This window comes from Amycolatopsis sp. NPDC049868 (assembly GCF_044461365.1).
Classification (GTDB): domain Bacteria; phylum Actinomycetota; class Actinomycetes; order Mycobacteriales; family Pseudonocardiaceae; genus Amycolatopsis.
In genome coordinates this window covers 113871-229213 of the sequence record NZ_JBITKV010000005.1, presented here as the reverse complement: position 1 = coordinate 229213, position 115343 = coordinate 113871, and the positions used below count along the sequence as shown (strand labels likewise).

Annotated in this window: 87 protein-coding genes and 1 pseudogene (2 of these 88 cut by a window edge); 28 read left to right on the top strand and 60 right to left on the bottom strand. The window is 69.6% G+C overall.

The window, feature by feature from the left end:
- Both ACIBTM_RS22815 and ACIBTM_RS22810 read left to right on the top strand, forming a co-directional pair.
- Nucleotides 1-761 carry the 3' portion of a glycosyltransferase family 2 protein gene (locus tag ACIBTM_RS22815; protein ID WP_395879089.1) on the top strand. Its footprint begins 760 nt before the window's first position, so 761 of the gene's 1521 nt are visible here — the last part of the coding sequence; the start codon falls outside the window, past its left edge; its stop codon occupies nucleotides 759-761.
- The gene (locus ACIBTM_RS22810) at nucleotides 761-1432 is read left to right on the top strand and encodes a hypothetical protein (protein WP_395879088.1); all 672 of its coding nucleotides are present in this window, start codon (nucleotides 761-763) and stop codon (nucleotides 1430-1432) included. Before ACIBTM_RS22815 ends, ACIBTM_RS22810 begins: the two co-directional genes overlap by 1 nt.
- Here ACIBTM_RS22810 and ACIBTM_RS22805 read toward each other — a convergent pair.
- From ACIBTM_RS22805 to ACIBTM_RS22795, 3 genes are read right to left on the bottom strand one after another with little or no spacing between them, the layout of a single operon-like run.
- Nucleotides 1419-2495, bottom strand: a complete 1077-nt coding sequence (locus ACIBTM_RS22805) for an MAB_1171c family putative transporter (RefSeq protein ID WP_395879087.1) — start codon at nucleotides 2493-2495, stop codon at nucleotides 1419-1421. The genes ACIBTM_RS22810 and ACIBTM_RS22805 overlap by 14 nt on opposite strands.
- Nucleotides 2492-2974, bottom strand: coding sequence for an ImmA/IrrE family metallo-endopeptidase (locus tag ACIBTM_RS22800; protein WP_395879086.1), 483 nt, complete (start codon nucleotides 2972-2974; stop codon nucleotides 2492-2494). The genes ACIBTM_RS22805 and ACIBTM_RS22800 overlap by 4 nt, the downstream gene beginning before the upstream one ends.
- 2 nt (nucleotides 2975-2976) lie before the next feature.
- A complete protein-coding gene (locus ACIBTM_RS22795) occupies nucleotides 2977-3399 on the bottom strand; it encodes a helix-turn-helix domain-containing protein (protein WP_016331913.1) in 423 nt (140 codons plus the stop codon).
- Between the two features lie 155 nt (nucleotides 3400-3554).
- On the opposite strand from ACIBTM_RS22795, the gene ACIBTM_RS22790 reads away from it, so the two are divergent.
- From ACIBTM_RS22790 to ACIBTM_RS22760, 7 genes are all read left to right on the top strand, one after another.
- Nucleotides 3555-3821: a hypothetical protein gene (locus ACIBTM_RS22790; RefSeq protein WP_395879085.1), complete on the top strand. Its 267-nt coding sequence runs from the start codon at nucleotides 3555-3557 to the stop codon at nucleotides 3819-3821.
- 11 nt (nucleotides 3822-3832) lie between these two features.
- Nucleotides 3833-4114 carry a hypothetical protein gene (locus tag ACIBTM_RS22785; RefSeq protein ID WP_240595116.1) on the top strand — a complete coding sequence of 94 codons (282 nt, stop codon included), beginning with the start codon at nucleotides 3833-3835 and terminating at the stop codon, nucleotides 4112-4114.
- Between the two features lie 67 nt (nucleotides 4115-4181).
- The gene (locus tag ACIBTM_RS22780) at nucleotides 4182-4622 is read left to right on the top strand and encodes a hypothetical protein (RefSeq protein WP_037346462.1); all 441 of its coding nucleotides are present in this window, start codon (nucleotides 4182-4184) and stop codon (nucleotides 4620-4622) included.
- Nucleotides 4623-4771: 149 nt separating this feature from the next.
- Nucleotides 4772-5323 carry a M23 family metallopeptidase gene (locus tag ACIBTM_RS22775; RefSeq protein ID WP_395879084.1) on the top strand — a complete coding sequence of 184 codons (552 nt, stop codon included), beginning with the start codon at nucleotides 4772-4774 and terminating at the stop codon, nucleotides 5321-5323.
- A 309-nt stretch (nucleotides 5324-5632) separates the two neighbouring features.
- Nucleotides 5633-6373 (top strand): hypothetical protein, encoded by a 741-nt coding sequence (locus ACIBTM_RS22770; protein ID WP_395879083.1) that lies wholly within the window; start codon nucleotides 5633-5635, stop codon nucleotides 6371-6373.
- Between the two features lie 194 nt (nucleotides 6374-6567).
- A complete protein-coding gene (locus ACIBTM_RS22765) occupies nucleotides 6568-7407 on the top strand; it encodes a hypothetical protein (protein ID WP_395879082.1) in 840 nt (279 codons plus the stop codon).
- An 81-nt stretch (nucleotides 7408-7488) separates the two neighbouring features.
- Entirely contained in the window at nucleotides 7489-8472 is a 984-nt protein-coding gene (locus tag ACIBTM_RS22760; RefSeq protein WP_395879081.1) for a glycosyltransferase, read from the top strand.
- A gap of 96 nt (nucleotides 8473-8568) precedes the next feature.
- Here ACIBTM_RS22760 and ACIBTM_RS22755 read toward each other — a convergent pair whose 3' ends face one another.
- From ACIBTM_RS22755 to ACIBTM_RS22745, 3 genes are all read right to left on the bottom strand, one after another.
- A complete protein-coding gene (locus ACIBTM_RS22755; RefSeq protein WP_395879080.1) occupies nucleotides 8569-8979 on the bottom strand; it encodes a hypothetical protein in 411 nt (136 codons plus the stop codon).
- Between the two features lie 78 nt (nucleotides 8980-9057).
- Complete coding sequence (locus ACIBTM_RS22750) at nucleotides 9058-10269, bottom strand: peptidoglycan-binding protein (protein WP_395879079.1); 1212 nt, start codon at nucleotides 10267-10269, stop codon at nucleotides 9058-9060.
- Between the two features lie 34 nt (nucleotides 10270-10303).
- Nucleotides 10304-10618, bottom strand: a complete 315-nt coding sequence (locus ACIBTM_RS22745) for a hypothetical protein (protein WP_395879078.1) — start codon at nucleotides 10616-10618, stop codon at nucleotides 10304-10306.
- Between the two features lie 248 nt (nucleotides 10619-10866).
- Here ACIBTM_RS22745 and ACIBTM_RS22740 point away from each other — a divergent pair, with 248 nt between their 5' ends.
- Nucleotides 10867-11751, top strand: coding sequence for an ADP-ribosylglycohydrolase family protein (locus ACIBTM_RS22740; RefSeq protein ID WP_395879077.1), 885 nt, complete (start codon nucleotides 10867-10869; stop codon nucleotides 11749-11751).
- A 160-nt stretch (nucleotides 11752-11911) separates the two neighbouring features.
- Here the strand turns inward: ACIBTM_RS22740 and ACIBTM_RS22735 are convergent, their stop codons facing one another.
- Nucleotides 11912-12568: a DNA-binding response regulator gene (locus tag ACIBTM_RS22735; protein ID WP_395879076.1), complete on the bottom strand. Its 657-nt coding sequence runs from the start codon at nucleotides 12566-12568 to the stop codon at nucleotides 11912-11914.
- Between the two features lie 88 nt (nucleotides 12569-12656).
- On the opposite strand from ACIBTM_RS22735, the gene ACIBTM_RS22730 reads away from it, so the two are divergent.
- Nucleotides 12657-13553 carry an oxidoreductase gene (locus ACIBTM_RS22730; protein ID WP_395879074.1) on the top strand — a complete coding sequence of 299 codons (897 nt, stop codon included), beginning with the start codon at nucleotides 12657-12659 and terminating at the stop codon, nucleotides 13551-13553.
- Nucleotides 13554-13644: 91 nt separating this feature from the next.
- Here the strand turns inward: ACIBTM_RS22730 and ACIBTM_RS22725 are convergent, their stop codons facing one another.
- Nucleotides 13645-14211: a hypothetical protein gene (locus ACIBTM_RS22725; RefSeq protein WP_395879073.1), complete on the bottom strand. Its 567-nt coding sequence runs from the start codon at nucleotides 14209-14211 to the stop codon at nucleotides 13645-13647.
- A 29-nt stretch (nucleotides 14212-14240) separates the two neighbouring features.
- Here ACIBTM_RS22725 and ACIBTM_RS22720 point away from each other — a divergent pair, with 29 nt between their 5' ends.
- The gene (locus tag ACIBTM_RS22720) at nucleotides 14241-14642 is read left to right on the top strand and encodes a winged helix-turn-helix transcriptional regulator (protein ID WP_395879072.1); all 402 of its coding nucleotides are present in this window, start codon (nucleotides 14241-14243) and stop codon (nucleotides 14640-14642) included.
- Between the two features lie 74 nt (nucleotides 14643-14716).
- Here the strand turns inward: ACIBTM_RS22720 and ACIBTM_RS22715 are convergent, their stop codons facing one another.
- From ACIBTM_RS22715 to ACIBTM_RS22645, 15 genes are all read right to left on the bottom strand, one after another.
- On the bottom strand, nucleotides 14717-15793 hold the full coding sequence (locus tag ACIBTM_RS22715; RefSeq protein WP_395879071.1) for a 3-deoxy-7-phosphoheptulonate synthase: 1077 nt from the start codon (nucleotides 15791-15793) through the stop codon (nucleotides 14717-14719).
- 171 nt (nucleotides 15794-15964) lie between these two features.
- Nucleotides 15965-16756: an enoyl-CoA-hydratase DpgD gene (gene dpgD / locus ACIBTM_RS22710; protein WP_395879070.1), complete on the bottom strand. Its 792-nt coding sequence runs from the start codon at nucleotides 16754-16756 to the stop codon at nucleotides 15965-15967.
- Nucleotides 16753-17979 (bottom strand): (3,5-dihydroxyphenyl)acetyl-CoA 1,2-dioxygenase DpgC, encoded by a 1227-nt coding sequence (dpgC, locus tag ACIBTM_RS22705; RefSeq protein WP_395879069.1) that lies wholly within the window; start codon nucleotides 17977-17979, stop codon nucleotides 16753-16755. Before dpgC ends, dpgD begins: the two co-directional genes overlap by 4 nt.
- Entirely contained in the window at nucleotides 17976-18638 is a 663-nt protein-coding gene (dpgB, locus tag ACIBTM_RS22700; protein WP_395879068.1) for an enoyl-CoA-hydratase DpgB, read from the bottom strand. Before dpgB ends, dpgC begins: the two co-directional genes overlap by 4 nt.
- Nucleotides 18632-19732 carry a 3,5-dihydroxyphenylacetyl-CoA synthase DpgA gene (dpgA, locus tag ACIBTM_RS22695; protein WP_395879067.1) on the bottom strand — a complete coding sequence of 367 codons (1101 nt, stop codon included), beginning with the start codon at nucleotides 19730-19732 and terminating at the stop codon, nucleotides 18632-18634. The genes dpgB and dpgA overlap by 7 nt, the downstream gene beginning before the upstream one ends.
- A gap of 256 nt (nucleotides 19733-19988) precedes the next feature.
- Nucleotides 19989-21716 (bottom strand): ArnT family glycosyltransferase, encoded by a 1728-nt coding sequence (locus ACIBTM_RS22690; protein WP_395879066.1) that lies wholly within the window; start codon nucleotides 21714-21716, stop codon nucleotides 19989-19991.
- Between the two features lie 170 nt (nucleotides 21717-21886).
- On the bottom strand, nucleotides 21887-22504 hold the full coding sequence (locus ACIBTM_RS22685; RefSeq protein WP_395879065.1) for a dTDP-4-dehydrorhamnose 3,5-epimerase family protein: 618 nt from the start codon (nucleotides 22502-22504) through the stop codon (nucleotides 21887-21889).
- Nucleotides 22505-22529: 25 nt separating this feature from the next.
- The gene (locus tag ACIBTM_RS22680; protein ID WP_395879064.1) at nucleotides 22530-23639 is read right to left on the bottom strand and encodes a DegT/DnrJ/EryC1/StrS family aminotransferase; all 1110 of its coding nucleotides are present in this window, start codon (nucleotides 23637-23639) and stop codon (nucleotides 22530-22532) included.
- Nucleotides 23636-24604, bottom strand: coding sequence for an NAD-dependent epimerase/dehydratase family protein (locus ACIBTM_RS22675; protein WP_395879063.1), 969 nt, complete (start codon nucleotides 24602-24604; stop codon nucleotides 23636-23638). Before ACIBTM_RS22675 ends, ACIBTM_RS22680 begins: the two co-directional genes overlap by 4 nt.
- 1 nt (nucleotide 24605) lies before the next feature.
- Nucleotides 24606-26015 carry an NDP-hexose 2,3-dehydratase family protein gene (locus ACIBTM_RS22670; protein WP_395879062.1) on the bottom strand — a complete coding sequence of 470 codons (1410 nt, stop codon included), beginning with the start codon at nucleotides 26013-26015 and terminating at the stop codon, nucleotides 24606-24608.
- Nucleotides 26016-26075: 60 nt separating this feature from the next.
- A complete protein-coding gene (locus tag ACIBTM_RS22665; RefSeq protein ID WP_395879060.1) occupies nucleotides 26076-27149 on the bottom strand; it encodes an alpha-hydroxy acid oxidase in 1074 nt (357 codons plus the stop codon).
- On the bottom strand, nucleotides 27146-28204 hold the full coding sequence (hppD, locus tag ACIBTM_RS22660; protein WP_395879058.1) for a 4-hydroxyphenylpyruvate dioxygenase: 1059 nt from the start codon (nucleotides 28202-28204) through the stop codon (nucleotides 27146-27148). Before hppD ends, ACIBTM_RS22665 begins: the two co-directional genes overlap by 4 nt.
- A gap of 110 nt (nucleotides 28205-28314) precedes the next feature.
- Nucleotides 28315-29505: a cytochrome P450 gene (locus ACIBTM_RS22655; RefSeq protein ID WP_395879057.1), complete on the bottom strand. Its 1191-nt coding sequence runs from the start codon at nucleotides 29503-29505 to the stop codon at nucleotides 28315-28317.
- Between the two features lie 14 nt (nucleotides 29506-29519).
- A complete protein-coding gene (locus ACIBTM_RS22650; protein WP_395879056.1) occupies nucleotides 29520-31253 on the bottom strand; it encodes an amino acid adenylation domain-containing protein in 1734 nt (577 codons plus the stop codon).
- Nucleotides 31250-32080, bottom strand: coding sequence for an alpha/beta fold hydrolase (locus tag ACIBTM_RS22645; RefSeq protein ID WP_395879055.1), 831 nt, complete (start codon nucleotides 32078-32080; stop codon nucleotides 31250-31252). Before ACIBTM_RS22645 ends, ACIBTM_RS22650 begins: the two co-directional genes overlap by 4 nt.
- A gap of 165 nt (nucleotides 32081-32245) precedes the next feature.
- Between ACIBTM_RS22645 and ACIBTM_RS22640 the strand changes: the two genes are divergently transcribed.
- Complete coding sequence (locus ACIBTM_RS22640) at nucleotides 32246-33532, top strand: PLP-dependent aminotransferase family protein (RefSeq protein ID WP_395879054.1); 1287 nt, start codon at nucleotides 32246-32248, stop codon at nucleotides 33530-33532.
- A gap of 151 nt (nucleotides 33533-33683) precedes the next feature.
- On the opposite strand, the gene ACIBTM_RS22635 is transcribed toward ACIBTM_RS22640, so the two are convergent.
- From ACIBTM_RS22635 to ACIBTM_RS22520, 24 genes are all read right to left on the bottom strand, one after another.
- A complete protein-coding gene (locus ACIBTM_RS22635; RefSeq protein ID WP_395879053.1) occupies nucleotides 33684-34724 on the bottom strand; it encodes a methyltransferase in 1041 nt (346 codons plus the stop codon).
- A 63-nt stretch (nucleotides 34725-34787) separates the two neighbouring features.
- Complete coding sequence (locus tag ACIBTM_RS22630) at nucleotides 34788-36608, bottom strand: ArnT family glycosyltransferase (RefSeq protein ID WP_395879052.1); 1821 nt, start codon at nucleotides 36606-36608, stop codon at nucleotides 34788-34790.
- Between the two features lie 43 nt (nucleotides 36609-36651).
- On the bottom strand, nucleotides 36652-37473 hold the full coding sequence (locus tag ACIBTM_RS22625) for a PIG-L deacetylase family protein (protein WP_395879051.1): 822 nt from the start codon (nucleotides 37471-37473) through the stop codon (nucleotides 36652-36654).
- Nucleotides 37474-37633: 160 nt separating this feature from the next.
- On the bottom strand, nucleotides 37634-38755 hold the full coding sequence (locus ACIBTM_RS22620) for a glycosyltransferase (protein ID WP_395879050.1): 1122 nt from the start codon (nucleotides 38753-38755) through the stop codon (nucleotides 37634-37636).
- 20 nt (nucleotides 38756-38775) lie between these two features.
- The gene (locus ACIBTM_RS22615; RefSeq protein WP_395879049.1) at nucleotides 38776-39594 is read right to left on the bottom strand and encodes a class I SAM-dependent methyltransferase; all 819 of its coding nucleotides are present in this window, start codon (nucleotides 39592-39594) and stop codon (nucleotides 38776-38778) included.
- Nucleotides 39595-39619: 25 nt separating this feature from the next.
- Nucleotides 39620-40840, bottom strand: a complete 1221-nt coding sequence (locus ACIBTM_RS22610; protein WP_395879048.1) for a glycosyltransferase — start codon at nucleotides 40838-40840, stop codon at nucleotides 39620-39622.
- Nucleotides 40841-40856: 16 nt separating this feature from the next.
- On the bottom strand, nucleotides 40857-42074 hold the full coding sequence (locus tag ACIBTM_RS22605; protein ID WP_395879047.1) for a glycosyltransferase: 1218 nt from the start codon (nucleotides 42072-42074) through the stop codon (nucleotides 40857-40859).
- A gap of 33 nt (nucleotides 42075-42107) precedes the next feature.
- On the bottom strand, nucleotides 42108-43265 hold the full coding sequence (locus ACIBTM_RS22600) for a glycosyltransferase (RefSeq protein ID WP_395879046.1): 1158 nt from the start codon (nucleotides 43263-43265) through the stop codon (nucleotides 42108-42110).
- Between the two features lie 12 nt (nucleotides 43266-43277).
- A complete protein-coding gene (locus tag ACIBTM_RS22595) occupies nucleotides 43278-44519 on the bottom strand; it encodes a cytochrome P450 (protein ID WP_395879045.1) in 1242 nt (413 codons plus the stop codon).
- A 132-nt stretch (nucleotides 44520-44651) separates the two neighbouring features.
- Nucleotides 44652-45848 (bottom strand): cytochrome P450, encoded by a 1197-nt coding sequence (locus ACIBTM_RS22590; protein ID WP_395879044.1) that lies wholly within the window; start codon nucleotides 45846-45848, stop codon nucleotides 44652-44654.
- Complete coding sequence (locus ACIBTM_RS22585; RefSeq protein ID WP_395879042.1) at nucleotides 45838-46995, bottom strand: cytochrome P450; 1158 nt, start codon at nucleotides 46993-46995, stop codon at nucleotides 45838-45840. The genes ACIBTM_RS22590 and ACIBTM_RS22585 overlap by 11 nt, the downstream gene beginning before the upstream one ends.
- A 22-nt stretch (nucleotides 46996-47017) precedes the next feature.
- Nucleotides 47018-48193, bottom strand: a complete 1176-nt coding sequence (locus tag ACIBTM_RS22580; protein WP_395879041.1) for a cytochrome P450 — start codon at nucleotides 48191-48193, stop codon at nucleotides 47018-47020.
- Between the two features lie 194 nt (nucleotides 48194-48387).
- Nucleotides 48388-48597, bottom strand: a complete 210-nt coding sequence (locus ACIBTM_RS22575) for an MbtH family protein (protein WP_395879040.1) — start codon at nucleotides 48595-48597, stop codon at nucleotides 48388-48390.
- Nucleotides 48598-48608: 11 nt separating this feature from the next.
- Nucleotides 48609-54170: an amino acid adenylation domain-containing protein gene (locus tag ACIBTM_RS22570; protein ID WP_395879039.1), complete on the bottom strand. Its 5562-nt coding sequence runs from the start codon at nucleotides 54168-54170 to the stop codon at nucleotides 48609-48611.
- 180 nt (nucleotides 54171-54350) lie between these two features.
- On the bottom strand, nucleotides 54351-66359 hold the full coding sequence (locus ACIBTM_RS22565; protein WP_395879038.1) for an amino acid adenylation domain-containing protein: 12009 nt from the start codon (nucleotides 66357-66359) through the stop codon (nucleotides 54351-54353).
- A gap of 302 nt (nucleotides 66360-66661) precedes the next feature.
- The gene (locus ACIBTM_RS22560; RefSeq protein ID WP_395879037.1) at nucleotides 66662-69820 is read right to left on the bottom strand and encodes an amino acid adenylation domain-containing protein; all 3159 of its coding nucleotides are present in this window, start codon (nucleotides 69818-69820) and stop codon (nucleotides 66662-66664) included.
- Entirely contained in the window at nucleotides 69817-75999 is a 6183-nt protein-coding gene (locus tag ACIBTM_RS22555; protein WP_395879036.1) for an amino acid adenylation domain-containing protein, read from the bottom strand. The genes ACIBTM_RS22560 and ACIBTM_RS22555 overlap by 4 nt, the downstream gene beginning before the upstream one ends.
- 2 nt (nucleotides 76000-76001) lie before the next feature.
- Entirely contained in the window at nucleotides 76002-77954 is a 1953-nt protein-coding gene (locus ACIBTM_RS22550; RefSeq protein WP_395879035.1) for an ABC transporter ATP-binding protein, read from the bottom strand.
- A gap of 135 nt (nucleotides 77955-78089) precedes the next feature.
- Nucleotides 78090-78920 (bottom strand): prephenate dehydrogenase, encoded by an 831-nt coding sequence (locus ACIBTM_RS22545; RefSeq protein ID WP_395879034.1) that lies wholly within the window; start codon nucleotides 78918-78920, stop codon nucleotides 78090-78092.
- Between the two features lie 136 nt (nucleotides 78921-79056).
- Nucleotides 79057-79854, bottom strand: a complete 798-nt coding sequence (locus tag ACIBTM_RS22540) for a winged helix-turn-helix transcriptional regulator (protein WP_378428452.1) — start codon at nucleotides 79852-79854, stop codon at nucleotides 79057-79059.
- A 1238-nt stretch (nucleotides 79855-81092) separates the two neighbouring features.
- Nucleotides 81093-81701, bottom strand: a complete 609-nt coding sequence (vanX, locus tag ACIBTM_RS22535) for a D-Ala-D-Ala dipeptidase VanX (protein ID WP_395879033.1) — start codon at nucleotides 81699-81701, stop codon at nucleotides 81093-81095.
- A complete protein-coding gene (gene vanA-Ao2, locus ACIBTM_RS22530; protein WP_395879032.1) occupies nucleotides 81691-82737 on the bottom strand; it encodes a D-alanine--(R)-lactate ligase VanA-Ao2 in 1047 nt (348 codons plus the stop codon). Before vanA-Ao2 ends, vanX begins: the two co-directional genes overlap by 11 nt.
- Nucleotide 82738: 1 nt before the next feature.
- Nucleotides 82739-83770, bottom strand: a complete 1032-nt coding sequence (vanH, locus tag ACIBTM_RS22525) for a VanH-AOV family D-lactate dehydrogenase (protein WP_395879031.1) — start codon at nucleotides 83768-83770, stop codon at nucleotides 82739-82741.
- Nucleotides 83771-83891: 121 nt separating this feature from the next.
- Nucleotides 83892-84617 carry an alpha/beta fold hydrolase gene (locus ACIBTM_RS22520; RefSeq protein ID WP_395879030.1) on the bottom strand — a complete coding sequence of 242 codons (726 nt, stop codon included), beginning with the start codon at nucleotides 84615-84617 and terminating at the stop codon, nucleotides 83892-83894.
- A gap of 68 nt (nucleotides 84618-84685) precedes the next feature.
- Between ACIBTM_RS22520 and ACIBTM_RS22515 the strand changes: the two genes are divergently transcribed.
- Nucleotides 84686-85306, top strand: coding sequence for a TetR/AcrR family transcriptional regulator (locus tag ACIBTM_RS22515; protein ID WP_395879029.1), 621 nt, complete (start codon nucleotides 84686-84688; stop codon nucleotides 85304-85306).
- A gap of 392 nt (nucleotides 85307-85698) precedes the next feature.
- Here the strand turns inward: ACIBTM_RS22515 and ACIBTM_RS22510 are convergent, their stop codons facing one another.
- A complete protein-coding gene (locus ACIBTM_RS22510) occupies nucleotides 85699-87051 on the bottom strand; it encodes a hypothetical protein (protein WP_395879028.1) in 1353 nt (450 codons plus the stop codon).
- 209 nt (nucleotides 87052-87260) lie between these two features.
- Between ACIBTM_RS22510 and ACIBTM_RS22505 the strand changes: the two genes are divergently transcribed.
- Entirely contained in the window at nucleotides 87261-88433 is a 1173-nt protein-coding gene (locus ACIBTM_RS22505) for an AI-2E family transporter (protein WP_395879027.1), read from the top strand.
- An 8-nt stretch (nucleotides 88434-88441) separates the two neighbouring features.
- Here the strand turns inward: ACIBTM_RS22505 and ACIBTM_RS22500 are convergent, their stop codons facing one another.
- Together ACIBTM_RS22500 and ACIBTM_RS22495 are read right to left on the bottom strand one after the other, a co-directional pair.
- The gene (locus tag ACIBTM_RS22500; RefSeq protein ID WP_395879026.1) at nucleotides 88442-90979 is read right to left on the bottom strand and encodes a LuxR C-terminal-related transcriptional regulator; all 2538 of its coding nucleotides are present in this window, start codon (nucleotides 90977-90979) and stop codon (nucleotides 88442-88444) included.
- A 65-nt stretch (nucleotides 90980-91044) separates the two neighbouring features.
- Nucleotides 91045-91506: a hypothetical protein gene (locus ACIBTM_RS22495; protein WP_395879025.1), complete on the bottom strand. Its 462-nt coding sequence runs from the start codon at nucleotides 91504-91506 to the stop codon at nucleotides 91045-91047.
- 200 nt (nucleotides 91507-91706) lie between these two features.
- Between ACIBTM_RS22495 and ACIBTM_RS22490 the strand changes: the two genes are divergently transcribed.
- Entirely contained in the window at nucleotides 91707-92213 is a 507-nt protein-coding gene (locus ACIBTM_RS22490; protein ID WP_395879024.1) for a DUF1269 domain-containing protein, read from the top strand.
- Nucleotides 92214-92236: 23 nt separating this feature from the next.
- Here the strand turns inward: ACIBTM_RS22490 and ACIBTM_RS22485 are convergent, their stop codons facing one another.
- Both ACIBTM_RS22485 and ACIBTM_RS22480 read right to left on the bottom strand, forming a co-directional pair.
- Nucleotides 92237-92491, bottom strand: coding sequence for a hypothetical protein (locus ACIBTM_RS22485; protein WP_395879023.1), 255 nt, complete (start codon nucleotides 92489-92491; stop codon nucleotides 92237-92239).
- Nucleotides 92488-92832: a hypothetical protein gene (locus ACIBTM_RS22480; protein ID WP_395879401.1), complete on the bottom strand. Its 345-nt coding sequence runs from the start codon at nucleotides 92830-92832 to the stop codon at nucleotides 92488-92490. The genes ACIBTM_RS22485 and ACIBTM_RS22480 overlap by 4 nt, the downstream gene beginning before the upstream one ends.
- Before the next feature lie 172 nt (nucleotides 92833-93004).
- On the opposite strand from ACIBTM_RS22480, the gene ACIBTM_RS22475 reads away from it, so the two are divergent.
- Together ACIBTM_RS22475 and ACIBTM_RS22470 are read left to right on the top strand one after the other, a co-directional pair.
- Nucleotides 93005-95614 (top strand): LuxR C-terminal-related transcriptional regulator, encoded by a 2610-nt coding sequence (locus ACIBTM_RS22475; protein WP_395879022.1) that lies wholly within the window; start codon nucleotides 93005-93007, stop codon nucleotides 95612-95614.
- A gap of 151 nt (nucleotides 95615-95765) precedes the next feature.
- Nucleotides 95766-96206 (top strand): annotated as a pseudogene (locus tag ACIBTM_RS22470) (potassium channel family protein); the annotation flags it as partial.
- 87 nt (nucleotides 96207-96293) lie between these two features.
- Here ACIBTM_RS22470 and ACIBTM_RS22465 read toward each other — a convergent pair.
- Complete coding sequence (locus ACIBTM_RS22465; RefSeq protein ID WP_395879399.1) at nucleotides 96294-97601, bottom strand: MFS transporter; 1308 nt, start codon at nucleotides 97599-97601, stop codon at nucleotides 96294-96296.
- 137 nt (nucleotides 97602-97738) lie between these two features.
- Between ACIBTM_RS22465 and ACIBTM_RS22460 the strand changes: the two genes are divergently transcribed.
- The 4 genes from ACIBTM_RS22460 to ACIBTM_RS22445 all read left to right on the top strand — a co-directional run bounded on the left by ACIBTM_RS22460 (nucleotide 97739) and on the right by ACIBTM_RS22445 (nucleotide 103612).
- The gene (locus ACIBTM_RS22460) at nucleotides 97739-99553 is read left to right on the top strand and encodes a glycoside hydrolase family 15 protein (RefSeq protein ID WP_395879021.1); all 1815 of its coding nucleotides are present in this window, start codon (nucleotides 97739-97741) and stop codon (nucleotides 99551-99553) included.
- A gap of 18 nt (nucleotides 99554-99571) precedes the next feature.
- Nucleotides 99572-100450 (top strand): helix-turn-helix domain-containing protein, encoded by an 879-nt coding sequence (locus tag ACIBTM_RS22455; protein ID WP_395879020.1) that lies wholly within the window; start codon nucleotides 99572-99574, stop codon nucleotides 100448-100450.
- 159 nt (nucleotides 100451-100609) lie between these two features.
- Entirely contained in the window at nucleotides 100610-102790 is a 2181-nt protein-coding gene (locus tag ACIBTM_RS22450) for an RICIN domain-containing protein (RefSeq protein WP_395879019.1), read from the top strand.
- 153 nt (nucleotides 102791-102943) lie between these two features.
- Nucleotides 102944-103612, top strand: a complete 669-nt coding sequence (locus tag ACIBTM_RS22445; RefSeq protein WP_395879018.1) for a VCBS repeat-containing protein — start codon at nucleotides 102944-102946, stop codon at nucleotides 103610-103612.
- Between the two features lie 78 nt (nucleotides 103613-103690).
- Here ACIBTM_RS22445 and ACIBTM_RS22440 read toward each other — a convergent pair whose 3' ends face one another.
- The 4 genes from ACIBTM_RS22440 to ACIBTM_RS22425 all read right to left on the bottom strand — a co-directional run bounded on the left by ACIBTM_RS22440 (nucleotide 103691) and on the right by ACIBTM_RS22425 (nucleotide 106605).
- Nucleotides 103691-103987: a DUF1540 domain-containing protein gene (locus ACIBTM_RS22440; protein ID WP_395879017.1), complete on the bottom strand. Its 297-nt coding sequence runs from the start codon at nucleotides 103985-103987 to the stop codon at nucleotides 103691-103693.
- A gap of 84 nt (nucleotides 103988-104071) precedes the next feature.
- On the bottom strand, nucleotides 104072-105028 hold the full coding sequence (locus ACIBTM_RS22435) for an alpha/beta hydrolase (protein WP_395879016.1): 957 nt from the start codon (nucleotides 105026-105028) through the stop codon (nucleotides 104072-104074).
- Between the two features lie 46 nt (nucleotides 105029-105074).
- A complete protein-coding gene (locus tag ACIBTM_RS22430; RefSeq protein ID WP_395879015.1) occupies nucleotides 105075-105962 on the bottom strand; it encodes a PDR/VanB family oxidoreductase in 888 nt (295 codons plus the stop codon).
- Nucleotides 105963-105975: 13 nt separating this feature from the next.
- Complete coding sequence (locus tag ACIBTM_RS22425; RefSeq protein ID WP_395879014.1) at nucleotides 105976-106605, bottom strand: MSMEG_1061 family FMN-dependent PPOX-type flavoprotein; 630 nt, start codon at nucleotides 106603-106605, stop codon at nucleotides 105976-105978.
- 67 nt (nucleotides 106606-106672) lie between these two features.
- Here ACIBTM_RS22425 and ACIBTM_RS22420 point away from each other — a divergent pair, with 67 nt between their 5' ends.
- Together ACIBTM_RS22420 and ACIBTM_RS22415 are read left to right on the top strand one after the other, a co-directional pair.
- Nucleotides 106673-107290 (top strand): TetR/AcrR family transcriptional regulator, encoded by a 618-nt coding sequence (locus ACIBTM_RS22420; RefSeq protein ID WP_395879013.1) that lies wholly within the window; start codon nucleotides 106673-106675, stop codon nucleotides 107288-107290.
- A 41-nt stretch (nucleotides 107291-107331) separates the two neighbouring features.
- Nucleotides 107332-107574 (top strand): hypothetical protein, encoded by a 243-nt coding sequence (locus ACIBTM_RS22415; protein WP_395879012.1) that lies wholly within the window; start codon nucleotides 107332-107334, stop codon nucleotides 107572-107574.
- Between the two features lies 1 nt (nucleotide 107575).
- Here the strand turns inward: ACIBTM_RS22415 and ACIBTM_RS22410 are convergent, their stop codons facing one another.
- Complete coding sequence (locus ACIBTM_RS22410; protein ID WP_395879011.1) at nucleotides 107576-108391, bottom strand: oxidoreductase; 816 nt, start codon at nucleotides 108389-108391, stop codon at nucleotides 107576-107578.
- Nucleotides 108392-108518: 127 nt separating this feature from the next.
- Here ACIBTM_RS22410 and ACIBTM_RS22405 point away from each other — a divergent pair, with 127 nt between their 5' ends.
- A complete protein-coding gene (locus ACIBTM_RS22405; protein ID WP_395879010.1) occupies nucleotides 108519-109193 on the top strand; it encodes a helix-turn-helix domain-containing protein in 675 nt (224 codons plus the stop codon).
- 47 nt (nucleotides 109194-109240) lie between these two features.
- On the opposite strand, the gene ACIBTM_RS22400 is transcribed toward ACIBTM_RS22405, so the two are convergent.
- Nucleotides 109241-110059: a peptidoglycan-binding protein gene (locus tag ACIBTM_RS22400; RefSeq protein WP_395879009.1), complete on the bottom strand. Its 819-nt coding sequence runs from the start codon at nucleotides 110057-110059 to the stop codon at nucleotides 109241-109243.
- A 210-nt stretch (nucleotides 110060-110269) separates the two neighbouring features.
- Between ACIBTM_RS22400 and ACIBTM_RS22395 the strand changes: the two genes are divergently transcribed.
- The 3 genes from ACIBTM_RS22395 to ACIBTM_RS22385 all read left to right on the top strand — a co-directional run bounded on the left by ACIBTM_RS22395 (nucleotide 110270) and on the right by ACIBTM_RS22385 (nucleotide 115121).
- On the top strand, nucleotides 110270-111076 hold the full coding sequence (locus ACIBTM_RS22395) for an NBR1-Ig-like domain-containing protein (protein ID WP_395879008.1): 807 nt from the start codon (nucleotides 110270-110272) through the stop codon (nucleotides 111074-111076).
- Between the two features lie 296 nt (nucleotides 111077-111372).
- On the top strand, nucleotides 111373-111924 hold the full coding sequence (locus ACIBTM_RS22390) for a YbhB/YbcL family Raf kinase inhibitor-like protein (protein ID WP_395879397.1): 552 nt from the start codon (nucleotides 111373-111375) through the stop codon (nucleotides 111922-111924).
- A 32-nt stretch (nucleotides 111925-111956) separates the two neighbouring features.
- Entirely contained in the window at nucleotides 111957-115121 is a 3165-nt protein-coding gene (locus ACIBTM_RS22385; RefSeq protein ID WP_395879007.1) for a BTAD domain-containing putative transcriptional regulator, read from the top strand.
- Here the strand turns inward: ACIBTM_RS22385 and ACIBTM_RS22380 are convergent.
- On the bottom strand, nucleotides 115105-115343 hold the 3' portion of the coding sequence (locus ACIBTM_RS22380; protein ID WP_395879006.1) for an ABC transporter permease. 505 nt of this gene lie beyond the right edge of the window; the window shows 239 of its 744 coding nt (coding positions 506-744); its start codon lies off the right edge, out of view; it ends in the stop codon at nucleotides 115105-115107. The genes ACIBTM_RS22385 and ACIBTM_RS22380 overlap by 17 nt on opposite strands.

Sequence of the window (115343 nt, the reverse complement as noted above, 5' to 3'; positions counted from 1 at the left end):
TGCGCTACACGAAATCCGCGTGGGTCACCCAGCAGGGACTGACCGACGTGAAACGGTTGCTGCGTCAGCGAACCCGCTGGGCGCAGGGCAACCTGCAATGCTTCCGGCACCTGCGCAAACTGACCACGTCGCGGTTCGTCAGCGGGCTCGGTCTCACCGACTTCCTGATCTACCTGCTCTCGCCATGGCTGACCGTACCCATGTCACTGCTGCTGGTCGGCCTGGTCGCGGCTTCCGCGGTGGCGCTGGCCACCGGGAGCACACTCGGCGGGCTGGTGGCCACAGTGGACACATTGCCGACGTCGGCCGCGATGCTGGTCGGGCTGGCCATGCTGCCGAGCCTGCTCTGGGGATTGGTCTACTGGGTCCGGCTCCGCGACGAGAACATCCTGCGGTGCCTGTTCGCCGGTCTGCTCTACCCGTGGTTCCTGGCGCTGGGCATCATCGCGACGTGGCGCGCGCTGTTCCGGCTGCTGTCCGGCCGCAACGGCTGGGCCAAAACCGAACGGCTGGCCGAAGACGGTCAGGCCACGCCACCGATGCCACCGATGCCGCCCATGCCGGTTCCGATGGCGGCACCCGCCCCGGTCTCGCAGCCCGTGCCGCTTCCGCTGCCGCGGCCCACTGTCCCGCCGGTGCCGGTCGATCCCAGTGTCACCCAGCCGATTCCCGCGGCGGCGCTGGCCGCCGCCGAGCCGACCCGGCCGGTCCCGCACCCGCTGGCCGGAACCGAACCGACACAACGACTGGAGCGGGTGTGATGGCAAGCCGGCACCGGCGCCGCCCGAAGCGGAACAAGCTCGTTCTCGCCCTGGCGGCCGCCGGACTGGCCCTCGCCGCGGCCTCCACCATCGACCGCGACGGCGCCGGGAAGGAGTCGTCCGCCGGGTGGTACGTGACCGTGTACTACACCGCTGTCGAGTCGCATCACCACGACGACGCGGTGCCGGTCACCGGCTGCCTGGTGCTCGACTGCGAACGCGGCGGCGACCCGCTGGGCAGCTATCCCGAAGACTTCGTGCAGGCCGTCGAGGACGAGGGCACCGGCCGGATCGTCAGCGGCCGTCACGCCGGCCGCTACCTGAACTGGTCGCACGACACCGGTTTCTGGCTGGACAACGCACCCCGGGACAGCCACGGCCGTCCGCTGGAACCCTTCGTCTCCGCCGCCGCGGATCCGGCCGTCCTCGCCGACGGCCGCGAACTGCGGATCACCGGCTGCGGCACCGCGGAGGACGGCACGGCGATCGACTCGGGAGTCTGCGACCGGCTGCGTTCCGCCTCCTGGCGGATCATGGACGAATTCACTCCCGGGCTCGGCGGAGACCGGCACATCGACGTCTACCTCGGCGAGGAGACCGGGCCGGACTTCACCTCCGACCCGCTGTACTCGTCGCTGCACAACGCCACGCTGGAACTCAAGAGGCCTTGACCTCCGCCAGCGCGCGTTCACGGACCTCCCGCACGACACGGGATCGCGTGAACGCGGACGACACGGCGCTCAGCCAGGCGCTTTCGTCCGGCACGCTGGGGTGCGGTCCCGCCGGGTGGTCCGGCCAGCTCCGGCCCGCCTCCCGCATCACCAGCGCCGCCGCGAGTTCGGCGGCGGCGCGCGTGGGTTCGTCGACCGGGACGCGCAGCCAGTCCCCGAGCTGCGGCGGGACGTGTGCCCGCACCGCCAGCAGGCCGTCACGGATCTCGATCACCCTGCGGTACAAGGTGAATTCGAGGTCGTGCCGCACGGGCAGCGCGATCTGCGGGTGGGCGGCGACGAGTTCCTTCCACAACGGCGTCACCGCGCGGATCCTTCGCCACGCGCGCGCCAGCCGGAGCGCGCCGTCCCAGGTGGTGAACAATCCGCCGAGGACCCACAACACCATCGCGCAGAGCCCGGCCAGGCGGGCGCGCGGCATGAAGTCGACGTCCGCGAGGCCGGTGATCTCCAGCCACAGCGAGGGAAGCCCGGAGAACAGCGCCCAGCCGATGGTGACGACGGCGGCGCAGACCAGGATCCGCAGACCGGTCCGGAACGCCCCTCGTGGACGGCCGGCGGCGCTGCGGGCGAGCGTGCGGATGAACATCACCAGGCACGTGACCGCGTACGTCGTGAGGATCACCTGATAGGCCACGATGCTCCAGCGCCATTGGAACCCGGGCGTGCCCACCTCGAGCCGATGCGGCGCGAAGTCCAGATAGCACAACACCATCAGGGTCCAGCACACCATGATCGGCCAGAACGGCGTCGGCTTCTCCGGAGTCCGGGTGCTGCGGACCAGTTGCACCAGCGCGCGCATCGCGAGCAGTTGCAGCGCGTTGGTGACCAGCCGCGGAAGCAGTTCGTCGCCGAGCAACCGGACCGTGTCCTCGGCGGAGACGGCGAGCCCCGCCGCCATGCTGAGGAAGAACGTGGCCAGATACCTCGGCCCGGCGCGAACCGTCATCAGCCGGGTGAAGCCGATCAGCGCCAGCAGCGCGGCGGACAGGTAGCTGATCATGACCCGAGGGCGTGACGCAGCCGATCGGATTCCGGCCCGCCGCGGGCGGCGCGGCGCATGAGCAGCGAAGCGACGAGTTCGGCTTCCTTCTCCTGTTCCCGCGCGTAGGTCGTGCGGCCGAGGACCCGGCGGACCAGCTCCACCGACAGGGTGGGCGCGACGATCTCCGCGATCGTCTCCGGCCGCACCTCGCCTTCGACGTGCCCGCACAGCAGATGCCCGAGTTCGTGCAGCAGGATGTGCCGCTGGTGCAACGGAGACGTGTCCCGCGTGTAGAACACGTAGTCCGCCCGATCGGTGGCCGCGAGCACACCGCACGGCGCCCCCGGCCGCGCCTGGAGCGGCACCAGTTCGATGGGCCGCCCCCGCATCGCCGCGACTTCGCCGAACAACGTGGTGACGTCGAACGGCTCCGGCAGCCGCACGGCGCACGCGATGCGCTCACATCTGCGCCAGAGCGCGCTCTTCCTGCCCAGCATGGCTACTCCCCCTGGTCACGCTTGGACTCGCGCCGCTTGATCGCCTCGACGATGTCGGTCACGGTGCCGAGCCCCTCCTCGGACAGCGTCACCGCACGCAACGCCAGGTTGCGCACCGCGCTGTTGCGCAACGCTCCCAGCAGTTCGACCTCCTCGGCAAGGGCCCTCCCCTGTTCGTCGTCGAAGAAGTACGCGGGCGGCACCTGGAAGAACGCCGCGAGCGCTTCGAGATGCCGTTTGGTCGGGTTGTCCCGGCGGCCCGTCCGCAGTTGCCAGAGGTAGGCGGCGGAGAACGACTCGCCGGTGCTCTCCCGGCAGGCCCGTGCCACCTCTTCGTGACTGTGCTGCTCGCCGTTGGGCCGCCGGACCACCTGGAAGAGGCGGTCGATCCGGTCGGTGAGCGTGGTCGCCCGTGGTTCGGTCATCTTCACCTCCGTTAGCTGAAATGAACGACTTGTGGCGCTTTGTTCATCTAGGTTGACAGCCGGACGGCCGTCGCTCTACGGTTTCCACGTTAGCTGAGATGAATGACCAAGGGGAGTCGGTCGATCCTGGCTGACAACCAGAAGGGGGATCTCCCATGAAGAGGTTGCTGACCGCGGCCGCCCTGGTGGCGGCCGCGGTGACCATGTCGGCACAGCCCGCGCTCGCTGTGGAGACCGGAGACTTCTATGCCACCGGCATCGGCCCGTATCCGACGGACGCCATCGGCTCGGCGGAGAAGGTCGCGCGCACCTACGCGCGCAACACGGGCTGGCTGGACTCGCAGTGTTACGTCCTCGCTTCCGACGTCCGGTCGCACTTCAACTACTACAGCGCGCGCGTCCGGCTCTACTGCCAGCGCTGAAAGGGGAGAACATGAACAGAACGATCGCCCGCGCCACCGGGGCCGCCGTGGTCCTCGCGGGACTCATGACACTCGCGCCGTCGGTGGCGAGCGCCGAGGAGACCCGGGCGTTCCTCGGGACCACCGTGGAGAAGACGTCGGCCTCGGCCAAGCGGACGGCGTTGCAGCAGGCCTACGACCACGCTTCCGCCTACGGGTACACGCCGGATCAGTGCGTGATCATCCACCTGTACTCGGTGAAGATCAGTTTCGTGATGTACCGGGGTGAAGCCGGGATCCACTGTACGAAGTAGGCGGTCGGTGAAGGCCTCCTTGGGTCCCCCGAGGAGGCCTTCACCGATTTCAAGCTAGGTTGGCCGGGTGAGTCTCCTCGACGACGTGGCCGAACGCGACGGCTGGCGATGCTGGGTGTGCGACGAACCGGTCGACCCGGACATGTCGGTGAACGACCCGCGGGGCCCGAGCGTCGACAGCCGGACCGCGGACCGGAAGGCCAAGATCGCCGAGCGGCTCGCGCACCGCGGGTGCAACACCCGCAAGGGCGCCGTCAAGGTGGTCATCGCCTGGCCGGACCGTCTGCACGTGGTCGAACCCGCGCCGCTGATCACCGTCGCCGGACGGCTGGAACGCAAGGGCGGCCGCGAAATGGTCGCCCGTTGCCCGACGAAGCAGGACGCTCAAGAGGCGGCGGACTGGCTGGTGGACCGATTCTCCCGGCTCGTGCCGGGATTGCCGGTGACCGCCGCCGTCGAACCGGGCGGCGGCCAGTTCCTCGTCATCCTGGCGGCGGGCCGCCGCTGACCGGGTCCACGATCGAGGCCGGTGAAATAGCCCCATTCTCGCCTTCGCGCAAGCCCTGAACAAACCATTGTCCGAGCCGTGGCCTGCCTGTTCAGTAAGGGACGCCCGGCCGACGGCTGGGCGTTGATCGCACGAAAAGCGAGGACACCATGAGCGGAAAAGCACTACCGCGCAGACTGGTCACGATGGCGGCCGCCGCACTGATGGCCGCCGGTATCACGATCACCGGTTCCGGCACGGCCTCGGCCGTCGACTACTACTACGAACTGCCGTATCCGGCAGGCGAGGCCTACACCGTCTCCCAAGGACCGGAGGGAACCTACTCCCACACCGGCCCCTACAACGAGTACGCATGGGATTTCGCGCTCCCGGCCAACTACGAGGTGTCCGCCGCACAGGGCGGCCAGATCCTCGTCTCGGACTGGTCGCCGTACTGGCAGAACGGCATCGAGGTCATCATCCGGCACTCCAACGGCACCTGCACGCAGTACATCCACCTGAACAAGGCCATCTACAACGCGGGTACCTGGGTCCCGCAGGGCCGGGTCATCGGCTGGTCGGGCAAAACCGGCGCGGCCACCGACTATCACCTGCACTACCAGGTGATCAACTGCTCCACCCGCGTCGGCATCCGCTCCACCCTCCAGGGCTGGACCCCACCGACCGGTTCCCGCCCGGTCAGCGTCAACACCAGGGCCTGACCCCGCGGCTCCGGCAGGACACCCGTGGCGCCGCGGGTGCTCCCCCGGTCAGCCCGCCGATTTCGTGATGGTGATACGCGCCGAGCCGGTCTGTTCGTCCACGCCGTCGATCCGGAACGACGACGGTGTCACTCGCACGCGGGCCGGGCGCCGGAGCGGACGGTTGCGAATTACCGCCACAACCCGGGCACAAAACTTGAGACGAAGACGACAAATTCACCCGAAAGTGGGTACGGCGCCGCATTTCATCGGTATTTCATCGGCCCTCATTAGCGTTCGGCGCGGCAATACGACAGTGGGGAGAAACCGATGAAAAGAACCGGAGCGCGTTTGCTCGCGACCGCCGTCCTGTCCGTAGTCACCCTGGCCGGCGCGATCGCCGGTTCGGGAGCGGCACAGGCGGCACCCGCCCGCCCGGACGGCCCGTGCGGACCGGTCATGTTCGTCGTGCCGGGATATCAGGACGGCGGCGCGCAAAAGCTTCTGGACCGGGGACTCGCACCGGGCGGCGCCGACCCGGTGCGTATTCCGTATCCGAACGGCGCCGGGGACGTCAATCTGTACGCCGACGTCGACGCCGGTGTCGCCAATCTCCGGACCGCGCTCTACAACCTCTATGTCACCTACGGCTGCGACCTCGAAACGAAGGTGTACATCGTCGGGTTCAGCCTCGGCGCGCTCGTCGCGGGCACGGTGCTGGAGACCGAACCGCCCGGACGGAACATCCAGGGCGTGCTGTTCGCCGACGGGCGGCGGCAGCCCGTCGAGTCGAACTGGCCGGGTGACCCCGGCGGGCTGATCGGGCATCTGCCCGTTCCCGGTCCCGGTGGCGCCGGCTTCCGGCCGGTGGATTCCTTCCGGTACCCGACATTGAGCCTGTGCAACGGCCCCAACGCGGGCGGTGGCGCGGATCTGATCTGCTTCGGCGGCACCAATCTGGACAGCTACTTCAGCTCGCATCCGTACTACAGCTTCGAAGTGGGCAACGAGCTGAACATCCACGGCGAAGGCCCGTACCCGAACAACCTGCGCAACCGCGTCATCCCGTAACCCGCTCCACGCCCCTCCCCGGCGGGCAACGCCGGGGAGGGTTGCGCGGCCGATCGCGGTCGTGCCCTTGCGGACACGACGGTTCGGACCTTCGGGCAGCTCTGCGCCGCGACCGCCTTTCGACGCAACCCCATTCCGCTTCCGGCGTCTTCGGGAACAAAGCTTCGAACAATGGATGCGAGAGGGGCGCTGAAATGAAATTCACCGCGAAGAAGACCATCAAGACCGCCATTGCAGGCGGCGCGCTCGCGGCCACCGCACTTCTTTCCGCGTGCGGCGGGAACAATGTCGCGGGAAATGGTTCTCCGGTGAAGAACGCCGCCGTGGAACAGGCTCAGGCGGGCGGTGGTCAAGGGGCGGCCGCCGGAGGTTCCGAGAACGAGTCTTCCCCCGGAGACGTCAACTGCAGCAAGCATGGCGGCCAGGTCGGCGCCCCCGGGCGGCCGAAAATGGACCTGATCGCGGTGGCCGCCACGGACGGCACCACACCGGGCTGCACCGAGGCGTACAACGTGATCACCGAGTACTACGAGAAGCTGCCGCAGGCCGAAGGCCCCGGCGAGCGGGTGCTCGACGTCCAGGGCAGGTGGACCTGCGCCCGGCTGACGGAATCCGGGACCGAGGTGGTCTGCGGCGTGCCGAACAGCTCCCTGCAGCTGGAGACCAGGCCCGCGGGCGCGGGGAAGGCGCCCGCAGAGCAGAACCGCGAATTCCCGAACTCCACCCAGCGGGTGCAGTTCACCGGGTACGACGCGAATCTGCGGATGGTCCGCTTCCAGCTGATCACCGGCCAGGCCGACCCGGTCGACGGCAAGACCTACCGGCTTCCGCTGCAGAAGGGCGGCGAGGTGTTGAGCGCGGCCACCCTGTGCCCTGGCGAGTCGGTCACCATCGACGACGAGGGCTACGGCAGCCTGCCGTGCGGTCAGGACCAGCTGATCCAGCAGCTGCGTGAAGGTAACCCGGTGCTCGCGCTGATCAGCGTGAACGGCGCCGACCAGATCACCACGGTCAAGGAGATCTACCGCCCCTGACCAGGGAAAAGCCAGCGGGCGGCCGGATCACCCGGCCGCCCGCTTTCAGATGTTTCGAACATCTGGTGTTAACATCTGAGTATGCGGGTCCTCTTCGCCAGTCTTGCGTCGGTCGGCCACACCTATCCGCTGATCCCGCTCGCGATCGCCGCCAGGGACGCCGGGCACGAGGTGCTTTTCGCCGCCGGTGAGAACGTCCATCCGCCACTGCTCAGGAACGGCCTACGACCGTTTCGGCCGGCGGACGCCTTCTACGAGATCTACGCCGAGGACCTCGAACCGGAACTGGCGCGGCTACGGCCCGACCTCGTCGTGCACGAATGGGGGCAGCCGGGGGCGGCCGTCGCCGCGGAGCGCGCCGGGATCCCGGGGATCTGGCACGGTTTCGGCCGCATGTTCCCCGACGGGATCGGGCTTCAGCCGCCGGCGCGACCCGACCGGCCGCATCTCGACATCTGCCCGCCGTCCTTGCAGGACAAGGACTTCCTCGCGACGGCCGAACGCGTCGAACTGCGTCCCGTCCCGTTCTCCGAACCGGCGGCGCGGCTCGAAACGGCCGGGCGACCGTTGATCTACCTGACGCTCGGCACCGCGTTCGGCACGCCGGAAGTCCTCACCACGGCCATCCGGGGGCTGGCCCCGCTCGGCGCGCACGTGGTCGTCGCCTCGGGACGGATCCGCCCGGAGGAACTCGGCGCCGTCCCGGACAACGTCACGGTGCGGGCTTGGGTAGCGCAAACGGACTTGATGCCGCACGTCGACGCGGTGGTACACCACGGCGGCAGCGGCACGACGCTCGGCGCGCTCGCCGCCGGTGTCCCGCAATTGGTCCTCCCGCAGGGGGCCGACCACTTCGCCAACGCCGAAGCGCTGTGCGCCGCGGGGGCCGCGCTGAGCCTTCAGCCCGGCGATCTGAGCGCGGAAGCCGTCGCCGCGCACACACGGACCCTGCTGGGGCGGAACGCTCATCGCGACGCCGCGCGGGCGATCGCCGAGGAGATCGCCCGGATGCCCTCGCCCGACGAGGTCGCCCGCACCCTGCCGGAATGGACTCGGGCCTCGTGAGCGGCAAGGACAGTTCTGGTGGAGCCGATGTCGGCGAGTGGGGAGGATTTGGGACGTTCAGTGTCCGGAATCCTCCCCGCTCGGCATGACCTTGGGTCAGAACCCGAACAGCGCCTGCGGGATCTCGTAGTCGTCCGGCCAGGTCAGCCAGGCGACGTCGGTCGGGCCGATGGCGCAGTTGGCCACCCGCCAGGACCTCGCGTCGTCGTCGACGCTCGTTTCGCTCTTCTTCTTGAGCAGGGCGACGTAGACGTCGGACATGACGCCGTCGGCCCGGCGGTTCTCGTAGATGGTGCCGGCGTAGTACGGACGGCCTGCTTCGGCGGGACGCATCGTGCCCTGCAGGAAAACCCAGGGACCGAGCCGGTCGAGCTGTTCCACGGCCACCCGGACCTGATCGCCGAACTCCTCGTCGAGCCGGGCGGTGGCGGCCTGGAGCACCGCTTCCCGGACCGGGTCGCCGGGATTCAGCGCCACCGGAAACGGTCGTGCGGACGGGGTGTACATCAAGCTACCTCCCACTGGCGGGCGGCGACGCGAGCGATCGCGTCCGCCTGCCCGGTGCTGCTACGGCGTTCTGTCGGATCAGGTCGGCGGGGTGAGGATCTTCACGAGGCCGCCACCGCCGCCCATGCTGATCTTCTGCGAACCGTCGGGGTTGACGTTGTTCGAGCCGATGAACTGGCCATCGCCCGCGTACAGCACGACGTGCCCGCCGTTGTTCGAGATCACCACGTCGCCGGGCTTCGCCTCGGAGAGCGGCACCGACCGCCAGCCGTCCGCTTCGAGGTTGGCCGACAGACCCGCGACCGAGGCACTGGCCTGCCCCTTGTCGATCAGGCCCGCCGCCTCGAGACAGCCGGAGACGAAGTTCGCGCAGTTGACGTTGTTGGGCACCCACGACTGCATGGCGGGGAGCTCACCGCTGCCCTTGAGGTCGCCGGCGTTGCGGCCGAGGAACTTCTCCGCGATCTTCGCCGGGTTGTCGCCTCGGGCGTCGATCGGCTTGGCGGGCCTGCCGTCGCCCGGCACGCCTCCGCCGCCTCCGCCGCCACCACCGCCGCCTCCGCCACCGCCGCCGTCTCCACCGCCGTAGCTCGGCGCATTGCCGACGTTGGAGTTGACCGGCTTGGCGTGGACGCTCGACGCCGTGGTCTGGCCGTCGTCGGCGGGGATCAGCTCGAGGAAACCGCCTTCGATCTCCAGGCCGAGCGGCTTGAGGAGATCGTCGATCTGTTTCTCGGCGTCGTCCAGCGCCTTCTCGATCTCGTCCTTCTTGCCGTTCGAGTCTTTTTCGTTGAGCTGCCGGAGCCGCTCGATGTCCGACGCGGCCGCGGCGATCTCGTTGTCGTCCTCGGAACTGTTCTTCCGGCGGCGGGCCGAGTCGATCAGCTTGCGGTTGTCCGCGTCCTTGTCGTTGGCTTCCTGGGCGAGTTGTGCGACCTTCTTCTTGACCTCGTCCATGATCTCGGAGACCCGCTGGAGGATGTTCTTGGCCGCCTCGGCCTTGTCACTCACCTTGTAGCTGGCCTTGCCGAGCTTTTCGAGATGGTCGGCGACGGCGTCGGCGTCCTTGCCCTCCCAGTGGCGCAGGACGTCGTCACGGAAGACCTTGAGGTCGTCGCCGAGGTCGTTGGCCCGGGTGGCGGCTCCGCCGACCTTCCTGGCCTGGTCGTTGACCGCGCCCGAGTTGAGCTTCTGCGTCTGCTGGGCGTGCTTGTCGATGGCGTCCAGCGACTTCGGGCGGTCGTGCGACGGGTCGTCGAGCGTGCTCGGATTCCGCTCCGCGGTGGTCATCGGTAAATCCCCCTGGTTCCCGTCTTCAGTCCGATCAGTCCCGCTCGCGGCCGTTGCCTCGGAGGGTGTCGACACCCGCGGCCTCGTCGTTCCGCATCCGCTGCGCGGCGTTGGCCAGCGCGTTCGACGCGGCGTCGACGAGCTTCGCGGCGGCCGCCAGTTCGGCGTTCACACCGCGGTGGAAACCCTTCATCGTGGTCCCCGTGCTGGCCGCGTTCTTCAGGTCGCCGAAAGCGGCTCCGGGGTCGCCGTCGCCCAGGTCCTTGCCCGTGCCGGTGTAGCCGTCCTTGAGCCCGCCGACCTTCTTGGCCAGCGCGGCGATCTGCTCTGGATCGAATCGGCGAGTCATGAATGATCCTCCAGCCCGTGCTTGCCTGACCCATATTGCTCTACCGCGCACCCTATGAGTTCCCACCCACGCGTGCGCACCGTTTCCCTGAACGCGATGACGCCGTTCGTGTACACCGACGCATCCGGTCGCGCGTTGGTTCCCGGAAGATTTCCACGGCGTCCTCGGCGGGGAGATCTTACCCTCCCGGCACCCACCGGCAGGAGCCGAAGCTCACCCGGTCGGGGGCTTTGCCAGAATGGGCCGCGATGACCATCGACCGGCGCACTCGCGCCTTGAACTCCCTGTACGGCTTGACCCTCGGCGACGCGCTGGGCTCCCAGTTCTTCGTCCCCGGCAATCGCGACCACTGGGCACGGCGGCGAACACCGCCCGGCCCGTGGCAATGGACCGACGACGCCGAGATGGCGTGTTCCGTTTTCGCCGTCCTGGACCGGGCCGGCCAGATCGACCAAGACCTGCTGGCCGCGAGCTTCGCGACGCACCACGACTTCGACCGCGGGTACGGCCCGTCCATGAACCGCTTGCTGCGTCTCGTCCGCGAGGGCGGCTCGTGGCGGGAACTGGTCGCGGATCTGTTCGACGGGCAGGGCTCCTGGGGCAACGGCGCGGCGATGCGCGTCGCGCCGCTCGGCGCCTGGTTCGGCGGCGATCCCGACGAAGCCGCACGCCAGGCCGCGCTTTCGGCCGAGGTGACCCACGCCCATCCGGACGGGGTGGCGGGCGCGATCGCGGTCGCGGTCGCCGCCTCGCTGGCCACCACCCCGGAGCCGCCGTCACCGAAGGACTTCCTCGGCCAGGTGCTGCGGCGGGTGCCGCCGGGCCGCGTGCACGACGGTGTCCGCGCCGCCGTCCGCCTGGCCGACGAGCCCTCGGCCGCGATCGCCGCCCAAGAGCTGGGCAACGGCAGCCGAACCGGTGCCCACGACACGGTGCCGTTCGCCCTGTGGGCCGCGACCCGCGACCTCGACGACTACGTGCGGGCCTTCTGGACCACGGCGGGCGCCGGTGGCGACGTCGACACCACCTGCGCCATCGTCGGCGGCATCGTCGCGACCCGTGTCGGTGTCGACGGCCTGCCGCCGTCCTGGCGGGACGTTTGCGAACCGCTCCCGGATTGGGCGGGCGTCTAGGCCGTGTCCTGTAAGTCTGTTCGATGGGCTTCGTGATCCAGGTGGTTCCTGACGGTGCGGGCGGATCGGCCTCGTACCGGGTCGTACTCGGCCGCATCCACCCGTGCCGTCAGGGACCGCCTGGGCGCGAAGACCGCGAACAAGACTTGCAGGACACGGCCTAGACCAAGCCGAGCTCGCGCGCCCGGACACCGGCTTGGAAACGGGACTCGGCGCCGAGCGCGGTCATCAGCTCGGCCACCCGGCGCCGGTAGGTCCGCACGCCGAGGCCGAGGGTCCGGGCGGCGGCTTCGTCCTTGACGCCGCTGCCGAGCAGGTCCAGCACCGCGGGCGCGAGCCGCCGGATCTCGGACACCTGCGCGTCGAAGACGGCGAGATCGGTCGCCGATCGCCAGGCCGCCTCGAACAGCGACATCACCCCCTGCACGGTTTCGGGCTGGGTGATGACGCTGTAGCCGCGCTGCCCGGCGGTGAGGTCACCGGCGAGGATGACGAGCCTGCCGTCCAGGACGATCGTCTCGTTGAGGTCCTCGGTGGAGATCCGGATCCGGGCGCCGAACCGGTCGCGGACCCGCGCCAGCTCCTGCGCGGACCCCGGGTCGAGCAGCAGACCCGCCCGGTAGATCTTGCGGATCCGGATCTGGCCCGCCCGGCGCTCGGCGGCCGCGGTGAGTTCCTCCGACCGGCGATCGGCCACCCAGGTCGCGAGGTCGTTGGCCGCGCACGCCAGGTCGGTCACGGTCGAGAACAGGTGCCCGACCCGGCGGAACAGCTCTTCCTCGCCGCGCACGATCGTCACCGAATCACTCGTCCGCATGACACCGATACTGCCCCACCCGCGCGACCAGGTGGCAGGTTGTTGCCATTTCCTGACTACGGGCAGGCGCGTCACGACGCTGAGGGATATGACGAAACTTCACGACAACGCCGGCACCTGGCGGCTCGGCGATCGCACCGTCAACCGCCTCGGCCTCGGCGCGATGCGGCTGACCGGGATGCCCTGGGACGAGGCGCCCAAGAGCCGCGAGGACGCGATCACCGTCCTGCGCCGAGCGATCGAGCTCGGCGTCAACCACATCGACACGGCTTCGTTCTATTTCACGCCCAGGCGCTTGGCGAACGAGCTGATCGCCACCGCGCTGCAGCCGTATCCCGACGACCTCGTCATCACCACGAAGGTCGGCGCGGGCCGTTCCCGTGACGGCGAGTTCTCCTTCGCGCGGCCGGATCAGCTCCGTGGCCAGGTCGAGGAGAACATCCGCCAACTCGGCCTCGACCACCTCGACGTCGTCAACCTGCGCTGGGGTGCCGCGATGGGCAAGGAACCCGGCTCGATCGCCGAACATTTCGGCGCGCTGGCGGAGCTGCGCGAGGCGGGCCTGATCCGCCACCTCGGCATCTCCAACGTCGTGGCGGACCAGCTGACCGAAGCGAGGTCGATCGCCCCCGTGGTCTGCGTGCAGAACCGCTACGGCCTGACCGACCGCGAGGACGACGCCCTTCTCGACCTGTGCGGCGAACTCGGCATCGCGTTCGTGCCCTTCTTCGCCGTCACCACCTCGATTCCGGGCGCCGCCGCGACCGGCGCCGTTCCGGGCGAGGCCGAAGTCGCGAAGGTCGCCGCGGCACACGACGCGACCCCGGCACAGATCCGGCTCGCCTGGACGCTGCACCGCGGCGCGCACGTGCTCGCCATCCCCGGGACCGGCGATCCCGGGCATCTGGCGGAGAACGTCGCGGCGGGCGGCCTGCGGTTGAGTGAGGAGGAGCTGGGACTGCTGGACGGTGCCGGTCGGGAGTGAGCCCCGGTCCGGCCCCCAAGTACATGAAGGCCCCCATCCTTGCGCCTAAGTACAGGAAGGGGGCCTTCATGTACTGCAGGCACCCCAGCGGTCACCAGCGGATTCGGCGGTCCACGGCGACCCAGTTCGTTTCCCAGGTCGCCCCGCCGTCGGCCGAGAACGCCTGCTCGAACCGCGCTTCGTCCGCGCCTTGCCGGAAGACGAGGAAACGCACCTTGATCGGACGGCCGCCGAGCTGGTCGTCGCCGTGGAACTCGCCGACGCCGTCACGGAACCCGCCGTAGACCGACGGGGTGAGCAGACCGTCGCGCATGTTGACGAAGGTCAGGCTCCACCGCTGCGCCTGCGGTTCGTACAGCCGCAGGTTGAGCGCGTCGATCCGCCCGTCCGGACCCGAAACCTCGAATTCGAGGGCGTTCGCCCGCCGGTCCATGAGCGGGCGCACGGTGCTGGTGCCCGCGAACTGGAGCCACTGGTCCGCGGATTCCGAAAGCGGCTCCGCGAGCACCCGCACCGTGGAGCGCCAGGTGCCGATCTCCCAGTCGAACGCCCGCTGGGGATCGGTGCCCGAGGTCGACGCGTCGCCCGACGCCGCCGTCGCGATCAGCATCAGGGCCGAAAGGCCCACTGTCAGGATTCGTTTGTATGGCACGGTCATGGTCCGAACTATCCGAGCGGAGGACGACCATGGACAAGAAGGCACCTCCGGGTAACCTTCCGCGCCCCAACCCGCTGCCCGGCTGTCCGATGGCCGCGGCGTTCGCCGCGATCGGCGGGAAATGGAAACTGACGCTGCTCTACTGGCTCGCCCACGGCGAATCCCATTTCGCCGGCCTCCGCCGCCGGGGCGCCCCCATCACGCCCAAGGTGCTGGCCGAACAGCTGCGCGAGCTCGAAGCCGACGGACTCGTCGAACGCGTGGTGACCGGGCCGGTCCCGGCGCGCGTCATCTACCGGCTCACTCCTTACGGGGCCACGGTTCTGCCGGTGGTCGAGGGAGTCAGGGTCTGGGGCGAGGCGCATCTCGAACGCACCCGTGGTGATGCCGCGCCGAACGCCGCGATGGGCTGCGCCGACGCGATCGGATAGCGATCTCGCGTGATCGAAGACGCATCTCGCGTGATTGAACGGCGATCACGCGTGATCAGACGGCGCACACGAATTCACCGCGCTCCGGCCCGGCGGGCGGCGGTGGCAGTGGCGAGGGTCTGCAGGACCTCCTGGGTGGCGGCGAGGTCGATGCAGGCGTCCGTGATGGACTGGCCGTAGGTGAGCGGCCGGTCGGGGTGGAGGTCCTGGCGGCCTGCCTGGAGGTTGGATTCGAGCATGACACCGACGATGCCGCGCTGACCGTTCTTGATCTGTTCGGCGATCTGGTCCGCGACGATGGCCTGCCGGAGATGGTCCTTGCGGCTGTTGTCGTGGCTGGCGTCGACCACGACCCGGCGGGGCAGGCCCGCGTTCTGCAGCGTGGTGAGCGCCGCGCGGACGGACGCCGGGTTGTGGTTCGGCGCGCTGTTCCCGCCGCGCAGCACCAGGTGGCAGTCCGGGTTGCCGACGGTGTGCAGGATCGCGGGCAGGCCGCTGGGGTCGACGCCGGGGACGACGTGCCGGGCCTCGGCGGCACGGATCGCGTCGACCGCGACGGTGACGTCGCCGTCGCGGCGGTTCTTGAAGCCGACCGGCATGGACAGGCCGCTGGCCAGCATTCGGTGGTTCTGGCTTTCCACGGTGCGCGCGCCGATCGCGCCCCACGAGACGGTGTCGGCGAGGTACGCCGGGATGGTGGTGTCCAGCCATTCACACGCGGCGGGCAGACCGCCCTCGGCGAGTTCGAGGAGCAGGTCCCTGGCGATGCGCAGCCCGCGGTTGACGTCGCCGGTGCCGTCGAGGTGCGGATCGTTGATGAGCCCTTTCCAGCCGCCGACCGTACGCGGCTTTTCGAAATACACGCGCATGACGACCAGGAGCTCGTCGACGAAACGGCCGGCGAGGGCGGCGAGCCGGTCGGCGTATTCGAGCGCCGCGGCGGGGTCGTGGATGGAGCAGGGCCCGGCGATCACGAGCAGCCTGTCGTCCGTGCCGTCGAGGACGCGGAGGACGTTCTCCCTGCCCTGGCGCACCGTGTCGGCCGCGGTCGCGCTGAGCGGCAGTTCGTGGTGCAGCAGGGCGGGCGTGACCAGCGGGACCATCCGGTCGATGCGCTGGTTGTCGAGTTCGACCGTGGCGATGGTTGTCATCACAGATATCCAGGGTTTCTGCCGGCACCGGGTGCGGGAAAGCCGGGGTTTCCCGCTCCGGCCGGCGGTCTCGGGTGATCTAAGAAGCAGGCCCGGCATTTACTCGAGCGAGAATTCTCTTACCCCGAATCTTCCACCATCCGCCACGCGGAACAATGGTCCAACCCGAATTCAGCGACCGGTCCAGATCGGATCCCGTTTCTCGGCGAAGGCACGCGCGCCTTCGCTCGCGTCCGCACTCACCCGTCGCCGTTCTTCCCACGGATACGAGGTTTTGAACGCCTCTTCGAGCGGGAGATCGAGCGACCGCAGCGCGGCCTCTTTGATCGCCCGAACCGAAAGCGGAGCGGCGCGCACCAGGTCGTCCGTCCATTCGGCGACGCGCCGATCCAATTCGGCGAACGGGACGACCTCGTTGACAAGGCCGTGGTGCAGCGCCGTCGCCGCGTCCATTCTGCGCCCGGTCAGCAGATATCCCATCGCCACTTTCTGCGGAAGCTGGCGCGGCAACCGGAATACACCGCCCGCCCCGGCGATCAGCCCGAGACGGACCTCCGGCAAGCCGAAGACCGCTTCGTCGGAAGCGATGACGATGTCGCACGCGAGCACCAGTTCGAAGCCGCCGCCCAGCGCGTAGCCGTGCACGCGCGCGACCACCGGTTTGGACAGCGTGAACCGGTCGGTCAGGCGGGGATGACCCGGCTGACCGCTGCTGCCGAACGTCGACGCCTCGACGCCTTCCTCGGTCAGCCGCGCGCGTTCCTTCAGGTCCTGCCCGACAGAGAACGCGCGCTCTCCCGCACCGGTCAGGACCACCGCCCTGACGTCGTCGTCGGCTTCGACGTCGTCCCAGATCCCGGCGAGTTCCGCGTGCATCCGCCGGTCCATCGCGTTCAGCGCCTCGGGCCGGTCCATCGTCACGTAGGCGACGTGATCCTTCTTCTCGTACCGGACCCCGTTCATCGCGAGCCCACCGCGAAGCCGTCCACCTTGCCGATCACGTCCGCGCCGTAGATGCGCAAAGCCTGCTGCAGCGCGAATTCGGCCAGGTACCGCCGGAATTCCTCCGGAGGTTCCTCGGCGAGGTTCAGCATGCGCCGGTTGGCGACCACGGCTTCCCCGTCGAGCCGGGCGAGCGCGCTGTCGATGGCCGCGTCCATCTCCTCCGGCCGCACGACCTCGTCGACGATCGACCGGGCGTCCGGCTCGTCCGCCCGGAGCTTGCGGCCGCCGAGGATCACCTGCCGGGCCACGCGCGGCCCGGCGATCCGGGAAAGCCGGAAGTTGGACACCCCCGGGATGATCCCCTCCTTGGCCGCGGGCAGGCTGAAGTAGGCGTCGGACGCCGCCAGCACGTGGTCGAAGACCAGCAGCAGCTGGGTCCCGCCGCCGATGGCGAAGGAATCGACGGCCGCCATCCAGGGCTTGTCGGTGAACCGGGAATGCCAGGAATCCTCCGTCAGGAGACCGCGGAAGATCTTCTGGATATAGCCCGTTTCCCGCCGCAGCAGGAAATCCACCAGCGGGATGTCGCCGGAGCTGAGCTTCTTGAGGTTGATCCCCGCGCAGAACACCCGGCGCCCCAGATAACGGGGATGGCTCATCACCCCGCCCCGCAGCAGTCCCACCCGGACGGACGGGTCGAGCAGCACGAGGTCGACCGCGGTCTCCATGTCGTCGACCTGCTGGGCGTCCTCGGCGTTCAGGCAGTCGTCGCGGCACAGGGTCAGCTGCGCGACGCCGTCTCGGCGCTCCAGCCGGACGGCCTCCATCTCCACGAGCCCGGTCTCGCGGAACTCGGGCAACAGCCGCTGAGCCCTGGCGGTGGGCCGGAGCATGGCGTCGAGCAGATGCGGGCCGGCCTTCGGCGCACGCAGGATCCCGCGCAGGAAGATGCCCTGGTCGATCTCGCGCCCTTCCTTCTCCGCCTGCGGCCGCGAACGCTCGGCCGCCATCTGCTCCTCCGACGGCACCAGACCGGGAAAGGCGAGCGCGGCGGCCCGGACGAGTTCGTCGATCCGCAGGTACCGCGTCCGGCCGCCGGTGAGTTCGGCGTAGATCTCTTCGGCGTGCGCCTCGACGAACGCCGCGCGCATCGTCCGGACGTCGTCGTCGACCCGGTGGGCCTCCCCCGCCAGGGCCCGGAGGTCGAGCCCTGGCGAAAGAGCGGTTCGATCCGTCGTCACGACTTGGCTTCCCGCCGCAGGGCCCGGTCCGCCGCGGCCAGATGGGAACCGAGCGCCTCTTCGAAGGTGGTCGAGCCCGCCTCGAAGATCAGCTGCCGCCGGATCGCCGTCTCGGCGCCGTCCATGACACCGTCCAGCTCGGCCAGTGTCTTCGCCGGATCCTCGGACACCTCGTCGATCAGGTCGAGGGCGAGCGCGCGGTCCGTGCCGATCGGGGCCCCGAGCAGCACGGCCCGCCGGATGCCAGCCGCTCCGGCCTGCTTGGTGAGCCGGTACACGGTCATTCCCGGCCAGGTACCACCGCCCGCCGAGGCGAGCCGCAGCGTGGTGCCCGGTTCCGCGATCCGGATGTCGGCGGCGAGGAGGAGATCCAAGGCCGTTCCGGCGCATTCGCCCGACGCCACCGCGGCCGTGAGCCTGCCGAGGCGTTCGAACCGGCGCACGACCCGCTCCCATTTGGACACCAGCCCGACCGCCAGCCCCTTCGCCCAGTCGGCGGGCGGGGCACCCGTGACGTGGATGGTGACCGGTCCCGGTTCACGCTGGTCCTCGGCTCGATCGCAGAGCGCGTCGATCTCCTCGACGGCCGCGGCGGACAGCGGACGGGATCCGTCGAAGCGCAGCACCAGTTCGCCCTTGATTTCGTTACGCGTCACCATTGAATAAGCGCCATTTCGATTGTGGAGCCAGGCCCCATGGTCATGAGCACGCCGTAGTCCCCCGGGCGGGCGACGTCTTCGTCGGCGAGCCGCTCGTAGGAGAAAAGGAAGGAGCCGCTGGAGAGGTTCCCGTAGTCGCGGAGCACACCGGTGGTGTGGCGCACGTCGTACCGGCTCAGGCCGAGATTGACGACGACGGCGTCGATCACCTTCTTCCCGCCCGAATGCACCAGCCAGTGGCCGATGTCGCTGCGGCGCAGGCCCGTCCCGGACAGCAGCCGGTCGATGACGATTTCGGCGTGCGCGCCGACCACGTAGGGAATCTGCGGGTCGAGGAAGAAACTGAACCGGTCCTGGTCACGGTCCCAGTCGTAGCGCATCGCGTCGACCGCGTCGGTGATGATGTAGCTGGCGAATTTCAGGACGCGCGGACCCGGCACGCGCCCGTCACCGGAAACGAGCGCGAGCGCCGCGGATCCGTCGCCGAAAAGACTGTTGACCACCGCGGTCCGCATCGTGCCGTCCAGCGCGTAGGCGGCGGAACACGCCTCGCTGCACAGGACGACGCCGAGTTCGCCGGGGTGCGCCGCGGACCAGCCCGAGACCACGTTGAGCGCGTTGAGACCGGCGTTGCAGCCCATGCCGACGATGTCCGAACGGCTGCAATGCGGGTCGATACCCATTTCCCGGATGACGAGCGCGCTCAGACCGGGCGTCAGGAAGCCGGTCGAGGTGACACAGCACAGGTGACGCAGATCGGAAAGCGTCGCTCCCGCCGACTTCAGGCAGGCTTCCAAGGCGCGGCAACCCATGTCGACGGCGATCTTCTTGTGCTTGTCGAGGAGGTCGCCCTGCGGTTCGGTCGCGCGTGCGCCGCCGGGACCCTCCGGCGGCAAGGTGAGGAAACGCCGGTCGATGGCGCTGTTCAGGAAGACCGAGCGGATCTTCGGATCCTCGATGTCGAGGATCTCCAGAAGTTCGGACTGCGAGTAGGACGACGCGGAGACCGCGGTCCCGACACCGGCGAACCTGGTGATCTCGGTGAGTCCGGTGAGGACGGAAAGCTCCTCTGCCGGTTCGATGATGGCAGTCATCGGTACATCCACCCCCATGTTCTGAGCTTGCTACGAAGCAGCTGCTTGAACTGCGCAGCGGGCATTGGTCTCACCTTTCGCGGATCTCAGTGGACATTTCCGAAATTAGGCTTCGCCGATCTCGGCGGTCAACGCGTCCAAGACGATTCGGGACCGGTTGTTCGTGTCGCGAAAGCCACTTTCGGGACATCTGGTGTCCTGAAAGTGGCTTTCGCGACATCCGGCGGGCGACCGTCTCAAGTGGACCGAGCGAGCGTCACGGGCGACGGTAGATCGTCATGGAGTGGCCCACTCTCTCGATCGGCGTGCTGCCGGCGATCAGCGAGCCGAGGTCGCCGCCTTGGCCGCTTCCGACGGCCCCTCCCCCGCCCATGGGATCGGCGAACGCACCGAGGACCGCGGAGTCCGAAACGGCGAGCACGCCGTGTACCTGGTCCTCGGGCACCGTGAGCGGATCGGCGGCATCGATGCCGTAGTAGGACGGCAGACCGCTTCCCTGGTAGACGAGCCAGGTCCGCTCGCCCGCGTAGCCCTGTTTCAATCGGTCCGCCAGCCGGCCCAGATCCTGCCCCCAGTCGACGTTCGAGTCCAGCAGGTACCGGTGCGTGTTCTCCGGGCCGCCGAACGCCTCGTTGGAATACGGGAGGTAATAGGGGAACGTCATCAGCGAACTGACCGCGGCGAAGGCCACCACGACCACCGCGGCGATCTTCACCCACCGTCGGCGCACGACGACCACCGCGGCCGCGGCGACGGCCAGGAACATCGGCGCGAAGGCCAGGTAGCGCACACCGTTGTCGCGGACGATGACCATGGCCGTGGCCATCAGCAGCGCCGTCGGGACGAGGACGTACGGCGCCGCCGGGCGCAGGCGCCGGACCGACAGCAGCACGGCGGCGCCCGCCAGCCAGATCGCCAGCGCGCCCAACGGTGTCTTCACCAGCAGCGCGGCGGGCCCGTAGTACCAGAGCGAACCCGTGTAATGCCTGCCGAACAGGAAGTTGTGCCACACATGGTCTTCGAGTTCGAACTGGAAACGCATCCCGTCCCGCAACGGCTGCGGGAACGGCAGCCAGTCGACGAAGGTGCGCATCCCGTGCAGGGGTTGCATACCCGACGGCGTCTCCCAGCGCAGGCTCGGATCCACGACGAGGTACGACGCCCACACCACGGCGATCGCGATCAGCCCCATCCCGGCTCCCGCCAGCACACCGCGTCCGATCAGCAGGGCCGGGCTCTTCAGGTCGAGCCCGCGGGCGCGGCGGGCGTGCCAGACGGACAGCACGGCCAGCGGGATCAGCACCGGAACCACCACCAGGGAAAGCACTTTCGTGGCCGTGGCCGCGCCGAGGGCGAGTCCGGCGAGCGGGAGGTAGAGGCCGGGGCGGCGCCGGGCACGCCACACCAGCCAGACCGACGTCAGCAGGAAACCGGCGACCGGCACGTCGAGGGTGGCCAGTGATCCGTGCGCGATGACGTCGGGCGAGAACGTGAACAAGGTGAGCGCCAGCAACCCGCCCGCGCGGCCGGCCAGATCGGAGGCGAACGCGAAGACGACCAGCCCGAACATCAGCGTCAGCAGGATCACCGGGAGCCGGGCGAACAGCATCAGCCGGTCCGGATCGTTGCCCGCTTCGTAGACGACGTGCTTGCCGAGTTCCCACTCGTGGCCGGTGAAGCCGGGAGCGATCTTCGGATCGGTGAAGGCCACGCCGGTCGCGATGATCAGCTTGCCCAGCGGTGGATGCTCGGGGTTGTACCGCAGGCTGTGCTCTTCGAGGTAGACCACCGCGGTGCCGACGTAGACCGGCTCGTCGATGGTCGGGGACTGTTCCACGGCGGTCGTGATCATCGCGATCGCCATCTGCGTGAGCAGGGCGATCACCACGCCCGCGTAAAGCCACCGCTGGTGCCTTCGCACCCAGCCGAGGAATGCGTTCTCGTTCGTAGGGTCCACTGACGGCTGAAGGCCATCGGTCGTCAAGTTCGGCGTCCTTCCCCCGGCGGGCCGGTGCATCCGGCCCGCCCTGGATATCGATTACCCGGTCGTGCGCCCGCGCCGACGAGGACCATCACGGTCGGCGCCGCCGGTGGGCGGCGCCGTGTCGGGTTCCGTGATGGCCCTCGTCGGCAGGGTGTTGCTGGAAGAGAAAGTCAGGCGGAGAGCGGAACTCCGGACAGCTGCCGTTCGAGTTCCACGCTGGTGGCGTAGTCGGGCAGCAGCCCCTGCCGCTCCGCCTCGGCGAGCGTGATGGCGGCCTGGTCGCGTTCGGACAGCGTCGGCTCGACCTCGGTGCCGACCGGCAGGCCCAGCGCGGGGTCCAGGGCCGACAGGGCGAGTTCGTTCTGCGCCACGTAGCCCGCGGAAAGCATGTACGACATGACGGTGTCGTCTTCGAGCGCCACGAAGGCGTGGCCGACGCCGACCGGGAAGTACATCGTCCGGAAGTCCTGCTGGTCCATCAGGACCGCGTCCCATTTCCCGAACGTGGGCGAGCCGACCCGGATGTCGACCACGATGTCCAGCGCCCGGCCGCGGGCGCAGTAGACGTACTTCGCGATTCCCGGCGGCGTCACGGTGTAGTGGATTCCCCGCACCACGCCACGTTTGGACATGCTGTGGTTCGTCTGCGCCACGGGGAAGAGCGGGCTGCCGTGTGCTTCGGCGAAGGCCTCCTCCTGGAACGGCGAGACGAACAGGCCCCGGTCGTCGGGGAAGACGCGCGGGGTGAACTCGATCGCGCCTTCGACGGCGAGTTTGCGTGCTTGCACGGCTTGCTCCTGTGCTCGGTGTCGGTCAGAGGGTGGACAGGACTTCGCGGACCGCGTGGATGACCTTGTCCTGCAGGTCGGGCGAGAGCGCGGGGTACATCGGCAGTGAGAAGATCTCGCCTGCCAGCTTCTCGGTGACCGGGAGCGAACCCTTCTCGTAACCGAGGTGGGCGAATCCGGTCATGGTGTGCACCGGCCACGGGTAGCTGATGTTCAGGTGGATGTCGTACGCCTTGAGACGTTCGAGGATCTCGTCACGACGCGGGTGCCGCACCACGTACACGTAGTACACGTGCTCGTTGCCAGGGACGGTCTTCGGCAGTTTCAGCTCGGTGTCGCCCAGGGCGTCGACATAGCGCTGGGCGACGGCCCGGCGGCCGGCGGTGTAGGCGTCGAGCCGCTTGAGCTTGCGCCGCAGGATCTCGGCCTGGACCTCGTCCAACCGGCTGTTGTGGGCAGGCGTCTCGACCGTGTAGTAGCGCTCTTCCATGCCGTAGTACCGCAGCCGGCGCAGCTTCGCGGCCACGGTCTCGTCGGACGTGATCGCCGCGCCGCCGTCGCCGTAGGCGCCGAGCACCTTGGTGGGATAGAAGGAGAACGCGGCCGCGTCGCCGGTCGAGCCCGCGATCGTGCCGTTCTGGCGGGCGCCGTGCGCCTGGGCGCAGTCCTCCAAAATGGACAGTCCGTGCTTCGCGGCGAGTTCCTTCAGCGGGGCCATGTCCACGCACTGGCCGTACAGGTGGACGGGAAGCAGGCATTTGGTGCGGTCGGTGATCGCGGCCTCGACCTGGCCGGTGTCCATCAGGAAGTCGTCCTCGCGGACGTCGACGAACACCGGGGTGGCGCCGGTGCCGTCGATCGCGACCACGGTCGGGGCGGCGGTGTTCGACACCGTGATCACCTCGTCGCCCGGCCCGACGCCCAGCGCCTGCAGGCCGAGCTTGATCGCGTTCGTGCCGTTGTCGAGGCCGACGCAGTGGCCGGCGCCGTGGTACGCGGCGAATTCCGCCTCGAAGCCGCGCAGGCTCGCGCCGAGCACGAGCTGCCCCGAGTTGAAGACCGTCTCGACCGCGTCGAGCAGGTCGAGCCGTTCGGTCTCGTATTCCGCGAGGTAGTCCCATACGCGCGTGGTCATGTGCGAGCCTTTCCGTGAACTGGGGTGGTCAGCGCGGCGACGGTGCGACGCACTCCTTCGGGCAGTGAGATCTCCGGACGCCAGCCGGTGATCTCCCGGAACGGCGTGGAATCGATGGTGACGCTGCGAAGATCCGTCGCCGGCGCGTGCGACGGGGGTTCCACACAGGTCACCTCCACCGGGCTCCGTCCGGTGTGGGCGGCCATTTCCTTGGCCACGAGCCGGAAGACGTCGGCGAGCTGGTCTCCGCGGCCGGCGCCGAGCAGCCAGTGGCCGCCGACCAGTGCGTCCGGGGCGGCCAGCGCCGCGGTGAACGCCGCCGCGATGTCCTCGACGTGGACGAGGTCGCGCCGCACGGTGCCGTCGCCCCAGATGGTGAGGTCCTGGCCGTCGAGCGCTCGCCGCGCCATGGCGGACACGACACCGCGGTCGAGGTTCGCGCCTTCGGCCGGGTTCTCGCCGAACACCGTGGGCAGCCGCAGGCTGATCCCGCGCACGAGGCCGTCGGCCGTGGCCTTCTTGAGGACCTGCTCCGCCGCCAGTTTCTGCTTGTCGTACGGGGTTCCCGGCTCGTCGGGCTCGCTCCCGTCGATCGGTTCCCGTGGCGGCACACCGACCTGCGACGCGGCGCCGCCGTAGATCACGAGCGGAGGTTTCCCGCTGACGACGTCCACGAGATCCCGCATCACGCCCAGGTTCACGCGTTCGGCTTCCTCGGTCTCGGCCACCCGCCAGCCGCCGTCGGCCAGAAGCAGGTACACGATCGCGTCCGAGCCCGCGACCGCGTCGGCCAAGGCGGCGCGGTCGGTGAGATCGGCGGCGACGACGGTCGTTTCGGCCGGGCCGGGCGGCGGCGTGATCGGCCTGCGCGCCACCGCTCGCAACCGGATCGGTTGCCGCGCCAGCGCGCGGGTGACGGCCGAGCCTACGAAGCCCGACGCCCCGAGGACGGTGATCAGCTTCATTTCATGCCTTTCCTTGCGGCTGCGCCGTCGCGGCGTTGATACAGGCGAGCAGGGTGCGGGCCTCGACGTTGACGTAATGCCCGTGCCGGGTGAGCGCGGTGAGCTGGGCGGGCGTGACCCAGGCGTAGCCGGGCGGGGCCACGGTCGTGTCGTCCGCCTCGACCGCGAGATAGCGGGCCCTGACGTTGAGGAAGCGGCCGCCCTCCTCGGAATGTACCGCCTCGTAACGGATCCGCGACCGCGGTGCGTCGAGGACGAAGTCGAGGAAGGGCGGGCGGCTCTCCGACGGCAGGTGCGCGTAGTTGTGGGGCGTGCACTGCACGGTCGGGGCCAGCTCGACCGTGTCCAGGAAACCGCCGTCGGCACGGGCGTGCACCAGAACGTGCGGCACGCCGCCGATCTCGCGCACGAGGAACGCGACGACCCCCATCCCGACGGATTCCAGCAGCGGCTGGGTCCAGCTGATCTTCTCGCGGTTGCTTCCCTTGACCGCGACCGCGAGGACCTTGAAGTACCGGCCGTCCTCGTGCTCGATCGCTTCGACGCCCTGCTTCCAGCCTTCGACGTCCGTGAGCGGGATGCGCCGGGCGCGCACGTCGTGGCGTGAACGCTCGTTCGTGAACCACGAGAGGAGCTGGACGTCGGAGAGCAGCGCGCCGGGAGCCTCGTCGTGGTACGGAAGACAGGACAACACGCTCCTGGCGTTCATGTTGATCGTCTCGTCCTCGTGCATCAGCTCCGCGATCTGGCCGAGGGTGAGCCAGCAGAAGTCGTCCCACAGCGGCACGTCTTCAACGGTCTCGACGATCATGTTGCGATTGGACTTGCGGAAGAACCACGAGCCCTGTTCGGCCTGGAGGACGTCGACGATGATCCGCTCCGGGTCGGGCGGGGCGAAGTATTCGATCAGTTTGACGTTCGTGCCGCCGTGCGCCTTGGTGTAGTTGCTGCGGGTGGCCTGCACGGTCGGCGAGAGCTGCACCAGGTTCGGGTTCCCCGGCTCCATCTTGGCCTGCATCAGGAAATGCAGGACGCCGCCGAACTCCTTGGCCAGGATGCCGAGAATGCCCACCTCGGGCTGTTTGATGACCGGCTGCCGCCATTCGCGGTACGGGCCGTCGCCATGGGGGCCGTCGGCCTCGACCACGTGCAGGCCCTCGATGGCGAAGAACCGTCCGCTGCTGTGCACGAGATTGCCGGTGACGTCCTCGAACCACCACTGGTCGAGATCGGCGAAGGGAATGCGTTCGACGTGGAAGACGTTGGCCTCACGGCGTTCGGCGATCCAGGCACGGACGTCCTCGGTCCGCATGTGCACGCCGTCGGTCGTCGCGGCCGACCGGGCGATGCGGTCGGCGTGGTCGCGGTCGGCGCGAGGGCGCACCGTCACGGGCGGAGCGAGGCGCGGCATCGAAGGACTCCTTTCGTGGTGGCCGTGAGTGATCCGGGTCGTTCTGACGACCCGGATCACTCACGACCCGCTGTACCGAGTGCTCAGCCGCCGGGCCGCGCTCACCGAGTCGCAGCCCGCCAGGCCCAGCGCGTTCCGGAGTTCGACGGCGAGCAGGTCGAGCACCTGGCGGGCGCCCTCCTGGCCGTCCGCGGCCAGCCCCCAGATGAAGGGCCGCCCGATCAGCACCCCGGACGCGCCGAGGGCGAGCGCCTTGAGCACGTCCCCGCCGGTCCGGATCCCGCCGTCCAGCAACACTTCGCAGCCACCGGAGACCGCGCCCGCGATCTCCTCCAGCATCGCGATCCCCGGTACGGCGCCGTCCAACTGACGGCCTCCGTGGTTGGACACCACGATTCCGGCCGCCCCCGCGTCGACGGCGCGCACCGCGTCCTCGACCGCGAGGATCCCTTTGAGCACCACCGGAAGGTTCGTGTGCGCACGGACCGCCTCGACGGATTCCCAAGTGGCCGGGGCGAATTCGCGCGCGGTGTGCTCGGCGACGGCGGAAAGCCCTTCCGTACGGCGATGCGCGGCCGCACCGGCGTCGAAGTTGGCCGCCGTCACCGATTCCGGCAACGCGAAGCCGTTCCGCATGTCCCGCAGCCGCCGTCCCATCCACGGCACGTCGACGGTGAACACGATGGCCTCGCAGCCGGCGTCCTCCGCGCGGCGCACGAGCTCCAGCGACCGTTTTTCGTCGCGCAGCCAGTAGAGCTGGAACCACGGCCGTCCACCGACGGCCGCGATGTCCTCCAGCGGGACACTGCTCAGGGTGCAGATGGTGTACGGAACGCCGGCGTCGCGCGCCGCACGTGCCGCCGCGAGCTCGCCTTCGGGATGGAACAACCGCTGGTACGCGACCGGCGCGACCGCCACGGGAAGCGCGGCGCGCCGGCCGAGAACCTCGGCCTCGGTGGTGCCGCCTGCCAGCTCGCGCAGCATCCGGGGGATCACGAAGATCCGCTCCAGCGCGGTGCGATTGGCCGCCAGCGATGCCTCGGCGCCGCTGCCCCCGGCGAGGAAATCCCAGATCTCGCCGGGCAGCGCCGTCCGTGCGGCACGTTCGAGGTCGTCCAGGCAGAGGTGGGTCATCGCCGGGCGGGGCCGAGCTTGCTCTGCCCGGTGCGCTCCAGCTCCACGGCTTCGTACAGGGCCTTGATGTTGGAGCTGCCGAACGTTCCCGCGCCCTGCCGCTCGATGATCTCGAAGAAGATCGTCTTGCGCGGGTGGGTCGAGGCGGTGAAGATCTGGAACAGCTGGCCGCCGTGGTCCTCGTCGGCGAGCAGCTTCGTCTCGCGCAGGTCGTCCAGCGAGTGCGTCTCCAGCTCGATCCGCTCGCCGAGCAGGTCGTAGTAGGCGTCCGGGGTCTTCAGGAATTCCACGCCACGCGCGGAAAGCTCCTTGACCGCGCGGACCGCGTCAGGGCTGGTGAAGGCGATGTGCTGGACACCGGATCCGTGGTGTTCCTTGATGAAGTCGTCGATCTGGCCGGGGTCGGCGGTCTTGTCGGGCTCGATCAGGGTGAGGGTGACCGCTCCCGACGTGCTCTGCACGACGGTGGAGTTCATCGCCTGCGCACCGACCACGATGTGCTCTTCGAAGATCTGCTTGAAGCCGAGCGCGCGCTCGTAGAACGCCACCGTGGGGCCGAGGTCACCGGCGTTCAGGCAGACCGCGAAGTGGTCGATCGCACCCAGATCCACGCCGCCCTTGCCACGCGGGGCCTCCTCGGCGACGTCGCTCTGGATCAGCGTGTGCACGACATCGCCGAAACCGCTGACGGTGGCCGTGACGACCGAGTCCGCGCGCTTCTCCGGCTCGCGGACGGGTTCCGCGCCCGCCTTCACGGCGGCCTCGAAAGCAGCGGCCACGTCGGGGGTGCGCAGCGCGATGTCGGCCACCCCGTCACCGTGGGTCTGCAGGTAGGTCGCCCCGGGGTGGCGGTCCGACAGCGGCTCGGTCAGCACCAGCGCGATCGCGCTGTGCCGCAGCGTCACGCTCCGGTGGTCGGCCGACCGGTCGGTGGCGGTGACGGTGACGGAGAAGTCGTACTTGTCCATCCAGCCGGACGCGGCCACCTCGAGGTTGGCCACATACATTTCCACATAGTCGATTTCGAAATTCTGCGTGCTTTCGTGAGAAGACAAGACATTCCTCCGTGGAATAGATGTAATCCTCGATCACAGGATGGCGCGAAGCCATTTCCGCATCAATGGTGTCCGCTTGACAGCTCCGTCCACATCGGACGGACGCCGGGTCAGCGGCCCGTGAACCGCACCGGGAGCTCCCGGTATCCCTGCACGACGACCGCCCGCAACCAGGACGGCTCCTGCACCAGCTCCACTCGCGACACCCGCTCGGCCACCTCCCGCAGCACCACCGCCAGCTCGATCCGCGCGAGCGCGGATCCGAGGCAATGGTGCATGCCGTGCCCGAAAGCGATGTGCCGGTTGGGTTTCCGCCCCGGCCGGAACGTGTCCGGGTCGTCGAACACGGCGGGATCCCGGTTCGCGGCGGGAAGCCACGCGACCACCGGCGTGCCTGCTGCGAGGTCACGGCCGTTGATCGTGACGTCGCCGGTCGTCACCCGCAGCACGTGCATCGCGGGCGAGGTCCAGCGCAGCACCTCGTCCACGACGGTGTCGACGTCGACGTCCCCGTCCCGCACCTGGGCCAGAAGTCCCGGCACGGTGGCGAAAGCGTGCACCGCACCGGTGATCGCGTGCCGCGTGGTCTCGTTTCCGCCGATCAACACGTTGTCGCAGTTGAGCAGGACGTCGTCGATCGAGAGCTCGTCGTCGGAAAGCAAGGTGCTGACGAGATCTTCGCCGGGGCTCGCGCGGCGCGCGGTGATCAGCTCGTCGAAGTAGACGAGGATCTCGGTATGCGCCTGACGTGGCGTCATCCCGTCGAACAGTTCGTCCTCGCCGCCGAACGCGTGGTTCGTCAGGTCGATGAGCATGTCCTGGTCTTCGGCGGGCACGCCGAGGATTTCGCAGACGACGGCGGCGGGGATCCGCGGGCCGATCGCCGCGGCCACGTCGCACACCTCGGCGTCGAGCACCCGGTCGAGGACGCCGTCCACCTCGGTCCGCACCCGTTCCGACAGTTTCCGCGCCGCCGCCCTCGACAGCAGCGGCCCCACCAGTTTGCGCAGTTTCCGGTGCTGATCCTGTTCGGAGACCACCATCATCTGGCCACCCGAGTTGTCGGGATGATCGCGGTCGAAACCGATCATCATCCCGTATTCGGAGGTGAACGGGGCCGACGGGGCGAGGACCGCCGCGCACGCCTGATGCGAGAACACGGACCAGAAGCCGCTGGGTGAGCTGCCCGGCCCGCTCCACAGCATCGCGTCTTCCGCCGCGTACTCGCGCCACCGGTCGTGCCGGGCAAGAGTCGTGTACAGGTCGGGATCGCCGAGATCGACGGCTGTCGTCGTCTGCATGAATGGTCTCCAGGTCAGGTGTGTGCGCCGTCGAGCACCTTGGCGAGCTGAGCCACTGTCGGCGCGTCGAAGAACGCCTGCACCCTCAGCCGGATCTTCAAACGTTCGCGGACCCGGCTCACGAGCCGGGTCGCGAGCAGCGAATGGCCGCCGATCTCGAAGAAGCTGTCCTCCACCCCGACGGTGCTGACGCCGAGCACTTCGGCGAACAGCTCGGCGAGGATGATCTCCGTGGGGGTGAGCGGTGCCCGCCCGGCCGCGCGCCCGGCGTGCTCCTCTTCGGGAGTGGGCAGGGCGACCCGGTCGATCTTGCCGTTGGGCGAGACCGGCAGGCTCGGCAGACCGACGACCACGTCGGGCACCAGATATCCGGGCAGCTGCGCACGAAGCGGCGTCAGGAGTTTCTCGGTGGGCACACGCTCGCCACCGACGCCGACCACGTAGGCGACGAGCCTGTTCTCGTGTTCGGTCACCACCGCCTGTGCCACGCCGTCCACCGCCAGCAGCGCGGCCTCGACCTCGCCCGGCTCGATCCGGTGGCCGCGCACCTTCAGCTGATCGTCGACCCGGCCGACGAAGACGTACTGACCGTCCGGACGCGTCCGCACCCGGTCGCCGGTGCGGTACATGCGCCCGCCAGGGCCGCCGAAGGGATCCGGCAGGAACCGTTCCGCGGTCGCGGCCGCTCTTCGGAGGTAACCGCGGGCGAGACCGGGCCCCACCGCGTACAGCTCGCCCACATCGCCGTCCTCGACGGGGCGCAGCCTGTCGTCCAGGACGTACGTGCGGACACCGGTGATCGGCCTGCCGATCGGCGGCGTCTCCTCACCGGTCAGCGGCTCGCTCGCGGTGACCGCCACCGTGGTCTCGGTCGGGCCGTAGGCGTTGATCATCACGCGGTCCACGGCCCAGCGTTTCGCGACCGGGGCCGGGCACGCCTCGCCGGCGACCAGAAGGGTCAGCCCGGCGGGCAGGCCACCCGCCTCCTCCAGCGGCGCCAGCGCGGACGGCGGCAACGTGACATGGGTGATGCGCTGGTCGCGCACCAGCCGGGAAAGCGGCTCGCCGGGGACCAGATCCGGCGCGGAGGCCAGGACGAGACAGCCACCCGCCTGCCAGATCGGCCAGAACTCGGCGACCGCGGCGTCGAAGCTGGGTGACGCGAACGCCAGCAACCTGCTGTCCGGCCCCAGTTCCTGACGGCGCACGTAGTCGTCGGCCAGGTTCGGGATCCCGCGGTGCGTGACCAGCACGCCCTTCGGCCGCCCCGTCGAGCCCGAGGTGTAGATGACATACGCGGGATGACCGGGGCGCAACGGGCCGATCCGGTCCTCGTCGGCCAGGTTCGGCTCGGACCGGCCCGGCTCCCGCTCCACGCTCAGGATGACCGGGGCGCCGGTCACGTCCTGCCCCGGCAGGCACAACAGGCAGTGCGCCGCCGCGTCGTCCAGCATCTGCCGCTTGCGTTCCTCCGGATAGTCCGGGTCGACCGGCACGTACGCGGCGCCCGCCTTGTGCACGGCCAGGATCGCGATGACGAACTCGATCGACCGCGGCATCGCCAGCGCGACGAGCCGCTCCGGGCCGACACCGTGCGCGACGAGCCGCCGGGCGAGCCGGTTGGCCTCCCCGTTCAGCTCGGCATAGGTGAGGGTGGTGCTGTCCATCGCCACCGCGGGCCGATCCGGCAGCACGGCTGCGGTCGCCTCGAACAGGGCGGGGGTCGTGGCCGCCGAAAGGACGGTCATGCGGTCTCTCCCAGTGTCTCGCGCGATTCGGTGCGGAGGAACCGGATCAGCTCGCGGTTCACCGCTTCCGGGTTCTCCAGGTAGCCGAAATGCCCGCACTCGGGAATCGTGCGGTAGGTCGCGCCGGGGATCGCGGAAGCCAGCTCCAGCCCGGCCGCCGGCGGCGCCACGAGGTCGTGCTCGAACGAGACGACGTGACAGGGCACCTTGATCTCCTGGTAGGCGCCGAGACGATCCGGCAACGCGCTCAGCAGCAACTGCGACCGGACACCCGGGCCCCAGGACCCCGCCGCGGCGAACAGGTCGAGCCAGTCGCCGGTGAGATCGTCGTCGGCGAGCGTCGCGGGCCCCAGGTTGTGCATGGCGCGGACCGCGGCGAGAAAACCCGGCGGCAGCTCGATGCCCTGCTCGATCAGTTTCGCCTCGCCCTCGGCGAGCTCGCGCTGGACGAGACTGCTCTTGCCACAGGCCGCCATCAGCACGACCGACTCCAGCAGTTCCGGATGGGCGAGCGCGACCTCTTGCGCGATATAGGAACCCATCGACGTGCCGACCACCCGGCACGGCACCGCGTCGAGATAGTCGATCAGGGCGGCCACATCCGCGACGAGGTCTTCGATGGTGAATCCGTCCGCGCCGTCGTCGCTCGGCGGAATCCCGCGATTGTCCATCGTGATCACCCGGAAACCGGCGGCGCGGAGCGCGGGTACCTGATGCAGGTCCCACACCGAACTCGGCGCACCGGTGCCGGTCAGCAGGAGAACCGGCGGGCCGTCACCGCAATCGTTGTAGGACAACCGGATCCCGTTCTCGGTTGTCATCAGCATGATGCTCCTTGAGGGAAAATGGCTGCTGCGCCAAGACGTGGCACGGATCCGACCGTACCTTCGGAGATCCGGTGTCAAAGAGCATCGGCAATGGACAATTCCCGGAAATGGGGCGTCCACTGCCTCTTCTTGACACTCCGAGGGACTGTGGAAATCCTAGTATTCATGGATTCAAACGGTCTGTCCACTCACTTGAACGTGGAAGCGCTGCACGGATCGCTCACCGATCCGGCCATCTCGTCGATGAACCTGCTCAACGAACTGATCGACGAATACCCTGTGGCCATTTCCATGGCGGCAGGCCGGCCGTATGAAGAGTTCTTCGACATACGGCTCATTCACTCCTATCTCGACGCCTATTGTGATCATCTCCGGCGCGACCGGAAAATGGGCGAAGCCGTGGTGACCCGCACGCTCTTCCAATACGGCACCACCAAGGGAATCATCGCCGATCTCATCGCCAGGAACCTCGCCGAGGACGAGAACATCGACGCCGCCCCCGAATCCGTCGTCGTCACGGTGGGCGCGCAGGAAGCGATGTTCCTGGTCCTCCGCACGCTGCGGGCGGGCGAACGGGACGTGCTGCTCGCCCCCGCCCCCACCTATGTCGGCCTGACCGGGGCGGCACTGCTCACCGACACCCCCGTGTGGCCGGTGCGGTCGAACGAGAACGGCATCGACCCGGACGACCTCGTCCTCCAGCTGAAGCGCGCCGACGAGCAGGGCAAACGGGTCCGCGCCTGCTACGTGACCCCCAACTTCGCCAACCCCACCGGCACCAGCATGGACCTGGCTTCGCGCCACCGGCTTCTCGACGTCGCCGAGTCGCACGGGATCCTGCTCTTGGAGGACAACGCGTACGGCCTGTTCGGCTCCGAGCGGCTGCCCTCGCTGAAATCCCTCGACCGGTCGGGATCGGTGGTCTATCTCGGCTCCTTCGCCAAAACCGGGATGCCCGGCGCCCGGGTCGGCTTCGCGGTGGCCGACCAGCGGATGGCAGACGGCGGCCTGTTCGCCGACCAGCTTTCGAAGCTCAAGGGCATGCTCACGGTGAACACCTCCCCCATCGCGCAGGCCGTGATCGCCGGGAAGCTCCTGCTCAACGACTTCAGCCTCACCAAGGCCAACGCGCGGGAAATCGCCATCTACCAACGGAATCTGCGGCTGACGCTGGGCGAGCTTGAGCGCAGGCTCGGCTCGTGCGAGGGCGTCAGCTGGAACACCCCGACGGGTGGCTTCTTCGTCACCGTCACGGTGCCGTTCGTCGTCGACGACGAACTGCTGGCAACCGCCGCCCGCGAACACGGCGTGCTGTTCACCCCGATGCATCACTTCTACGGCGGCAAGGGCGGATTCCATCAGCTCCGGCTGTCGATCAGCCTGCTCACGCCGGACCTGATCGAAGAGGGGATCACGCGGCTCGCGGCGTTGATCAAGCCGCGGCTTCCCTGAGGTCCCTTACGCGGAAAGGCCCCCATCCTTTGGTGAGGATGGGGGCCTTCTCGCGTTTCGGGTCCGGATGTCGCGAAAGCCACTTTCGCGACGTCTGACGTCTCGAAAGTGGCTTTCGCGACACTATTTCCGCACTGCCGCGCTTACCCGGTCAGGGCTTCGTACCGGTCACCAGCGCGTGCTCGAACGGCAGCTCGACCGAGCGCACGTCGACGCAGCCGACCGACTTGAGCCACGCCGAGGCCTCGGCCTGCGGCCAGGCCATCCCCCGCCCGGTGGCGAGAATGTTGAGGTACAGCGAAAGGCGTGCCGAAAGCGGGCCGCCGGTCTCGTCGTCCGCGGCCGCGAAACCGTAGATCGAGATCTTCCCGCCGGACGGCAGCACCTCGTACGCCTTGGCCAGCAACATCACGGACTGCTCGGCCGTGAAGGTGTCGAGGACGTGGCTGAACAAGGCGTGGTCGGTACCGCCGGGGAACGCATCGGTCAGCAGGTCGGCCGGGTGCAGGGTGAGCCGGTCGGTGACCTCGGCCGGTACCCGCTGCTCGGCCAGCGCCACGCTGCTGGCCAGGTCGAGCAGGGTGACCTTGAGGCCGGGGTTGGCCTTCAGCAGGGCCGCCGCCGTGGTGCCGTCACCGCCACCGACGTCGAGCAGATGCCGCGACGACTTCACGTCGATGTGCTCCAGCAGCCCCGGCATCGTCTGCAGCGAGAACGCCGACATCGCCGTGTAGAAGATCCGCGCCTTCTCCGGGTCGTTGCCGAGCCGCGCGTACAGCGTGTCCCCCGGGCCGTCGAGGGCGTCGAGGGCCTCGTTGGTGCCGGCCCGCAGCGCGGAGGTCATCCGCGCGAACGCCGGGTAGTAGATGGTCTTCCAGCTGAGCAGGATGTGCTGCCAGCTCTCCGGCCCGGTCGTGGCGAGCAGTTCGGTCGCGACCGGGTGGTTCACATAGTCGACGCCCCGCTTCTCGATCAGGCCCGAGGTGGTCAGCGCGAGCATCAGGACACGGACCTTGTGCGGCTCCAGTCCGGTGAACTCACCGAGCGCCGCGGCGTCGGCACCGCCGCGCTCTTCCAGGAATTCGAAGATGTCCAGCTCGATGCCGGACACCACCGCGTTGAACAGGGCGGGGCCGTTGGCGATCAGCTGGAAACGACGGTGAACCTCGGTGGAGTCGAGCGATTCCTGCATCTGCAGATTTCCTTTCCGGCCGGCGGAGACTTCCGCAGACGTTGAGAACGACACCGGCCCGCCTCAGAAGGAGCCGGACGCCGGTCCGGCATTGGCGTCGAAAGAGCTGCCGGAGTAATCGGGATGGAGTACGGAGAGGGCATAGGTCGCGGGCGCGGCGATCATCGCCACGACCCCGAGGACGAGAGCCGCCGTGACCAGGGATTTCGACGCGCTTTCCCGCACTCGCGCCAGGATCAGCACGACGAGGGCGGCCACGCCGAGCACGAGCGTGCCCCATTTCGCCCACGGCAGGAAGTTCGGGTAATGGGACCACAGCCAGGCGCCCCAGGCCAGTTCCGCGGCGATCGCGATCGGCAGGATCCAGCCCTGCCTGCCGCCGTTGCGGTACGCCCGCCAGAAGGTCACGATGCCGAGCCCGGAAAGGGCCGCGATCGCAGGAGCGAGAGAGGCCACGTACGCGGTGTGCGCGACGTCGCTCGCGCTGAAGACGAAGAGGAAGGTCACCAGCCAGACGCCCCACATCACCAGACCGCCGCGCACCGGATCGGTGCGCTCGGCGCGGCGCCACCACCAGAGCCCGCACAGCAGCGACAGCAGGGCGAGCGGGAACAACCAGGAGATCGCGACGCCGAGGTGACCGTCGAGCAGTTTGGTCGCCCCCATCGGATCCGCTCGTGTCTCCACTTTGGACTGATCCGGCTGCGGGCCACCCGGCCCGAGCGGCTGTTCACCGTCGGCCTTCGGGCCGAGGTTCCCGTTCTGTTCGTCTTGGTGCTTGGTCCCGAAGTTCCCGTTCTCGTCCAGGCCCTGACCGCCGCCGGGGCCTTGCGGATCGCCGGGGCCGCCTTCCGGACCGCCCGGGCCGCCGCCGGGACCGTCACCAGGGCCACCCTCGGGCCCGCCAGGACCACCTCCAGGGCCGCCGGGGAAGTCACCGGGGCCGCCGCCGGGGCCGCCCGGCCCGAGCGAGGGCAGCCCGCCGCGGCCGTTGGGGTCTTCGGCGCCGGGCAGGTGGATGCCGACCCGGCCCAGACCGTTGTAGCCGAACACCATGGCGAACGCGCTGTTGTTCGTGGTGCCGCTGACATGCGGCCGCGCGCTGTCCGGGGTGAAGGTGTAGAGCGCGATCCACGACAGCGACACCGCCAGCGTCACCACACCGGCGATCCCCAGATGGGTCACCCGGCGGCGCAGCTCGACCGGGGCGGTGAGCAGATAGCCGATCGCCAGCGCGGGCAGGATCATCCACGCCTGCACCATTTTCGCCTGGAAGCCGATCCCGACCCAGACCCCGGCCAGCACCAGCCACTTCAGCCGCGCCTCCAGCACGGCACGCTGGTAGGCGTCGACGGCGAGGACCAGGCACATGGTGAGCAGGCCGTCCTGCATGCTGTGCCCGAACATGGACGCGAGGACCGGGGTGAGGGTGAAGACGCCGGCGGCGAGCAGGCCGGGCACCACACCCGCCCAGCGCCGCACGACCCGGTACATCACCAGCACCGAGACCACGCCCTCGATCACCTGCGGCAGCGCCAGCGACCATTCGTGGTAGCCGAAGATCTTGGCCGAGATGGCCTGCGGCGCGAACGATCCGGCGAGTTTGTCGAGCGTGTACGTCGCCCCCGGGTCGACGGTGCCGTAGAAGAACGCCTTCCAGCTCTCGGACATGCTCTTGGCCGTGTCCGAGTACAGCGGGGCGAAGTCGACCCTCGGCAGGTTCCAGGCGTAGAGCACCAGCGCCACGAACGCGATGCCCAGCAGCGCCGGACGCGCCCCCGGCGGCTGATCGGCGGGCGAACGCCAGAACGCCCAGCGGCTGCGCACGCTCTCGGGCGGGGCGTCCGGTGACGGTGACGGCAGATGAGTGAGTGTTGCGGACACTCCGGTACCTCCGGGCGTGATACGGCGGCTGTCGCGGATTCGCTCAACCATTGTCTTCGTCGAGGAGAACGGGCCAGGTGGTTTCGCCGAATCCGCCCCGCGGCGAGTTCTTCCGCGCGTGCTCGTCCAGCCTCGCGAAAAGATTCTTGTTCCGGCCGTTGAGCATCGTCAGCTGGGAAGAATAGCACTCCACCGCTTCGTTCTTCCGTTTCCAAGTCTCCGCCGTCGCGGGCAGGAATTCGGAATCCCCGAGGCGGAAACCGTGCGGCAATTCGATCTTTCCCGGGGTGAACATCGAATACGGGAGGTCTTCCCACAGCCGTATCGGAATGTTCTTCTCGCGCGCGGCCGACAATGCGGCGTCACGGGCGGCCACGTTGTCGGGATGGTCAACGACGGCCGCGCACGTGACGATCATCGTCGGCTCGAACTCGCCGACGACCGCCTCGATGTCGTCCTTGATCTCGGCGACGAGCGCGGCGTCGCCCGGCGAATCCTGAGCGACCGCGAGCTTTTGCCCGCCCTCCACGTGATCCGTGAGCCACCGGCCGTCCGGCAGCCTGCGGTAGATGGAGTCGAGGAACCGGCCGTGCCGGTAGGCCACCCCCAGCCGCGCGAGCGCGGCGATGTCCTCGTTCCGGCGATGGAGCGGCGCGTCGTCCCCGGGAGAAAGGCCCCACACCGCGTGCATTCGTTCCGCGGCGGCGGAATAGGGAGGCGGAGCGGTACCGGCGAAGACCGTGTTGACGAGTACCTCCGCGCCGTCCGCCGCCGCTTGGGCGAGACCGGCGCCGAAGGAAAGGACCGCGTCGTCCAGATGCGGGGAGATCGCCAGGATCCGGGTCTCGCCGGGGTCTTGAACCATGGGGACGATTTTGGTTACCGCCTTGTCGCGCTTCAACTGATGAGTCTGGACAGTGCCCGGGCACGGATCTCGCGTGATTGGAGACGAATCTCGCGTGATTGGAGGCGGATCTCGCGAGTTACGCCTCCAAGCACACGAGTCACGTCTCCAATCACGCGAGTTACGCCGCGGCGCGTATGAGGTCCGCGGCCACCGTCGTGCCGTCGGTACGGATCGTGCCGGCGACGGCCTTCGCGCGGGCACGGGTTTCCGGCGCCGAAGCGGTGATGAGCGCGGCGGACAACGACTCGACCGTCGGATTCGGGCCGTCGTGTCCCACCCCGATGCCCAGTTCGGCCACTTTGGCGGCGAAATGCGGATGGTCCGCGATCTGCGGGACCACGATCTGCGGGACACCCGCCAGCGCCGCCACATGCGTCGTACCGGTGCCGCCGTGATGGATCGCGACGGCGACCCGGCCGAACAGCGCCCGCAGGTTCTCCTCACCGACGGCCAGGCAGTCGGCACCGTCGTCGGGCAGCGTCAAACCGGCCCAGCCAGAGGAAAGCACGACCCGGCGCCCCTGCGCGCGGATCGCCTCGACGGCCACCTTGGCGATGTCGGCGGGGGCGGGCGAACAGCCGAAGCCGAGGTACACCGGCGGCTCCCCCGCGGCGAGAAACGCTTCCAGCTCCGCGGAAAGCGGCCGATCGTCGGGGTGGATCCACACACCGGTCCGAACGCCGCCGTCGGCCGGGGCGAGGACGGGATCCGCCGCGAGGAAGGGCTTGTCGGTGCTGCTGAAGTCGTACAGGTTCTTCACCGGCGGGAGGCCGATCGCGGCACGCAGGTCGTTGAGCGCGCCGCCGAACATCCCGTCGGCGCCGTTGTTGTACATGCCCCGGTGCTCGGGCGACGGCACGAGCGACGGCGAGGGAACGACGTAGAAGTACGGGATGCCCAGTTTCTCGGCCACCGACCGGACACCGATCGCGCCCGACAGCAGACCGGTCGCCACCACCGCGTCGCAGCCCTCGGCGGCCGCCGGGATCTTGTCGAACTGCTCGGCGATCCCCGCGATCGCGGCCTCGGGCGATTCGGGCGGCCCGCCCAGCGCGCCCGCCTCTGCGAGCACCGGCTTGCCGACGACGACGTGCGGCACGCCGACCTCGGCCAGCCGCCCGGTGTAGTCCGGCGGCGCGCACATCCGCACCTCGTCACCCTGCTCTCGCAGCCGGAGTGCCAGTGCCACCAGCGGTTCGATCTCGCCGCGGGTTCCGTACGACCAAAACAGCACGCGCATTTCGTATCCCCTGGGGTGCTTCAGCGCCGGACCGCGGCGATGCCGACCGTGGCGTAGTTGATGGTGAACGAGCCGCCGATCTCGTCGATCGCCGAACCGAGGAACGCCAGGAAGCGGGCGCGCGCGTCTTCCGCGAGGTGGTTGAGCCCGCCCTGGGTCGGGATCTGGTCCAGCCATTCGTCACGGGTGCAGACGCGCGACCATTCGAAGCGCAGTTCCTCCGGCTCGCTGAACGCGCCGGTCCGGAGGATGCCTTCGGCCGCCTTCACGTACTGCTTGGCGTAGATCCGCTCGACGTACTCTTCGACGTCTTCCTCGGTGTCCTTTTCGGACGGCGGCTCGAACTTCACGTCCGGCATCGCGTGCCGGTACGCCTCCCCCTGCGCCGTCATGACGGCTTCCGGGAGTTCGAACCCGTTGTCGAACAACGCGATCAGCCCCTGGGGAACGAGCACGTCCGCCACCTTGGCCGCGCCCGCGAAGGGGTCGACCCAGTGCCACGCGGTCCCCGAGGTGACCGCGTCGAAGGTGCGGCCCGCCGGGTCCCAGTCCTCGAACTTGGCGACCTCGACGTCGAGTCCCCGCCTGCGGGCGACCTCCGCCATCCGCGCGTCCGGTTCGACACCGAGCACCGTGCATCCCGCCGCCTGGAACGGACGCGACGACAACCCGGTACCGCAGCCGACGTCCACGAAGTTCTTGCCGGGGCTCAAGGAGACGATCCGGTCGACCAGTGCTTCGGGATAGGTGGGCCGGGCGCGGTCGTACCGTTCGGCGTCGGCGCCGAACCACTGCGCCATCTGCCGGTTCTCGTGCGGTGCTGCAGCCAGATCGGACATATTCCTCACCCTGGTCGGTTGATGGTCAAACGGAAACGCGGCCGACGGCGGCGCGCAGGCGCTCCGCCGCCACGGTCGTCCCGTCGCCGCAGAGCGTGCCCGCGACGGCCTTCGCACGTGCCCGGGTCTCCGGGGACAGCGCGGTGGCGAGCGCGGCGGACAGCGAGTCGAAGGTCGGGGCCGGGCCGAACTCCTCGAACGCCACACCGATGCCCAGCGCGGCCACCTGCTCGGCGAAGTACGGCTGGTCGGTGATCTGCGGCAGCACGACCTGCGGGACGCCCGCCCGCGCGGCCACGGTCGTCGTACCCCCGCCGGCGTGGTGGACGACGGCGGCGACGCGGCCGAACAGCGCCTGCAGATTCGCCTCCCCGACGGAGAAACAGTCGGCTCCGTCGTCGGGAAGCGCCATGTCCGCCCAGCCACGGGACAGGACCACTCGGTGCCCTTGCGCCCGGATCGCCTCGACGGCCAGCTTCACCGTGTCCGCGATCTCGGGCGTGCTGCCGAAACCGACGTACACCGGCGGCTCCCCCGCGGCGAGAAACTCCTCCAGCTCCACGGAAAGCGGCCGCTCGTCGGGCAGGATCCACGCGCCGGTCTGGACGGCGCCGAGCTCCGGCCGCGGCGGGGCGAGCACCGGATCCGCCGCCATCCACGGCTGCTCGGTGAAGCCGTATTCGACGAGGTTCCCCACCGGCGGCAGGCCCAGCGCCGCGCGACGGCCGTTGAGCGCGTCCGCGTAGCGCTTGGAGAAGACGTCGTTGTAGAAGTCCCAGAGCGCCCGGTTGTCGTCCATCGCCTCCTCGGGCGGCCGTCCGTCGCCCCGCGACAGCGGCGGCGGGTAATACGGCGACGGCAGGTAGATCGGGCAGTAGGCGGCGTAGAAGTACGGGATGCCCAGGCTTTCCGCCACCGACCGCACACCGATGGCGGCGGACAGGACACCGGTCGCCAGCACCACGTCACAACCCTCGGCGGCCGCCGGGACCGCGTCGAACTGCTCGGCGAGCTCGTCGGCGGGGCGCCTCGGTTCCGGTCCTTCCCCCTCCGACATCCCCCGCATCATGGCGCGCAACGACTGCCCGACCGGGACGACCGGGATGCCGAACTCGGCCAGCCGCTCCTCGGTGTCCGGCGGCGCGCAAACCCGCACCTCGGTGCCGAGTTCCCGCAACCGCACCGCCAGCGCGACCACCGGCTCGACGTCTCCGCGGAGACCGGTCGTCGACAACAACACACGCATCTCGTATCCCCTGGTCTCAGACGGAAACGCGGTCGACCGCGTCAAGGAGGAATTTCGCGGCCACGGCGGCCCCGTCGGTGCGGACCGTGCCCGCCACGGCCGTCGCCCGTTCCCGGGTTTCCGGGGCGAGCGCCGTCCCGAGCGCGGCGGTCAGGGACTCGAAGGTCGGTGTCGGGCCGTCGTGCGCCACGCCGATGCCCAGCTCGGCCACCCGGCCCGCGAAGTACGGTTGGTCCGCGATCTGCGGGACCACGACCTGGGGAACCCCCGCCCGGGTGGCGGTGGTCGTCGTACCCGCACCACCGTGATGGACGGCGGCGGCGACCCGGCCGAACAGCAGCTGCTGGTTGCCCTCCCCCGCCGCGAAGCAGTCGCTGCGGTCGTCGATCAGCGCCAGATCGGCCCAGCCGCGGGAAAGGATCACGCGGCGCCCGTGGGCACGCACGGCCTCGACGGCCACCCTGGCGGCCTCCTCGGGGGCGCGCATGCTGCCGAAACCGACGTACACCGGCGGCGGGCCGGCGGCGAGGAACTCCTCCAGCTCCGCGGAAAGCGGCCGCTCGTCGGGCAGTGTCCAAGCGCCGGTCTGGACGACGTCGAGATCCGTCGGCTGCAGCGGGGCCAGCGACGCGTCGGCCGCGAGCAAGGGATGATCGGTGAAGCCGTACCCGAAGACGTCCTCGACCGGCGGCAGGCCGATCGCAGCCCGCTGGCTGTTGAGCGGTTCACCGAAACGCCTGAGGGCGCTACGGCTGTTGCGCTCCCACAGCGCGCGGTTGTCGGCGCCTTCCGGCGCGGGCGGCTCGCCGAGCGGAGGCGGCGGCGCGTAATGCGGCGACGGGATGAACCGCGGGCAGTAGAACCCGTAGTAGTAGGGGATGCCCAGCTTCTCGGCCACCGACCGGACGGCGACCGCGGTGGCCAGCATCCCGGTCGTCACCACGACGTCGCACCCCTCGGCCGCGGCCGGGACCTCGGCGAACTGGACGGCCATCGCCTCGGCCGAAAGCCGCGGCCCGTCCTCGGGCGACGGCGGCTTCGCGTCCTTGATCGCGGTGCGGGTCGACCGGCCGACCGGCACCAGCGGCACGCCCACCCCGGCCAGCCGCTCGGAGGAGTCCGGCGGCGCTGCCATCCGCACTTCGGCCCCCGCCTCCCGCAACCGCACGGCCAAGGCCACCAGCGGTTCGACGTCTCCTCGGCTTCCGGACGTCGCCAGCAACACGCGCTTCACGTGGTTCCCCGTTCTCTTGGTTTCCGTCGCGGTTCAGGCGGGAACCGACGGCTTTTCGCGGCTGACCGCGTCACGCAGCAGGGCCACGGCCACCGTGGTCCCGTCGGCGCGGATCGTGTCGGCGACCTCGATCGCCTTGGCCCGCGTCCCGGGGTCCAGTGCCGTGGTGAGCGCGGCGGACATGGCGTCGAAGCTCGGGGCCGGCCCTTCCAGGGCGACCCCGATCCCCAGCTCGGCGACCCGGTCGGAGTAGTACTGCTGGCCGACGATCGACCGCACGATGATCTGCGGGGAGCCGGCCCGGGTGGCGATATGCGTCGTACCGGTGCCGTCGTGATGGATGGAGACGGCGACCCGGCGGAACAGCTCCTGCAGGTTCACCTCGTCGACGGCGAAGCAGTCGGCCTCGTCCTCGGGCAGGTCCAAACCGGCCCAGCCACGGGAAAGGATCACGCGGTGGCCCTTCGCGCGGATCGCCTCGATGGCCACCTTCGCCGCGTCGGCGGTGCCGGACGAGCTGCCGAAACCGACGTAAACCGGCGGCGGTCCGGCGGCGAGGAACGCTTCCAGATCCGCGGGAAGGGGCCGCTCGTCGGGCAGGATCCAGGCACCGGTCTGCACGGCTTCGTGCCGCGGCTCCAGCGGAGCGAGGATCGGATCCGCTGCCAGCAAAGGCTTTTCGGTGGAGCAGTAGTCGAAGAGGTTCCGCACCGGCGCCAGGCCGATCTCGGCCCGCTTGGCGTTGAGCGCGTCGCCGAACAAGCCGTCCGCGCCCTGGTTGTACATCTCCCGCTGCGGCGCTTCGAGATGGCTCGGCAGATGGATCGGGCACAAAGCGACGTAGTAGTAAGGGATTCCGAGCTTCTCGGCCACCGACCGCACGGCGACGGCACCGGACAGCAGACCGGTCGCGACCACGACGTCGCACCCCTCGGCGACGGCGGGCATCTGGTCGAACTGAACGGCGATCCCGGCGGCCGCGAGTTCGGGGTCCCGCCCCTCGCCGTCGTTCATCCCGCGATCCGGCCGGGCGACCGGCACCAGCGGGACGTCGATCTCGGCCAGCCGCTCCGCGCTGTCCGGCGGCGCGCACACCCGCACCTCCGCACCGGATTCCTTCAACCGCGCCGCCAGCGCGACCAGCGGTTCGACATCCCCGCGTGATCCACACGCCCACAACAACACGCGCATTTCGCTTCCCCTCTACCAGGTGACCGGCAACTGATCCGGGCAGTCGATGAACGCGTTCCGGAGCTTGACGTCGTCGTTGGACACCGCCAGGCGCAGCCCGGGGAATCGCTGCCACAGTGACTGATAAGCCATCCGCAGCACCGACCGCGCGATCGCGGCGCCGATGCAGTAATGGATGCCGTGCCCGAATCCGACGTCCGAAACCGGAGCGCGCCTCGCGTCGAGGACGTTCGGGTTCGGTGTCAGCGCTTCGTCACGGTTGGCCATCAGGATCGAGCAGAGGACGTAATCCCCCGCCTTGATCAGCTGCCCGCCGACGACGACGTCCCGGAGCGCCATCCGCGGATTCGGCTGCTGCACAGGCGAGAGATACCGCAGCAATTCGTTGACGACGCGGTCCGCCTCTTCACGCCCCTCGAAGAGCATCTGCTTCTGCTCGGGGTGGTCCAGGAGCGCGAGCACTCCGAAGCCCAGCATTCCCGCGACGGTCTCGACACCGCCGAGGAGCAGCGCCGTGCACAGGCCCTTCAGCTCGTCGTCGGTGACGTTGTCCCCGTGCTCGCGCACCAGCATGCCGAGGAAACCGTCGTCGGGATCCTTGCGCTGGCGGGTGATGAGACCGAGCAGGTACTGGTTGAATGCCGCGCTGTCGGCGGCCCTCGCTTTGAATCCGCGGCTGAGGTCGACGTTGCGCCGGATGCGGCGGATGAACTCGTTGCGGTCGTCACGCGGGATGCCCAGCAGTTCACAAAGGACACCGCCGCCCACCGGATCCGCGAAAAGTCCTTGTACGTCAGCGGGTGGGCCTTCGGCCTCCACCTCGTCGAGACGCTCGTCGATGAGTTCCTGTATCGCCGGTTCCAGCCGCCGGATCCGGCGGACGGTGAACTCCGGCGTCAGCATCCGCCGCAGCCGCGTGTGCTCGGGCGGATCGTAGGTCGAGATCTGCCCGACGAACTGCGGTGCCATGGGGACGTCTTCGCCGTTGGTCGTCCGCTCGGCTTCGGCCTCGGTCAGCCGGGGGCGCGTCGTGAAGTTCTCGTGGTCGCCGAGGATCTTGCGCACGACGTCGTAACCGAGTGCCTGCCAGACATAGCCCTTGCCGAGCTGCGTGGACGCGTCACCGAGAATCCGGACCAACGGGCCCTTCTCCCGCAACGTGAACATATCCTCGTGCGGGTCGCAGTGCGTCCTCATCATGTAGTTCGCCGTCGGCTCCACGGCCGGCGCGACCTCGTCGATTGCGTGCTCCATACCGAGTGGAAGCTCCTTCATAGACCAGGAATTGCGGTCCGGCCCGGGGCCGCGCCGCAATCTTCGACCGCGATCAGGCGGGACGTCCAGCGCCGCCATGGACGGGGCGGATGCCACATTTGGAGCGCCCCCTCACCACTCGACCATCAGGCTCGTGAGCCCGTAAGCCGGTGTGGTGAGGCGGAACATGATGTCCTTCTCGGGATCCGCCAGCCTCAGGCCGGGAAAACGCTGCCACAGCAACGTGAAGACCGTGCGCAGTTCGAGACGGGCCAGCGAAGCGCCGAGACAGTGGTGGATCCCGTGTCCGAAAGCCACATGCGGCACGGGCTCCCGCGTGAGGTCGAGCCGGTCCGGATCCGGCACCAGCGCGGGGTCCCGATTCGCCATGGGGAGCGAGCAGAGGACGGTCTCGCCCTCCTTGATCACCTCGTCCCCGATGGTGACGTCCTCCATGGCCGTCCGGGGTGTCGGGGCGTACGGCACCGTGAGGTACCGGATCAGCTCGTCGACCGCCCGGTCCGCCGCCTGCCCGTCGCCCCGCACCGCGGCGAGCTGTTCGGGATGCCGCAGCAACGCCAGCACCCCCAGGCCGATCATGCCGGAGATGTTGTCGTCACCGGCCAGCATCACCTGAACGCAGAAGCCTCTCAGCTCCTCGTCGGTGGCCTCGTCACCGTGTTCGGCGACGACCGCTCCGATCAGCCCCTCGCCGGGTTCCTCGCGGTTCCTGGCGATCATCGCCAGCAGGTAGCGGGAGAACGCCTCGCCCGCGGCCGCCCGTCTCCGCTGGCTCAGCGACGCGTCGAGATGTCCGTGGCACAGCTTGAGGAACATGGCGCGATCATCACGGGGCACCCCGATCAGTTCGCACAGCACGGCTCCCGGCACCTCGTCGGCGACGAGCTCGATCACGTCGGCGGGGGAACCTTCGTCCTCCATGGCATCGAGCCGTTCCGACACGATCTGCTCGATGTACGGCTCCATGCGCCGCATCTTGCGCAGCGTGAACCCCGGCGTCAGCTTCTGCCGCATCCGGGTGTGCTCGGGCGGGTCGTAGTCCATCAGGTTGCCGACCAGCTCCTGCGGCCGGAAGATGCCCTGCCCGCCGACCTCGTCCTGCTCGTGCCACCGGCGCCGGGTGCTGAATCGCTTGTGGTCGCCCAAAACCTGGCGAACGACGGAATGTCCCGCGGCCATCCAGATGGTCTCGGCGTCCGCGCCGGTGCCCACCGTGACCTTCGACAGTGCTCCGGCGGCGCGCAGTTCGTCCGCCGGATCGAGGTCCTGCCTGCGAATGTGCAGCGGACGCGTGTCCTCACCACTCAACGGGGAGCTCCTCGATGTTGAACGGCGCGGGTTTGCCCGCCACGAACCGCAGCTCCTCCTCCGGCACCGCCAGCCGCAGCCCGGGGAACCGGCGGGCCAGGATCGGCAGCGCGACCCGGAGTTCGAGCCTGGCCAGCGGAGCGCCGACACAGTGGTGGATGCCGTGCCCGAAGGCGAGATGCCCCGGGCTGTTCTCCCGCGTGATGTCGAATTTGTCGCCGAGCGTGCGGTTGACCGCCAGCATCGAGCAGGTCAGCACGTCACCGGCGTGGATCTCGTATCCGGCGATGTTCAGATCGACCAGCGCCGTCCGCGGCGAAGGAGCCTCGACGATCGTCGGGAAGCGCAGGACCTCCTCGGTCGCGCTGTCCACGAGTTCCGGACGTTCGCGCAGCAGCGACAACTGGGCCGGGTTCGTCGCGAACAGGAGCACCGCCAGCGCCAGCTGGGCGGCCATCTGCTCGACGGCCACGATCAGGATCGCCTCGGCGAGCCCCGACAGTTCCTCGTCGCTGACCTTGTCGCCGTGTTCGCGCGCGATGAACCCGATCAGCTCGTCGCCGGGATCGCGGCGTTCGCGGGCCGCGAGTTTCTCGCAGTAGTTGACGACACCGAGGCTCGACTGGGCCCGCTGCTTGGGGATCCGGCTTTCCCGGCTGTCGCGGATCATCCGCGACAGATCGGCCTGATCGTCGCGCGGGACACCGAGGAACTCGCAGGCGATGAGCGCCGGCATGGGCCAGCCGGCGTAGCGGACGAAGTCGATCGGCGAGCCCATGCTCTCCAGATCGTCCAGGCCCTCTTCGATGATCTCTTCCACGCGGGGCCGCAACCGCTCGATCCGGCGGACGCTGAACGCCGGGGCCACCGTCCCGCGCAGGCGGGTGTGGTCGGGCGGGTCGTAGGCCTGCAGGATGCCGGGCAGATGGGCCCGGTCCGCCTCGTCGTCGACCGGCCGCATCGAGCTGAACCGGGTGGCGTCGGCGAGGATCTCGCGCACCTCGTCGTACCCGGTGACCAACCATTGCCTGCGGCCGTTCAGCCCCGTCTCCGTGTCGTACCGGTGCAAGGGGCCTTCTTTTTGCAACGCGGAGAGCTCCGGCGCCGGATCGAGCCGAATCCGCTGATGCGGCAAGGGAACTACCATGATTCTCCTCAGGTTTCCGGCGCTACCAGTCGAGCAGCAGGGCTTCCACGTCGAACGGGGGTGGTCCGAATTTGAGCTTGCGCTCAGGCTCGGCGAGCCTCAGCTTGGGAAAGCGCCTCGCCAGCGCGGGAATCGCCTCCCGGAACACCATCTCCGCCAGCGGCCTGCCGAGGCAGTGATGGATACCGTGCCCGAACGAGACATGCGGCGACTTCTCCCGCGTGATGTCGAATTCGTCCTCTCGCGCCGGGAAGTTCGCGCGGTTGGCCCCCAACAGGGAACACGTGACGGTGTCACCGGCCTTGACGAGACGGCCGCCGATCGTCACGTCCTCCTTGGCGATGCGCGGGTGGAGCTTCTCGTCGGTCGTGAGGTACCGGTTCAGCTCCTCCAGCCAGTCCGGGATGCTGTCCGGCTGTTCCCGCAGGATGTCGAACTGCTCCGGGAAATCGACCATCAGCAACGCGCCCGCCGCGAGGAACCGGGCGACCTGGTCGCCGCCCGCGCCCATGATGAACGCGGCCACCCCGGCCAGTTCCGCGTCGGTGATCTCGTCACCGTGTTCGCGCACCACGACACCGAACAGGTCGTCGCCGGGATCGCGGCGGACGCGGGCGACGGCCTTGTTCATGTACTGCATGTACTTGTTGCCCGCCGCGTTGCGCCGTTTGTCCGTCCGTTCGGTCCGGCTGGCGTGCAGGGTGCGCGACAGATCGGCCTGGTCGTCCCGCGGGATGCCGAGGAAGTCGCAGGTCGCCGTCGTGGCGACGGCCCAGCCGAACTGCGGGACGAAGTCGGCCGGACCGCCCATGTCCTCGATGGTGTCCAAGGTGTCTTCGACGATCTGCTGGACTTCCGGCCGGAAACCCTGCATGCGCCGAATGGCGAACGGCGGGGTGACCAGCCGGCGCAGGCGTGTGTGGTCCGGCGGGTCGTAGTGGGTGAGGAAACCGGGCCAGGCGATCCCGGCCGCGGTCCCGCCGTAGATCAGCCGCGCGCTGAACTTGTCCGAGCTGAGGACTTGGCGGACCTCGTCGTATCCCGTGGCGAGCCACGCCGTCCGTCGTTCACCGTCTTCCTCGGTGCCCAAGGCGGAGATGGGGCCTTCGGCCATCAGGGAAAGGAGTTCGGCCCCCGGATCGAATCGGTTCCTCCGGTGGATTTCCAAGCCCTTGACGACGTTGAGCTCCTCGAACACGGCAGTTCCTTTCGCTTCAACCGGCCGTCGCGCGCGGAAGGGATGTTCCCGGTCGGCCGGACGAGCGTCGAGTTCGTCCAACCGTCCGGATGGGAGGCGGGGGCTCAAGGGCGCTTTCCTCGCATGCGATACGGGGAAAGCGCCCTTCGCCGAGCTCGTCCAACCGTCCGCATTGAGCGGCTGGACACCTTCGCTCAGCCGTTGACTTCCGCGATCAGGCTCTTCGGCCGCAGGTCCGTCCAGTGCTCCTCGACGTAGGCGAGGCATTCCTGGCGCGATGCCTCACCGTGCACGCGGGTCCACCCGGCGGGCACCTCGGCGAACGTCGGCCAGAGAGAGTGCTGGCCCTCGTCGTTCACCAGCACGAAAAAGGAACCGTCTTCGTTGTCAAAGGGATTGCTCATCGGTTTTCCTTTCAGGCGCCCGGCCGCGGCCGGAGCTTCTCGGCGACGATGGACCCAATCTGGACCAACGCCGCGGGTTGCACCATGTCGTAATGGTTGGTCGGGATCTCGTGATGCTCGATGGCACCGCTGGTGAAGTCCTTCCACCCGGCGACGGCCTCCGACACGGGCAGGTGCGCCGGCCGGTCCTCCGAGGCGACGAAGAGCAGGATGTCGCCGTTGAACGGCGAGGCGGTGTGCTGCGGCCCGACCTTCCAGAGGTTCTTCATGACCGCTTCCAGCCGCTCCCGGGCACCCGGGCCCTGGACCATTCCGCCCGCCAGCTCCAGATCCTGCTGTTTCCGTTTCTGGAGGCCGTCTTCGTCGCGCGCGGCCTCTTCGGTCACCGTGCCGGTCGCGTTCCGTCCCATGTAGACGGGATAGGCGTCGAGCAGGGCGAGGAGGCCGAGTTCTTCCCCGTCGGCTTCGAGCATCGCGGCCATCGCCTGCGCGATCCGGCCGCCGAGCGACCAGCCGAGCAGGTGGTACGGCCCGGTCGGCTGCACGGCACGGATATGCGCGAGGTAGTCGGCCGCCATTTCCTCGACGCTCTCCGGCAGGCGTTCGGTCCGCGCGAGGCCGCGCGCCTGCACGCCGTAGACCGGCTGGTTCGCGGGGAGATGCCGCAGCAGCGGCCCGTAGTTCCAGCTCAGCCCGCCGCTCGCGTGGACGCAGAACAGCGGCGGCCGGTCGCCGCCCGCCTGCAGCGGCAACAGGATCTCGTAGTCGCCCGTCTTCACCGCGGTGCTCGTCCGGCGCCGCTCCCCCACCACGATCAGGGTCTTGGCCGGGGTTTTGCGGGCGAGCAGGCCGGTGTTCAGCATCCGGTGGCCCGGCTCGCCGAACGGGCACGGCTCACCGGACTCGCCATCGTCCACCGCCGGACCGGTGACGTAGAGATCGCCGACGACACCCGGGGCGACCGGCCGCCGCTGTGCGTCGAGCACGAGCGCGCCGAGCGGACCCAGTTCCGCGACCACCGAAGGCACGTCTCCGGCCCACCGCGCCGGCGCGATCGCCGGACGGCCGCGTTCGGTCTCGTCGAGGAAGAGATCCAGCTCGCTGATCCGCCGCTGGGGATCCTCCGCGACCTGCTCCAGGACGTGGACCAGCCGCCGCGCCACCGATTCCGCGGTCGCCTCGTCGAAGAGGTCGGCGGCGTAGGAAAGAGTGCCGCCGAGGCCGTCCTCGTCGTCGTCCTCGTCGAGCCGCTCGGTGAGCTTGAACGCGAGATCCAGTTCCGTGGCCTCGGTGCCGCCGGGTTCGACACTGGTGCGCAGGGCGGGCAGTTCGGCCGCGTCCCACGCGCCGATGTCCTCCTCGTCGACCTCCAGCCCCACCTGGAACACGGGGTGGCGGGACAGCGAGGCAGGCAGGTCCAGCAGGTCGACGATCCGCTCGAACGGCACGTCCAGCTGCTGACGCGCGCCTCGGACGGCCTCCTGCACCCGCGTGACGACTTCGAGGAAGGTCGGGTCACCGGAGAGATCCGTGCGCAGGGCGAGCGGCCGGGCGAACGGCCCGATCATCGGTTCGAGGTCGATGAGGTCCTCGTCCCGTGCCAGCTTCGTCCCGATCACCAGGTCTTCGCCCGCGCCGAACCTGCTCAGCAGCATGGCGAGCCCGGCGTGCACGACGTGGATCGTGTCCGCGCCGAGCCGTTCCACCGCTTTCGTCAGCCGGTCGTACGGTTCGGCGCCCAGCCGCAGCTCGACCGTGCCCGCCTTGCGCGACGGGACGGCCGGACGCGGCCGGTCGAACGGGAGCACCGTCTCGCCTTCGATCCCGGTGAGGGTGTCCCGCCAGAAGACGACCTGCTCGTTGATCAGGCTGCCCTGTTCCTGTTCGTCCGCGAGCAGCCGCTGTTCCCAGATCGCGTAGTCGGCGAACTGCAGCGCCAGCGGCGCGCGCTCCGGGACTCGCCCCGAACGCCGTGCGCCGTACGCGGCCGCCAGGTCGCGGAAGAACACGTCGAGCGAGTCGTCGTCGGCGAGGATCCGGTGCAGCCGCAGATGCAGCACGTGTTCCTTCTCCGCGAGCGCGAAAAGGTCGCAGCGCCAAGGCACTTCACTGGTGAGGTCGAAGACCGACGCGCGCAGTCCGGCGAGCAGGCCGGGAAGCTCCTCCTCGGTGGCGGGCACCGGGGACAGCTCGATGGCCGCGGGCTCGTGGACCAGCTGCCGGACGTTCTGCGCGTCGCCGGGGAAGGTCGTGCGCAGTACCTCGTGCCGGGCGGCGATGTCGCCGAGTGCCGCCCCCAGTGCGGACACGTCCAGCCTGCCGCGCAGGCGCAACGCGACCGAGATGTGCAGACCGGCGGTCTCCTCGCCGGGGCTGGCCAGCAGCCAGGCGCGCAGCTGCCGTGCGGTGAGCGGAACCCGCTCGGGCCGCTCGGCCGGTTCCAGCGCGGGCCGCGACTTCGCGGCGAGCGCCCTGGCGACACCGGCGGGCGTCGGCGAGGAGAACAGCTGCCGGATGGGCAGATCCACGCCGATCACCTCGCGGATCCGTGCGATGAGCCGCATCGCCAGCGCCGAACTACCGCCGAGGTCGTGGAAGGCGTCGTCGACACCCACGTTGTCGACGCCGAGGATCTCCGAAAACAGCTCGCAGAGCACCTTCTCGGATTCGCTCTCGGGCGCCTTCTCCGACGCGCGGCCCGCGAGATCCGGTGCGGGCAGTGCCCGGCGGTCCACCTTGCCGTTGGGAGTGACCGGAAGGCCGGGCAGCGCGACGACCGCCATCGGGACCATGTACGCGGGCAGCACCAGACCCATCTGCCGCTTGATCTCCTCCGGACCGGCGTCGCCGCCGTCGGAGACGAAATATCCGACCAGCCGTTTCTCACCCGGCTGGTCCTCGCGCGCCATGACAACGGCCTCGACCACGCCCGGCTGGGCGGCCAGCACGGATTCGACCTCGCCCAGTTCGACGCGGTAGCCGCGGATCTTCACCTGGTCGTCGGCGCGTTCGAGGAACACCACCTCGCCGCCGCGGGTCCAGCGGGCTAGGTCGCCGGTGCGGTACATGCGCTCGCCCGGAAGGAACGGGCACGCCACGAACCGCTCGGACGTCAGGCCCGGGCTGTCGAGATATCCGCGCGCCAGCCCCGTTCCCGCGATGTACAGCTCGCCTGCTACACCAGGGGCGACCGGCCGCAGGAAAGCGTCGAGAATGTAGATCCTGCGGTTGGTCATCGGGTGGCCGATCGGCAGTTCCCGGTCGACGACGTCGCCGGGTTCGATCGGAAGCCACGTCGCGCACAACGTGGTTTCGGTCGGCCCATAGGTGTTGCGCACCCGCAGGTTCGGCTGGGCCCGTCGCAGGTTCTCCACGGACTGCGCGGGCACGATGTCCCCGCCGGTACCGATTTCGACCAGACCGTCGAAGCATTCCGGCGAAGTCTCAGCCAGCGCACGGAAGGTCCCGGCGGTGAGGTGGACGTAGTTCGCGCCGCGGGCGACCGCCTGCCGCACCCCGGCCGCGTCCAGCACGCCCGGCTCGGTGAGCAGGACACGCGCACCGGTCGAAAGCGGCACCCACATCGCGTACAGCGAGGGGTCGAAGACGTGCGTCGCGTGCATCAGCACGCCGTCGCCGGGGCCGATCTGCCAGCCCTGGTCGCCCGCCAGTCCTGCCACACCGCCGTGCGGAATGCCGACGCCCTTGGGCAGACCGGTGGACCCGGAGGTGTACATGACGTACGCCAGGTCATCCGCGCTCGGCCTGAATTCCGTTGCCGTGCCGGCGAAAGCGTCGATGGCGGCGCGCGTCTCCGGCGCGTCGAGGACGATCGCGTCCGTCGGCGCGACCCCGCTGGTGGCCTGGGTGCACACGACGACCGAGACCCCGGAGTCTTCGAGGATGAACGCGATCCGCTCGGCCGGGTACTCGACGTCCACCGGGACGTACGCGGCGCCCGCCTTCCAGATCGCCAGGAACGTGATCAGCAGATCGGGCGACCGTTCCATGGCCACCCCCACGCGGTCGCCGCGGCCGACGCCACGGGCGGCCAGGTGCGCGGCCAGCCGGTTCGAGGCCTGATCGAGGGCGGCGTAGGTCAGATCCGCCCCGTCGGCGTCGGTGATCGCCACCGCCTCGGGCGCCTCCGCCACCCGCCGGGCGAACAGCTCGACGACGGATTCGCCGGGAACCGGCCCCTCGGTCGCGTTGAATTCGTCCACCACGAGGGCGCGCTCGGCCTCGCTCAGCAGCGTCAACCGGCCGACGAGGATGCCGGGTTCGGCGACCAGCCGCTCCAGCACGCGGGCCAGCGCGCCGACGACCGATCCGGCGACCTTTTCGTCGAACAGGCCGCGGTCGTAGTCGAGGATGAGCGGCATCCGCTCGCCGGGACCGGTGACCAGGGTGAACGGATAGTGCGACGAGTTGCGCCCGCGTTTGACCGGACGCAGCGTCAGGCCGTCGTGTGCCTGGCCGAGCCCCTTGCGGGGGAAGTTCTCGTAGATGACGAGCGTGTCGAAGACCGCGCCGGGCCCGACCACGGCCTGCACGTCCTGCAGGCCGAGATGCTGGTGGGCCATGAGCGCCGACTGGTCGCGCTGCAGTTCCGCGAACAGGTCGACCGCGCGCCGGGCACCGTCGAGCCGCACGCGCACCGGCAAGGTGTTGAGCAGCTGGCCGACCATCGATTCGACACCCGCCAATTCGGCGGGGCGGCCCGACGCGGTCGCGCCGAACACGACCTCGGTCCGGCCGGCGAGCTGCGACAGCACGACGGCCCACGCGCCCTGCACGACGGTGTTCAGCGTGAGGTCGTGTCCGCGCGCCAGATTCGCCAGCCCGTCGGTCAGTTCCGTGGACAGCTCGACGATCGCGGTGTCGATCTCCGGCACCCGGCCGGGATCGGCGGGCGCGACCGCGGTGGGCGTGTCGATCCCGGCGAACTCCTCACGCCAGGCCGCACGGGCGATTTCCTTGTCCTGCTTGCCGAGCCAGGCGAGATAGTCCCGATAGGACACCGTGGGCGGCAGCCCGGACGCGTCCCCGCCCGCCGCGTAGATCGCGGCGAGCTCGCGGTGGATGATCGGCATCGACCAGCCGTCGGTCAGCACGTGGTGCAGCGTGTGCACGAGCCGGTGGCGGTCCGGGCCGAGCCGGATCAGGTGCAGCTTCATCAGCGGCGCCACCTCGATGCGGAGCCGCTCGGCCAGCTCGTCCGCGGCCAGCCGGTCCACTTCGCTTTCGAGGATCTCCTCGGGCAGCCCGGTGAGATCCGTTTCGCGCCAAGGGATCTGCGCGTCCCGGGTGATGACCTGCACCATCTGCGCGCCACTGACGTACCGGAAACAGGCCCGCAGCGCGGCGTGCCGGTCGACCAGCGCCTGCCACGTCGCCCTCAGCAGCGCGGCGTCCAGCGGGCCGTCGATACCGTAGACGGTCTGCACGGTGTACGTGTCCGGCCCGTCGTCGTCGAGCGCGGTGTGATAGAGCATTCCCTCCTGCAGCGGGGAAAGAGGCCAGACGTCCTCCACGCTGGAACGCGGTTTCGCGCGAGTGTCGTCAACGGTCACGATCTGCTCCTTGGTGAGTGGGTGAACTCGCGTTCGCGTGGTGCGGTTTGGGCGATCTCGCGTGCTTGGAGGCGGGACTCACGTGATCAGAGGCGGAACTCGCGTGATCGGGGCCGCGCACGTGAGTTCCGGCCCCAAACACGTGAGTGCGGTGTCCAAGCACGTGAGTGCGGTACTTGATCACGAGAACCCGGCCTCGAGTTGGTCCAGCTGGTCAGGGGAAAGCGCGAGGAGCGAACCCCCGGCGGGCTCCGGTTCCGGGGTGCTCTCGCCTTCGGCCGGGATCTCCTTGACGAGCGTCGCCAGCCGTTCCGGTGTCTTCTCTTCGAACACCTGCCACGGGCTCAGTTCCAGCCCTTCCCGGCGGGCGCGGGCCGACAGCTGCATCGAGATGATCGAGTCGCCGCCGAGTTCGAAGAAGCTGTCGTCGGGCCCGACCTGCTCCAGGCCGAGCACCTCCGCGAACAGGTCGCACAGCCTCGCCTCCATGGCCGTGCGCGGGTCGCGTCCGGAGGACATGCCGGAGAAGTCGGGCGCCTGCAGCGCCCGGTGGTCGAGCTTGCCGTTCGGGGTGAGCGGCATCTTCTCCAGCGCCACGAACGCCGCGGGCATCATGTACTCCGGCAAGCGTTGCGCCGCCATCTCGCGCAGCACCGACGTCAGCGAGCCGTCGGCGTCGTCCGAGGGCACGACGTAAGCCACCAGCCGTTTGTCGCCCGGCCCGTCCCGGTGCACGGCGACCGCCGCCTGGGCGACGCCCGGATGTTCGGCCAGCACGTTCTCGATCTCCGCGGGTTCGACCCGGTAGCCACGCACCTTGACCTGCGCGTCGACCCGGCCGACGAAGATCAGCTCGCCGTCGGGAGCCCAGCGGAACCGGTCGCCGGAGCGGTACATGCGCTCGCCAGGGGTGAACGGGTCGGCGACGAACCGTTCCGACGTCAGGCCCGGCCGCCCCAGATACCCGCGGGCGAGTCCGGCACCGGCGATGTACAGCTCGCCCGCGACACCCGGCGGCACCGGCTGCAGGTACGCGTCGAGGATGTAGTGCTTCACGTTCCGGATCGGGCCGCCGAGCGGGACCACCTCGTGTCCCGGCGACAACGGGGCGCTCATGGTCGAGCAGATCGTCGTCTCGGTGGGGCCGTAGGCGTTGATGAACCGGCGGCCCGGCGACCAGCGGTCGACCAGCGCGGGTGTGCACACCTCGCCGCCGGTCAGCACGCCGCGCAGCGTGTCCGGCAGATCCTCCTCGACCGCCAGCACACTCGGCGACACCGTGAGATGCGTGATCCCCCAGCGCCGCAGCGCGTCGCCGAGCGTCACCCGCGGCGGCATGGTCTCCGCGTCGGCCAGCACGAGGGTCGCGCCGGCCAGCAGGGACATGTACAGCTCGGAAACGATCGCGTCGAAGCCGATCGCGGACAGCTGAAGAACCCGTGAGGACGACGTCACACCAAGGCGTTCGATATGCGCCGTCGCCAGGTTCCCGAGCCCGGAGTGGGTGACCATGACACCCTTCGGCACCCCCGTCGACCCCGACGTGTAAATCACGTACGCCGCGTCGGTCGGCTTCACCGGCGGCAGGACGACAGCCGGATCCGCGGCCGGAAGTTCTTCCAGCATCAGGATTTCGCCGTCGAACGTCGGCGGCACGACCGCCCGCGTGGCCGCGGTGCACACCAGCACCCGCGGCGCCGAACTCGTCAGCATCAGCTCGATGCGCTCGGCCGGATAGTCCGGGTCGACCGGTACGAACGCCCCGCCGGAGAACGACACGGCCATCATGGTCACCACGAGTTCGGCCGATCGCTCGACCAGGACACCGACCCTGGTCTCCCGCCGGACGCCCAGCCCGGCGAGCAACCGCGCCAGCGTCTCGACCTCGCCGATCAGCCCGCCGAAGGTCAAAGTCCGCTTCGCGTCCTCGATCGCCACCGCGTCGCGTGATTTCTCCACCTGACGGCGGAACAACACCGGAAGGGCTTCGGGCTCGAACGGCACCTCGGTCCGGTTCCACTCGTCGATCACCAGGCGACGCTGCTCCGGCCCGATCAGGGCGACCCGCCCGACCGGCACCCGAGGTTCGGTCACGACCTGGTCGAGCGCCTGGATGATCGAGGCGACGATCTCCTCGATCCGCGTCCGGTCGAACACGTCCGGCCGGTAGATCACCTCTCCGTGGACACCGCCGCCTTCGGAAGCGCGGATGGACAACGGATAGTGACCGGTGTCGTCCGGGATCCCCGCCGGGCGCAACGCGAGGACGTCGGGATCGTCGGACGGCGGGGGCGGCGGCGGGTAGTTCTCGAACACCACGATCGTGTCGAAGGCCGCGCCGGGACCGGCGAGCTGGTTGATCTCGGTCAGTCCGACGTGCTGATGCGGCATCAGCGCGACCTGACGTTCCTGCAGATCCGCCAGCATCTCCAGGAACGGCCGGTCGCCGGTGAGCCGGGCACGGACCGGCAGCATGTTCATGAACAGGCCGACCGCGGATTCGACACCGGGGATCTCGATCGGTCGTCCGGCCACCGTGGTCCCGAAGACGACGTCCTCGCGTCCGGTCAGCCTGGCCAGCAGAAGTGCCCAGACACCTTGGAAAAGCGTGTTCGTGGTGACGCCGTGCCGCCGCGTGAACTCCATCAGGCGGGCGCTGAGCCCGGCGTCGAGTTCGAAGCGGACGCGGTCCGGTTCGATGGGCACGGCGATCGTGTCCGGCGGCACCACGTGGGTCGCCTCGTCGAGCCCGGCGAGTTCGGTCCGCCACGCCTCCTTCGCGGCCGCCTTGTCCTGGCGGGAAAGCCAGGCGAGGTACTCCCGGTACGACGTCGGCACGGGCAGCGTCCGGCCGTCACCGCCGGCTTCGTACGCCGCCATCACCTCGCCGAGGAAGACCGGAAGCGACCAGCCGTCGGCCGAGATGTGGTGCGACCGGAGCACCAGCCGGTGCCTGCGGTCGCCGAACCGCACCAGGTGCAGGTGCAGCAGCGGTGCCTTCGCCAGGTCGAACCGCTCGGCGTGGGACTCCGCCGCGAGCCGCTCGAACTCGGCCAGCGCCTCGGCCTCGGGCAGCCGGGACAGGTCGGTTTCCTTCCACGGCACCGGAACGTCGCGGACGACGGCCTGGACGGCCGTGCCGGAGCCGAGCCGGTGGAAGCCCGCCCGCAGCGCGGGATGCCGGTCGAGCAGGGTCTGCCACGACGCGCGGAACCGGGCGACGTCGAGCGGCCCGTCGAGGATGATGTCGCGGATACCGGCGTAGACGTCCGGGCCGCGCTCGTCGACCGCGTGGAACAGCAACCCTTCCTGCAGCGGGGAAAGCGGCCAGATGTCGTGCAGGCTCGGGACGAGGGCCTCGACGTCCGCCACTTCCCGCTGCGTCAGCTCGATGAGCGGGAAATCGGACGGCGTGTGTCCTCCCGCGCCGCTTTCGGCGTGGATCGCGAGCCCGGTCAGCATGTCGAGCCACGCCTTGCCGAGCGATTCCGCGTCGGCTTCCGTGAGCAGCCGCTCCGCCCAGGTGACGGTCAGGGTGAACTCGGGTCCGCCGGCACCGTCGAGCACCACCGCGTCGATTTCGACGGCGTGCCGCAGCGGCAGGTCGTCCTCCGCCGTGCCGCCGATGGTCCCGGCCAGCTGCCAGGGTTCCGCGTCGCCGTCAGGCCGGGGCGAGAACCGGCCGAGGTAGTTGAACCCGATCTCCGGGGACGGCAGTGCCGCGAGGACCTTCCCGGCTTCGTCGTCGAGATACCGAAGCATCCCGTAGCCGAGCCCGCCGTCGGGGACCGCGCGCACGTTTTCCTTGACCTGCTTCACCAACTGGCCAGGAGTGTCCGCCCCGGAGGTGTCCAACCTCAGCGGATGGACATCGGTGAACCAGCCGAGCGTCCGCGACAGATCCATCCCGTCGAGCGGCTGACGGCCGTGGCCTTCGACGTCCACCACGACGGCGGTCCCGCCGCGCCAGTGGGTGACCGCACCGGCGAGGGTGGCCAGCAGCACCTCGTGGATGCCGCAGTGGAAGGCCGACGTCGCCTTCTCCGCGAGCACGCTCGCGCGCTCCCGCGGCAAGGTCCACGAACGGCGACCCGAGGTCGCGATGGTGTCGCGCTCGGGGTCGAGTTCGCCGACCCGCGCCTGTGCGCCGTCGAGGATTCCCTTCCACAGCTCCAATTCCCCGGTCCGCGACGCCGCCTGATCGGCCAGCGTCCGCGCCCAGCGCCGGAACGAGACGGGCGGCGGGTCGAGCACCGGTTCCTCGCACGCCGCTTGCAAATCGGCGAGCAGGACCCGCCACGACACGACGTCGACCGCGAGGTGGTGGGCGGCCAGCACGAGCCGCCCCTTGGCTCCCGCATCCACCCAGACGGCCTGGAACATCACACCCGCGACGGGATCGAGCCGTCCGGCGGCCTCGTGCGCGTGGCGCTCCGCGATCTCGTCGAGGTCGCCGTCTCCGGCTTCGACTCGCCGCAGCAATGCGGCGGCGTCGACGGTTCCCCGCTCGGCCACGACCAGACCGGAGTCGATCACCCGGCTCCGCAGCAGGTCGTGCGTGTCGATCACCGAACGCAGACCGGCCTTCAGCACCGTCTCCGTCAGGTCGCCGGGCACACCCGCGGTCACCCACTGCGCCAGCGCGCCCCGGGACATCGCGCCGGGATCGCGTTCGAGCAGCGCCCGCACGACCGGGGTCCACGGCACCTCGCCGACGCCGTCGGCGACCTCGGCCTGCCGCACACCGCGTCCGGCGACCGCCGCGATCCCCGCGGGCGTCTTCTGCTCGAAGACCTGCTTGGCACCGAAGACGTAGTCCTCGCGCCGGGCGCGGGCGGCCAGCCGCATCGAGAGGATCGAGTCGCCGCCCAGTTCGAAGAAGCTGTCGTCCGCGCCGACCCGGTCCACTCCGAGGATCTCGGCGAACAGATCGGTCAGCACGCGTTCGGCTTCGGTCCGCGGCTCGCGACCGGCGGGCTTCCCGGCGAACTCGGGTGCGGGCAGGGCGGCGCGGTCGATCTTCCCGTTGAGGGTCAACGGGAAGGTGTCCAGCACGAGCACCACCGCGGGCACCATGAACGCCGGCAGCCGCTCCGCCAGCCGCGCGCGGACCGCGTCGGCGTCCAGTTCCGATTCCGCGGTGACGTAGGCGATCAGCCGCTTCTCACCGGGACGTTCCTCACGGGCCACCACGACGGCCTGCGCGACCTCGGGCAGCGCGGTCAGCGCCACCTCGATCTCGCCCGGTTCGACGCGGTAGCCCCGGATCTTCACCTGGGAGTCGGCCCGGCCGCCGAACAGCAACTCGCCGTCCTCGGTCCAGCGCGCGAGGTCGCCGGTGCGGTACATACGCTCCCCGGCCGCGAACGGGTTCGCGACGAAGCGCTGCGCCGTCGCGTTCGGAGCGCCCAGATAGCCGTGTGCCAGACCGGCACCGGCGAGGTACAGCTCGCCGGTCACCCCCGGCGCCACCGGCTGCAGGAACGCGTCGAGCACGTACGCCCGCCGTCCGGCCAGCGGCCCGCCGATCGGCAGGACCTCGCCCGTTTCGGCACCCGGTTCGAGGACGAGCCAGGTGGCGCACAGGGTGATTTCGGTGGGGCCGTAAAGCTGCCGGAACCGGACATCCGGGCAGGCGCGGCGCATCCGCTCCACGGAGGCGAGAGGTACCGCGTCACCGCCGGTCAGGATCTCCCGCAGTCCGGTGAAGGATTCCGGCGCTTCCTCGGCCACCACGCGGAAGGTCCCGGCCGTCAGGTGAATGGTCGTGACGCCGCTTTCGACCGCTTCCCGCACCCGCTGCGCGTCGACCGCGCCCGGTTCCGCCACCACGACGGTGGCCCCGCTCACCAGCGGCACCCAGATCTCGGCCAGTGACGCGTCGAAAGCGTGGGAAGCGTGCAGCAGCACGCGATCCCCGGGCCCCTGCGACCAGCCCGGGTCGCCTGCCAGCGCCGCGACACTGCCGTGCGGCACCGCGACACCCTTGGGCACGCCGGTCGATCCCGACGTGTACATCACGTAGGCCGTGTCGTGCGCGCCGACGGTGACGGACGGCGCCGCGTGCTCCGTCGCGCCCATGACGACCGGCTCGATCCCCTCCGGCACCGTGTCGCGGCTCGCCGCCACGCAGATCGCCAGCGCCGCACCGGAATCGGCCAGCATCCGCTCGATCCGCTCGGCCGGATAGTCCACGTTCACCGGAACCTGTGCCGCACCGGCCTTCCAGACCGCGAGCAGCGCGACGAGCAGATCCGCGCCGCGTTCCATCACGACACCGACGCGGTCACCGCGCCGTACACCCCGCGCGGCCAGGTACCCGGCCAGCCCATCGGATTCCCGGTCGAGTTCGGCGTAGGACAGCGTGCGGTCCCCGTCGACGACCGCCACCGCGTCCGGCGACTCCCCGGCCCGCCGCCGGAACAGCTCCGGCACCGTGGTCCCGGACGTCGCCTCGCCCGTCGCGTTCCACCGCTCCACCACGGAAGCACGCGCCGGTTCGCTCGTCACGCCGAGACGCCCCACGGGAAGCGAGGCCTCCGCCGGCACTCGTTCCAGCACCCGCACGACCTGCCTGGCGACCTCGGCCGCCGTACCCGCCTCGATCCGGTCGGGCCGGTAGGCCACGCGGATCTGCAGGGTCTTGCCGGGCGAAACGCTCATGGTCAGCGGATAGCCGGTGCCGGTCCTGGTCACGACCGAGCTGATCGAGACGCCGCCGTCGTCGCCGAGACCGTCGGCGTCGTGCGGGTAGTTCTCGATCATCACGATGGTGTCGAAGACCGCGCCCGCCCCCGCCGCGCGCTGCACCTGCGACAGCCCCAGATACTGGTGCTCGGTCAACGCCGACTGGCGGGCCTGCAGGTCCTGGAGCATTTCCAGCACCGGCAGATCGCCGTCGAGGCGCACGCGGACCGGGACGGTGTTGATGAACATCCCCACCATCTGTTCCACGTCCGGCACGTCCGCCGGACGGCCGGAGACGACCGTCCCGAACACGACGTCCGTCCGGCTCGCGAGCCGCGACAGCACCAGCGCCCACGCGCCCTGCACGATCGTGCTCAGTGTCAGGCCGTGACCGCGGGCGAAACCGGTGAGGGCCCGCGTCGCCGCCTCGGGCAGCCATTCCGCGTGCTCCCCCGGGACGACCATCGCCTTGTCCGCGTCGGCGTCCACCACGGTCGGCTCGTCGGAACCGGCGAGTTCGGCCAGCCACGCCGCCCGCGTCGCCTGCTCGTCCTGACGACTCAGCCAGCTCAGATAGTCCCGATAGGACGGTGACTTCGACGGACCGCGCCCGCCCGCGTACGCGATCGACACCTCGCCCAGGACGAGCGGAGTGGACCAGCCGTCCAGGAGAACGTGGTGCGACGTCAGCACGAACCGGTGCCGCACGGGGCTCAGCTTGATCAGCATCAGCCGGAGCAGCGGCGCCTTGGTCACGTCGAACCGCTCGGCCTGGTCCTCGGCGAGCAGCCGCTCGATTTCCGCGGCCGCGTCCGCCTCCCCGACATGCGACAGATCGACCGTGCGCCAAGGGATCTCGGCCTCGGCGGCGACGACCTGCACCGGTTCGCCGGACCCCAGCTGGTGGAAGCCCGTCCGGAGCGAATCGTGCCGGGCGACCACCTGATTCCACGCGGCGCGCAGCCGGTCCGCGTCGAGCGGTCCGTCGAGGTCCAGGATCCGCTGGCTCTGGTAGACGTCGACGCCGTCGTCGGCGACGGCCCGTTCGAAGAGCATGCCTTCCTGGAGCGGCGAAAGCGGCCAGATGTCGGTCAGGCCCGGCGTCGCGGCTTCCAGCTCCGTCACGTCCCGCTGCGCCAGCTCGACGAGAGCGAAGTCGGACGGCGTGTGCCCGCCCGCGGCGGGATCGCCCGCGAGCGCGTTCAGTGCCGCCAGCCAGGCCTCGCCGAGGCGTTCCACCGTGGCGGGGTCGACATCCCGGCCGTCGATGGCGAGCCCGAGCCGCGGCCCGTCCGGCGTGTCCTGCACTTCGGCGCCGACCTCGACGGGATGGGCCAGGATCATGTCCGGCCCACCGCCGAGCGGCCCTTCGCCCGCCGGCTGCCACGCACGGTCCTTGGCCGACAGGCTGGTGCGGCCGAGGTAGTTGAAGCCGATCTGCGCGGACGGCAGCTCCGCCAGCCTGGCGCCGGTTTCGGGGTTGAGGTAGCGCAGCAGCCCGTAGCCGAGCCCGTCGCCGGGGACGGCGCGGATCTGTTCCTTGGCGGTTTTCAGCAAGTTCCCCGTCGAGACGTCGAAGCGGACCGGGTGCACGCTGGTGAACCAGCCCACCGTGCGCAACAGGTCTTCGCCGTCGGCGGCCTCCCGGCCGTGGCCTTCGACGTCCACCAAGAGTGCGCCGCCGGATCCGCGCAGCCGCGTCGCCGCGCCCGCGAGACCCGCCAGGAGGACGTCCTGGATCCCGCAGTGGAAGGCGTTCGGCAGCCGGGTCAGCAGGTCGTTCGCCACGGCGCCGGACAGCGTCGCGGACCACGAGTGCGTCTTCCCGGCGCTCAGCTCCACGGCCGGTTCCGCCCCGTCGAGGAGAGCGATCCAGCGTTCGGTTTCGGCCACGGTGCGCTCGTCGCGGGCCTGCTCGGCCAGCCGCCGGGCCCAGTGCCGGTACGACGTCGTCACGGGTTCGAGCGCGGCGTCTTCGTAGGCCGAGCGCAGATCCGGCAGCAGGATTCCCCACGAGACCGCGTCGACGGCCAGGTGATGCGCCACCAGCGCCAGCCTGCCCTGCCCGGATTCCGGATCGTCGATCCACACCGCGCGCAGCATGGTCCCGGCCGCCGGGTCCAGCGTGGCCGTCGCCGCCCGGACCTCGCGTTCGGCGGTCTCGTCCAGGCTCCGGGACTCGACGCGCGTCACCAGCGCGGCCGCGTCCACCGCACCCGGCCCGGGCACGATCAGCCGCCCCGATTCCACCCGCGCCCGCAGCAGATCGTGGGTGTCCAGCACCGCCTGCAGGGCCTTCACCAGCGCGTCCTTGGCGAATCCTGCCGGGGTGACGAGGACCCTCGCCTGCGCGAAGCCGGGCCGCACGGCGTTCTCCCCGAGGGCGAGCATCACCGGCGTCATCGGGATCTCACCGACTCCGGAGTCCACTGTGGAGGGTGCGGCCTGGGTTTCCTTGGCCAGGGCCGCCAGCCGCTCGGGGGTCCGGTGCTCGAACACCAGCCGCGGCGTCAGGGAGATCCCCTCGCGCCGGGCGCGGGCGGCCACCTGCATCGACGAGATCGAGTCTCCGCCCAGCTCGAAGAAGCTGTCCTCGACGCCGACCCGCTCCAGCCCGAGGACGTCGGCGAACACTCCACAAAGGACTCGTTCGTCCTCGGTCGAGGGCTCCCGGCCCGCCGCCTTCGAAGAGAAGTCCGGTTCGGGCAGCGCCTGCCGGTCCACCTTCCCGTTGACGGTCAACGGCAATTCGTCCAGCACCAGCATCGCGGCCGGGATCATGAACTCGGGCAGCGTCTCGGCCAGTGTGCCGCTCAGCCGCGCCGGGTCGAGATCCTGCCCCGCTTCGGGCACGGCGTACCCGATCAGCTGCTCACCACGGGCGATCACCACGGCCTGGGCGACACCGGGCAGGCGGGCGAGCGCCACCTCGATCTCCCCGGGCTCCACGCGGTAGCCGCGGATCTTCACCTGGTCGTCGGCGCGGCCGGCGAACGCCAGCGTGCCCTTCTCCGTCCAGTACGCCAGGTCCCCGGTCCGGTACATGCGCTCGCCCGGCGCGAACGGATCCGCGACGAACCGCTCGGCCGTCAGCGTCGAACGGCCCAGATAGCCTTGCGCCACACCGGCTCCGGCGACGTACAGCTCCCCCGGCAGGCCCTGGGGAACCGGCCGCAGGAACGCGTCGAGGACGTAGACCCGGCGTCCCGCGAGCGGACGGCCGATGGGCAGCACCGCGCCCATCTCGTCGCCGGGTTCGAGCAGCCACCACGTCGCGCACAGCGTGGCCTCGGTAGGCCCGTAGAGATGCCGCACCCGCACGTCCGGGCACGTCCGCCGCACGCGCTCGACCGCGGCAGGCGGCACCGCGTCGCCACCGGTCAGCACCTCGCGCAGCCCGGCGACCGACTCCGGCGCTTCCTCGGCCAGCACCCGGAAACTCCCGGCGGTCAGGTGAGCGGCCGTGACACCGTCCGCCACGTAACCGGCCAGCGCCTCGCCGTCCACCACCCCGGATCCGGCGAGCACCAGCCGCGCGCCCGACAGCAGCGGCACCCACATCTCGAAAAGCGAGATGTCGAAAGCGTGCGAGGCGTGCATCAGCACGGCGTCTTCGGGACCGACGTCCCAGCCGGGCTCGCCGACCAGTGCCGCGACGTTGCCGTGCGACACCGCGACACCCTTCGGCGTCCCCGTCGACCCCGACGTGTACATCACGTACGCGACATCGTCGGCAGTAGCGCCGATCGACAGCCGCGCGGACTCCGCGACCGCTCGCCGGATCTCCGGATCGTCGAGGACGATCGGGGCGAGACCGCCGTCGAGGACGGCGTCCCGGTGCGCTTCCGTGCACACCACCGCCGCCGGTTCCGCGTCCGCCAGCATGAACTTCACGCGTTCCGCCGGATACGCGGGGTCGAGCGGGATGTACGCCGCTCCCGCCTTCCACACCGCGAGCAGGGTCGCGATGAGGTCGGGCGACCGGTCCATCACGACGGCGACCCGATCGCCGCGCCGGACTCCCTTGCCGCTCAGGTACCCGGCGAGCCGCTCGGCGCGCCCGGCCAGCTCTCCGTACGACAGCGTCTCGTCACCGGCGACGACGGCCACCGCGTCGCGGCGGCTTTCGGTCTGCCGGACGAACAGGTCCGGTGCCAGGACGTCCGGCCGCGCCTCGGCCGACGTGCCCCAGCGACCGACCGTTTCGCGCTCGGCCTCGCTGGTGACCTCGACATCGGCGACGGTGAGATCACGCGTCAGCTGACGCAGCACGCCGGTGAACCGCCCGACGATGGCGAGCGCGGCCGCCTCGTCGAAGAGGTCCGTGAGGTAGTCGAGTTTGACGAGCATCGACTCGCCGGGGACGGCGACCAGCGTCAGCGGATAGTGGGCCGCTTCCTGGCCCTGGTTCACGCGAATACCGAAGGGAGCGGCGGACTCCGGCCCGCCGAGCTCGCGCGGGAAGTTCTCGAAGACGATCATCGTGTCGAAGCTCGCGCCGGGACCGGCCGCCTGCTGGATGTCCGCCAGCCCGACGAACTGGTCGGGAATGAGCGCCGACTGCCGCTTCTGGAGCTCCGCCAGCATCTCGACGACCGGCGCCTGGCCACGCAGCCGCGCGCGCACCGGGACGGTGTTGAGGAACAGCCCCACCATTCCTTCCACCCCGGGCAGATCCGGCGGGCGCGCCGAGACCACCGCGCCGAACACGACGTCCGTGCGGCCGGTCAGCTGGGCCAGCACCAGCGCCCACGCGCCCTGCACCACCGTGTTCAGCGTGAGTCCGTTGCCGCGGGCCAGTTCCTCCAGCGAGCGGGTGAGCTCCGCGGGCAGTTCGACCGTCACGCTCTCGGGAATTCCGGGCGCCCGTCCCGGATCGGCGGGCGCGACCAGCGTCTGCGACTCGAGGTCGCCCAGTTCCTTCGTCCAGGCCGAGAGCGCCTTCGTCTTGTCCTGGCGGCTCAGCCACGCGAGATATTCGCGGTACGGCGTGACTTCGGGCAGCTCCGCCGCCGCGTACAGCGCCGACAACTCGTCGAACACGATGGGCAGGGACCAGGCGTCCATGATCGCGTGATGGCAGGTCACCACGAGGCGATGGCTGTCGTCGCCGAGCCGGATCAAGGTCAGCCGCAGCAACGGCGCCGTCGCGAGGTCGAACCGCTTCGTCCGGTCCTCTTCGGCCAGCTCGTGCACGGCGGCTTCGGGCTCTTCGAGATGGGACAGGTCGACCTCGCGCCACGGCAGCTCGACCCGCCTGGCGATGATCTGCACGGTCTCACCGGTTTTGCGCTGCCGGAAACAGGCCCGCAGTGAAGCGTGCCTGGCCAGCAGCGCCTCCCACGCCGCGCGCAGCCTCGCCGCGTCCACCGGCCCGTCCAGCTCCAGGACCCAATGTCCAATGTAGACGTCGAGCCCCTCACCGTCGTAGACCGCGTGGAAGACCAGCCCTGCCTGCAACGGCGACAGCGGCCAGATGTCCTCGATCCGCGACTGAGCCATCAATATCTCCCTCGATCAGCGAAGTCCTTCGGCGAATCCCGTCCTGCGCGAAGTCGAAGAGCCGACGTCGAACGCGGCATGTCCCCCCGCAGAATCGTCGCCCGAAGGGTCGGCACGGACAACATGTCCAACGGGCCGCGTTTTCCTGCAAGCGGTGTGGGGGGGGTGACAAAAGTGGCCGAGGATTTGGTCGAAAATGGGTTTTGGGGGGCCCCCCGCCGGGGTAAACCAAAACGGGCCGTGAGTGGCGAGCCGCCAACACCCCCAACCCCCACACACGACCCCAAAGCGAAAAGCGAGCCCTACACGGTGTCGAACTCGGACTCCAATTCCTCGATCTCGTCCTTCCCCATGTCGACCAGTTCGAAGTCGGCGGCGGGCTTCCGCGCCGCGGGTACCTCGTCCGGCTCCTCCCCCAGTTCGACGAACGACGCGAGCCCCGCCGGGGTCCGGTACTCGAACACCTCCCGCGCGCCGAAGGTCATCCCCTCGCGCCGCGCCCGGGCCGCCAGCTGCATCGAGACGATCGAATCGCCGCCCAGCTCGAAGAAGCTGTCGTCCGCGCCGACCCGCGCCAGCCCGAGCATCTCGGCGAAGAGCTCGCACAGCAGCCGCTCGATCTCCGTCACTGGTTCCCTGCCGGCGATATGCCCGCTGAAATCGGGCTCCGGCAACGCCTTCCGGTCGACCTTCCCGTTCGCGTTCACCGGCAGCGCGGCCAGTGCCATCACCACCGACGGCACCATGTACTCCGGCAGCAGCCCGGCGATCCGCTCCCGCAGCCGCACCGGGTCCGCCCCCGCGCCGGACACGATGTAGCCGATCAGCCGTCCATCGCGGACCGCCACCACCGCCTGGTCGACACCCGGCTGATCCGCCAGCACCGCTTCGACCTCGCCCGGTTCCACGCGATAGCCGCGGATCTTGACCTGCGTGTCCGCCCGGCCGGCGAAGACCAGCTCACCTTCGTCGTTCCAGTAAGCCAGATCCCCGGTCCGGTACATCCGCTCACCGGCCGCGAACGGGTCGGCGACGAACCGTTCGGCCGTCAGCGCCGTCCGGCCGAGATAGCCGTGCGCCACCCCGGCGCCCGCGATGTACAGGTCGCCCGCGACACCCGGCGGCAGCGGCCGCAGGAAGACGTCCAGCACGTACAGCCGCCGTCCCGGATGCGGTTTGCCGATCGGCAGTGTCGTCCCGAGCTCGTCACCGGGCCGGATCACCTTCCACGACGCGCAGAACGTCGTTTCCGTCGGACCATAGGTGTGCAGCACGCGCAGGTCCGGGCACGCCTGCCGCACCCGCTCCACGGCGCCGAGCGGCACCACGTCCCCACCGGTCTGGAAATAGCGCAGCCCCGCGAAACACTCCGGTTTCTCCTGCACGAGCGCGCGGAACTGCCCGGCGGTGAAGTTCACCGAAGTGAGGCCTGCCGCCGCGTGGGCGGCGAGTGCGTCGGCGTCGATCACTCCCGGACCCGCGAGGATCACCCGGGCCCCCGCCACGAGCGGCACCAAAACCTCGTACAGCGCCGGGTCGAACGTGTGCGGCGCGTGCATCAGCACCGCGTCGCCCGGGTGCAGATCCCACACCCGGTAGCCCAGCAGCGCCGCGACGCCGCCGTGCGAGACGGCCACACCCTTCGGCGTCCCGGTCGACCCGGACGTGTACATCACGTACGCCAGATCGTCCGCCCCGACCGGCACGAGCGATGTCTCGCCCTCGACCGGATCGTCCACGAGGATCCGCTGATACCCGGACGGCGTCGCGGTCCCGGCCCGGCACACCACCGCGGCGGCCGAGGAATCCTCCAGCATGAACGCCACCCGCTCGGCCGGATAGTCCGGATCGATCGGCACGTACACCGCTCCGGCCTTCCACACCGCGAGCCAGGCCGCCAGCAGCTCCACCGACCGTTCCACCACCACGCCGACACGGTCGCCTCGACGCACACCGCGGGCCGTCAGGACCGTAGCGAGCTTCCCGGACCACTCGTCGAGTTCCTCGAACGACCATTCCCGGTCCGTGGCCACGACCGCCGTCGCGTGCGGGGTCCGGTCCACCTGGCGGCCGAACATCTCCACCGCCGACGCCGCGTCCACGATGTCGTCCGTCTCGTTCCAGCGCTCGACCACCAGCGCGCGCCCGGCGGCGTCCAGCACGTCCAGCCTGCCGACCGGCGTCCCCGGTTCCGCGATGATCCGCTCCAGCACCAGGGTGAGCCCATCCAGGGCCGCCTTGGCGACGGAGGCTTCGACGACGTCCGCGTGATACTGAAGTTCGATTTCCAGGCTTTCGCCCGGCATGACGCCCAGCGTGATCGCATAAGGCGTCGCCTGGTTGAAGTCCCGCAGGGTCAGGCTGAGCTCGGACGGCGAGACCGAGGGCCCGCTGTCGGCGTAGTTCTCGAACACGACGATCGTGTCGAACCCCGCCTCGCCCAGCTTCTGGATCTCCGGGAGACCGAGATGGTGGTGCGCCATCATCTCCGACTGCCGTCCCTGCAAGTCCGTGAGCATCCGCAAGGCCGGCTGGGCGGCGTCCAGCCGCACGCGCACCGGCACGGTGTTGATGAACAGCCCCACGGTCTGCTCCGCGCCGGGCAATTCGGCGGGCCGCCCCGAGACCACCGCGCCGAACACCACGTCCTGACGGCGGGAAAGCCTCGCCAGCACCAGCGACCACGCGCCCTGCACCAGCGTGTTGAACGTCAGCCCGTTACGGCGGGCGAATTCGGCCAGCGCGGTGGTGAACTCCGGCGAATGGCGGACCACCTCGCTCGACGGCAGGCCGTGCGCCTTCCCGGGATTCTCGGGGAGCCCGAGCGCCGAGCCGTCGGCACCGTCCAGCTCCGCACGCCAAGCCGCCTTGGCGGCCTCCTTGTCCTGTCTTCCCAGCCACGCCAGGTAGTTCCCGTAGGACCCAGGAGCGCGCGACACGCCACCTGTCGCGTAGACCTCCAGGAGATCCGCTTCCATGATCGCCCGCGACCAGCCGTCGATGAGCAGGTGATGGCTCGTGGTCACCAGACAGTGTTTGTCCGGGCCGAGCCGGATCAGCATCAGCCGCAGCAACGGCGGCCGCGTGAGGTCGAACCGCGTGGAGCGTTCCTTCTCCGCGATCACGCTCGCCTCGGCCAGCGCGTCGGATTCCGAGAGGTCGGACAGATCCCGTTCGGCCCAAGGGAGTTTGACCTCCCTGGGGATGAGCTGGATCGTCTCGCCGTTCTTCCTCCGCTGGAAACTCGCCCGGAGCGCGGCATGCCTGCCGAGGACGATCTCCCAGGACCGCCGGAACCGTTCCGTGTCCAGTGGTCCGTCGATGATCTGCGATTGCTGGATGAGGTGGATGTCGGGCGCCTCGTCGTCCAGAGAGGCGTGATAGAGCATGCCCGCCTGCATCGGGGAAAGCGGCCAGACTTCCGCCAGCGCCGATCCAGAGGTTGTGGTCGAAGTGTTCACGATGCCCGGCCTTCGCTGAGTTCCGCTGCCAATGCTTCGAAGCTCTCGATCTCGTCCTGGTCCAATTCGAGGAGACCGAAATCGGATGCGGTATGCCCGCCCGCGGCGGGGTCTTCCGCTTGGGAGGCCAGCCCGGACAACACGGCCAGCAGTTCCTGGACGAGTCGCTCGATCCCGGCCTCGTCGAACACGCCGTCCGACCATTCGAGCAGGAGGATCAGCTCCGGCCCGTCCGGCAGGTCCTGGATGATCGCGTTGACGTCCAGGCCGTGTGGCAGCCGCATGTCCGCGTCGATCGAGCCGCCGATCTCGCCCACCTGCTGCCACGCCCGCACGTCGCCACCGTCACCGGCGGCGAATCGCCCGAGGTAGTTGAACCCGATCCGCGCCGACGGCAGTGCCGCCAGCACCGGTTCGGTCTCGGCGTTGAGATGGCGCAACAACCCGTAACCGAGCCCGTCGCCGGGCACCGCGCGCGACTGTTCCTTGACGGCCTTCAGCAACGTCCCGGCCGCCGCGTCCCCGGCGAGCACCCCGGCCAGGTCGATCCCGGAGACGTCGAGGCGGACCGGATGCGTGCTGGTGAACCAGCCCACCGTCCTGGACAGGTCCATCCCCTCGGCGGGCTGACGGCCGTGGCCTTCGACGTCCACCAGCACGGAGTCCGTCTCGCACCACCGGGCCATCGCTCCCGCGAGCCCGGCCAGCAGGACCTCGTGCACGCCACAGTGGAACACCACCGGGGCCCGCCCGACCAGCACCGACGTCTCCGCCGAAGGCACCACCCACGACCGCGAGCGCACCTCGCCCGCCGGGGCCTGCTGGTTCCCGGTTCCGACAATCGCTTGCCACGCGGGAAGTTCCGCGACCCGTTCAGCCGAGACGGCCCATTCCTCCAGCAGCCCCGCCCACCGCCGGAACGACACGCCCACGGGCTCCAGTCCGGGTTTCCGCCCGGCGGCGACGGCCTCGCACGCCGCCCGCAGATCCGCGGCCAGGACCCGCCACGAAACCCCGTCGATCACAAGGTGATGCGCCACCACGATGATCCGGCCCACCCGCTCCGGTCCGGCGTCCAACCACACGGTTTGGACGACCACGCCCGCGGCGGGATCCAGTCGTCCGACGGCCTCCCGAGCCGCGGCGACCTCGTCCAGCTCACCTTCGACCTTCACGCGCGTGAAGGTCCCGGCCGAGCCGCGCTCACCGACCACCAGCCGTCCGTCGGCCACCCGTGCCCGCAGCATGTCGTGCGTGTCCAGGAGGGCCGTCAGCCCCGCGGTCAGCGTCTCTTCCGTCAGATCCGCGGGCGCGCCCAGGACGATCCACTGCGCGAAGCCCGGCGCCGCGACGCCGTCCCCGAACAACCGCATCACCGGCGTCATCGCGACTTCACCGACGCCATCGGAGGAGCCTGCCGATTCCTGCCGCGGCACCAGCGCCACCAGCTGCGCGAGGCGTTCGGGCGTCCGGTGCTCGAAGACCTGCTTCGGCGTGAGCGAGATACCGTCGCGACGCGCGCGGGACGCGACCTGCATCGACGAGATCGAATCCCCGCCCAGTTCGAAGAAACTGTCCTCGACCCCGACCCGCGCCAGCCCGAGCACCTCGGCGAAGACTTCGCACAGGATCCGCTCGGCCTCGTTCGCCGGTTCCCTGCCGACCGTCTTCGACGAGAAATCCGGTTCGGGCAACGCCTTCCGGTCGATCTTCCCGTGCGGTGTCAGCGGCAGGACGTCCAGCGCCATCACCGCCGCGGGCACCATGTACGCCGGCATCCGCTCGGCGAGCCCGGTCCGCAGCGCCTCCGGGTCGACGTCACCCGGCGACACGTAGGCCACCAGCCGACCCTCGCGCACGGTCACCGTCGCTTGGGTGACCCGCGGATCGTTGGACAGCGCGAACTCGATCTCGCGCGGCTCGACCCGGAACCCGCGGATCTTCACCTGGTCGTCGGCCCGGCCGGCGGACACGAGCTCGCCCTCGTCCGTCCAGTAAGCCAGGTCGCCCGTCCGGTACATCCGTTCACCGGGGACGAACGGGTCGGCGACGAACCGCTCGGACGTCAGCGCCGCACGGCCCAGATAACCGCGCGCCACCCCGATTCCGGCCAGGTACAGCTCACCGACCACCCCTCGCGGCAACGGGCGCAGGAACGCGTCCAGCAGGTAGCCGCGGACACCCGCGATAGGCCCGCCGAACGGGATGATCTCGCCGTGCGGCGCCAGCGGCATGCTCACCGTCGCGCAGATCGTGGTCTCGGTGGGCCCGTAGGCGTTGAGCATCCGGCGGTCGGCCGAAAGCCGGTCCACCAGCCCCGGCGGGCAGAGTTCGCCCGCCGCGGTCACCGTCCGGACCCCCGCCGGGAACACGTCGACGGTGGCCAGCACCGATGGCGGAGCCTTCACATGCGTGACGTCCCACCGCTCCAGCGTGTCGCTCAACGACGCCTGCGGCGGCAGATCCTCGTCCGGCGGCATCACCAGCGTCGCCCCGGAAAGCAACGCCATCATCACCTCCGACACGATGGTGTCGAAACCGAGCGCCGCGAACTGCAGGACACGGGACGACGGCGTCACGGCGAGCCGTTCGATATGCGCCATCGCCAGGTTTCCCAGGCCCGAGTACGTGACGATGACGCCCTTCGGTGTCCCCGTCGATCCCGACGTGTAGATCACGTACGCCGCGTCGCGCATCCCCACCTTCGGCAAGGCCGCCTCCGGGGCCGCCGCCAGGTCGAGTTCGTCGAGCACGACGATCCGGTCGGCGAACTCCTCCGGCACCGCGCCACGGGTCTTTCCCTGGCACACCACCAGCATCGGGTCCGCGCTGCCGAAGATCAGCTTCACCCGCTCGGCCGGATACGCGGGATCCACCGGGACGAAGACGCCGCCCGCCAGCGAAACCCCGAGCATCCCGACGAGCCACCACGCGGACCGCCCGGCCACCAGCCCGACCCGGCGTTCGCGGTCGACACCGCCCGCCCGCAGGACGGCGGCGAACCTCGTCGCGCGGTCCCACAGTTCCGCGTAGGTCAGGTCGCCTTCGCCGTCCGTGACCGCCACCGCGTCCGGCCGCTCGGCCGCCATCCGCCCGATCAGCTCCGGCAGCGGCTCGCCGTCCAGCAAGGCGGGTTCCCAGCGGGGCAACGGGATCTCGCCCATCCCGGTCCGCCCCACGAGAGCGGACGGATCCTCGACGACGGCTCCGAGCGCACCGACGAACCAGTCCAGCAGGGAATCGGCGACGGCCCGGTCGATCTGCCCGCGCCAGTAGGCGAGCTGGATCCGGAATTCGTCCCCCGGGATGACCCCGACCGTCACCGGGTAGTGGGTCCCTTCGACCGTGCCTAGATACGAGAACTGGTCGGCGAAATCCCGCGGGTAGTTCTCGAAAACCAGCAGCGTGTCGAACATCGCGCCGGGTCCGGCCGTCTTCTGGATCTCCGTCAGCCCCAGATGCTGATGCGGCATCAACTCCACCTGACGCCGCTGCAGACCGGTGAGCATGTCCACCACGGACTGCTTGCCGTCGAGTGAGACCCGCACCGGGATCGTGTTCATCATCAGGCCCGGCATCGCTTCCACGCCGGGAAGTTCGGCGGGACGGCAGGCGACCGTGGTACCGAACACCACGTCGGTCCGCCGCGCGAGGCGCGCCAGCACCAGCGCCCACGCGCCCTGCACCACCGTGGCCGTCGTCAGGCCGTGGTCGCGGGCGAAATCGGTGAGCCGCGTGTAGAGCTCCGGAGCGAGATGGGTGACGCGGTAGTCGTAATCCGTCGCCGTATCCGATTTGGCGACCAGCGCGGGTACGTCGATGTCGGACAGTTCCGCCCGCCACGCCGTGCGCGCCGCTTCCTTGTCCTGCCTGTCCAACCACGCCAGATAGTCGCGGTACGAGGCGGCCGTCCGGTCCGGGAAACCACCGGAGGTGTACGCCGCGGAGACCTCGTTGAGGATCACCGCCACCGACCAGCCGTCGGTCAGGATGTGGTGATTGACCACCAGCAGCCGATGCCGGTCTTCACCGGTCTTGATCAGGACCAGCCGGAACAACGGCGCCTTGGTGAGGTCGAACCGGTCCCGCTGCTCCGCCGCGGACAGCGCCTTGACGGCCTCCTCGACGTTCGCGCCGGACAGATCGACCTCGCGCCACGGCAGGTCGACGTGGCCGGCGACGGCCTGCACCGCCTTGCCCGAAGCGAGCCGATGGAAGGTCAGCCGGAGTTCGGGATGCCGGGCGAACACCGCCTCCCACACCGAACGCAGCCTCGCCACGTCCAGCGGACCGGTCAGCTCCACGATCCACTGGGTCTGGTAGATGTCGGGACCCTGGTCGTCGAGGGTCGTCTGGAAGAGCAACCCCGCCTGGAGCGGCGCCAGCGGCCAGACCTCCACGGCGTCCGGGACCGCGGCCGCGAGTTCCGCCTCGTCTTCCGCGGTCAGCTCGACCAAGGGACCGTCCGCGGGCAGGCCGGCCTCCACAGAGCTCGCCACCGCGGCCAGCCGCGCGGGGGTCCGCTCCCCGAAGATCTGCGATGGCGTCACCAGCAGACCGGCCTTCGCCGCACGGGCCGCCACGCGCACCGCGAGGATCGAATCCCCGCCCAGCTCGAAGAAGCCGTCGTCGACGCCCACGCCCGCCAAGCCGAGCACTTCGGCGAACAGTCCACAAAGGACGCGTTCGGCCTCGGTGACCGGTTCGCGTCCGTCGCCCTTCGCCGTGAAGTCGGGGGCGGGCAGCGCCGCCCGATCGACCTTGCCGTTGCCGGTGAGCGGCAGCGCGGCCAGCTTCAGCACCACGGCCGGGACCAGGTGATCCGGCAGCACCGCGCCGAGCCGCTCGCGCACGAGAGCGGGATCGACGTCCGCCACCACATAGCCGATCAGCCGTCCGTCGATCGGCACCACGACGGCCTCGTGGACGTCCGGCTGGGCGGTCATCGCGGCTTCGACCTCGCCGGGTTCGACGCGGAACCCGCGGATCTTCACCTGGTCGTCGACGCGGCCCGCGAAGAACAGCTCACCGTCCGGTGTCCATTTCGCGAGGTCCCCGGTCCGGTACATCCTTTTGCCCGGCGCGAACGGATCCGCCACGAAGCGCTCGGCCGTCAGCCCGAATCGGTCGAGGTAACCGTCGGCCAGACCGGCGCCGGACAGGTACAGCTCGCCGACCACGTCCGGCGCGACCGGCCGCAGCGAATCGTCCAGCACCCAGGCCTGGCGGCCGGAAAGCGGGCGGCCGATCGGCAGCACCGGGACCGGCTCGTCCTCTGGTTCGAGTACGTACCAGGTCGCGCACAGCGTCGTCTCCGTCGGCCCGTACAGATGCCGGATCCGCGCCCGCGGCGCGGCCTGCCGGACGCGGTCCACCGCGTGCGCGGGCACCAGGTCCCCGCCGGTCAGGATCTCGCGCAAGCCCGCGAACGATTCCGGTGCCTCCTCCGCCACCGCACGGAAACTGCCCGCGGTGAGATGCGCCCGCGTCACCCCGCCCGCGACCGCCTCGCGCAGGCGCCGGGCGTCCACCGGCCCGGGCTCGGCGATCACCACCCTGGCGCCCGACACCAGCGGGACCCAGATCTCGCACAGGGACGCGTCGAAGGAATGCGGCGCGTGCATGAGGACCGCGTCGTCGGGTTCCATCGCCCAGCCGGGGTCCCCCACCAGTTCCGCGACGCTGGAATGCGGGACGGCCACGCCCTTCGGCTTGCCCGTCGACCCGGACGTGTACATCACGTACGCCAGGTCTTCCGGGCTCGCCGGGACGACCGCCGCCTCGCCCCCGTCGTCGTCCGTGACGAGAATCGACTCGATCCCCGCCGGGACCCCGTCGCGTGTCGCGGCGGAGCACAGCACCAGGGACGCGCCCGAATCCTCGACCATGAACGCCACGCGCGGCGCGGGGTACGCGGTGTCCACCGGCACGTAGGCCGCGCCCGCCTTCCAGACGGCGAGCAGCGCCACCAGCAGATCCGCCGAACGGTCGAGCAGCACCGCGACCCGGCGGGCGCCGCGGGCGGCCAACCGCCCGGACAGCCGGTTCGCGAGCTCGTCGAGCTCCCGGTAGGTGAGGATCCGGTCCCCGTCGGCCACGGCCACCGCATCCGGTGCCCGGCCCACCTGCCGGGCGAAGAGAGCCGGCACCGTCGACGCGGCCTGCGCTGCGGAACTCATCGTCATCCTCCGTAGACCACGGTGTCCAGCGATTCAGGCTCTTCGTCGAACTCGTCTTCCTCGGGCTCCGGCTTGGCCGCGTCGTTCTCCGGCCTGGCGAACTGCGTGTGATAGAGCTCCGAGTACAACCCGCCCCGCGCCAGCAATTCGTCGTGCGTGCCGCGTTCACGGACCGTTCCGCCGTCGATCACAAGGATCTGGTCGGCCTCGCGGATCGTGGACAACCGGTGCGCGATCACCAGCGACGTCCGGCTGCGCAGCGCGGTCTTGAGCGCCCGCTGGACGGCGGCCTCCGACTCGGAGTCCAGATGCGCGGTCGCCTCGTCGAGCACGACGACCGTGGGCGCCTTCAGCAGCAACCGCGCGATGGCCAGCCGCTGCTTCTCCCCACCGGACATGCGGTAGCCGCGATCGCCGGTGACGGTGTCGAAGCCGCGGGGCAGGGACTGGATCAGCTCCCAGATCTGCGCCCCCTTGCAGGCTTCGATCAGCTCGTCCTCGGTGGCGGACGGGCGGGCGTAGAGCAGGTTCTCCCGGATCGTGTCGTGGAAGAGGTAGGCGTCCTGGCTGACCACGCCGACCGTCCCGCGGATCGAGTCGAAGGTGAGGTCGCGCAGATCGTGTCCGTCGAAGCGGACCGCTCCCGCGTTCGGGTCGTACAGCCGGGAGACCAGATGCGTGATGGTGCTCTTCCCCGCGCCGGACGGGCCGACGAGCGCGGTCAGTGTCCCGGAGGGCGCCTCGAAGCTGATGCCACGCAGGACGTCCGCCGTAATGTCGCCGTGTTCCCGTTTGGTCCGCAGATGTTCGAGCGACGCCAGCGAGACCTCGTCCGCGGTGGGATAGCGGAAGGTCACGTCGTCGAATTCGAGGCTCGGTGCCTTGCTCTCCTCGAGTTCCTTCGCGTCCGGGCGTTCCTGGATCAGCGGCTTCAGATCGAGCAGTTCGAAGATCCGGGCGAAGCTCACCACGACGGTCTGCGCGGTCTCCTGCAGCCCGGACAGCTGCGTGATCGGCCCGAACAGGCGCCCGAGCAGGGTGGCGATGGCGATGAGCGTGCCGAGCTGGAACGCCCCGTCGATCACGAGCCCGCCGCCGACGCCGTAGACGACCGCCGTGGCGATCGAGGCCATCAGCGCCATCATGGCGAAGGACATCCGCGCCCAGATGGAGATGCTCACGCCGATGGTGCGGATCTTCCCGGCCCGCTTGCGGTAGTCGGCCATCTCCTCGTCCGGGCGGCCGAACAGCTTCGAGAGCATCGCGCCCTGGACGTTGAACCGTTCGTGGAGGAGTCCGCCGAGACCGGCGTTCGTCTCCATCAGCGTGCCGGTGCGCCGCTGGATGATCCGCCCCACCCAGATCCAGGGGATGACGAACAGCGGGACCAGCACCAGCGTGACGACGGCGACGAGCCAGGACAGATAGAACAGCTCGACCAGCACGAGCAGGACGGTGACCACACTGGTGGCCGCCATCAGCAGATGACCGAACGCCTGCTGCGCCATGATCAGTTCGGTGTGCAGCCTGCCGACCAGCACCCCGGTCTGGGTGCGGGTGAAGAACGCGATCGGCAGCCGCCGCACGTGGTCGAGCGCCTGCACTCTCAGGTCGTAGGTGACCCCTTCCCCGATCTTCGCGGAGACGTAGGCCGACATCAGCGACAACAGCGCGCCGGCGACGGCCAGCCCGGCGGTCAGGACCGCCATCAGGATCACGACACCGAAGTCGTTCTTGAGGATGCCGCCGTCGATCAGCTCCTTCATCAGCAAAGGAGTCGCGATGACGACGAACGCCTCCATCGCGGCGATGAGGACGAAGACCGCCACCTTGCCGACGTGGGGCCGGAAGTACGCGAGGACTCTGCGCACCGTCCCCGGGCGGACCCGGTTCGACCAGGGATCGGGGTCGTCATCGCTCTTGGGCGACGCCCCGAAGCGCAACATTACTTCCATTTGGGCATCCCTCTCACGCACGAAGTCGGCGAGCTCAATCGTGCTGAATCGTGTCGATGTCCACGAGTGGTCCCGGGAACATCGCGGTCTGTTCGTCCACAAAGGACGTTGGTCGCGACACGCCTCGGCCGCTCGCTACCGCCCGGCCGGGATCCGGCCGTGACCGTCCACCCCGCGCCGCAGCAGATCCGTCACGTCGTCCAGGTCACCGGCCCGCAGCGCCGAGGCGGCCGCGGCGAGATCGGCCGCGATCCGGTCGAGCACCGCCGCCACCGGCATCGCATTTCCGGAGAGGATCTTCCGCCACAGCAACGGATTCCCGGCCGCGATACGCGTGACGTCGCGTAACCCCTGCCCGGCGAGGCTCAGTGCGACGTCGTCACCGACGGCCAGGCTCGCCGCCACCGCCGAGGCGGCCACGTGCGGGGCGTGCGACACCAGCGCCACCGCCGAATCGTGCTCGGCGGCGCCGACGGTGACGGCCTCGGCTCCGCACAGCGCCACCAGTTCACGGGTCAGCCGCAGAGCCTCCGCCCCCGTTTCGGGTCCGGGGCACAGCGCCCACGGGCGGCCGAGGAACAGGCCCACCCTGGCCGCCGCCGGACCGGATCGCTCGCGTCCGGCGAGCGGATGCCCTGGTACGTAAGAGGTCATGTCGCAGCCGAGCCGCTCCGCGTCGGCGATCGGATCGACCTTGACGCTGGCCACGTCGGTGTACGCCCGCGCGGCGCCCTGCTTCTGGAGTTCGGCCAGCCGCTCCCCCACGAGCTGCGGCGGGACGGCGATCAACGCCAGGTCCACTTCCTCGCCGGTCCATTCGCGGCCGGCGCCGAGCTCCCGCGCCATCCGGACGGCTTGCGCGTCGATATCGGAAAGATGGACCGCCACACCCTTTTCACGAAGGGACAACGCGGCCGAAGTGCCGATCAGGCCGGTGCCGACGACAAGCGCCTTCTCGATGGTCACAGCTACTTCTTAGGCCGCCCACCCGGCGATGTCGAGCCGCGTGGCCTGGGCACCACGCGAGAGAAAGGGGACTTTCACCGCGTGAAGCGGGAGAAGCCCCCTTCGCCCTGCCCGGCCTAGCCGATGCCGTCCGCGCTCACCGTGCGGCCAGGTCGGTCGCCCGGTTCTCCAGATGATCCGCGAACCCCGCCCAGACCCGGGCGTGATCCCTGGCGAACCCGGCGACCACGCCGTACAGATGCGGTGGGACACCGTGCAGGATCCGTTCCCATTCCTGCCCGTCCATGGAGTGCATGGCGAGCATGCGCAACAGGATCCGGCCGACCTCGCTCAGCCGCAGCGCCGGGTCGGCCTTGAGCCGCTCCAGCACGGTGAGCCGTTCCCGGTCCAGCGAATGACCGAGGTCGGTTTCGGTGAGGCTCAACGGATCCGGCTTGGTCCGCAGTCTCCTGCTCCCGTCCGGGGTCGGGCTCTCACCACGTTCCAGCCTGCCGCGCACGTCCCGCACCGTCTCCGGGGAGATGCCGACCTGCTTGGCGACCTGACGGAGCGACAGGCCGGGATCGTTGCGGATCAGGTCGGCGGCGAGCTTCCGCCGTTCCGAACTGTCCACGGGACGGATCCGCCCGTCCCGCCCGATCCTGGCGCCGTTTCCGCCTTCGCCGCCCCGTTTGCGCAGGTCCGCCACTGTGCCGGCGGAAATACCGGTCGCCGAGGCCACCCGCCGATCGGACCATTGCGGATGCGTCCCGATGATCTGGACGGCCGCCCGTTTCCGATCCGCGAGCGAAAGCGGCAACCCGTGCCGGATGTTCGCTTCCACCGCGAGGACGAAGGCGTCGGACTCGGCGCCGTCGATGAACCTCGCGGAAATTTTCGTATCGCCCCTGACTCGTGCCGCCTTCAGCCGGTGCAGGCCATCGACCACCTGCATCGTCGGTCGGTGAACGAGAATGGGCGGAAGCTCCCACTCCGCCGACAACAGTGTCTCGACGTGTTCTGGATCTTCGCCCGATGTCCGCGGCGAACAGGCAGAAGACAGTCTCGACAGCTCGATTTCGACGACAGGGAGAGCGGACAAGTCAACTCTCGTCGGATCCACCTAGCCCCCATTGAATCTGTTGATTCATCAACTATTTGGACACGCCACGAAAACCCACCGTCCAACTGCTCTGCTTCGGCAATTGGACACCATGAACCCGTCCGACGCCGGCCTCGGCCGTTGGGCGGGGTGTCCTCGACGGTGAGGATCCCTCAAGCGCCACCGGGCGAAGCCGCGTGCGAGCGGCCCGCCTCCACGGTCTCCCAGCCGACCGTTTGGCGCGTATACCGACGAACTACCGAAGCTGAACGGCATCCTCCCATCGCCCCGACGGCGATCTGCGAGACGAACACTCGAAGAGTTTCCGGCCCGGCAGGGCCGACACTTGGTCAGCCTGACGGGGCCGTTACCCGCTTCAGTGCGAGGTCCCGGACATGTCCGATCTTATGGTTTCGGTTCAGAGGTTCGGCGAGTGAAGTCTTTGGTCTGCCTCGTGGTCGCGAGTCACCCGACGCGTCCCCCCTGTCCCCAGTAAAGCGCGCACACCATGTCAGCCCCAGCTGATGCGCACATGTGCAGCATGGCATGAACAATCCATGTCGGCAATTGACGAACAGTGTGATTTTCGTAGTGAAGGGAGCCTCCAAGATCAATATCCGAAAGCCCGCATGCGGTATTGACTCGATTGGCGAACATAAGTAAAGCGCCCGCGTACACGCTTGTCCGGGCGCTCCGGATTGGGCTGTTCGCAGGTTCTGTTAGGCCGTTCGCGCGGCTTGCCTTCTGCCCTGATGATCACCGCCCCCATCGGTTCATGTTCCGTTCTTCGATACTTGTTCACACGAACGGCCGAGTCCTCGTCCCACGGTCTGGTCCGCGTGGAACGGCAAGAGCAAAGTGAGGGCTGGCATGGTGGAACGCGGCCGGCCCCGGGCCATCCACGCCGCCATGACATCGGTCATCCGAAGGAGGTTCCGTGCGCGCAGACCGGCAAAAGGACCGCGTTCGGCCACCTCCGGTAATTCATAGGATGAAATGGTGTTCGTGACCGGCCGGACGACACACCCCGGAAAGCACGAAGACCCCCTTCCCTCGGCTGAGCCGGGGTAAGGGGGCCTTCACGTGCCCGTCTACTCGATGGGGAAATCGAAATAGGTGTCGGGGTAAGGCTCGTCCTTCAGGTTGTAGTGCCACCACTCGCACTCGTACGAGCTGAAGCCCGAGCCCTCCATGACCGCGCAGAGGTGCGCGCGGTTCTTCGCGGCCTCGTCCGGCACACCTTCCGCACCGTGATGCGAGACCACGTCCATCAGGTCGTGGTCGCCGCCCATGTCGGCGAGTTCGCCGGTGCCGAGGTGGTAGAGCGTCAGATCCACCGTGCTGCCCCGGCTGTGGCCCGACTTCGTGGCCACGTAGCCCTTTTCGAACATCTGGGGCCGGTCGATGTTCGGGTAGTGCCTGGACTTCTTACGGCCGTCTTCGGGCTCTTCCGCCCAGCGCATGAAGCGGTCCACGGCGCGCTGCGGGCGGTACCCGTCCCACAGGAGCAGACCGAAGCCGAGCACCTCGGCCCTGTCACGCGCCTCCTCCAGCGCCGCGCAGAACGCCCGCGTGCCGACGATGCGGTTCACCAGGTAGCCGTCCACCGGCTTGCCGGTGAAGTTGTCCCACGTGGCGTACTTGGCGTCCCAGCGGATTCCGGAGACGACCTCGTCTACGAAGACGAAATCATCCCTCATTCGTCACGCCCGCCAGCGTCAGCTGCACCAGGCGGTCGATGATGTCGCCGAGCGAGAGGCCGGCGGCGGCCATCATCCGCGGGTAACGGCTGTACGAGGTCAGGCCGGGCAGGGTGTTGACCTCGTTGAGCACGACACTGCCGTCCTCCTTGAGGAACAGGTCCACCCGCGCGAGCCCGCTGCAGCCCAGCGCGCGGTAGATGACCTTGGCCGTCTGCTGCACGAGGTCGCGCGATTCGTCCGGGATGTCCGCGGGGACGATGAAGCTCGAGTTCTCGGAGCCGGTCTCGGGGCTCTTCTCCTGGTGGATCTTGAAGAAGCCGTGGGTCAGCGCGACCCGGTCGACCTCGCCCGCGAACAGGTCTTCGCCGTCGCCCAGGATCGAGCAGCCGATCTCGCTGCCGATGACGGCCTCTTCGATCAGGATCTTCGCGTCGTACTGGCGCGCCTCGGCCAGCGCGGCGGGCAGCTCTTCCTTCGCGGAGACCTTGCTGACGCCGAACGACGAGCCGGAGCGGGCGGGCTTCACGAAGACCGGGTAGTTCAGCTCGTCCGGGTCGACGTCCTTGTCCGGCGTGACGATGTGGAACGTCGGCGTCGCGATCCCGGCACCGTTGACGACGGAATAGGTGAGGGACTTGTCGATGCACATGACCGAGCTCGGGAGGTCGCAGCCGACGTAGGGGACGCCGGAGATCTCCAGCAGGCCCTGCATCGCGCCGTCTTCACCGAACTTGCCGTGCAGCACCGGCAGCACCACGTCGAGGGCGATCGTCTCGTACTTGCCCTCGTCCAGGACGAGCAGGCCGTGCACCCCGCGGTCCGGCGACAGGACGGCCGGGCGGACGTTCCCGTTCTCCCAATCCTCGGCGGGGCCGTCGCACAGCATCCAGGAGCCGCTCTGGGTGATCCCGATGTAGTACGGCTCGTACTTCTCGAGGTCGAGGTTCTTCTGGACCTCACGCGCAGATTTGATGGAGATAGGATGTTCTTCGGAAAGCCCGCCGAACAGAATTCCGATTTTCAGCCTACCCATACTACTTCCCGCTTTCGAATTGGAGACAATTGATGATGGAGTTTTCAACAGTGTCACTCAGTGCGTGGTCCGTGTAATAGGCGGTATGCGGACTGATGAGCACGTTCGGCAGCTTTTCCAACCGCAGCAACGTTTCGCTCTCGAGCGGCTTGTTCCGGCAGTCGGCGTAGAAGATCCCTTCCTCTCCTTCGACGACGTCCAATGCCGCTCCGCCCAGTTTGCCGTCTTCCAGCGCCGAAATGAGGGCTTCGGTTTCGATGAGCGGGCCACGTCCGGTGTTGATGATGTACGCGCCGTCCTTCATCTGCTCGATGTTCTTCCGGTCGAGAAGATGATAGGTATCCGTATTGAGCGGCACATGGAGCGTCACGATGTCGCTCTGCTGGAGCAATTCGTCGAGTGGAACGTAATCGGCCGAGGCCGTCAGCAGCGTGTCGTAGGCCAGCACCCGGCAGCCGAAACCACGCAGCCGGTCCAGCACCGCGACACCGATACGCCCTGTTCCGACCACTCCGACGGTCAGATCGCGCAGCTCTTTCCCGCGCACCTCGTTCAGCCGGTAGTCGTGGACCTCGGTGCGGCGGATGATGGATTTGGCGTCGCGCACCGCCATCAGCATCAGCATCAGCGTGAAGTCGGCCACGCTGTCGGGCGAGTAGGCGACATTGCCCACGGTGATACCGACGCTCGCCGCGTATTCCACATCGATGTGGTTGAAGCCGATGCTCCTGGTGGAGATGTATTCGACACCCGCTTTTCCGAGTGCGTCAAGAATGGAATTCGTGACCTTGGTCTTGTGACCGATACTGATGCATCGATTTCCGGAGACCAGCCCGATATTGGTCTCGGATACCGGCTCGTCCACAATGGTCGGCATTATGCCGAAACGAGGTGCCATCTCCCGGAACAAGGCGGCCTCGTCCGATCCGCAACCATAAATCGTGATTCCCCTCGCCAAGACGGCCGAGGAGGAGGCGGACGCCGGCGATCCGGTGCGGGGGGCAGCTGATCGCGCTGGTTCGCTGTAGGTCATGCCCGACATTGTAGGCAGCGCGTTGTTGCCGCTTCTTATGGGGTTTTCGACGCCCCGACAATAAGTTACCAACTGGTAGCGCCGAGTGCACGTCGTTGTCGCTCACCTGCGCCGCACAGCTCTATCGCAGATCTTGCCCGCCCACCCCCGGCGTCGAAACCGCACCGTGACCGATGCCACAAAGCCATCCGGACACGAGGTCCGCGAGGTGGTCCGGAGCGTCCCTGGCCACGAGATGGCCCGCCGCCGGAACGCGGACGACGGCGACCCGGTGGTTGGCCGTGCGCAGACGGCCCACATCGGCGTCACGGAGCGGCGATCCCGGGCCACCGTGCACCACCAGGATGGGCAGGTCCAGGGCCCCGGCCGTGGCGAGCAGGGCGGGACCCGAGCCGAGGACGTCGTCCACCAGGCGGGTGTAGCGGCCGCCGAGCCCATGAAAATCGAGCCACGAGCGCACCCTGCCCGGTTCGAGGTCGGGTACGACGTCGACGAGCACGAGTCCGGACGCGCGCGCCGCGACGGCGGGGTCCGCGAGCGCCGCGATGGCGGCCAGGCCGCCGACCGAGGCGCCCACGAGGACGACGGGCGCGGGCAGGCTCGCGATCATCCCGGCCACGTCGTCGGCCAGCGCACGGAGCGTGGTCGCCCGGCCGGAACTGTCCCCGTGTCCGCGCAGGTCGAAGGCCACCGACCGGTAGCCGTGCCCGGCCAGCACCGCGGCGACCGGCGCCCAGACCCGGCGGCGCTCCCCGCCCGCGTGGAGCAGCAGAACCGTCGGACCGGCGCCGGTCACCGTGCCCCGCAGAGTGACTTCGCCCAGGTCAAGACTGATTTCGGTATTCACGGCATCCCCCTTACCTTGGATAGTCAAGGTAACGCAGATACCTTGACTCATCAAGGTACGATCCGGTCGTGACGACCTCCCGAGCACGACGGGCTCCCGAAGAGGCCCGGCGGCTGATCCTCGACGCCGCGGCTTCCCTGCTCAGCGAGTCCGGTGTCGCCGCCGTCCAGATGCGCGCCGTGGCCGCCCGAGTCGGCATGACCGACGCGGGCGTCGCCCATCACTTCGGCAGCCGGGACAAACTGCTCGCCGAACTCCTCCGGCACGGCGGCCGCCGCCTCCGGGACGGGCTTCAGGGCCTTCTCACCAGCTGGCTGGACCACGACGCCGACCTGCTTGAACTCGTCCAGTCCCTGCACACGCTGTACCGGGACGGCTACGGCGAGCTCGCCGTGGCGCTGCACGCGGCGGGCTGGCGCGACCCGGGAAGCGGGATGCTCGACCCGGTCGTCGACGCCCTCCACCGGCTCCGGCCACCCGGCGGTTCACTCGACGACACGCGGCTCACCGTCGCCGCCCTGCATCAGGCGATGGCCACGGATGCCCTGTACGGGAGCGATTTCCGGCGGAGCGCCGGGCTCACCGGGGCCGCGGCCGACGATTCTTCCGCGCAAGTGCGCTGGTGGGCGCGCCAGCTCCACCTCGCGCTCGGGCTCCGGCCCGATCCTGGCTCACCCGCACGGTCGTAGGTAAGTCCGTGAAGGACCCCTTCCCTCGGCTCAGCCGAGGAAACTCGACCTTCACACCATCCCAAGTACATGAAGGCCCCCATCCTTGCGCCTAAGTACAGGAAGGGGGCCTTCATGTACTTCAGCTGCCCAACCCGGCTCGTGAGTGTTTCGGGTCGTTAGAGCCAAGGGTGTCTTAGGTACCTACTGGTTTTTGGTGCGGCTTGATCGTGGGCCAGGTCCGTGAAGGCCTCCTTGCCTACCCTGAAGGTAGTGAAGGAGGCCTTCACGGACACGCGGCTCGCCACACTCGCCCCAGGCACACCACCAGTCACAGCGGCTGCGCGTACCTCAGCTGCCCCCCAACCCGCCTCGTGAGTGGCAAGGACCTGACCACTCACGAGAACGGGACGTCAGCGAATACCCTGCGCGATACGTTCGCCCAGGCCTTCGACGTCGCCGAGCGCTGCTCGCAGCTCGGCGGCGTACTCCTCGGCCCCGGCCCGCAGGCCCCGCTCGACGACGTCCACGGCGTCGAAGGTCTCGACGTCCCCTCCGCTCAGCGCCGCGACGGATTCCTTGACGAGGGCGCCGAGCAGCAGTTCTTCAGGGACCGCCGGCGCCCCTTCCAACGGCCAGACGAGATCGTCGAGCACGCTTTGCCCGCCGATTTCGCGGATCAGACCGGCCGCGGTGATCCCCGGAACCCGGAAACCCTCCGGCAGCACCGCGCGGAGGCTCAGGTTGTGCGAAAGCCAGTACAGCAGCTGCGCGTTCACTTCCAGCTTGACCGGCTTCGGCGCCAACCACAGCGTGAGGTTCACGTAGTACTCGGTGAGGCGTTCGAGCACCTCGCCGCCTTTTTCGAAACCCCACAGGTTGAGGTCGAAATAATGGTGCCAAGTGGCGTCGGCGACGATTCGCCCGACACCGGCGGCCGCGCCGTCGTACACACTGGACACGCCGTAGACCTGGCCGTTGCGCTTGTCGGTGCCCTGCGCGACGATTTCGGGCTTCGGCTGCCCCGATCGCCCGGACGGCCAGACATCCGCCGGGAATCGCTCCGGAATGACCAGCTGGCCTTCGTGCATGTGGTCCGGGAAAACGGTGATCGGCCCCCGTCTGCCCTGGAACAGCACATGCGGCCTGCCGAACCGCTTCCGCAGGATCAGCTCCTGCGGGTACGGGTCGAGATCGTTCGGGATCGGGTTGTTGAGATCACTGCCCCACGGATCCGGCTGGTGGGTGTTGTGGCTGAACTCGATACTCGCGTCCGGCCGGTCGTTCCACACCCGCAGCTCACCCGCGCGCGGGACCCGGTGCCCCAGCGCCCGCCCCAGGTTCAGGTAGTCGGGCAGCGACGGATCCGCTCCCGGCGGCCGCGGATTCGAGTGGTCGCCGCTGATGAGCACGCCACCACCGGCGTCCATCCACGCCCGCAGCGCGGCGACCTCCGCGTCCACGAGTTCGTTTTCCGGCTCTCCCGGCATGTTGGACTGCAGGATGCCGAAGAACCACACCTGCTCGTATCTGCCGAGCACTTCGGACGTGAGTTTTCTGGCGGCGTGCCCGCCATCGTGCCGGTTGATCAAATCGATCTCGAACTGAGCGAAGAAAGGCTGATTCCCCAAGATCAGGTCACGGATGATTCCCAATGAGAAGCCGCCGTTCCCCGAGAAGCCGACAGCATCGGTGTAGAACAGAACTCTGATCTTCGGTTTGGCGAGCGGGCTGACTTGGTCAGCGACGAGACGCGCGTCGAACATCGGTTATTTCCCCCTTGCATCAAGCGCCATGCCGTCCTCCCCGGCGGCGCCCTCCCTTCCACGTATACCGGAACTTCCGGTGATCGTGCAGGCGCCGGAGCGCGGCCGAAAGGGCGGGCCGCGCCCCGCTTTTCGCCCGCACCGGGTGATCTTCGGAAACCGGCGGTCTGCCACCGTGGAACTCCGATCCGTCTCTCGGAAGGTGTCGCATGGTGCGAATATCGTTCGGCGAATTCCCCGTGTACCGATTCCGCCGCCGGAAAACCAGCGGGCGACAGAAGACCCGGCGCTTCGCGAGACGGCCGCCCGCGATTCCGGCACCGCCTCCCGACCCGCGGGGCGCCGGCACGGCGCTGCCCCGCGCGCTGGTGGTACTGCTGGGATCGGCCGCCGCGGTCGTCGTGCTGGCCGGACTGAACGCCGTCGCCTGGCTCGCCGGTCCCGTGTTCCTCGCCCTGGTCATCGTGATCACCCTCGACCCGGTGCGGACCTGGTTGCGCGGCAAGGGTTTACCCCGCTGGCTCACGGTCGCCGTCCTCGTCGTCACCGTCTACGCCGCGTTGCTCGCGCTCTTCCTGGTGGTCGTGGTCTCCCTCGCGCAATTGTCCGCCCTGCTCCCCCGCTACGCCGGACAAGCCGACGAACTGCTCCGTGACGGAACGGCGTTCCTCGGCCGGTTCGGGGTCGGTGAACCGCAGCTGCGCGAGATCCTGTCCACTGTGGACACCGGTAAGCTGATCGGTTTCGCCGGATCCCTGCTCGCCGGCGTCGGCGGACTGGTCACGAATCTGGCCTTCCTCCTCGCCTTGATGCTCTTCCTGAGCACCGAATCGGCATGGGCCGGGCAACGGCTCGGCCGGATCGCGCGCGATCGGCCGTGGGCGGGCGCGGCGTTGCGGCGGTTCGCCTTCGGCACCAGGCGCTACCTGGTCGTGACCACGGTGTTCGGCGGGGCGGTGGCGGTGCTCGACACGATCGCGCTCGCCCTGCTCGGCATCCCGGCGGCCGTGCTGTGGGGGCTGCTGTCCTTCGTCACCAACTACGTGCCCAACGTGGGTTTCGTGATCGGGGTGGCCCCGCCCGCGCTCATCGCGCTCCTCGACGGCGGCTGGCGGGCCATGCTCGTGACCATCGTCGTGTACGTGCTGCTGAACTTCGTGGTGCAGTCGCTGATCCAGCCCCGGTTCGTCGCCGAATCGGTCGGTCTGTCCACTTTGGTCACCGTACTCGCGCTCGTGTTCTGGACCTGGCTGCTCGGTCCGCTCGGCGCCGTCCTCGCCGTGCCGGCGACGCTGCTGGCCAAGGCGTTGCTCATCGACGTCGACCCGCGTGCCCGCTGGGCCGAGGCGCTGCTGTGCTCGCCGGATCGCCGGAAGGACTGACCGCCGCGTCAGGTCAGGCCGTGGTGGCGCGCGACCACCACGGCCGACCGGCGGTTGTTCACCCCGAGCTTTCCGTAGATCGACCGGACGTGCGTCTTCACCGTGTTGACCGACACCGTCAGATCCGACGCGATCTCGTCGAGCGAACGCTGGGACGGCAGTCTCCGCAGCACCACCTGCTCGCGATCGGTCAGTTCGCTGGGCGGGGTGTTCGGGACGAGCCGCCCGCGGACCGTCTGCGCGAAGCGGTCCAGAGAGCCGAAACCACCGGAATGGTCGATCAGCAGGTTCCTGACCCGGGGTTCGGCGAGCGCGAACGGGCGGATCAGCCGTTGCGGCCGGGCGAGGGTGAGCGCGCGGTCGAGGGCCTGCAGCGCCAGGGTCCGCCGGTGGGAACGCAACGCGAGCGCGGTCTCGGCCAGCCGGGTGTCCACCGGGGTGGCAGGCAGCAACGCGGGCGCGGACTCGGTGGCGCGCAAGACCTTCTCGGCGAGGTCGGTCTCCTCGACGGCGAGATGGGCCCGGATCTGGAGCAGTGCCAGCTCGGCGGTTCCGGACAAGCTCTCCTGCGCCCAGGCGAACACTTCGGCCGCGTGCAGGCCTTCGCCGACCACGAGCGCCGCGTGGTGCTCGACGACCGTGCACATCCCGGTGATCTCGCGGGGCAGTTCGAGATCCGCGAGCCGCCGCCGGGCCACCCGCATGGCCTGCGAGCCCGCCGCGCGGTCGCCGCCGTCGAAGCGGACCATACCTTCGAAGAACCTCCGCAGCGGCCCGAGAACCGGTGCGGAGACGGGCACTTCCGCTCGCGGGGCCCTGGCCAGCTCGCCCGCGGCCGCCACCGGTTCGAAGCGCATCAGATCGTCGTAGGCCAGCATCAGATGACATTCGGCGACGCCCGGCGACCGGCACCAGCCGTGCCGCCGCGCGACGGCGAGCGCTCCGATGCACGATCGCCGCATCGCCGTGTGATCACCCAGCAACGCCGTCGCGACGGCGAGCGCGAGTCTGCTGTGCAGGACGAGATGTTCGAGACGTTCCCCGTGGGCGAGGCGCAACGCGGCTTCGGCACGGGTGACGGCGTGCCGCCGGGCGCCCCGGTGCAGTGCGCGCCAGACCAGATCGACCTTGTCCCACGCGACCGACTCCGGCGACCGCGCCACCGGCGGTGCCGCGGTCTCGGGCGGCCCGCTCCCGGTCACCAGTGCGAGATGGGGCGCGGCCAGCCGTCGCAAGCCGTCGTCACCGAGATCGGTGGCGGCCGCGGTGAACTCACCGCGCTGGACGTGTTCCAGCGCGGACGCCAGCCGGAGCCGGGGGCTCGCGCTCAAAGCCCCCTCTCCCAGGTAGGCGAGCGCACCCCGGACGAGTTTCCCGTCCCCGGCCAGCACCTGGCGCACCGCGTGGTCACGCGCCAGGCGCAAGGCACCTTGGCGGTCCCGGCCCGCGACGGCGTGCGTCAGCGCTTCCCCGAACCGACCCTGCCCGGCGTACCAGCGCGCGGCGATCCCCTGCAACCGCCGCGCCCGTGCCGGGGACCGGCGCGCCAGCTCCGCCTGCAGGAAACCGCGCAGCGGCGCGGGAAGCCGGTAGGTGTCGGCCGGGGTGCGCACGACCAGCCCGGTCTCGCGCTCCAGTTCGTCCAGTGTCACCCCGGCGTCCGGCGAACCCGTCAGCCGCGCCGCCAGTGCCGCGCTCACGTTGTCGCAGACACTGACGCACAGCAGGAGATCCGACGTCGCGGGCGGCAACCGCGAGAGCACCTCGTCGGCGAAGAACCGGGCCACGGCGAGCTCGTCGCCCCCGACCGCCGCGACGAGCCCGTCCGCGTCCTCGGCCTCGCGTACCGAGACCGCGGCCCAGCCGAGCGCGGCGGCCCACCCCGCCGTGCGCTCGGTCAGTTCGCGGACGCGGTCCTCGCCCACCGTGGCCCCGGTGGAGCGAAGCAGATATGCCGTTTCCTCCACGCTGAAGCGGAGTTCGGCGGCGCCGAGGCGCGAAAGCGCGCCTTCGACCTCAAGGCGGGCCAGCCGCAGTTTCGGCTCGACCCGGGTGGCCAGCACCAGCCGCAGCATCGGCGGCCGGTGCCGGGCCAGCGCGGCGAGCGCTTCCACCGGCTCCGGACGGGAGATCTCCTGGACGTCGTCCAGCACGAGCCACACCGGTTCACGCAGTCCGGCGAACACGTCACCGAAATCGGCGAGGAACTCGGTACGCCGTCCGGGTGACGGTGGTCCGAGCCGGAACCCCGGGAGGCGGAGGTTCCGGCGCACCGCGAGCAGGATCGCCGACCACAGACGGTGTTCGTCGTTGTCGTCGTCGTCCAGCGACACCCAGGCCACGTCCCGCCGATCGCGGGCCCAGCCGGCCAGCGCGGTGGTCTTGCCGGAACCGGCGGGCGCGCGGAGCACGGTCACCGGCCGGGTGCCGGCGCGGTCGAACAGGGCCGTGAGCCGGGAACGCGGGACGAAGATCCCCGGCATCCGCGGCACCGTCACCTTGGCCGCGGGGATGCGCCAGGACCGCGATGTCGTTCGAGCGGGCAAGTCAACCTCTCGATCGTCCGAAGGATCGCGGCCCCGGCGAGGCCACGACTGTACTGGTCAGCGGGCTACCAGAGGTCGTCCGTCGCCTCGTCCCCGTGCACGAGCACCGCCCAGATCACCAGGACGTCGAGGGCGATGACGACCACGCCCCATACCGGGTACGCGGACAGGAACACCAGCTGCGCCAACGCGTTGAACCCGGCGAGCAGGACGGTGACGACGCGGGCCCACGGCGCCCCGGTGAACAACGCGCTCCCCGCGAACACCGCGAGGACTCCGACGATCAGGTGGATCCAGCCCCAGGCGCCGAGGTCGAAGACGAGCAGCCCCGACGGGCCGAGCAGGTAGTAGTTCTGTTCGAACAGCGCGACCAGCCCCTCCACCGCGGTGAACAGGCCGGCCATGATGGTGATCGACGCGGCGAACCAGACCCAGCCCGATCGTCGCGACACCCTCGCGGCGTGCTCCGGCGGGGACGACGGGCCGGTGCCCGCCGTGGTGGTCCAGTGATGCGCTCTTTCGCTCATGGTCCCTCTTTTCGGAAGCGGGGCTGCGGACCCGGGCGATCATGGTGGGTTCACCGTGACGGCGGCCTCGCCCACGCCAGGTGAGATCGGGGCCGGTCCGCCGCCGCCCCGCCTCATCCGGCCCGGGCGATGCGGGGGTGCCGCCGCCCGGAGCACAGTGCGGCCTCCGAGCACCGATCCCGGACCGAGGAGGACGCACCATGAGTTCGCTGACCGTATGGGCCTTTCCCACCGCGGACGGCGCGGAAAACGCGCTCGCGCTGTTGGAACGCCTCCAGAAACAACAGCTCATCAAGATCGCCGACGCGGCCTACGTCACCTGGCCGGAGGGCAGGAAGAAGCCGAAGACCAAGGACCTCGGTTCCCTGACCGGCGCCGGCGCGCTCGGCGGCGGGTTCTGGGGACTGCTGTTCGGCCTGATCTTCCTGGTACCGCTGCTGGGGATGGCCGTCGGCGCGGCGATCGGGGCGCTGACCGGCTCGCTTTCCCACGTCGGCATCGACGGCGACTTCATCGCCAACGTCCGGGCCAAGGTCACCCCGGGCACGTCCGCGTTGTTCGTGATGGCGGACGGCGCCGTACTCGACCGGGTGGCCGAGCCGTTCAAGGAGACGGGCGCCGCTTTGGTGACCACGAATCTCTCCGACGAGGAAGAGGCGCGGCTGCGTGCCGCGTTCGGCGAGTTCCCCCTCCCCGAACGGCTCTGATCCCGGCCGCGGGTTTTCCCGATTCACCTCGCGATCGGGAAAACCCGCGACGGCAGTTCCCGGACCCGGTGCACGGAGTCCACCCGCATCCCGAGTGCTTCGAGCGCGCACAGAATTCGCGAAACGCTTCTTTGCTCGGTCACCGTGCCGAAGACGATCAGCTCGCCACCGATCGGGACGACGAACATTCCCCGGAAATCGTCTACCGCCCGGTTCGCCTGTTCGGGGATTCGGCCGCTGCCCCGGAAGACGTAATTCATTCCGGCCAACGGGCTCATCGGTTCCCCTTTCCCCGTCCGGCCAGGAACCAGGCCGCGGCCAGTACCGCCAGATCGATCGCCGCCATGATCGACGACCAGGTGTGCGACGGCAGGAAGAGCAGCCGCGCGAACAGGTCGAGACCGGCCCGCACGGCGAGCCGGATCGAGGTGACCGAAGTCATGGCGGCGAGAAGGACGGCGAGCGAGAACAACCCCGCCTCGACTCCGACGCGGCCGGTTCCCAGTACGTCGAGTACCGCGAACTCGACGGGGCCGATCCAGAAGAACTGTGTCGCGACGAATACCGACGTCGGCCGTTTCCGGCCTTTCTCTTTTCTCCAGTAATCTCCACGGGCCATCACGCGGCACACGATTCTGGGTGCGCCAAACCTTTTCCTCGCCCAGCGCGGGTGAGACGGCCGAATTGCCTGGCAGGATCCGCTCCGACGATGTGAAACTGGCCGCAAAGGAGGCTGGCGCATGTTGAATGATCAACACATTTCGCCGCGAAGACGGGTACCGAGGACAAAGGTGACCATCCCCGATCCGCCGCCGGATCTCGTTTCCCGGCCGCGTTTGCTCGCCACTCTCGACGAAGCGGGAGAGCACGCCTTGGTGTTCGTCGGGGCGCCCGCGGGTCTCGGCAAGACGGTGCTGCTCGCCGAGTGGGCGGCCCGCCGCCGAGGGGCGGTGGCCTGGGTGTCGGCCGACGCGGAGGACGACGACGAGCGGCTCTTCTGGTCGGCGGTCCTCGAAGCACTGAGCGGCTGCGCCCGGATCCCGGCGGGGAACCCGGTGCGCTCGCTGGCGGTCCCCGCCTCGCCCGGCACGGACCTCGCCTTCCTGGCCACGATCGCCGACGCGCTGGACAGGGTGGCCGAACCCGTCGTGCTCGTGCTGGACGACGCTCAGGAGATCACCCATCCCGGCACTTGGCGCGGGGTGCGTGCGCTGCTGCGGCATCAGCCGTCGGGGCTGCGGCTGGTGATCGCGAGCCGCCGGGAGCCACCGCTGCCGCTGGTGCGCGCCCGGGTCGCGGGCGGGCTTCTCGAAGTGGGCGTGGACCGGTTGCGCTTCTCGCCGGAGGAGGCCGAGACGCTCATCGCGGCGATCGGGCCGGGCATCCCGCGGCATCAGGTGGGGCTGCTCGTGACCAGGACTGGCGGCTGGCCTGCCGGACTGCGGCTCGCCGCCGCTTCCGCGGCGCGAGCGGGGAATCTCGCCGACTTCTTCGCCGGACGGGACCGCGCGGTGCTCGACTACCTGACCGACGAGGTACTCGCTCCCCTGTCCCCCGTCCACCGGGATCTGCTGCGCGCGATCAGCATCTGCGACGACGTCCCGGCGGGGCTGGCGGCCGCGTTGACGGACCGGCCGGACGCGGAGGCGCTGCTCCGCGAACTCGGCGACCCCGCGCGTGTGGTCCACTCCGGCGGAACCCCGCCGCACCACCGGCTTCCGCCCCTGCTGCGCACCTACCTGCGGGCCGAGTTGCTGCGCCGGGACCCGGACCGAACGAGATCCCTGCACGCGGCCGCGGCGCGCTGGTTCGCCGAACACGATCAGGCCGCCGCCGCGCTGCTGCACAGCGTCCGCTCGGGGAACACCACCCGCGTCGGCGAACTTTCGCGCCGCCACGCGGTGACGCTGTTCCTCAGCGGCGAGCACAACGTCCTGCGGCTCGCGCTCGCCGTCCTCGGCGAGCGGCGGGCCGTGGCCTCGCCCCTGCTCGCGCTGGTCTCGGCCGCGTTGTATCTGGAACGAGGTGAACCGACGTCGGCCGAGTCGCAGCTGAGCTGCGCGGACGCGGCCTGGCCCGCCGAACCGGCGGCGGAGCTGACCGTGTTGCGGCAACTGGTGCGCTCCCGGCTGGCCCAGGTCGATCGCGGCCCGGCACAGGCCGTCCGCGCGGCGGAGCGGGTCGACGAACATCTGGCGGCGGACACCGGGCTCAGCGGGCTGGCGACCCTGCACCGGGTGAGTGTCCTGACCGCACGCCGTGATCGTGCCTCCGCACGGACCGCGCTGGCCCGGGTCGCCGAGTCCGCCGGGAACGCGCATCACCATTTCCTGGTCACCCAATGCCTCATCACGCTGAGCGGGCTGGCCGGGTCGGACGGCGACTATCGCGAGATGGACGCGCTGGCCCGGCGGGTGCAGGCGCGGCACGCGGCGCACGACCCGCATCGCTCGCTCGAAGCCGCCCAAGTATCCGCTCAGCTCGCCTACGGTTCCTTGCTGCGCGGCGAGGCCGCCGAATGTGTCGAGCACGCGAAACAGATCGGCCGGATGCTCGGCGACGCGCCGGCCCGCGCGGCCAGGAATCTCGGCCTGATCGCCGAAACCCTGCGTGGCGCGGCGGAATTCGAGCTCGGCGGCTGGCACTCGGGACTGCGGAGGATGCGTCGCGCACGCACCCGGCTCGGCACCGGGCGCAGTTTCTCCGCCGAACACGCGGCGTGGTGCGCGGTGCTGGAACACCGGGCGGCGCTGCGGCTCGGCGCGGCCGATCAGGCGAGGGAGACCTTCCGCTGGGCCCAGCCGATCATCGCCGGTTCGGGCGAACTGCTGCTGATGCGGGCCAGGACCCAGCTGCGGCTCGGCAGGCAGGGCGCGGCGAGTGCCGTGCTGCGCTCGTTGTCGGAGGACGGCGCGCCGATGCTGTTGCCGTGGTCGGGGATCGAGGTGTCACTGATCGGCGTGCGGGCGGCGCTGGCCGCCGGGGCGCCGGAACGGGCCGTGCGGTCGCTGGACGACGCCTTGCGCGCCGCGGAGCCCGGCGACGTCCGGTTCCCGTTCGTGTTCGCCCCTTCCGACGTCATCGCGTTCCTGACCTCGCGGCTGGGCAAACTCGGCGGCGGTGAGCGGTTCGCCTGCCAGGTGCTCGCCCGGCACCGCGAGTCGCGGACCCCGCCGATGCCTGCGCCGCTGACCGAACGGGAACGCAGTGTCCTGCGCCTGTTGCCGACCCAGCGGTCGATCGACGAGATCGCCGAGGATCTGACGGTTTCGCCGAATACCGTCAAGACCCACGTCCGCGGGATCTACGCGAAACTCGACGTCCGCAGCAGGCGTGACGCCGTGGCGACCGCGCTCCGCCGCGGCCTGCTGGACACCGAGGGCATCGATCTCCCGCGCTGACGGCCACTCGCCTCACCTGTCCCGGGTGAGGCGAAGCGGGTGTCGCGAAAGCCACTTTCGGGACATCAGACGTCGCGAAAGTGGCTTTCGCGACCTGCCACTTTTGCCTTACCCCTCAACGGAACCCCGATCCCCGGCGTGAGGAGAGACCATGGCCATGGCGAGCACGGACTACCCGTTCTCCGGCTGGCGGTTCGTCCATCTCGCGGTGCTGCGGCCGCTGCTCACCGTCACCGCGCTGCTGTGCCTGTACTACCTGCTCCCCGTCGACCAAGGGCTGCGGCCCTGGACGGTGGCCGCCTTCGCCTGCGGCCTCGCGATCGTGATCCTGGTCGTCGTCGGCGAGGTGCGGATGATCCTGCGCTCGCCGTTCCCCGCCCTGCAGGGGATCCAGGCGCTGGCCTTGGTCGTGCCGTTGTTCCTGCTCCTGTTCGCCGACGTCTACTACGTGCTCGGCCAGGACCGGCCCGGCTCGTTCGGCACGGAGCTGACGCGGACCGACGCCCTGTACTTCACGCTCACCGTGTTCACGACGGTCGGTTTCGGGGACATCGCGCCGGTTTCGGCGACGGCACGGATCCTCGCGATGATCCAGATGGTGGCGAACCTGCTGGTGCTGAGCATCGCCCTGCGGGTGATCGTGACCGCCGTGCGGCACCGGCGCTCGTCCACGATGCCCCTAGCGACCGGGCAGCAGCAGCGCGGCGATCAGGCCGATCAGCCCGGCCGCGGTCAGCGTGGCGAGTGCCCATGCGAAGCCGTGGCCCGCCGCCCCGGCCAGCACGGAACCCGCGAGCGCCGTCCCCACCGACGAACCCAGGTTGGACACACCGCGCGAGACCCCCGAGATGTCGCCCTGGGCCGCGTCCGGGCTGCGCGACTGGACCAGGTTCACCGACGCCGTCAGCATGATCCCGACCCCGGCACCGAGCAGGAACAGCCCCGGCACGGCACTCGCCACCCCTGAATCCGCCCGCACCAGCAGGAGCACGAGCAGCAGCCCGGCGATGGCGAGCACGAAACCGCCGCGGATCAGGCGGCGCTGCGCGTGCCGCCGGGCCATCCGTCCCGCGGCCGCCGAGGCGACGAGGATGCCGATCGTGGCGGGGGTCAGCATCAGCCCGGTTTCGACGGCGTCGTAGCCACGGGCCTGTTGCAGGAAAACGGCGATCACGAAGAACGATCCCTGGAGGACCAGCCACTGCACGTGCTGGGTGACCAGGCCGAGCCGGGTGACGCGGTCGCGGAAGAGCGCGGAGGACACCAGCGGTTCGCGGCCTGCCCGTTCCCGCGCGCGGATGTGCAGGTGGAACGCGAACAGGATCCCCGCGCCGAGTCCGATGAGGACCCAGGCCGGCCGCAGCACACCGGCCACGACGAAGAACAGGCCCACCGCCGAAAGCACCGCACCGCCGACGTCGAACGGGGTGCGGGCGGGGGCTTCCGGCGGCTCCGCGATCCGCAGCGCCAGGACGACGATCGCCCCGACGACGAGCACCTGCAGGAGGAACGAGGCCCGCCAGCTCAGCCACGTCGTGATCAGCCCGCCGAGGAGCGGCCCGGCGGCGGCGCCGAGCGCGCCCGCGCCGGAGACCACGCCGAAGCGGCGGGCCCTGGTCTCGACGTCGGGACCGGCGACGGTGACCAGGATGTAGATCGGCGGGATCATCAGCGCCGACCCGATGCCCTGCAGCAGGGAATACCCCAGCACCAGCGACACCGGCCCGTGCGCGGCCGAGGCGAGCAGCGCGCCCGCGCCGTAGACGGCGAGGCCCGCGACGAAACACCGCTTGCGCCCCAGGACGTCGGTCAGCTTGCTGCCGGGCACCATCAGCGTCGCCATGGTGAGGGTGAACAACGTGATCGCCGTCTGGATCCCGAGCACCGTCGTGCCGAGGTCCGCGGCGAGCACGCTCACGGCCACGGTCATCGTCGTCGCCGCGTAACTGGCGACGAACTGGGCGAGGGCCAAGGGCGGCACGAGCATCGGCGTGGCCTTCCGGTCGGGTGCCGCACACGGTGTCGCGGCCACCACCCGGCCACCTCACCCCGCACGGATGAGGCGGCGCCCACCCGGCCGGACGACGGTGATCACCGACCGCACCCGATGCCCGAGGAGGCGCCATGCCCGAAACCGCGATCGCCGACCACGGCCTGATCGGCGATCTGCAGACCGCCGCACTGGTCACCACCGACGGGTCGATCGACTGGTTCTGCAGTCCGCGCTTCGACGCGCCGTCGGTCTTCGGCGCGCTGCTCGACGACGAACGCGGCGGCCGGTTCCGGATCCGGCCGAGCGGGCCGCATACGAGCAGGCAGATGTACTACCCGGACAGCGCGGTCCTGATCACCCGGTTCTCGGGCGCGGACGGGATCGGCGAAGTGGTCGACTTCATGCCCCCGTGTGACGGCGCCGCGACCGCCAGGCACCGGATCGCTCGCCTCGTACGCTGCGTCCGGGGACAGGTCACCTTCGAAATGGTGGTCGCGCCGCGATTCGACTACGGCCGTCGTCCGCACGAAGCGATCCCGTTCGGGCACGGCGCCGTCTTCGTGTCGAGCGAACTGTCGCTGACGCTGCACCCGGTCCGCGAACCCGGCGACGAACACCTCGCCGAGACGCGGATCGAGGGCGGCGACGCGCACCTGCGGCTGACTCTCGCGGCGGGGCAGGTCCGGGGCGTCGTACTCGAAACCGACACCGCGGAACCGCCGCGTGAGATCCGGCTCGGCGAATTCACCGGCCTGTTCGACGACACGGTGGGCTGGTGGCGCTCGTGGCTGGCCCGCTCCACCTATCGCGGACGCTGGCGCGAGATCGTGACCCGCTCGGCGATCACCCTGAAACTGCTCACCTACCGGCCGACCGGCGGTCTGGTCGCCGCGCCGACCCTCGGGCTGCCGGAGGAACTCGGCGGGGAGCGGAACTGGGACTACCGCTACACCTGGGTGCGGGACGCGTCGTTCTCGGTCTCCGCGCTGCTGGCGCTCGGCTTCACCGAAGAGGCCGCCCGGTTCGGCGGCTGGCTGGGCGACCGGATCCGCGAAGGCGGCGACGGTGACGGCGGCCCGCTGGCCGTGCTCTACCGCGTGGACGGCACGACGGATCTCCGCGAGGAGGACCTCCCGCACTGGTCCGGGTACCGCGGCTCGGCCCCGGTCCGGATCGGCAACGACGCGGCCGGGCAGCTGCAACTGGACATCTACGGCGAGGCGCTGGACAGCGTCTACGCCGCCGACAGGGCGGGTTTCGGCCTGCCCCACCGCGGGTGGACCGCGGTTCGCGCGGCGCTCGACTGGCTCGGCGAACACTGGGACCAGCCCGAAGAGGGCATCTGGGAGACCAGGGGCGGCCGCCGGTCCTTCACCTACGGCCGGTTGATGAGCTGGGTCGCCTTCGACCGCGGCCTCCGGATGGCGAGCACCCACGGCCGCCCCGCCCCGATCGAGGACTGGACATGGCAGCGCGACAGCATCTACGACCAGATCCTGAACCAGGGCTGGCACCGGACGCGGCAGGCGTTCGTGCAGCACTACACCGGGGACGAACTGGACGCGTCGCTGCTGCGGATGCCCCGCACCGGCTTCCTCCCTTCGCGGGACCCGCTCTGGCTCTCGACCCTCGACGCGATCGGGAAGGATCTGGTCGTCGACAGCCTGGTGCACCGGTACGACCCGGCCGCGTCCCCGGACGGCCTGGCCGGTACGGAAGGCACTTTCTCCTTGTGCAGCTTCGCTTACGCCGACGCGCTGACCCGGGCGGGCAGGCTGGACGAGGCGCGGGCGGCGTTCGAGAAGATGCTGACCTACGCCAATCACGTCGGCCTCTACGCCGAGGAGATCGCGCCGAGCGGCGAGCAGCTCGGCAACTTCCCGCAGGCCTTCACCCATCTCGCGCTCATCGACGCCGCGGTCACCCTCGACGCCGCTTTGGGCTGATTGCGCGAAGATGCGGGGATGGGTTACCGGACCTGGATGCGGTACTTCACACCGTCCGCCGTGCACCGACGGCTGGGCCTGGTGTGCCTCGGGGTCGGGCTGCAGCACGGCGTCCTGCCCGCCGTGGGGCCGCGTGTGCTCGATCATTACGTGGCCGTGGTGGTGTCCAAAGGGCGCGGGTGGTTCGCCGTGACGGGCGGGGAACGGCAGGAGGTCGTCGCCCCCGCGCTGCTGTGGCTCGTCCCCGGGGTCGGGCACCACTACGCGCCCGACCCCGCGCACGGCTGGGAAGAATGTTTCGTCGACTTCGACGGCGGTGCCGTGGACGCCTACGTGGAGCTCGGCTACGTCACGCCCGGGACACCGGTGGTGCCGCTGGGCGACGTCGAGGCCGTGCGCGACATCGTGAGCCGCATCGTGCGCTGCGCCCGGGGCGGCAGCCCGCTGGCCCAGGTCGACGCCTCGGCGGCCGTGCATCACCTGCTGGTGGCGTTGCGGCGGGCCGTCGACAGCACCCCCGACGACGGATCCCTGCTGGAGGCGCTGGCGCAGGACGCCCTGCTGCCGATCAGCGTCGCCGAGATCGCGACCCGCCGCGGCATGACCCTGCCCGAACTGCGCGCCGCCGTACGCCGGAGCACCGAGACCGGGCTGAAGGACCATCTCCTGACCCTCCGCCTCAACCGCGCCAAGGAACTCCTCGCCACCACGCGGATGCCGGTGCAGGAGGTGGCACAGGCGGTCGGTTACGAGGACGCCGCCTACTTCAGCAGGCTCTTCACCCGGCGGGTCGGCGTCTCCCCCGCGCGTTTCCGCGAGTCGCGCGTCCAGGCCGTCCCCGGCGGCTGGAGTACGCGCGTTCCTCCGGCCGACGACCCGCCCTTGGTACCCGACTGACCCCTTGGACTTCCGCACCGCACCGCTTGGACTTTCCGCGCAATAAGTGCATGAACGACGCTTGAAGTTGACCGAAATCGTTGACTTACGCGCAATAACGTTCATAACATCGGCGACCGCCCCGCCAACTGTGGTGCGGGTCACCCTTGGGAGAGAGTCATGCGGACCCTGCCTCTTCTCGGCGCCGCGGCCTTGGCCGTGGCGGCGACCACGGTGGTACCGGTGTCGTCCGACGCCGCACCGCCGGACGCGACGTACACCATCACGGTCGATGCCAAGAAGTCGTTCAGCCCGACCACCGACACCCCGGCGAGTACCTATGTCGACAAGGACGGCACCTTCTACTTCCAGCAGGCGGCCGCGCTCTACGGCGCGGATCAGCCGCGGGAGTGGGACTTCTACAGCGGACGCGATTTCGACAGTTTCACCAAGAACCCGATCAGCTCGGCGGTGAACCCGGCGAATCCCGCCGACCGCAACGACGACACCACCTGGCGCTGCAACAACAGCCCCACCGGCAAGGAATCCACCGATCCGCCGGCCGGTTCCGGCTACTCGCAGCGCAATTTCTGCGACCTCGTCGGCACGTGGGTCGATCCGGACACCGGCGACTGGTACGGCCTGATCCACAACGAGTTCACCCCCGAGCCGTTCGGCGCGTACTCGTTCTCGCATTACGACGCGATCGACATGGCCGTCTCGAAGGACCAGGGCAGGACCTGGACCATCAAGGATCACGCGATCACTTCGCCGTACAGCACGAAACGCGGTGACACGGCGGCGTTCCCGCATCAGACGTTCGACTACGGCGACGGCGACCCCCGCCTGTTCGTCGACACCGCCTCCGGCTACTTCTACGTCTACTACGGCTCGCGCATCGTGCCGAAGGCCGGCGCGGGCGGCCCGATGACCGGACTGGCACACGTCGCCCGTTCGCCGATCTCGGCCAAGATGGCGTCCGGCTCGTGGCAGAAGTGGTTCGACGGCGGCTGGAGCCAGCCGGGCGTCGGCGGCCGCGAGAGCAACATGGTCCCCGTGTCCGCCGCGAGCGACACCGGCTACACACCTGTCGCGGACGACTACGACCCAGCCAACACGGGCAACGTCACCCAGCAGATCGCCGCGGGACAGCTGCCGAAGAAATCGGATCTGTTCATCATGAACATCGCCTACAACGCGCATCTCGGGCTCTACATCGGCGCGCCGGAGGCCGTGGACAGCGTCGTCCCCCAGCGCTATTACGTGACCGACGATCTGACGACCCAGAAATGGCGGCTCATCGGCGACACCGGGAGCTACACCAACCAGTCTTGGTACCGCTGGTTCGTCGACGCGGCGAACAAGACGAATTCGACCATCATCGGCAAGCAGTTCCGGTCGTATTGCGCGGTGGCCTGCTCGAACAACGCGGGCGGCGAGTACACCACGCAGACCATCACGTCGTCCGCGCCCGCACCGTCCCCTGTGGACACTTCCCGCAGGTACCGGATCGGCCTCGGCGACGGCCGGGTTCTCGCGCAGGGCACCGGAACCGCGACGACGTCGGTCGCGAGCACGACCGGATCCGACCGCGAAACATGGCAGTTCTCCTCCGACGGCGACGGCTCGTACCGCGTCGCCAACGCCGCCACGGGCCAGTTCCTCGGCGTCGACGCCGTGCAGGCCGGCCGGGCGTGGGGCGCGAAGCCGACCGTGACCTCGGCTTCGACGGTCGGGCAGCAGTGGTTCGTCATTCCGTCCACTGTGGACAAGGGAACCTTCCGGCTGGTGAACCGCTACAGCGGGCTCGTGCTCGGCCTGTCCGGCAAGACCTCACGCCTGGCGGAGACCACTCCGCTGCGCTCTTGGACCGACACCACCGGGAACGCCGTCGGCGGCGGCCGGACCGCGGCCGAGCAGACACTGAAGTTCACCGACGCCGGCGCGGGCACTCTCGACGGCGTCCACACCCTGGCCGCGTCCGGCAAGAACCTCGACGACCCGGACTCCTCGACGGCGGCAGGCACACCCCTTGTCACCTGGACGCCGAACCAGGGCGCCAACCAGAAGTGGCTGTTCACCAGGCAGTCCGACGGTTCCTACACGCTGACCAACACGCATTCGAAACTGTGCGCCGACGTCGAAGGCGGAGCCACCACCGCGGGCGCGCGCGTCATCCAGTGGACGTGCACCGCCGGAACCAACCAGCGCTGGACGGCGACGAAACAGCCCAACGGCACCTACAAGATCGCCAGTGTCCGCTCCGGCCTGCTCCTGACCACGGCGTCCACTTCGGACGGTGCGGCCGTGACGCAACGGGCCGACACGGGGTCCGCACTGCAAGTGTGGGCCATCGGCTGAGCCGGTGTGGCCCGCTCCTGAAGGGGCGGGCCACCCGGGTTGCGTCTGTGTGGCACATCACACTCTCACTGCACGTCCATGATCCGCACCCGTCTCCCTTCATGAGAGCACTTTCGGTGAAAAGTTCACCGGAGGCGTTGGAGGGAGAACACCATGAAGCACACCGGCATCATCCGTACCACCACCATCACCGGCGTCGTCGCCGCGCTGAGCCTGGCCGCCATCGTCCCGGCGCTGGCGAGCCCGCCTTCCGGCGACCCGGTCACCACCGTGGCCGACCTCGACGGCGACGGGGAGATCGAGACCGTCACCGCGCGGCTCACCGGGCCCGACGACCAGGTCATCTCCGCCACCGTGCACGGCACGTTCACCTCGATCCACCTCGGCGCCGACGGCTCCGTCCCGCTGGAGGCCCCGCGCGTCACCGACCTCAACGGCGACGGCCGCGCCGAACTGATCGTCACCCAGTCCGTCGGCGCCAACACCACCTTCTTCACCGCCCTGCACTACGACGGCCGCAACCTCGCCCAGGTCGTCGGCAACGACGACAAGCCGCTGTCGGTCGCCGAAGGCGGTGGCGTCGCCGCCCACCTGGGTTACCAGTGCACCCCGCTCGACGGCGGCGGCCGCTCCTTCGAAACCGTCGCGGCCGAAGCCGACGACGTCGGGGCCGACCCGCTCACCTACTCGGGCACGCGCACCGTCTACACCCTTCGCGACGGCGCGCTGACGACCCAGAAGACCATCCCGATCACGAGCCGCCCGGTGACCGACCCGGTGCTGGGCACCGACGCCGCCAGCTGCGACCAGGCCGGGAGCTGACACCGCCGCCCCAAGCGCGTGAAGGCCCCCTTCCCTCGGCTGAGCCGAGGGAAGGGGGCCTTCACGCGCAAAGTACGGCTAAGGCGCGTAGGTCAGGCAGTTGGCGGCATGGTCACCGTGGCCCGGTCCGACGCGGACACTCGACGCGGTGCATTCCAACGCGGAATTGTGGCGGCAGTCGGCCCGGGAGCAGGCTCCCACCTGCGCGGTCACTCGGTCGAGTCCACCCTTGGTATTGAGCGGGACGAACGTTCCGCAATCGGCCGAACCATTGCCGCCGCCCACCGTGATGGCGAAAGCGTGACAGCCGTCGTGGTTGTACGAACATCCGCTGACCGTGCATTCGTGGACGGCTGGCATTTCGGTGGTGGTCATAACGACTCCTGTACTTCGTGGTGGTGGTGTCGTTCGGTATGACCAGGGTTGCACCGGCCCGTTCGGGCGGCAATTCGGGGAAATTCATTCACGTCCGGCGAGCAGCCGGTCCAGCCAGGAATTCCGGGCGGCGAGACACGATCGGGCGACGGCGGTTTCCGGTGCGAGATCGTAAAAGCCGTGGAACGCGCCGCCCCAGACGTGCAATTCCGCCTCTCCCCCGGCGGCCCAGATCGCATTCGCGTACGCCACGGCCTCGTCGCGGAACACCTCGGCGGCGGCGACGTCGATGAACGTCGGCGGCAATCCGCCGAGATCCGTCGCGCGGGCGGGGGCGGCATACGGCGAGACGTCGGGACCGCCCCGCCGGTCGCCGAGGACCATGGTCCACGCCGTCAGGTTGCTGGTCCGGTCCCAAACGCCGACGCCGTCGTATCGCCGCGCGGACCCGGTGTCGTTCCGGTCGTCGATCATCGGGCACTGGAGCAGCTGGCCGCGCAGCGCCGGTCCGCCGCGGTCACGCGACAGCAGCGTGACACCGGCGGCGAGGCCACCTCCGCCACTGCCGCCGAAGATGACCAGCTTGCCAGGGTCGAAGCCCAGCTCGTCCGCGTGCGCGGCCATCCAGTCCAGCCCGGCGTAGCAGTCCTCCACCGGCACCGGATCCGGATGTTCGGGCGCGCGGCGGAATTCGACGGTGACCGCGACGGCGTCGTATTTCATCGCCCATTCGACGAGCGGGCGCACCGACGCGAACCGGTCGCCCATCACCATTCCGCCGCCGTGCACGTGATAGATCCCCGGCCCGCCGCCGCGATGATCCCGGCGCGCGATGACCGAAACGGTGATCTCCGCGCCGCCGTATCCGGGGATCGTGTGATCGGTCCAGGTGACCGGACGGTCGCCGATCTGTTCTTCGATCGCCGGGAACGGCAGTGCCCGGTACCGCTCCAGTTGCTCCGCCGTCATACCGACCGGCACGTTTCCCTTCAGCGAGGGCAGTACGGCGGCGAGTTCGGGATCGTATGCGGGTTCCACCATCCGCGCGAGCCTAGCCAGCGGGCGCCGACGATCCGTATACGCCGGGTCAGAGATCGACGTCGAGCCGGGAAGACGCACGCGAGACACAGCAGTACATCCGCCCGGCCGGCGCGCCGATGTCGTCGCGGTGCTCCGGTTCCCCGCCGACGACGCCGATCTCGCAGCTGCCGCAAACGCCTTCACGGCACCCGGACGGGATCCGGAACCCCGCGTGGTTCAAGGCGTCCAGCAGGGACTCCTCCGCGGCGACCGGCACCGTCCGGCCGGAGCGGACGCAGTGCACCTCGAACGGCACGTCGGGCGCGAATTCCTTGGCCACCGGCCGGAAACGCTCAAGGTGCAGGCGATGCGCGGGGAACGCCGCCTCGGCCGCGTCGAGCATCGACGCGGGGCCGCAGCAGTAGACCAGCGCGTCCGGGCCGAGTTCGGCCGCCAACGCGACGAAGTCGGGCCTGCCGTGCGGGTGAAGGCGCACCCTGTCGCCGTACTCCGCCTTGAGCTCGGCGGCGAACGGCATGGTCGCTTCGGACCTGCCCACGTACACCAACCTGGCCGAGGAACCCGCCGCCGCGAGCATCGGCCGGATGGGGGTGATGCCGATACCGCCCGCGATGAACAGGTATTCCGGGGCGGGCAGCAACGGGAAGTTGTTGCGTGGCAACGAGACATCGAGAGTCCGGCCCGCGCGCAGGAACAGGTGGACGTACTCCGAACCGCCGCGGCTCAGCCGGTCATGGCGGACGGCGATCCGGTAACTGCCGCGATCGGCCGGATCCCCGCACAGGGAATACTGCCGGGTCAGCCAGTTCGGCAGCGCCAGATCGACGTGCGCGCCCGGTTCCCAGGGCGCCAAGGGCCCGTCGGCGCCGCGCAGCACGAGCGAGACGGCGCCTTCGGCGACCGGTTCCACGCGGTCGAGAACGGTCTTCTGCATCAACGGGATCACCTCAGTACAACTGCCGGTAGCCGGCTTCGAGCATGGTCTCCAGTACCGCGGAATCGACGCCGGGACCCATCTGCTCGGCGGCGATCTCGCCGACGGACGGCAATTCGCCCGCCAGTGCCTGGCTGGCCGGATCCCAGAGCCGGGCCCGGATCAGCGCGCGGCCGCAGTGGAAGAAGGTCTCCGCCACGTCGACGATGATCGCCAAAACCGCGGGCTTGCCTTCGGTGCGCATCCGCGCGAGCACGTCCGGATCGTCGGTCGGATAGGCGCGGCCGTTGACCCGGAACACCTCCCGGACGCCGGGGACCACGAACATCAGGCCGATCCCGTCGTTCTCCGCGAGATTGCGGAAGGAGTCGGCGAGTTTGTTGCCCGGCCGGTCGGGGATCGCCAGTGTGCGCTCGTCGAGCACCTTCACGAAGCCGGGATAGTCGCCGCGCGGTGAGCAGTCGGGCAGGCCGGTCGCGTCCGACGTCGCCATCGCCACGAACGGGGCATGGGCGATGAACCGGTGGCCGTGCCGGTCGATCCGGTCGTGGACCTTGGCCTTGATCATGGCCTCCGGCTCCCCCAGCCGGGCACGAACCTCTTCGGGCGACAGCCTGCGCGGGCGCGTATCAGTGCTGGTCATGGCACAATTATGAGCAATTGTTCAGCCCGCTCGCTACTCGCTTTCGCGCCGCTTCACCGGGAGTGTCATGACGTCGGAACAACGACGGCTTCAACCACGTAAACAGCCGCGCCAGGTCCGGGCCGAGCTCACCAGGCAGCGCATCCTCACCGCGGCTGCTCACGTTTTCGCCGAGTTCGGGTACGCCGCGGGGACGACGAACCGGATCGCCGAACGGGCCCGGATCTCGATCGGCTCGCTGTATCAGTACTACCCGAACAAGGACGCGATCCTCGCCGAGCTGCTGACCCGCCACCTCGACGGCGACCGGGCCACCGCGACGCTGCGCCGGCACAAGAAGTCGCCGGAGCCGCTCGAAACCATCATCCGGGATTTCGTGCGCACGGTGATCGAGAACCATCTCGACGATCCCCGGCTGCTGCAGATCATGCTCGAACAGGCGCCCCGCTCCGGCGAACTGCTGGACCGGGTCACCCGGCTGGAACGGGAGATCATCGGTGATCTGCGGGAACTGCTCCACGGCCATCGCGAGGTCCGCGTACAGGACAAGGACACCGCGGCCCGGCTCGTCGCGTCGACCGTGGAGCTGACCGTGCACCAGCTCATCGCCGCGCCCGGCTCCATCGACGTCACGCGGCTCGAAAACGAGCTCGTGGCGATGATCACCGGCTACCTCCGCACCTGATTTCCGGGGGTTGACCAGGCGATGAGCGGGTATTCACCGGTGTGAGCCGACTTGGGGACAGCGTGCGCGGCCTCACCGCCCGATGGCGGCGGCGAGGCGGCGCACTCGCGCTGATCTGGACACTGATCACCTTCGGCCTGGTCACGATGCTGTGGGTGTCCGGCTTCCGCGCGTGGCCGGTGTACCTGACCGCGGCGCCGGGCGCCGTCGTCACCGTCCTGCTGTGGATCGGTGTCGCGCGCACTCGCCGCCGGAAGGTGGTCGAGAAACAGCCGAGCGGTTGAACTACTTCGTCGCGCGCATGGCCAGCTGGTCGAATTCGCGATCCGGCAGGGTCCTGTTGAGTTCCAGGAGCTTCTCGGCGAGGTGACCGACGGCGTACCGCGTCTCCGGCTTCTCGGCCTCGATGGCGCGCCGGATGGCATCCACGACCACGGACGGGTCGGAACCGTCGCTGAGCCCGGTTTCCCCGTGCCGCGCCATGGCTTCCGCCATCTCGCGATACGCCCCGCGGCCGGAGTTCTCCCTCAGCTGAGCGGAAGTCTGGTCTTCGAACTCGGTTTTGACGATACCCGGCTGGATGATGACGACGTCGATGCCGAAGGGCCCGACCTCCATCCGGAGCGTGTCGGAGAAGGCTTCGAGCGCGTGCTTCGACGCGTAATACCAAGCACCGAACGGCAAGGCGATCTCGCCGCCGATCGACGAGACGTTGACGATCGTGCCGGATCGCCTGCCCCGCATGGCGGGCAGGACGAGCTGAACGAGCCTGGCGGGCGCGAGGAGATTGACTTCGAGCTGGTCGCGCGCGCCGTCGAGCGGCACGTCCTCGACGGCGCCGTGCAGAACGGTCCCCGCGTTGTTGACCAGGACGTCGATCCGTTGCCGCTCGTCGAGAACGGTGCCGACCGCCCGGCGGAGATCGTCCTCGTTCCGAGCGTCCATCTTCAGCACCCGGCCGCCCGCCGCGCGGAGGTCGTCCATCTTCTCCACCCGCCTCGCGGCGCCGTAGACGATGTGCCCGGCGCGCAGGAGTTCCAGCGCGGTCGCGTGGCCGATCCCCGACGAAGCTCCGGTGATCAGGCAAACCTTGGCCGTCATCCCGTACGTACCTTCCGTTATCTTCACTCCTGACAAAACCCTATGACCAGTTTTCCTTTCTCCGCAACATAGAACCTATAATCGATGCAATGACCGTGCAGGTGAATGCACCAAGACAGGAGTGCCTGTGCCGGGAACACGCCTGACCCACGACGAGCGCGTGCGAATCGCGTCGGGGCTGTCGGCGGGGCTCGCCTACGCCGAAATCGCCCGTCGGATGGAACGCCCCAAATCGACCGTGATCCGTGAGGTGGCGCGCAACGGCGGCGCCCACGGTTACCGGGCGGATCAGGCGCAGCAGGCGACGCGATGGCGGGCGCGCCGCCGCAAACCCGGTCCCTCGCCGAGCAGCCCGCGGCCCCCGGAAACGCTGCGCGACTTCGAAACCGAATTCGCCGAAACGATGGCCGCGACCGGCGTCCCGCCGATGATGGCCAGGGTCCTGGCGTGCCTGTTCACCGCGGACACCGGCGGCGGTACCGCCGCCGAACTGGTCGCCAGGCTGGCGGTCAGCCCCGCGTCGGTGTCCAAGGCCGTCGGCTGGCTCGAACAACGCGGCCTGATCACGCGCGAGCGTGCGGGCAGACGGCAGCGATACGTCATCGACGACGACTTCGGCTACCGCGCCTGGCGGACGAGTCTCGAAGCGATGACCCGATGGGCGGAGGTCACCCGGCGAGGTGCCGCCCTGCTCGACGGCCCGGCAGGCGCCCGGCTGGACGCCACGAGCCGGTTCTTCCGGCATCTGCGCGAGGACATGAGCGAGGCGGCCGAACACTGGCGCCGGAGCGGCCCGCGCTGACGGGGCGGGCGACCGAAGCCGCCCGCCCCGTCCGGAACGCCGTGGCGTCACCCACGCTTGAATTCCTCCCAGGTCACCTTCTTCACCTTCGGGCCGTCGTCCTTGGCGTGGCTCGCCAGCCCGTTGAGGCCCTTGAAGTAGTCACCGGCCTGGGCCTGCGCCTGCGGCGACATGTCGGTGTCGCTGATCGCGATGCCGTGGATGTGCTCCACCCAGTCGCCCTGGCTCGGCGTGCGGTGCCATGCGGCGAACCCGACCTCGCGCAGCGCCTTCACGGCGGCGGTCTTGTTCGAGATGTTGTTCACCGAGATGTCGACCGCGCCGCCGCCGTCGTGCGTACCGCCCGAAGCTCCGACACCGCCGGCGTTGTACGAGCCCTGCGTGATGGTGAACTCGACCCCGGCCTTCTTCTCCGCGGCCGCGATCATGTCGGCCGTGCGCTTGTTGACCGTCTTGCCGTCCAGGCTGGTCTTCGAGCCGACGCTGATCGGCGCGGTCACGGTGTAGCGGCCTTTGCCCAGTTCGGTCAGCGAGCCCTTGCCCGGCAGACCGCTCGCGGCGAGGCCGCTGTGCCCCAGCGATTTCTGGTACTTCTGGTATGCGGTCACCGTCGAGGTGCCGAAGTGCCCGTCGACCTGTTTCTTGTCGAGCAGGTTCTTCGCGGCCAGCGCCTGCTCGACCACCTTGACGCTCTCCCCGGAACCCGGCGTGATCGACTGGTCGGCCTTGTACGGATCCCACATGGCGGCCTTGACCACGGCCTGCATGTCGACCGAGGGTGCGGCCACCGCGGGCTGTGCCGCCGTCATCCCCAGCGTGGCCCCGGACAGAGCGGCGAACATCGCGGCGGTTGCCACCTTGCGCATGACTGCTCCTTCACTCGATGGCTGCTCCCCGTGAGCAGCTCGTGATCGACACTGGCCCGGAAGCGGTGTCACCCGGAACCGTCTGTACGGAACGTCTGACGTCAAAAACCGCAGGTTGACAGCGTTTGACAGCGCGCGTGGCGGGCCGATCCCGCTGGTCAGCGCGGCGATCCGGACACTCTTCGCGATATAGTCACCAAGCCGCGAAGAGTGACGAAAAACGTTGTCACGTTGGACACGATCGCGAGGGGGAGCGTGCCGGAACCGCGAACAGGTGAACGGGCGCCGGAGCTCGAAGCGTTCATGGAGGAGCTGCGGAAGCTCCGGACGCGTGCCGGGGAGCCGTCCTTCCGGAAGATGGCCGCGAAGTCCGGCGCGGTGTCCCACGCGACCCTGCACCTCACCGTCACCGGCAAGCGGTTGCAGCCGTGGGAGACGGTCCGGGAGTTCGTCCGCGCCTGCGACGGTGACGAAGCGGAATGGCACGCCCGATGGCAGGGTGTCCAGCTCGTGCTCTCCGCCGGCCGCGAACCGGATCCCGCGCCGCGGTCGCGGTCCAAACTCCTCCTGGTGGCGCTCGCCCTGGTCGTCGTCGCCGCGATCGCCGCCGTCGTGGTCGTCCTGCTGCCGGACGCGCAGGACCCGTCCGTGCCACCCCATCCTGGTGACGCCAGCAAGTTCGTCGCCGACGTCACCATCCCCGACGACACCGTGGTCGGACCGGGCAGCCAGTTCGTGAAGGTGTGGGAGCTCAAGAACACCGGCACCGTCGAATGGCGGAAGCGGTATCTGCGCCGTACCGACCTCCCGGTCGCCCCCGGCGCCTGCCGCACCCCGGACCGGATCCCGGTCAACGACACCGCCCCGCAGGGGAACGTGCAGGTGACGGTCACCGTGAGCGCCCCGCCGACCGCGCCCGTCGATTGCAAGGTCTTCTGGAAGATGGTCGACGAGGAGAACCGGGAACTGTTCCCGGCCAGCAGGCCGATCTACTTCTCGGTGCGCGTGCGCGCCTGAGCCGTTTTCGCGTGCCCCGAGGCGGAACTCACGTGATTGAAGGCGGAACTCGCGTGTCTGGAAGGCGATCACGCGGCGGATTCGGTTCCCGGTGTGTTCGCCGTTCAATCACGCGAGTTCGCCGTTCAATCACGCGAGTTCCGCTTCTGATCACGCATGAGACGCGCCTGAGCCGGTGAAAACACCTCGTTAGGCCGGAAAAGTGCGCTGCCCCCGCTTTCCTGGCTCCCTACGCTGAATTCCGCGCACGAGAATCACAACGTCCTCGGGAGACTCCAGTGAGAGCAACGAGAATCGTGTTCTGCGCCCTGTTCGCCCTCGGCGCCGCCTGTCTTTCCCCGGCGGCGTCGGCGGCGCAAAACGCGTTCACCCTGTCCAGCACCGCTTTCGCCAATGGCGGTCTCATACCCAAGGTGCACGAGTGCACCAGCGGCGGCGGGCACGATCCGGCCAAGAAGAACGAGTCGCCGCCGCTGGCCTGGTCGGGCGCTCCCGCCGCGGCGAAGAGCTACGCGATCGTCATGCGCGACCTCGACAACGCCAACCTCATCCACTGGGTCATCTACGACATCCCGGCGTCCACGGCTTCGCTCCCCCAGAACGTCCAGCACGTCTACCGGCCCCCGGTTCCCGCGGGTTCCAGGCAGGTCTACTACCGCGGGAGCGCCAGCCTCTACGGCTACCAGGGGCCGTGCTCGCCCTCGACCGTGAACACCTACGAGTTCGTCGTGCACGCCCTAGACCGGGCCTCGCTCACCGGCCTGAACTCCAGTTCGTCGACGCAGGCCGCCGCCAGGGCGATCACCGCGGCTTCGATCGGTTCGGCGAGGATCACCGGCGAGTCGTAAGTCCCCAGGTCATCCGTGGCAAAATCGGCCCAATGCGGATCGGGATGCTGGGGCCCTTCGAGGTGCACACGGACGACGGCGGCCTGGCCGACGTGCCGGGGGCGCGGCTGCGCGGGCTGTTGATCGCCCTCGCGCTCGAACCGGGACGCGTGGTCCCGAAGGCGGCGCTCGTCGACTGGATCTGGGGCGAGCAGCCGCCCGCCGACGCGACGAACGCCTTGCAGCGCTTGGTTTCCCGGCTGCGGAAGGTGCTTCCGGATGGCGTCGTCGAGGGACAGACCGACGGCTACCGGCTGAAAGTGGCGCCCGACGACGTCGACGCCGTGCGGTTCGAACGGCTCATCGAGCAGGCCCGCGGCGACGAGGAGCCCGGGCGGCTGCGCGAGGCGCTCGGCCTGTGGCGCGGGGCGGCCATGCAGGACGTCGGCCTGCAGGACAGCGGCGCGTTCGACGCCGCGGTCACCCGGCTCGAAGGGCTTCGCCTGACGGCGTTGGAGGACCGGTTCGACGCGGAACTCGACCTCGGCCACGGCGCGAAGCTGGTCACCGAGCTGACCGACCTGGTGGCCGCGCACCCGCTGCGCGAGCGGCTCGTCGCCGCGCTGATGCGGGCCCTCGCGGCCACCGGCCGTGACACCGAGGCGCTGCTCGCGTACCAGCGCACGAGGGAGGCCTTGGCCGACGCGCTCGGCGTCGACCCCTCGCCGGAGCTGTCCGCGGTGCATGTCCAGCTGCTGCGGGGTGAGCTGGGACGGCGTGAGGAGAACCGCAAGACCAACGTGCGCGCCGAGCTGACCAGCTTCGTCGGCAAGGAGGTCGACGTCGCCAAGGTCCGCGAACTCGTCGCCGGCCACCGGCTCACCACCCTGATCGGGCCCGGTGGTTCGGGAAAGACCAGGCTGGCCACGGAAGCCGCGCGCACCATGCTCGGCGACCTGCCGGACGGCGCCTGGCTGGTGGAGCTCGCGGCCATCGGCCCCGATGACAAGGGGGGCGGGCCCGAAGGGCAGGGGGGTGGGAAGAACAATGTCGCACAAGCTACCCTCGCCGCGCTCGGCCTGCGGGACGCGCTGCTCGGCGACTCTTCGAACGCCGAACCCGCCGAGCGGGTCGTCGCCGCGATCCGCGACCGGGAAGTCCTGCTGATCCTGGACAACTGCGAGCACGTGATCGAGGCGGCCGCGGCCTTCGCCCATCGGGTGCTCGGGGAATGCCGCCGTCTCCGGATTCTGGCGACGAGCCGGGAGCCGCTCGGCATCACCGGCGAGACGTTGTGGCATGTCGTGCCGCTGGCCGTACCGGACCGGCAGGCAAGCCCCGGCGAGATCGAGTCCTCCCCCGCCGTCCGGTTGCTGCGGGACCGGGCCGGCGCGGTACGCAAGGATTTCGTGGCCGACAAGGCCACTTTGGCCACGATGGCGCACGTGTGCCGGATCCTGGACGGGATGCCGCTGGCGATCGAGCTGGCCGCGGCCCGGCTCCGCACCATGTCCATCGAGCAGCTCGCGAACCGGCTCGACGACCGGTTCCGCCTGCTCACCGGCGGCAGCCGGACCGCGCTGCCCCGGCACCGGACGTTGCGCGCCATGGTCGACTGGAGCTGGGAGCTGCTGTCCGAAGCCGAGCGGACGGTCCTGTGCCGCCTCTCGGTGTTCTCGGGCGGGGCGAGCCTGGAGGCGGCCGAGCGCGTCTGCGTGAGCGAAGCCGTCGAGGAGTACGAAGTCCTCGAACTGCTCACCACGCTGACAGAGAAGTCGTTGCTGGTCTCCGCGGGCGACGAAGCGCCGCGTTACCGGATGCTCGGCACGATCAAGGAGTACGCCGCGCAACGGCTCGCCGAGGCGAACGGAACACTGCTGGCGCGCCACGCGCATCTCGCGTATTTCACCGATCTCGCCGAAGCCGCGGAGCCGATGCTCCGCCGCACGGAGCAGCTGGAATGGCTCGCCAAGCTCAACGCCGAGCACGACAACATCACTTCGGCGATGCGCGGCGCCCTCACGGCGGGCGAAGCACCGGAAGCGATGCGGCTCGCGGCGGCCTGTGGCTGGTACTGGTGGCTCAGCGGGCACCGCACGGAAGGCATGGAGCTGGTCAGCGCGGCCGTCAAAACGCCGGGCGAGGTACCGGAAGAGGTCGCGGCCATCGTGTACGGGCTCGTCTCGCTCTTCGTGAGTTCCGGTTTCGCCGACGAACACACCGCGGCGAAGTGGATCCACGAGTCGTACCGGCTTGGCATGCGCACCGAGAAGAAGCATCCGCTGCTGGGACTCGTCGTCCCGCTGGAACGCATGCTGGCAGGGGAAGAGGCGCTGCCCGCGTGGGAACCGGTGCTGGCGGACGAGGACCCTTGGGTCCGCGCGCTGGGCAGGCTGCACCTCGGCAAGATGCGGGTCACGCTCGGCCATCCCGGCCGGGAGGCGGACGAGTATCTCGAGCGGGCGCTCGGCGAGTTCCGGGCCATCGGCGAACGGTTCGGGATCTCGTTCGCCCTGACCGAACTGGCGGACCGGATCGCCACGCGCGGCGAGTTCGCGACCGCGTGCGAGTACTACGAACAGGCGGTCACGGTGGTGACCGAGGTCGGTTCCGTCGAGGACCTGATCCGGCTGCGGTCCCGGCAGGCACAGCTGTTCTGGCTGATGGGCGACGAGGAGGCCAGCGCGGCCGCCGCGGCCGATGCGGAGCGCCGCGCCGAGCAGGTCACCTGGCCGGGTGCCCTGGGCATGTTCGCCCTTTCGCAGGCGGAGCTCCTCCACTGGCGTGGCGAAACCGAGGAAGCGTCGAAGCACCTCACCTTCGCGACGACCGTGATGGGCGACGAAGCGGGACTGGGCCACGTCCGCGCCGTCACCCACGACCTTCGCGGCTACTTCGCGGACGATCTCGACCGATCCCGTGAACACCGGGAATCGGCCTATCAGGCGGCGCGTGAGGTGCAGCACCAGCCCTTGATCGCCCACGTGCTCGTCGGGATCGCGGATCTGGCCCTGCGCCGGGACGATCCCGAGCAGGCGGCGCGGCTGCTCGGGGCGGCCGACGAACTGCGCGGGCTGCCGGACCGGTCCCGTCCGGACGTCACCCGCATCGAGACGACAGTGCTGCGCCGCCTCGGCGAAACGAAGTTCGCGGAGGCGGCGCGAGAAGGCGCTGTGGCGGACTGGAAACAGCTGGCCGAGGTCACGCTCGCTTCTTGAACGTCGAGGACGCCCACAGGTATCCGGCGAGCGCGATCCCGGCGCACCAGCCGAGGGCGGGGAGCACGTCGCCCGCGGCGGGCGCGCCGTTGAGAAGCCCGCGCAGGGTCTCGATGATCGGTGTGAAGGGCTGGTACTCCGCGAACTCCCGGAGCCCCGGCCCCATCTTCTCGGCGGGCACGATCGCGCTGCTGAAGAACGGCAGCATGACCAGCGGCACCG

Bases quoted from the DNA above. Each gene is read 5' to 3' on its own strand.
- ACIBTM_RS22810 (WP_395879088.1), top strand. From the start codon at position 761: ATGGCAAGCCGGCACCGGCGCCGCCCGAAGCGGAACAAGCTCGTTCTC.
- ACIBTM_RS22805 (WP_395879087.1), bottom strand. From the start codon at position 2,495: ATGATCAGCTACCTGTCCGCCGCGCTGCTGGCGCTGATCGGCTTCACC.
- ACIBTM_RS22800 (WP_395879086.1), bottom strand. From the start codon at position 2,974: ATGCTGGGCAGGAAGAGCGCGCTCTGGCGCAGATGTGAGCGCATCGCG.
- ACIBTM_RS22795 (WP_016331913.1), bottom strand. From the start codon at position 3,399: ATGACCGAACCACGGGCGACCACGCTCACCGACCGGATCGACCGCCTC.
- ACIBTM_RS22790 (WP_395879085.1), top strand. From the start codon at position 3,555: ATGAAGAGGTTGCTGACCGCGGCCGCCCTGGTGGCGGCCGCGGTGACC.
- ACIBTM_RS22785 (WP_240595116.1), top strand. From the start codon at position 3,833: ATGAACAGAACGATCGCCCGCGCCACCGGGGCCGCCGTGGTCCTCGCG.
- ACIBTM_RS22775 (WP_395879084.1), top strand. From the start codon at position 4,772: ATGAGCGGAAAAGCACTACCGCGCAGACTGGTCACGATGGCGGCCGCC.
- ACIBTM_RS22770 (WP_395879083.1), top strand. From the start codon at position 5,633: ATGAAAAGAACCGGAGCGCGTTTGCTCGCGACCGCCGTCCTGTCCGTA.
- ACIBTM_RS22765 (WP_395879082.1), top strand. From the start codon at position 6,568: ATGAAATTCACCGCGAAGAAGACCATCAAGACCGCCATTGCAGGCGGC.
- ACIBTM_RS22760 (WP_395879081.1), top strand. From the start codon at position 7,489: ATGCGGGTCCTCTTCGCCAGTCTTGCGTCGGTCGGCCACACCTATCCG.
- ACIBTM_RS22755 (WP_395879080.1), bottom strand. From the start codon at position 8,979: ATGTACACCCCGTCCGCACGACCGTTTCCGGTGGCGCTGAATCCCGGC.
- ACIBTM_RS22750 (WP_395879079.1), bottom strand. From the start codon at position 10,269: ATGACCACCGCGGAGCGGAATCCGAGCACGCTCGACGACCCGTCGCAC.
- ACIBTM_RS22745 (WP_395879078.1), bottom strand. From the start codon at position 10,618: ATGACTCGCCGATTCGATCCAGAGCAGATCGCCGCGCTGGCCAAGAAG.
- ACIBTM_RS22740 (WP_395879077.1), top strand. From the start codon at position 10,867: ATGACCATCGACCGGCGCACTCGCGCCTTGAACTCCCTGTACGGCTTG.
- ACIBTM_RS22735 (WP_395879076.1), bottom strand. From the start codon at position 12,568: ATGCGGACGAGTGATTCGGTGACGATCGTGCGCGGCGAGGAAGAGCTG.
- ACIBTM_RS22730 (WP_395879074.1), top strand. From the start codon at position 12,657: ATGACGAAACTTCACGACAACGCCGGCACCTGGCGGCTCGGCGATCGC.
- ACIBTM_RS22725 (WP_395879073.1), bottom strand. From the start codon at position 14,211: ATGACCGTGCCATACAAACGAATCCTGACAGTGGGCCTTTCGGCCCTG.
- ACIBTM_RS22720 (WP_395879072.1), top strand. From the start codon at position 14,241: ATGGACAAGAAGGCACCTCCGGGTAACCTTCCGCGCCCCAACCCGCTG.
- ACIBTM_RS22715 (WP_395879071.1), bottom strand. From the start codon at position 15,793: ATGACAACCATCGCCACGGTCGAACTCGACAACCAGCGCATCGACCGG.
- dpgD (WP_395879070.1), bottom strand. From the start codon at position 16,756: ATGAACGGGGTCCGGTACGAGAAGAAGGATCACGTCGCCTACGTGACG.
- dpgB (WP_395879068.1), bottom strand. From the start codon at position 18,638: ATGGTGACGCGTAACGAAATCAAGGGCGAACTGGTGCTGCGCTTCGAC.
- dpgA (WP_395879067.1), bottom strand. From the start codon at position 19,732: ATGACTGCCATCATCGAACCGGCAGAGGAGCTTTCCGTCCTCACCGGA.
- ACIBTM_RS22680 (WP_395879064.1), bottom strand. From the start codon at position 23,639: ATGACCACGCGCGTATGGGACTACCTCGCGGAATACGAGACCGAACGG.
- ACIBTM_RS22675 (WP_395879063.1), bottom strand. From the start codon at position 24,604: ATGAAGCTGATCACCGTCCTCGGGGCGTCGGGCTTCGTAGGCTCGGCC.
- ACIBTM_RS22670 (WP_395879062.1), bottom strand. From the start codon at position 26,015: ATGCCGCGCCTCGCTCCGCCCGTGACGGTGCGCCCTCGCGCCGACCGC.
- ACIBTM_RS22665 (WP_395879060.1), bottom strand. From the start codon at position 27,149: ATGACCCACCTCTGCCTGGACGACCTCGAACGTGCCGCACGGACGGCG.
- ACIBTM_RS22655 (WP_395879057.1), bottom strand. From the start codon at position 29,505: ATGCAGACGACGACAGCCGTCGATCTCGGCGATCCCGACCTGTACACG.
- ACIBTM_RS22650 (WP_395879056.1), bottom strand. From the start codon at position 31,253: ATGACCGTCCTTTCGGCGGCCACGACCCCCGCCCTGTTCGAGGCGACC.
- ACIBTM_RS22645 (WP_395879055.1), bottom strand. From the start codon at position 32,080: ATGCTGATGACAACCGAGAACGGGATCCGGTTGTCCTACAACGATTGC.
- ACIBTM_RS22640 (WP_395879054.1), top strand. From the start codon at position 32,246: ATGGATTCAAACGGTCTGTCCACTCACTTGAACGTGGAAGCGCTGCAC.
- ACIBTM_RS22635 (WP_395879053.1), bottom strand. From the start codon at position 34,724: ATGCAGGAATCGCTCGACTCCACCGAGGTTCACCGTCGTTTCCAGCTG.
- ACIBTM_RS22625 (WP_395879051.1), bottom strand. From the start codon at position 37,473: ATGGTTCAAGACCCCGGCGAGACCCGGATCCTGGCGATCTCCCCGCAT.
- ACIBTM_RS22620 (WP_395879050.1), bottom strand. From the start codon at position 38,755: ATGCGCGTGCTGTTTTGGTCGTACGGAACCCGCGGCGAGATCGAACCG.
- ACIBTM_RS22615 (WP_395879049.1), bottom strand. From the start codon at position 39,594: ATGTCCGATCTGGCTGCAGCACCGCACGAGAACCGGCAGATGGCGCAG.
- ACIBTM_RS22610 (WP_395879048.1), bottom strand. From the start codon at position 40,840: ATGCGTGTGTTGTTGTCGACGACCGGTCTCCGCGGAGACGTCGAGCCG.
- ACIBTM_RS22600 (WP_395879046.1), bottom strand. From the start codon at position 43,265: ATGCGCGTGTTGTTGTGGGCGTGTGGATCACGCGGGGATGTCGAACCG.
- ACIBTM_RS22595 (WP_395879045.1), bottom strand. From the start codon at position 44,519: ATGGAGCACGCAATCGACGAGGTCGCGCCGGCCGTGGAGCCGACGGCG.
- ACIBTM_RS22585 (WP_395879042.1), bottom strand. From the start codon at position 46,995: ATGGTAGTTCCCTTGCCGCATCAGCGGATTCGGCTCGATCCGGCGCCG.
- ACIBTM_RS22575 (WP_395879040.1), bottom strand. From the start codon at position 48,597: ATGAGCAATCCCTTTGACAACGAAGACGGTTCCTTTTTCGTGCTGGTG.
- ACIBTM_RS22565 (WP_395879038.1), bottom strand. From the start codon at position 66,359: ATGGCTCAGTCGCGGATCGAGGACATCTGGCCGCTGTCGCCGTTGCAG.
- ACIBTM_RS22555 (WP_395879036.1), bottom strand. From the start codon at position 75,999: ATGAGTTCCGCAGCGCAGGCCGCGTCGACGGTGCCGGCTCTCTTCGCC.
- ACIBTM_RS22550 (WP_395879035.1), bottom strand. From the start codon at position 77,954: ATGGAAGTAATGTTGCGCTTCGGGGCGTCGCCCAAGAGCGATGACGAC.
- ACIBTM_RS22540 (WP_378428452.1), bottom strand. From the start codon at position 79,854: ATGCAGGTGGTCGATGGCCTGCACCGGCTGAAGGCGGCACGAGTCAGG.
- vanX (WP_395879033.1), bottom strand. From the start codon at position 81,701: ATGAGGGATGATTTCGTCTTCGTAGACGAGGTCGTCTCCGGAATCCGC.
- vanA-Ao2 (WP_395879032.1), bottom strand. From the start codon at position 82,737: ATGGGTAGGCTGAAAATCGGAATTCTGTTCGGCGGGCTTTCCGAAGAA.
- vanH (WP_395879031.1), bottom strand. From the start codon at position 83,770: ATGACCTACAGCGAACCAGCGCGATCAGCTGCCCCCCGCACCGGATCG.
- ACIBTM_RS22510 (WP_395879028.1), bottom strand. From the start codon at position 87,051: ATGTTCGACGCGCGTCTCGTCGCTGACCAAGTCAGCCCGCTCGCCAAA.
- ACIBTM_RS22505 (WP_395879027.1), top strand. From the start codon at position 87,261: ATGGTGCGAATATCGTTCGGCGAATTCCCCGTGTACCGATTCCGCCGC.
- ACIBTM_RS22495 (WP_395879025.1), bottom strand. From the start codon at position 91,506: ATGAGCGAAAGAGCGCATCACTGGACCACCACGGCGGGCACCGGCCCG.
- ACIBTM_RS22490 (WP_395879024.1), top strand. From the start codon at position 91,707: ATGAGTTCGCTGACCGTATGGGCCTTTCCCACCGCGGACGGCGCGGAA.
- ACIBTM_RS22485 (WP_395879023.1), bottom strand. From the start codon at position 92,491: ATGAGCCCGTTGGCCGGAATGAATTACGTCTTCCGGGGCAGCGGCCGA.
- ACIBTM_RS22480 (WP_395879401.1), bottom strand. From the start codon at position 92,832: ATGGCCCGTGGAGATTACTGGAGAAAAGAGAAAGGCCGGAAACGGCCG.
- ACIBTM_RS22465 (WP_395879399.1), bottom strand. From the start codon at position 97,601: ATGCTCGTGCCGCCCTTGGCCCTCGCCCAGTTCGTCGCCAGTTACGCG.
- ACIBTM_RS22460 (WP_395879021.1), top strand. From the start codon at position 97,739: ATGCCCGAAACCGCGATCGCCGACCACGGCCTGATCGGCGATCTGCAG.
- ACIBTM_RS22455 (WP_395879020.1), top strand. From the start codon at position 99,572: ATGGGTTACCGGACCTGGATGCGGTACTTCACACCGTCCGCCGTGCAC.
- ACIBTM_RS22450 (WP_395879019.1), top strand. From the start codon at position 100,610: ATGCGGACCCTGCCTCTTCTCGGCGCCGCGGCCTTGGCCGTGGCGGCG.
- ACIBTM_RS22445 (WP_395879018.1), top strand. From the start codon at position 102,944: ATGAAGCACACCGGCATCATCCGTACCACCACCATCACCGGCGTCGTC.
- ACIBTM_RS22440 (WP_395879017.1), bottom strand. From the start codon at position 103,987: ATGACCACCACCGAAATGCCAGCCGTCCACGAATGCACGGTCAGCGGA.
- ACIBTM_RS22435 (WP_395879016.1), bottom strand. From the start codon at position 105,028: ATGGTGGAACCCGCATACGATCCCGAACTCGCCGCCGTACTGCCCTCG.
- ACIBTM_RS22430 (WP_395879015.1), bottom strand. From the start codon at position 105,962: ATGCAGAAGACCGTTCTCGACCGCGTGGAACCGGTCGCCGAAGGCGCC.
- ACIBTM_RS22425 (WP_395879014.1), bottom strand. From the start codon at position 106,605: ATGACCAGCACTGATACGCGCCCGCGCAGGCTGTCGCCCGAAGAGGTT.
- ACIBTM_RS22420 (WP_395879013.1), top strand. From the start codon at position 106,673: ATGACGTCGGAACAACGACGGCTTCAACCACGTAAACAGCCGCGCCAG.
- ACIBTM_RS22410 (WP_395879011.1), bottom strand. From the start codon at position 108,391: ATGACGGCCAAGGTTTGCCTGATCACCGGAGCTTCGTCGGGGATCGGC.
- ACIBTM_RS22400 (WP_395879009.1), bottom strand. From the start codon at position 110,059: ATGCGCAAGGTGGCAACCGCCGCGATGTTCGCCGCTCTGTCCGGGGCC.
- ACIBTM_RS22385 (WP_395879007.1), top strand. From the start codon at position 111,957: ATGCGGATCGGGATGCTGGGGCCCTTCGAGGTGCACACGGACGACGGC.